113 protein-coding genes, 1 tRNA gene, 1 pseudogene and 1 riboswitch (1 of these 116 only partly in view) are annotated in these 97,574 nt (G+C 65.5%); of the genes and pseudogenes, 19 read left to right on the forward strand and 96 right to left on the reverse strand.

The window, feature by feature from the left end:
- Positions 1-811, reverse strand: partial view of a type VI secretion system Vgr family protein gene (locus tag HWX31_RS32895; RefSeq protein WP_174959466.1) — the 5' portion only. Its footprint begins 2,363 nt before the window's first position; the window shows 811 of its 3,174 coding nt (coding positions 1-811); the start codon lies at positions 809-811; its stop codon lies off the left edge, out of view.
- A 321-nt stretch (positions 812-1,132) separates the two neighbouring features.
- Here HWX31_RS32895 and HWX31_RS32900 point away from each other — a divergent pair, with 321 nt between their 5' ends.
- Complete coding sequence (locus HWX31_RS32900; RefSeq protein WP_059753867.1) at positions 1,133-1,933, forward strand: transporter substrate-binding domain-containing protein; 801 nt, start codon at positions 1,133-1,135, stop codon at positions 1,931-1,933.
- A 96-nt stretch (positions 1,934-2,029) separates the two neighbouring features.
- On the opposite strand, the gene HWX31_RS32905 is transcribed toward HWX31_RS32900, so the two are convergent.
- From HWX31_RS32905 to HWX31_RS32920, 4 genes are all read right to left on the reverse strand, one after another.
- Positions 2,030-2,233, reverse strand: coding sequence for a hypothetical protein (locus tag HWX31_RS32905; protein ID WP_174959464.1), 204 nt, complete (start codon positions 2,231-2,233; stop codon positions 2,030-2,032).
- Positions 2,234-2,608: 375 nt separating this feature from the next.
- Positions 2,609-2,869 carry a hypothetical protein gene (locus tag HWX31_RS32910; RefSeq protein WP_174959462.1) on the reverse strand — a complete coding sequence of 87 codons (261 nt, stop codon included), beginning with the start codon at positions 2,867-2,869 and terminating at the stop codon, positions 2,609-2,611.
- 202 nt (positions 2,870-3,071) lie between these two features.
- Positions 3,072-3,581 (reverse strand): hypothetical protein, encoded by a 510-nt coding sequence (locus HWX31_RS32915; protein WP_244143908.1) that lies wholly within the window; start codon positions 3,579-3,581, stop codon positions 3,072-3,074.
- A gap of 28 nt (positions 3,582-3,609) precedes the next feature.
- Entirely contained in the window at positions 3,610-3,858 is a 249-nt protein-coding gene (locus HWX31_RS32920; protein ID WP_244143909.1) for a C40 family peptidase, read from the reverse strand.
- Between the two features lie 71 nt (positions 3,859-3,929).
- On the opposite strand from HWX31_RS32920, the pseudogene HWX31_RS35100 reads away from it, so the two are divergent.
- The 10 genes and pseudogenes from HWX31_RS35100 to HWX31_RS32970 all read left to right on the forward strand — a co-directional run.
- Positions 3,930-4,085, forward strand: a pseudogene (locus tag HWX31_RS35100) (helix-turn-helix domain-containing protein); the annotation flags it as partial.
- A gap of 407 nt (positions 4,086-4,492) precedes the next feature.
- Entirely contained in the window at positions 4,493-5,317 is an 825-nt protein-coding gene (locus HWX31_RS32930) for a glycosyltransferase family 2 protein (RefSeq protein WP_059725489.1), read from the forward strand.
- Between the two features lie 115 nt (positions 5,318-5,432).
- Positions 5,433-6,296: a glycosyltransferase family 17 protein gene (locus tag HWX31_RS32935; protein WP_059613597.1), complete on the forward strand. Its 864-nt coding sequence runs from the start codon at positions 5,433-5,435 to the stop codon at positions 6,294-6,296.
- An 82-nt stretch (positions 6,297-6,378) separates the two neighbouring features.
- Positions 6,379-7,668, forward strand: coding sequence for an O-antigen ligase family protein (locus HWX31_RS32940; protein WP_244143910.1), 1,290 nt, complete (start codon positions 6,379-6,381; stop codon positions 7,666-7,668).
- Positions 7,669-7,673: 5 nt separating this feature from the next.
- Positions 7,674-8,798 carry a glycosyltransferase family 9 protein gene (locus HWX31_RS32945; protein ID WP_174959458.1) on the forward strand — a complete coding sequence of 375 codons (1,125 nt, stop codon included), beginning with the start codon at positions 7,674-7,676 and terminating at the stop codon, positions 8,796-8,798.
- A 341-nt stretch (positions 8,799-9,139) separates the two neighbouring features.
- On the forward strand, positions 9,140-11,146 hold the full coding sequence (locus tag HWX31_RS32950) for a cell wall anchor protein (RefSeq protein WP_244143911.1): 2,007 nt from the start codon (positions 9,140-9,142) through the stop codon (positions 11,144-11,146).
- Positions 11,147-11,425: 279 nt separating this feature from the next.
- Positions 11,426-12,004, forward strand: a complete 579-nt coding sequence (locus tag HWX31_RS32955) for a hypothetical protein (protein ID WP_174959455.1) — start codon at positions 11,426-11,428, stop codon at positions 12,002-12,004.
- A 364-nt stretch (positions 12,005-12,368) separates the two neighbouring features.
- Positions 12,369-12,710: a helix-turn-helix domain-containing protein gene (locus HWX31_RS32960; protein WP_174959453.1), complete on the forward strand. Its 342-nt coding sequence runs from the start codon at positions 12,369-12,371 to the stop codon at positions 12,708-12,710.
- 73 nt (positions 12,711-12,783) lie between these two features.
- Positions 12,784-13,089: a hypothetical protein gene (locus HWX31_RS32965; RefSeq protein WP_174959372.1), complete on the forward strand. Its 306-nt coding sequence runs from the start codon at positions 12,784-12,786 to the stop codon at positions 13,087-13,089.
- 213 nt (positions 13,090-13,302) lie between these two features.
- Positions 13,303-13,584 (forward strand): helix-turn-helix domain-containing protein, encoded by a 282-nt coding sequence (locus HWX31_RS32970; protein WP_174959451.1) that lies wholly within the window; start codon positions 13,303-13,305, stop codon positions 13,582-13,584.
- Between the two features lie 69 nt (positions 13,585-13,653).
- On the opposite strand, the gene HWX31_RS32975 is transcribed toward HWX31_RS32970, so the two are convergent.
- The 7 genes from HWX31_RS32975 to HWX31_RS33005 form a co-directional block, all read right to left on the reverse strand.
- Positions 13,654-13,729 (reverse strand) — tRNA-Thr (locus tag HWX31_RS32975).
- A gap of 19 nt (positions 13,730-13,748) precedes the next feature.
- On the reverse strand, positions 13,749-14,258 hold the full coding sequence (locus tag HWX31_RS32980) for a ClpXP protease specificity-enhancing factor (RefSeq protein WP_059616520.1): 510 nt from the start codon (positions 14,256-14,258) through the stop codon (positions 13,749-13,751).
- A gap of 72 nt (positions 14,259-14,330) precedes the next feature.
- The gene (locus tag HWX31_RS32985) at positions 14,331-14,942 is read right to left on the reverse strand and encodes a glutathione S-transferase N-terminal domain-containing protein (RefSeq protein ID WP_006400565.1); all 612 of its coding nucleotides are present in this window, start codon (positions 14,940-14,942) and stop codon (positions 14,331-14,333) included.
- A gap of 93 nt (positions 14,943-15,035) precedes the next feature.
- On the reverse strand, positions 15,036-15,794 hold the full coding sequence (locus HWX31_RS32990; protein WP_174959449.1) for a cytochrome c1: 759 nt from the start codon (positions 15,792-15,794) through the stop codon (positions 15,036-15,038).
- A 21-nt stretch (positions 15,795-15,815) separates the two neighbouring features.
- On the reverse strand, positions 15,816-17,207 hold the full coding sequence (locus HWX31_RS32995) for a cytochrome b (protein WP_059614046.1): 1,392 nt from the start codon (positions 17,205-17,207) through the stop codon (positions 15,816-15,818).
- The gene (gene petA / locus HWX31_RS33000; protein WP_059614048.1) at positions 17,207-17,827 is read right to left on the reverse strand and encodes a ubiquinol-cytochrome c reductase iron-sulfur subunit; all 621 of its coding nucleotides are present in this window, start codon (positions 17,825-17,827) and stop codon (positions 17,207-17,209) included. The genes HWX31_RS32995 and petA overlap by 1 nt, the downstream gene beginning before the upstream one ends.
- Before the next feature lie 218 nt (positions 17,828-18,045).
- Positions 18,046-18,792, reverse strand: a complete 747-nt coding sequence (locus tag HWX31_RS33005) for a Nif3-like dinuclear metal center hexameric protein (protein ID WP_174959447.1) — start codon at positions 18,790-18,792, stop codon at positions 18,046-18,048.
- Between the two features lie 21 nt (positions 18,793-18,813).
- Between HWX31_RS33005 and HWX31_RS33010 the strand changes: the two genes are divergently transcribed.
- Complete coding sequence (locus tag HWX31_RS33010; protein WP_042582955.1) at positions 18,814-20,019, forward strand: Do family serine endopeptidase; 1,206 nt, start codon at positions 18,814-18,816, stop codon at positions 20,017-20,019.
- 138 nt (positions 20,020-20,157) lie between these two features.
- On the opposite strand, the gene tatC is transcribed toward HWX31_RS33010, so the two are convergent.
- The 29 genes from tatC to HWX31_RS33155 all read right to left on the reverse strand — a co-directional run bounded on the left by tatC (position 20,158) and on the right by HWX31_RS33155 (position 41,540).
- Positions 20,158-20,940, reverse strand: a complete 783-nt coding sequence (tatC, locus tag HWX31_RS33015; protein WP_059614053.1) for a twin-arginine translocase subunit TatC — start codon at positions 20,938-20,940, stop codon at positions 20,158-20,160.
- Positions 20,941-20,981: 41 nt separating this feature from the next.
- Positions 20,982-21,497: a Sec-independent protein translocase protein TatB gene (gene tatB, locus HWX31_RS33020; RefSeq protein WP_059614055.1), complete on the reverse strand. Its 516-nt coding sequence runs from the start codon at positions 21,495-21,497 to the stop codon at positions 20,982-20,984.
- Between the two features lie 26 nt (positions 21,498-21,523).
- A complete protein-coding gene (gene tatA, locus HWX31_RS33025; protein ID WP_042584484.1) occupies positions 21,524-21,757 on the reverse strand; it encodes a Sec-independent protein translocase subunit TatA in 234 nt (77 codons plus the stop codon).
- 90 nt (positions 21,758-21,847) lie between these two features.
- Positions 21,848-22,213, reverse strand: coding sequence for a histidine triad nucleotide-binding protein (locus HWX31_RS33030; protein WP_010092879.1), 366 nt, complete (start codon positions 22,211-22,213; stop codon positions 21,848-21,850).
- 27 nt (positions 22,214-22,240) lie between these two features.
- The gene (locus HWX31_RS33035) at positions 22,241-22,630 is read right to left on the reverse strand and encodes a DUF4870 family protein (protein WP_174959445.1); all 390 of its coding nucleotides are present in this window, start codon (positions 22,628-22,630) and stop codon (positions 22,241-22,243) included.
- Between the two features lie 72 nt (positions 22,631-22,702).
- On the reverse strand, positions 22,703-23,068 hold the full coding sequence (locus HWX31_RS33040) for a phosphoribosyl-ATP diphosphatase (protein WP_010092881.1): 366 nt from the start codon (positions 23,066-23,068) through the stop codon (positions 22,703-22,705).
- Positions 23,065-23,478, reverse strand: coding sequence for a phosphoribosyl-AMP cyclohydrolase (hisI, locus tag HWX31_RS33045; RefSeq protein ID WP_059614059.1), 414 nt, complete (start codon positions 23,476-23,478; stop codon positions 23,065-23,067). Before hisI ends, HWX31_RS33040 begins: the two co-directional genes overlap by 4 nt.
- Positions 23,478-24,251: an imidazole glycerol phosphate synthase subunit HisF gene (gene hisF, locus HWX31_RS33050; RefSeq protein WP_059530105.1), complete on the reverse strand. Its 774-nt coding sequence runs from the start codon at positions 24,249-24,251 to the stop codon at positions 23,478-23,480. Before hisF ends, hisI begins: the two co-directional genes overlap by 1 nt.
- Before the next feature lie 96 nt (positions 24,252-24,347).
- Complete coding sequence (hisA, locus tag HWX31_RS33055; RefSeq protein WP_059753747.1) at positions 24,348-25,103, reverse strand: 1-(5-phosphoribosyl)-5-[(5-phosphoribosylamino)methylideneamino]imidazole-4-carboxamide isomerase; 756 nt, start codon at positions 25,101-25,103, stop codon at positions 24,348-24,350.
- Positions 25,104-25,266: 163 nt separating this feature from the next.
- On the reverse strand, positions 25,267-25,908 hold the full coding sequence (gene hisH, locus HWX31_RS33060) for an imidazole glycerol phosphate synthase subunit HisH (protein WP_042582950.1): 642 nt from the start codon (positions 25,906-25,908) through the stop codon (positions 25,267-25,269).
- On the reverse strand, positions 25,905-26,525 hold the full coding sequence (locus tag HWX31_RS33065; protein ID WP_059614063.1) for a YchE family NAAT transporter: 621 nt from the start codon (positions 26,523-26,525) through the stop codon (positions 25,905-25,907). The genes hisH and HWX31_RS33065 overlap by 4 nt, the downstream gene beginning before the upstream one ends.
- A 68-nt stretch (positions 26,526-26,593) precedes the next feature.
- Complete coding sequence (hisB, locus tag HWX31_RS33070) at positions 26,594-27,181, reverse strand: imidazoleglycerol-phosphate dehydratase HisB (RefSeq protein ID WP_010092887.1); 588 nt, start codon at positions 27,179-27,181, stop codon at positions 26,594-26,596.
- Positions 27,182-27,246: 65 nt separating this feature from the next.
- Positions 27,247-28,320: a histidinol-phosphate transaminase gene (hisC, locus tag HWX31_RS33075; protein ID WP_059652552.1), complete on the reverse strand. Its 1,074-nt coding sequence runs from the start codon at positions 28,318-28,320 to the stop codon at positions 27,247-27,249.
- 103 nt (positions 28,321-28,423) lie between these two features.
- On the reverse strand, positions 28,424-29,752 hold the full coding sequence (gene hisD / locus HWX31_RS33080) for a histidinol dehydrogenase (RefSeq protein WP_059652530.1): 1,329 nt from the start codon (positions 29,750-29,752) through the stop codon (positions 28,424-28,426).
- A 23-nt stretch (positions 29,753-29,775) separates the two neighbouring features.
- Entirely contained in the window at positions 29,776-30,429 is a 654-nt protein-coding gene (gene hisG / locus HWX31_RS33085; protein ID WP_059652549.1) for an ATP phosphoribosyltransferase, read from the reverse strand.
- 8 nt (positions 30,430-30,437) lie between these two features.
- A complete protein-coding gene (gene murA, locus HWX31_RS33090; RefSeq protein WP_059614067.1) occupies positions 30,438-31,787 on the reverse strand; it encodes a UDP-N-acetylglucosamine 1-carboxyvinyltransferase in 1,350 nt (449 codons plus the stop codon).
- A 13-nt stretch (positions 31,788-31,800) separates the two neighbouring features.
- Positions 31,801-32,040 (reverse strand): BolA family protein, encoded by a 240-nt coding sequence (locus tag HWX31_RS33095; RefSeq protein ID WP_006406983.1) that lies wholly within the window; start codon positions 32,038-32,040, stop codon positions 31,801-31,803.
- Between the two features lie 88 nt (positions 32,041-32,128).
- A complete protein-coding gene (locus HWX31_RS33100; RefSeq protein WP_059614069.1) occupies positions 32,129-32,884 on the reverse strand; it encodes an ABC transporter permease in 756 nt (251 codons plus the stop codon).
- The gene (locus HWX31_RS33105; protein WP_059614071.1) at positions 32,881-33,807 is read right to left on the reverse strand and encodes an ABC transporter ATP-binding protein; all 927 of its coding nucleotides are present in this window, start codon (positions 33,805-33,807) and stop codon (positions 32,881-32,883) included. Before HWX31_RS33105 ends, HWX31_RS33100 begins: the two co-directional genes overlap by 4 nt.
- A gap of 187 nt (positions 33,808-33,994) precedes the next feature.
- A complete protein-coding gene (locus tag HWX31_RS33110) occupies positions 33,995-34,264 on the reverse strand; it encodes an STAS domain-containing protein (RefSeq protein ID WP_174959443.1) in 270 nt (89 codons plus the stop codon).
- Positions 34,261-34,890, reverse strand: coding sequence for an MlaC/ttg2D family ABC transporter substrate-binding protein (locus HWX31_RS33115; protein ID WP_174959441.1), 630 nt, complete (start codon positions 34,888-34,890; stop codon positions 34,261-34,263). Before HWX31_RS33115 ends, HWX31_RS33110 begins: the two co-directional genes overlap by 4 nt.
- Before the next feature lie 112 nt (positions 34,891-35,002).
- Complete coding sequence (locus HWX31_RS33120; RefSeq protein ID WP_174959439.1) at positions 35,003-35,902, reverse strand: MlaA family lipoprotein; 900 nt, start codon at positions 35,900-35,902, stop codon at positions 35,003-35,005.
- 35 nt (positions 35,903-35,937) lie between these two features.
- The gene (gene mlaD, locus HWX31_RS33125; protein ID WP_174959437.1) at positions 35,938-36,465 is read right to left on the reverse strand and encodes an outer membrane lipid asymmetry maintenance protein MlaD; all 528 of its coding nucleotides are present in this window, start codon (positions 36,463-36,465) and stop codon (positions 35,938-35,940) included.
- A gap of 24 nt (positions 36,466-36,489) precedes the next feature.
- Entirely contained in the window at positions 36,490-37,257 is a 768-nt protein-coding gene (mlaE, locus tag HWX31_RS33130) for a lipid asymmetry maintenance ABC transporter permease subunit MlaE (RefSeq protein WP_059614081.1), read from the reverse strand.
- On the reverse strand, positions 37,254-38,078 hold the full coding sequence (locus HWX31_RS33135; protein ID WP_010092900.1) for an ABC transporter ATP-binding protein: 825 nt from the start codon (positions 38,076-38,078) through the stop codon (positions 37,254-37,256). Before HWX31_RS33135 ends, mlaE begins: the two co-directional genes overlap by 4 nt.
- Positions 38,079-38,177: 99 nt before the next feature.
- A complete protein-coding gene (thiE, locus tag HWX31_RS33140) occupies positions 38,178-39,296 on the reverse strand; it encodes a thiamine phosphate synthase (protein WP_174959435.1) in 1,119 nt (372 codons plus the stop codon).
- Positions 39,293-40,108 (reverse strand): thiazole synthase, encoded by an 816-nt coding sequence (locus HWX31_RS33145; RefSeq protein ID WP_174959433.1) that lies wholly within the window; start codon positions 40,106-40,108, stop codon positions 39,293-39,295. Before HWX31_RS33145 ends, thiE begins: the two co-directional genes overlap by 4 nt.
- Before the next feature lie 39 nt (positions 40,109-40,147).
- Complete coding sequence (gene thiS / locus HWX31_RS33150; RefSeq protein WP_042582940.1) at positions 40,148-40,345, reverse strand: sulfur carrier protein ThiS; 198 nt, start codon at positions 40,343-40,345, stop codon at positions 40,148-40,150.
- A 34-nt stretch (positions 40,346-40,379) separates the two neighbouring features.
- Entirely contained in the window at positions 40,380-41,540 is a 1,161-nt protein-coding gene (locus HWX31_RS33155) for an FAD-dependent oxidoreductase (protein WP_174959431.1), read from the reverse strand.
- Between the two features lie 214 nt (positions 41,541-41,754).
- Positions 41,755-41,876: riboswitch (TPP riboswitch) on the reverse strand.
- Between the two features lie 272 nt (positions 41,877-42,148).
- Here HWX31_RS33155 and HWX31_RS33160 point away from each other — a divergent pair.
- A complete protein-coding gene (locus tag HWX31_RS33160) occupies positions 42,149-43,909 on the forward strand; it encodes an ABC transporter ATP-binding protein/permease (protein WP_059614090.1) in 1,761 nt (586 codons plus the stop codon).
- A gap of 64 nt (positions 43,910-43,973) precedes the next feature.
- Here HWX31_RS33160 and thpR read toward each other — a convergent pair whose 3' ends face one another.
- Together thpR and HWX31_RS33170 are read right to left on the reverse strand one after the other, a co-directional pair.
- Positions 43,974-44,558, reverse strand: a complete 585-nt coding sequence (gene thpR / locus HWX31_RS33165) for an RNA 2',3'-cyclic phosphodiesterase (protein WP_174959429.1) — start codon at positions 44,556-44,558, stop codon at positions 43,974-43,976.
- 2 nt (positions 44,559-44,560) lie between these two features.
- Entirely contained in the window at positions 44,561-46,048 is a 1,488-nt protein-coding gene (locus tag HWX31_RS33170; RefSeq protein ID WP_174959427.1) for an alanine/glycine:cation symporter family protein, read from the reverse strand.
- A 353-nt stretch (positions 46,049-46,401) separates the two neighbouring features.
- Here HWX31_RS33170 and HWX31_RS33175 point away from each other — a divergent pair, with 353 nt between their 5' ends.
- Positions 46,402-46,776: a hypothetical protein gene (locus tag HWX31_RS33175; protein WP_174959425.1), complete on the forward strand. Its 375-nt coding sequence runs from the start codon at positions 46,402-46,404 to the stop codon at positions 46,774-46,776.
- A 122-nt stretch (positions 46,777-46,898) separates the two neighbouring features.
- Here the strand turns inward: HWX31_RS33175 and HWX31_RS33180 are convergent, their stop codons facing one another.
- The 3 genes from HWX31_RS33180 to HWX31_RS33190 all read right to left on the reverse strand — a co-directional run bounded on the left by HWX31_RS33180 (position 46,899) and on the right by HWX31_RS33190 (position 54,159).
- On the reverse strand, positions 46,899-48,365 hold the full coding sequence (locus tag HWX31_RS33180; RefSeq protein ID WP_059636779.1) for a glutamate synthase subunit beta: 1,467 nt from the start codon (positions 48,363-48,365) through the stop codon (positions 46,899-46,901).
- Positions 48,366-48,450: 85 nt separating this feature from the next.
- A complete protein-coding gene (locus HWX31_RS33185) occupies positions 48,451-53,154 on the reverse strand; it encodes a glutamate synthase-related protein (RefSeq protein ID WP_174959423.1) in 4,704 nt (1,567 codons plus the stop codon).
- 291 nt (positions 53,155-53,445) lie between these two features.
- The gene (locus HWX31_RS33190) at positions 53,446-54,159 is read right to left on the reverse strand and encodes a transposase (RefSeq protein WP_174959421.1); all 714 of its coding nucleotides are present in this window, start codon (positions 54,157-54,159) and stop codon (positions 53,446-53,448) included.
- 191 nt (positions 54,160-54,350) lie between these two features.
- Between HWX31_RS33190 and HWX31_RS33195 the strand changes: the two genes are divergently transcribed.
- Entirely contained in the window at positions 54,351-55,082 is a 732-nt protein-coding gene (locus tag HWX31_RS33195) for an OmpW/AlkL family protein (RefSeq protein ID WP_174959419.1), read from the forward strand.
- A 137-nt stretch (positions 55,083-55,219) separates the two neighbouring features.
- Here HWX31_RS33195 and ugpQ read toward each other — a convergent pair whose 3' ends face one another.
- The 12 genes from ugpQ to HWX31_RS33255 form a co-directional block, all read right to left on the reverse strand.
- A complete protein-coding gene (gene ugpQ, locus HWX31_RS33200) occupies positions 55,220-55,984 on the reverse strand; it encodes a glycerophosphodiester phosphodiesterase (RefSeq protein ID WP_174959417.1) in 765 nt (254 codons plus the stop codon).
- Positions 55,985-56,014: 30 nt separating this feature from the next.
- Positions 56,015-57,100 carry a sn-glycerol-3-phosphate import ATP-binding protein UgpC gene (locus HWX31_RS33205; protein ID WP_174959415.1) on the reverse strand — a complete coding sequence of 362 codons (1,086 nt, stop codon included), beginning with the start codon at positions 57,098-57,100 and terminating at the stop codon, positions 56,015-56,017.
- Between the two features lie 32 nt (positions 57,101-57,132).
- Positions 57,133-57,978 carry a sn-glycerol-3-phosphate ABC transporter permease UgpE gene (gene ugpE, locus HWX31_RS33210; RefSeq protein ID WP_045566798.1) on the reverse strand — a complete coding sequence of 282 codons (846 nt, stop codon included), beginning with the start codon at positions 57,976-57,978 and terminating at the stop codon, positions 57,133-57,135.
- Positions 57,975-58,859, reverse strand: a complete 885-nt coding sequence (gene ugpA, locus HWX31_RS33215) for a sn-glycerol-3-phosphate ABC transporter permease UgpA (protein ID WP_059551633.1) — start codon at positions 58,857-58,859, stop codon at positions 57,975-57,977. Before ugpA ends, ugpE begins: the two co-directional genes overlap by 4 nt.
- 96 nt (positions 58,860-58,955) lie before the next feature.
- Positions 58,956-60,290: a sn-glycerol-3-phosphate ABC transporter substrate-binding protein UgpB gene (gene ugpB, locus HWX31_RS33220; protein WP_174959413.1), complete on the reverse strand. Its 1,335-nt coding sequence runs from the start codon at positions 60,288-60,290 to the stop codon at positions 58,956-58,958.
- A 91-nt stretch (positions 60,291-60,381) separates the two neighbouring features.
- Positions 60,382-61,590 carry a deoxyguanosinetriphosphate triphosphohydrolase gene (locus HWX31_RS33225; protein ID WP_174959411.1) on the reverse strand — a complete coding sequence of 403 codons (1,209 nt, stop codon included), beginning with the start codon at positions 61,588-61,590 and terminating at the stop codon, positions 60,382-60,384.
- A gap of 41 nt (positions 61,591-61,631) precedes the next feature.
- A complete protein-coding gene (gene aroB, locus HWX31_RS33230) occupies positions 61,632-62,711 on the reverse strand; it encodes a 3-dehydroquinate synthase (protein WP_059487581.1) in 1,080 nt (359 codons plus the stop codon).
- Positions 62,708-63,262: a shikimate kinase gene (locus HWX31_RS33235; RefSeq protein ID WP_076477733.1), complete on the reverse strand. Its 555-nt coding sequence runs from the start codon at positions 63,260-63,262 to the stop codon at positions 62,708-62,710. The genes aroB and HWX31_RS33235 overlap by 4 nt, the downstream gene beginning before the upstream one ends.
- Before the next feature lie 41 nt (positions 63,263-63,303).
- Positions 63,304-64,935 carry a type IV pilus secretin PilQ gene (locus HWX31_RS33240; protein ID WP_244143912.1) on the reverse strand — a complete coding sequence of 544 codons (1,632 nt, stop codon included), beginning with the start codon at positions 64,933-64,935 and terminating at the stop codon, positions 63,304-63,306.
- 5 nt (positions 64,936-64,940) lie between these two features.
- Entirely contained in the window at positions 64,941-65,813 is an 873-nt protein-coding gene (locus tag HWX31_RS33245; RefSeq protein ID WP_174959407.1) for a pilus assembly protein, read from the reverse strand.
- The gene (locus HWX31_RS33250) at positions 65,810-66,466 is read right to left on the reverse strand and encodes a fimbrial protein (protein WP_244143913.1); all 657 of its coding nucleotides are present in this window, start codon (positions 66,464-66,466) and stop codon (positions 65,810-65,812) included. Before HWX31_RS33250 ends, HWX31_RS33245 begins: the two co-directional genes overlap by 4 nt.
- The gene (locus HWX31_RS33255; RefSeq protein WP_174959405.1) at positions 66,463-67,389 is read right to left on the reverse strand and encodes a competence protein ComA; all 927 of its coding nucleotides are present in this window, start codon (positions 67,387-67,389) and stop codon (positions 66,463-66,465) included. Before HWX31_RS33255 ends, HWX31_RS33250 begins: the two co-directional genes overlap by 4 nt.
- A 224-nt stretch (positions 67,390-67,613) precedes the next feature.
- Here HWX31_RS33255 and HWX31_RS33260 point away from each other — a divergent pair, with 224 nt between their 5' ends.
- Positions 67,614-70,001 (forward strand): penicillin-binding protein 1A, encoded by a 2,388-nt coding sequence (locus HWX31_RS33260; RefSeq protein ID WP_174959403.1) that lies wholly within the window; start codon positions 67,614-67,616, stop codon positions 69,999-70,001.
- Positions 70,002-70,085: 84 nt separating this feature from the next.
- Here HWX31_RS33260 and cyaY read toward each other — a convergent pair whose 3' ends face one another.
- Positions 70,086-70,412, reverse strand: coding sequence for an iron donor protein CyaY (gene cyaY, locus HWX31_RS33265; protein WP_010092926.1), 327 nt, complete (start codon positions 70,410-70,412; stop codon positions 70,086-70,088).
- A gap of 36 nt (positions 70,413-70,448) precedes the next feature.
- Here cyaY and lptM point away from each other — a divergent pair, with 36 nt between their 5' ends.
- Complete coding sequence (gene lptM, locus HWX31_RS33270; RefSeq protein ID WP_174959401.1) at positions 70,449-70,733, forward strand: LPS translocon maturation chaperone LptM; 285 nt, start codon at positions 70,449-70,451, stop codon at positions 70,731-70,733.
- A gap of 103 nt (positions 70,734-70,836) precedes the next feature.
- On the opposite strand, the gene msrQ is transcribed toward lptM, so the two are convergent.
- The 5 genes from msrQ to HWX31_RS33295 all read right to left on the reverse strand — a co-directional run bounded on the left by msrQ (position 70,837) and on the right by HWX31_RS33295 (position 76,853).
- Positions 70,837-71,508, reverse strand: coding sequence for a protein-methionine-sulfoxide reductase heme-binding subunit MsrQ (msrQ, locus tag HWX31_RS33275; protein ID WP_174959399.1), 672 nt, complete (start codon positions 71,506-71,508; stop codon positions 70,837-70,839).
- A gap of 21 nt (positions 71,509-71,529) precedes the next feature.
- Positions 71,530-72,525 (reverse strand): protein-methionine-sulfoxide reductase catalytic subunit MsrP, encoded by a 996-nt coding sequence (gene msrP / locus HWX31_RS33280; RefSeq protein WP_174959396.1) that lies wholly within the window; start codon positions 72,523-72,525, stop codon positions 71,530-71,532.
- A 158-nt stretch (positions 72,526-72,683) separates the two neighbouring features.
- Complete coding sequence (gene ccsB, locus HWX31_RS33285; protein WP_175934012.1) at positions 72,684-73,874, reverse strand: c-type cytochrome biogenesis protein CcsB; 1,191 nt, start codon at positions 73,872-73,874, stop codon at positions 72,684-72,686.
- A 4-nt stretch (positions 73,875-73,878) separates the two neighbouring features.
- A complete protein-coding gene (locus HWX31_RS33290; RefSeq protein ID WP_174959391.1) occupies positions 73,879-76,080 on the reverse strand; it encodes a cytochrome c biogenesis protein ResB in 2,202 nt (733 codons plus the stop codon).
- A 119-nt stretch (positions 76,081-76,199) separates the two neighbouring features.
- The gene (locus HWX31_RS33295) at positions 76,200-76,853 is read right to left on the reverse strand and encodes a c-type cytochrome (protein WP_059655864.1); all 654 of its coding nucleotides are present in this window, start codon (positions 76,851-76,853) and stop codon (positions 76,200-76,202) included.
- A 206-nt stretch (positions 76,854-77,059) separates the two neighbouring features.
- Here HWX31_RS33295 and yihA point away from each other — a divergent pair, with 206 nt between their 5' ends.
- Together yihA and hemB are read left to right on the forward strand one after the other, a co-directional pair.
- A complete protein-coding gene (gene yihA / locus HWX31_RS33300; protein ID WP_174959389.1) occupies positions 77,060-77,719 on the forward strand; it encodes a ribosome biogenesis GTP-binding protein YihA/YsxC in 660 nt (219 codons plus the stop codon).
- Positions 77,720-77,971: 252 nt separating this feature from the next.
- Entirely contained in the window at positions 77,972-78,970 is a 999-nt protein-coding gene (gene hemB, locus HWX31_RS33305) for a porphobilinogen synthase (protein ID WP_042582913.1), read from the forward strand.
- A 144-nt stretch (positions 78,971-79,114) separates the two neighbouring features.
- Here the strand turns inward: hemB and dsbD are convergent, their stop codons facing one another.
- From dsbD to tuf, 32 genes are all read right to left on the reverse strand, one after another.
- Positions 79,115-80,983: a protein-disulfide reductase DsbD gene (gene dsbD, locus HWX31_RS33310; protein ID WP_174959387.1), complete on the reverse strand. Its 1,869-nt coding sequence runs from the start codon at positions 80,981-80,983 to the stop codon at positions 79,115-79,117.
- On the reverse strand, positions 80,976-81,302 hold the full coding sequence (gene cutA / locus HWX31_RS33315) for a divalent-cation tolerance protein CutA (protein WP_174959385.1): 327 nt from the start codon (positions 81,300-81,302) through the stop codon (positions 80,976-80,978). Before cutA ends, dsbD begins: the two co-directional genes overlap by 8 nt.
- A 180-nt stretch (positions 81,303-81,482) precedes the next feature.
- Positions 81,483-81,878 (reverse strand): 50S ribosomal protein L17, encoded by a 396-nt coding sequence (rplQ, locus tag HWX31_RS33320; RefSeq protein WP_006400638.1) that lies wholly within the window; start codon positions 81,876-81,878, stop codon positions 81,483-81,485.
- Between the two features lie 138 nt (positions 81,879-82,016).
- Entirely contained in the window at positions 82,017-82,994 is a 978-nt protein-coding gene (locus tag HWX31_RS33325) for a DNA-directed RNA polymerase subunit alpha (RefSeq protein WP_042582910.1), read from the reverse strand.
- Between the two features lie 124 nt (positions 82,995-83,118).
- Positions 83,119-83,742 carry a 30S ribosomal protein S4 gene (gene rpsD / locus HWX31_RS33330; protein ID WP_084899913.1) on the reverse strand — a complete coding sequence of 208 codons (624 nt, stop codon included), beginning with the start codon at positions 83,740-83,742 and terminating at the stop codon, positions 83,119-83,121.
- A 140-nt stretch (positions 83,743-83,882) separates the two neighbouring features.
- Positions 83,883-84,284: a 30S ribosomal protein S11 gene (rpsK, locus tag HWX31_RS33335; RefSeq protein ID WP_010092939.1), complete on the reverse strand. Its 402-nt coding sequence runs from the start codon at positions 84,282-84,284 to the stop codon at positions 83,883-83,885.
- A gap of 28 nt (positions 84,285-84,312) precedes the next feature.
- The gene (rpsM, locus tag HWX31_RS33340; RefSeq protein ID WP_006400641.1) at positions 84,313-84,678 is read right to left on the reverse strand and encodes a 30S ribosomal protein S13; all 366 of its coding nucleotides are present in this window, start codon (positions 84,676-84,678) and stop codon (positions 84,313-84,315) included.
- Between the two features lie 38 nt (positions 84,679-84,716).
- A complete protein-coding gene (gene rpmJ, locus HWX31_RS33345; RefSeq protein ID WP_004199844.1) occupies positions 84,717-84,833 on the reverse strand; it encodes a 50S ribosomal protein L36 in 117 nt (38 codons plus the stop codon).
- Between the two features lie 21 nt (positions 84,834-84,854).
- Positions 84,855-85,073, reverse strand: coding sequence for a translation initiation factor IF-1 (infA, locus tag HWX31_RS33350; protein ID WP_004521905.1), 219 nt, complete (start codon positions 85,071-85,073; stop codon positions 84,855-84,857).
- Positions 85,074-85,082: 9 nt separating this feature from the next.
- On the reverse strand, positions 85,083-86,432 hold the full coding sequence (gene secY / locus HWX31_RS33355; protein ID WP_010092940.1) for a preprotein translocase subunit SecY: 1,350 nt from the start codon (positions 86,430-86,432) through the stop codon (positions 85,083-85,085).
- Positions 86,433-86,476: 44 nt separating this feature from the next.
- Positions 86,477-86,911: a 50S ribosomal protein L15 gene (gene rplO, locus HWX31_RS33360; RefSeq protein ID WP_006482880.1), complete on the reverse strand. Its 435-nt coding sequence runs from the start codon at positions 86,909-86,911 to the stop codon at positions 86,477-86,479.
- 28 nt (positions 86,912-86,939) lie between these two features.
- Positions 86,940-87,122, reverse strand: a complete 183-nt coding sequence (rpmD, locus tag HWX31_RS33365; RefSeq protein WP_006400644.1) for a 50S ribosomal protein L30 — start codon at positions 87,120-87,122, stop codon at positions 86,940-86,942.
- Positions 87,123-87,137: 15 nt separating this feature from the next.
- Positions 87,138-87,656, reverse strand: a complete 519-nt coding sequence (rpsE, locus tag HWX31_RS33370) for a 30S ribosomal protein S5 (protein WP_006482895.1) — start codon at positions 87,654-87,656, stop codon at positions 87,138-87,140.
- 14 nt (positions 87,657-87,670) lie between these two features.
- On the reverse strand, positions 87,671-88,036 hold the full coding sequence (rplR, locus tag HWX31_RS33375; RefSeq protein ID WP_006400645.1) for a 50S ribosomal protein L18: 366 nt from the start codon (positions 88,034-88,036) through the stop codon (positions 87,671-87,673).
- A 12-nt stretch (positions 88,037-88,048) separates the two neighbouring features.
- Entirely contained in the window at positions 88,049-88,579 is a 531-nt protein-coding gene (rplF, locus tag HWX31_RS33380; RefSeq protein WP_059558296.1) for a 50S ribosomal protein L6, read from the reverse strand.
- 18 nt (positions 88,580-88,597) lie between these two features.
- Complete coding sequence (gene rpsH / locus HWX31_RS33385; RefSeq protein WP_034183605.1) at positions 88,598-88,993, reverse strand: 30S ribosomal protein S8; 396 nt, start codon at positions 88,991-88,993, stop codon at positions 88,598-88,600.
- 14 nt (positions 88,994-89,007) lie between these two features.
- Positions 89,008-89,313, reverse strand: coding sequence for a 30S ribosomal protein S14 (gene rpsN / locus HWX31_RS33390; protein WP_006400648.1), 306 nt, complete (start codon positions 89,311-89,313; stop codon positions 89,008-89,010).
- Positions 89,314-89,320: 7 nt separating this feature from the next.
- Complete coding sequence (gene rplE, locus HWX31_RS33395; RefSeq protein ID WP_006482882.1) at positions 89,321-89,860, reverse strand: 50S ribosomal protein L5; 540 nt, start codon at positions 89,858-89,860, stop codon at positions 89,321-89,323.
- A gap of 16 nt (positions 89,861-89,876) precedes the next feature.
- Positions 89,877-90,185, reverse strand: a complete 309-nt coding sequence (gene rplX / locus HWX31_RS33400; protein ID WP_006477187.1) for a 50S ribosomal protein L24 — start codon at positions 90,183-90,185, stop codon at positions 89,877-89,879.
- A gap of 9 nt (positions 90,186-90,194) precedes the next feature.
- Positions 90,195-90,563, reverse strand: a complete 369-nt coding sequence (gene rplN / locus HWX31_RS33405; RefSeq protein ID WP_004197951.1) for a 50S ribosomal protein L14 — start codon at positions 90,561-90,563, stop codon at positions 90,195-90,197.
- Positions 90,564-90,874: 311 nt separating this feature from the next.
- Positions 90,875-91,147, reverse strand: coding sequence for a 30S ribosomal protein S17 (gene rpsQ, locus HWX31_RS33410; protein ID WP_006752928.1), 273 nt, complete (start codon positions 91,145-91,147; stop codon positions 90,875-90,877).
- Positions 91,144-91,338 carry a 50S ribosomal protein L29 gene (gene rpmC, locus HWX31_RS33415; RefSeq protein WP_006400652.1) on the reverse strand — a complete coding sequence of 65 codons (195 nt, stop codon included), beginning with the start codon at positions 91,336-91,338 and terminating at the stop codon, positions 91,144-91,146. Before rpmC ends, rpsQ begins: the two co-directional genes overlap by 4 nt.
- Positions 91,339-91,347: 9 nt before the next feature.
- Positions 91,348-91,764, reverse strand: coding sequence for a 50S ribosomal protein L16 (rplP, locus tag HWX31_RS33420; RefSeq protein ID WP_006482873.1), 417 nt, complete (start codon positions 91,762-91,764; stop codon positions 91,348-91,350).
- Positions 91,765-91,766: 2 nt separating this feature from the next.
- Positions 91,767-92,567, reverse strand: coding sequence for a 30S ribosomal protein S3 (rpsC, locus tag HWX31_RS33425; protein WP_084899906.1), 801 nt, complete (start codon positions 92,565-92,567; stop codon positions 91,767-91,769).
- 11 nt (positions 92,568-92,578) lie between these two features.
- Positions 92,579-92,908, reverse strand: coding sequence for a 50S ribosomal protein L22 (gene rplV / locus HWX31_RS33430; RefSeq protein ID WP_004199272.1), 330 nt, complete (start codon positions 92,906-92,908; stop codon positions 92,579-92,581).
- 12 nt (positions 92,909-92,920) lie between these two features.
- Positions 92,921-93,196 (reverse strand): 30S ribosomal protein S19, encoded by a 276-nt coding sequence (rpsS, locus tag HWX31_RS33435; protein ID WP_004199273.1) that lies wholly within the window; start codon positions 93,194-93,196, stop codon positions 92,921-92,923.
- 10 nt (positions 93,197-93,206) lie between these two features.
- Complete coding sequence (gene rplB, locus HWX31_RS33440) at positions 93,207-94,034, reverse strand: 50S ribosomal protein L2 (protein ID WP_026045041.1); 828 nt, start codon at positions 94,032-94,034, stop codon at positions 93,207-93,209.
- A 2-nt stretch (positions 94,035-94,036) separates the two neighbouring features.
- Positions 94,037-94,351 carry a 50S ribosomal protein L23 gene (gene rplW, locus HWX31_RS33445; RefSeq protein WP_009687194.1) on the reverse strand — a complete coding sequence of 105 codons (315 nt, stop codon included), beginning with the start codon at positions 94,349-94,351 and terminating at the stop codon, positions 94,037-94,039.
- The gene (rplD, locus tag HWX31_RS33450) at positions 94,348-94,968 is read right to left on the reverse strand and encodes a 50S ribosomal protein L4 (RefSeq protein ID WP_059759910.1); all 621 of its coding nucleotides are present in this window, start codon (positions 94,966-94,968) and stop codon (positions 94,348-94,350) included. The genes rplW and rplD overlap by 4 nt, the downstream gene beginning before the upstream one ends.
- A complete protein-coding gene (gene rplC, locus HWX31_RS33455; protein ID WP_059759922.1) occupies positions 94,968-95,618 on the reverse strand; it encodes a 50S ribosomal protein L3 in 651 nt (216 codons plus the stop codon). The genes rplD and rplC overlap by 1 nt, the downstream gene beginning before the upstream one ends.
- A 177-nt stretch (positions 95,619-95,795) precedes the next feature.
- Positions 95,796-96,107 (reverse strand): 30S ribosomal protein S10, encoded by a 312-nt coding sequence (gene rpsJ / locus HWX31_RS33460; protein ID WP_004199280.1) that lies wholly within the window; start codon positions 96,105-96,107, stop codon positions 95,796-95,798.
- 288 nt (positions 96,108-96,395) lie between these two features.
- On the reverse strand, positions 96,396-97,574 hold a 1,179-nt coding region (gene tuf / locus HWX31_RS33465; protein ID WP_244143914.1), incomplete at its 5' end, for an elongation factor Tu.

Genomic DNA, 97,574 nt, shown 5'->3' on the forward strand with positions numbered 1-97,574 from the left:
GCTGGTCGGGCAGCTCGCCCTGCGTACCCATCGTCGGCAGCGTCGTGCCTTTCGGGTTCGACGGCACGGACGGATTCTTGTAGTCGAAGGTGCGCGTCGTGCGCGTGACGCTCTGCAGCGTGCGCGTGCCGGTCCATTGCGTGAACGCGTCCGTCTCGCTCGCGGCGCCCGCGCGATAGAAGCGCACCGTCTCCGGCGACAGCGGTGCGAACGCCTGCAGGTTGTCGGTGATCACGAGCGTGTGCGACTTGCCGTCGTCGGCCTGCTGCCATGCGAAATAGAGGCCCTCGTCCTCCATCAGCCGGTGCACGAAATGCCAGTCGGTCTCATGCTGCCGCGTGTACGAGCGGCTCGGCAGCGGCGTCGACAGCGCAAAGCGGAAACGTCCCCGCGCCTGCGGATGGCGGTTCAGCACGTCGCTGACGATCTGGTCGACAGGCGCGTCGCTCCAGATCCGCTGATCGCGGCGGAACTTCAGGAAATGGGTGAAATCGGCGAACACGAGCTGGTAGGTCGTGAGCTCGCCGTCGGCGCCCAGCCGGCGCGCGGTATGCACGTAGCCGTGCATCGGCCGGTAGTCGCGATCGGCCTGCTGGATCCACAACGTCACCGGCTGCGCGATCAGCTTCTTGAGTTCCACATCGCCGTCCGCCGCCAGCACGTCCAGCGTGAATTCGTATGCGCGCCCGATGCGCGAGCGGCCGACGGCGCGCTGCACCGTCAGCGTGTTCGCGCCGAGCGGCGTGTCGAGCTTCAGCAGCCGGTCCTGCTGAAGCAAGCCCCCGCGCATCGCGGCAATCACGTTCTGCATATTCTTATGGCCTCGTTTTTTCTTTTAAAGCACCCTCGGATGGCGCATCTTCGAATTCCTGCCCGCGCGCATTCTACCGACAAAATGCGTGTTAAATCAGATAAATGACCTGATTTAACGGAGTCACCCGAACCCGCCCGCCACCCGGACGGTTGCAATCAGGGCCAATTCCGCTACCGGTCGCGTCTGGTTGCGAGTAGTGTCTAGCTACCCGTGTTTTCGGCTGCCGGGCGCCCTGCCGGCCATCCCGGTTGCGCGTCGCGCCCGTCGTCGGCAAGCGGGCGCTGCCGGGCTTTTACAACATCACTCTGGAGATACGCCATGAAACCTTCGAAGTTCCTGCTCTCGGGCCTGCTGCTCGCATCGGCCCTGGGCTTCGCCGCCGTTGCCGCCCACGCGGAGGACCTCCTCGATTCGGTGAAGCAGGCCGGCGTGCTCAGGATCGGTCTGGAAGGCACGTACCCGCCGTTCAACTCGCGCGGCACGTCGGGGCAGCTCGAAGGATTCGACGTCGACGTCGCGAAGGCGGTCGCAGCCAAGCTCGGCGTGAAGACGCAGTTCGTCCCGACCGAATGGAGCGGCATCATCGCGGGCCTGCAGGCCGGCAAGTTCGACGTGATCGTGAACCAGGTCACCATCACGCCGCAGCGCAAGGAAGTCCTCGACTTCAGCCAGCCGTACACGTACTCCGCCGCGCAGCTGATCCAGCGCAAGGACGACAAGCGCGACTTCAAGTCGCTCGAGGATTTCAAGGGCAAGAAGCTCGGCGTGACGCTCGGCACCAACTATGACCAGATGGCGCGGGCCGTGCCCGGCATCGAGGTGCAGACCTATCCGGGCGCGCCGGAGAAGCTGCGCGACCTCGCGGCCGGCCGGATCGAGGCGACCCTCGACGATCGCCTGATGCTGCCTTACATGATCAAGACGTCGGACCTGCCGCTGCGCCCGGGTGCGGTGCTGAACGGCGGCAAGCAGGAAATGGCGATCCCGTTCCGCAAGGGCAACCCGAAGTTCGAGAAGGCGATCAACGACGCGCTGACGTCGCTGAAGCAGGACGGGACGCTGAAGAAGATTTCGATGCACTGGTTCGGCAGCGATGTGACCGTGCCGGTCGCACCGTAATCGGTTACATCGTGCAGCGCGTTCGCCGGCCGGTCGCCCGGTTGGCGTGACGCGCAGCGCCGGCATCGATCCGGCGGTCGATGGCCCTGCTTCGATTCAGGCGGCCTCGTCGAAACGTGCGAGCAATGCCTGCCCGACCGGCGTCAGCGCAGCGCGCGCGGCGGCCGGATGCATACGCACCTGCGTGTCTTCGACCAGACGCTTTTCTACGAGCACGGTAAAGGCCGGGTTAGTCAGATCGACGCTGTCCGGCGCACGTGCAATGCGCAGCAGCAACGAGAATTCATGCGGACTCAGCATGGTCCTTGTCTCCCTGTGTCTCCGGCGGTTCGGCACGAACCGCCTTCGATCATCTTCTCGAATGAAATGGCGCAGGCGCGCGGTTGATGCGCGCGATCCCGCATCGCCACGTGCGGGCACGCGCGTGGCGTCGCCGGCGGTGCGTGCGCGGAACCGTCGCGGTTCCGCCGCATAGCGCGATGCGCTCCGCTCCCTGGAAACGTTCCCGGCCGGCACATCGGACCGGGGCGGCGCGTTTGCAGGATCGACGAGGTCGCCGTCACGAGAACGTCAAACCATATTGGGTCATCGTGACGCGTACGTGACACAAAAAAAGGGGCGCGCAAGCCCCCTCGCCACGCCATGCACGGCGCGTCCCGCGGCGCGATTCGATGTTCAGCGCGTTCGGTCGTCGCCGTCGGATTCTTCCTGCTCGAGGATCGCGAGCACGCGTGCGGCCCTGCCGTGCAGTTCACGTTCGAGCTTGATTTGCTGACGGTCGTCGGCCCTGAGCCACGTGTACGCATCCAGCACTTCGGTGCTGGTCGGGCCGACGTCGAGGATCTGCGCGATGACTTCGTCTTCCATCGGACCGACGATCGCGCGGATCTCGCTTGCCGTGGCCGTGGAGCCTGCGGAATGGTGCGTGACTGACATGATGACGCCCCCATTAAAGACGTGCGCGGCGGGCCGGATATCGGTGCCCGGGGAGACGGGCGATGCATGAGAACGGCCGGCCGCGCTCAGGGCGGCGGCCGGAATCGATGCGCCGCCGCCGTTGCACGACACCGTGTCAGGATACGCTTTTGTGGCGGGAAGAACGGGGCATGCGGATGTCGGGAGATGCGTGACGCACCGCTCAGTTGCAAGCCTCCATCCCGAGCATGCCGGTCTGCAGCGTGACGCGCCCGTGATCCTTGATGAACGACAGACTGAATGCACGGGTGCGCTGACCGTACACGCATTGAGCGCTTTTCTCGTTTCCGGCGAAGTTGAATTCGGACACGCATCGATTCGCGGGAAACGTGGCGGACGTGCGCACCGCATCCGGGTGGTGATCGCGCCCCGGGTAGTACAGGTACGTCGAATCGAGCGCCGTCTTGAACGATCCGTACAGGTCCGGATGCTGGCCAAGGAAGGTAGCAACGGCCCGCGCGCGCGCCGGGCCCTTTGTCGCATGCGCGAGCGACTGCGACAGATCTGCGACGTTGGTATTGAACGAGAAGTCAGGAGCCGCATACGCGGCGAACCCGTCGGGCGACGGGAAGGTCGCCCAGAAATCGCGGTCGAGCTGCTTGACTTCCGCCTGCGTCAGACAGTCCTCCGCAGGCGCACGCGCGAAGGCGGTCGCGCTGCCCAACGCTGACATCGAAAACACGACGGATACGCACCACGTCTTAACGGTCTGCATTTTTCTTCTTTTTGGCAAAGGCAATGTGAAATTCATCGTTGAGATCCTTCGGCGTGCTCGTTTCGAGCTTCACGCCCTTGGCCAACTGCTCCTTCGCGAATTGCAGATAGGTCGCAGGGACAAAGAACCCCTTCAGCTCGGACGGCAACTGCGTGCCGAAATTGATCGCATCGCTCTGGTTCCCACCCAGCAGAATCGGCGCGCCTGTGGCCTGGACCAAGTCGGTCATGTTCATGCGTAACCCGTTGTTGTTTTGATGTCCGGCGACAACCCGCTCTCTCGTGGGGACGGCCGTCCCCGAACTTCATGTTGCCGGCGATTCTAACGGTTTTCGTTGCGCGCGAACTCGTCGCCGCGCGCGTACGTGCCGGATTGACTCAGGAACAGGTCGCCGAAAGGATGCAGACGCCCCGTTCGACCATCGCGCACATGGAGAGTGGACGCACGATGCCGTCGCTGCGCGCCCTGTTCCGCGACGCGAAAACGACGGGAAGTCGTGCCGTGGTACGCATCGAGGCCCGAAATAGTTTGGACTGCCGGTTGATGGCTTCAGGCAAAAGCGACGGTGGGTGGCCGGTGCGCCAACACTCGCTCGCCTGGCTGGCGGCGCAACGTCACCGGACACCGTCGCTGGACGTGCGGAATCTTCGTTTCACGCCTTCTCGAACAGCCAGGAATTCTGTTCATTCCTTACGCGAACAGGAAGTTCGCGTCTCGAGCAAACTCGCCGCCCTTACCTTGCACCGCGGGCGAATGGCCGGTGTTTGCGACGTTGCGCCAGCCGAGTCCGGACGGGTGGTTGTGTATAATTCCGCAACAAAAAACGACTGCCTTGCACCATATTCATCCGCGCACGGGGAAGCGTCCGCATGGACAAAAACAAGTATTCAATTACGTTTGCCTGCTACAACCAGGTGGATTATACCCGTCAGTGTATTGACAGCATGGTCAGGCACGGGACGCCGCTTGATCGTGTCGTCGCTGTCGACAACGCGTCGACCGACTCGACGCGCGAATATCTGCAGACGCTGCCGCTCGGCGGCTACGTCCACAACCGCGACAACCTCGGCTGCGGCGCCGCATGGAACCAGGGGATCCTGCATCAGCAAGCCGAGTGGACGGTGGTGATGAACAACGATGTCCTCGTCTCCGCGAACTGGATCGAAAACCTGATCGGCACGGCGGAGCGGCTTGGCCTGCTCGTCGCGTCGCCGGCCATGATCGAAGGCCCGCTCGACTACGATTTCGATTCGCTCGCAACCGCATGGAGCGACAAGATGCGCGACGTGCAGCGCCCCGGTGCGCGCCACGCAGTCTGCCTGCTTGTGCACCGCAACGTCTGGATGCAGGCCGGCTACTTTCGCGCCACGCCGAGCCTGCTCGGCTATGAAGATACGTTGTTCTTCGACGAGCTGGACAAGGCACGGATTCCGTCCGCGATCGTCGGTGGCGCATGGCTCCATCACTACGGCTCGATCACGCAGACCGCGATGAAGCGCGAGCGCGGGCTCTCCGAGCGAAGCGGCCTCGGCAACCGCACGAACTATCAACTGCTCCGTCAGAGCTGGTTGACGCGCAAGCTGAACAAGATGCGGCGTGTCCGGCAAAACCGCGCGTGGCACGACACGGAGCTCGCACGCTACGGGATGACCGTGCATGGCACCCGCAAGGAGCACGACTTCGAATGGCTTTGACGTGCGCCTGCGCACGCGATTCTTTCCGGTGCGGCGACGTCCGCGCCGCATGCCGGCATCCGGCTATGTACCGGGATTCGGCGCGCTCGAATCCGTGATCTGGAGTGTTTGCTGAATGTCCAATACGACGGCCCCCAAGGTTTACGACTGCTTCTGCTACTTCAACGAAGACATGTTGCTGGAACTCCGGATGGAGATTCTGTGGGATCACGTCGACTATTTCGTCATCGCCGAATCGCGCTACACGCAGGTCGGCGACCCGAAGCCGCTGAACTTCGACATCCGCCGCTTCGAACGCTTCAAGGACAAGATCCGCTATCTCGAGGTCGATCACCTGCCCCCCGGTCCGCCGGACTACTGGAAGAACGAGAATTACCAGCGCAGCTACCTGATCAACGGACTTCACGACGCCAGGCCCGATGACCTGATCCTCGTGTCCGATCTCGACGAGATTCCGCGTCCCGAGTGCATTCGTCTCTACGATCCGAGCCGCTACCTGCGGGCCGACCTTCACCAGTATTGCTACGCGTACTTCCTGAACAACCGGCTGCTCGAGAACGACGGATTCGCGGACTGGATCGGCACGCGGATCACGACCCTTCGTCATCTGAAGCAGTTCTTCAACAACGTCAACGCGGTCCGCTCGTACAAGTCGTCCGGCCTGCTGCGCTCGCTGAAGCGCTCGTGGTTCCGCAAGTATCGCGTGCAGCACGTGCGCGACGCGGGCTGGCATTTCTCATGGGTGACGAGCCCCGAGATGATGATCGTGAAGATGAAGAGCATCGCCGACCAGAAGTTCGTGAAGCCGGAATTCCAGAACCAGCAATTCATCGAGAGCCGGATCCGTTCCGGGAAGGACGTGCTCGACCGACCGCTGCGCTATGCGCCGCAGCCCGTCGAGGCGCCGCAATTCCCGGCCCAGATTACCGGCGCGCGCGACAAGTACGCGACGTGGCTCATCGAGCCGGCCGCGCATTGAGCGCACACTTTCGCCCCGCATGTGCATGCCAGTGCCTTGACATGCCGGCGACGAACGCTTCTCCTCCGATCGACCGATCAAGATGACCAAGTGTATTGCACGTTATGTCGGACATCCCGGCGCTCCCTGGCTCGACGCGTATGTGCTCGCGGCCGCGGCCGCGAGCATCATGGGATTCCTGTCGCTGCGCGGCGTGACCAACGCGAGCCTGCTCCTGCTGCTGGCGCCGACGCTGGCGGCAGCAGGCTCGATCCGGCGCGACGCACGTGAACGCGGCTCGAATTCGGCGCTTTGGTGGATGTGCATCGCGCTCGCGCTGCCGATCATCTCGGTGCTCATCGGGCAAGCGCTGCGCGGCGACTGGATCGCGAAGGCTTACGATGCGCCTTCGCGCATCCTGCTCTCGATCGCCGTGCTGTTCTATTTCCGCTACAAGCGGATTGATTTCGCGCGGCTGATCGGTGTCGTCGCGCCTGTCGCACTGCTGATTCTCGTCGCCCAGGTGAAGCTCGATCCGCGCGCGACAATGGCCTGGGGGGGGCGATTCGCGACCTACTTCGTCGACACCGACATGTTCGGCGTCTATGCGTTCATCCTCGCCATGCTCAGCTTGTTCGGCATCGAACCGGGACAGTCGCGGCCTGCGCGCGCATTGTCGATCGTCGGCGTCGTCGCCGGCCTGTATCTCGTGATCGGCTCGCAGACCCGTACCGCGTACCTGTTGATTCCGGTCGCCGCGGCGCTGTGGCTTTGGCTCAAGCGTCCGTCGATCAGCATCAAGCATTTCGTCGCGCTCGCGGCGCTTGGCATCGCCACGCTCGCGGTCGTCCTGTCCTTGCATGACGACACATCGACGCGGATCGCCAGCATCTACCACGAACTCGACATGTGGCTGAGCGGGTCCAATCGCGACACATCGGGCGGCCTGCGGCTCACGATGTGGCACATGGCGTGGGAGCTGTTCCTGCAAAGCCCCTGGCACGGCTACGGCGACACCGGGTTTCGCGCGTATCTCGGAGAACCCGGGATCACCGCTTTCGCGAGTCAAAGCGCTCGGCTGACCATCTTCGCCGGCCCGCACAACGAACTGCTCGCCAACATGCTGCGCTCCGGCATCGCGGGCGCCGTCGCGGTCGTCGCGCTGTTCGCGGTGCCGATCGCAACGTTCTGGCGTGCACGCCGGTACAGCCCGCGCGTGCGCCTTGCGGCCGACATGGGACTCGCGTTTACGCTCTGCCTGATGCTCGCGGGCATCGCGTTCGAGATGTTTACGCTGAAGTACACGGCAACGTTCAATGGCCTGCTGATCGCCGGTCTCGCGGGTCAGGTGCTCGCCGAGCGGCGACAGTCCGAGGGTCCAGCCGGGCAATGAAAAACATGTTTCGATTGATCGATCGTTGTGTCGCGGAGTCCACCAGGATTCCGTATGAATGGGTTCCGCACGATCCGGCGCGCTATCTCGGCAACACGCCGACACTGAAGATCGCGAAGAAATTCCTGCATCGACGCTTGTCGCTTGCGGCAGGCGGCCAACTGGCGCTTGCTCGGCCGACCTTGCCGCGTGATGCGCGGATCTTGTGGCTGTACACGGGCAAGAGCAATTTCGGCGACGCGACGATGGACATGGCGGGCCGAAGCCTGCTGCGCGGAACAGGCATGAGCATCGATTTGCTGACGCTGCCCAAGCTCCGTCCGCTCTTCGAAGAAGACGACGTATTCTCGAACGTTTTCGACCGGGTCGAAGATGCGCTGAAGCGCGACTACGACGCCATCCTGTTGAACGAATTCAATTTTCCGTCGATCCGGCTGAAGAAGGAGCATTTCAAGCGATTGCCGTTCGCGAGCCTGTTCGGATATTTCTACGGCCCGGACCGCAACCAGACCCAATTCAGCTTTGCCGCGATCAACCACATTTTCGAGCTCGGCCTGACGCCCGCCTATCTGCGCGATATCGCGAAGCCATACCTCCATAGCAACGTGTCGACCGAGCGCAGCGTCGACGCCATCGTGCCCGACACCCGCTACATGTGCATCGCGGTCGGGGGCATCGATCCGCGGCGGACTTACGAACGCTGGACCGAACTGCTGTCGGCGCTCGACGCAGCCACCGACATCGACGTGCCGCCGACCATCGTGCTGCTCGGGGCCCCGAACGGGGCCGACGCTGCCGAAGCAATTTGCAGGCACACCTATGCTCGGTTCGACATACGTTCGTACGTCGGACAGTTGAGCCTGCTGCAGTCGCGCGCGATGGTCGCGCGCAGCGCCGTGTTCGTCGGCTGCGACGGCGGCATGATGCACGTTGCCCACTCGACCGATGTAGGCTCGATCACGCTGTTTGCGCATATCGAGCCGATGCATCTCCGGTTGACGCCAAGCTGCAATTCGATCGGACTTCAAAGTCGCGGCGCAGTCAGCGAAATCGATCCTCCCGAGATTCTCTCGGCGCTTCGGACCAAGTTGGGAAGCGCATCGGGACAACTGTTGACAGACGCGGCCTGATGCCGATTTCACCGACCAGCTTGCGCGGGGATTTATTACACAATCCAGACAATTTCCTGACGTGATTGGCATTTAATAAAGCATTTCCCAATCCAGCAAGACGAAATTCCTGAAGCTTTACTCCAGATGCGAGAAATACGCTCTTCGTTGAAACGCTAACTCTTCAGCAATACGTTCCGGAGCCGATATAGCGCCAAGTGAGCATGTTGCACGCCACCGGTAGTGCGCGAGTTTCTGTCGAGCAAGCGCTACACGTCACGAATAACCGGATGCCAAAACCGGTGCGACAGGTGCTCATTCGGGTTTCGTTCGAAACCCGCCACTTCAACGGGAACAACAAGATGAAGAAGAAAGGCACCTCGGGGATCGCACGGCTCACGCTGTGTGTTGCCGCGACCGCGATGCTCGCAGCATGCGGCGGCGGCGGATCAGGCTCTGGTTCATCCGGCTCGTCCAGCGCGACGGCCGCAAGCTCGATGAGCGGCACGGTCGCAATCGGCAACGCGCTCGTCGGCGCACCGATCACGGTCATCGACGCCACGGGCAAGACGGCTGCGGCGACTTCGGGCAGCAACGGTGCATATAGCGTGTCGATCAGCGGCCTCACGGCGCCGTTCGTGATTACCGCCACCGATCCGTCGGGCGCGTCCGGAACCCTGTATTCGGTCGTTGCCAGCACGGCAACGAACAACGGCGCGCCGGTGACGGCCAACGTCACCCCGCTGACGACCGCAGTCGCTGCCCTTCTCACGTCGAGCGGCAACCCGCTCACGCTGACGCAATCGGGCGGCCTGACGGCCGTCACGCCATCTTCAGTGTCGACGGCAGTCGCCACGCTCGACACGGCGCTCGCCCCGATCCTGGCCGCGAACGGCCTGTCCGCCGCATCGTTCGATCCCGTCGGCGGCATCTTCTCGCCGAACCAGAGCGGCGCAGACGCCGTGATCGATTCGGTCGCAGTAGGCCCGGCGATCAAGGGCACGGGTCTGCAACTCACGAGTCTCGCCGATCCGGACACGGCGATCGCGCTGAATCAGAGCACGACCGTCGCGACGCCGCTGCGTGTCCCGTCGCAGCCCGCGAACTACCTCGCGACGCTCGTCTCGCAACTCGGGCAATGCATGAGCGCGATGCAGGCTTCACCCGGCACGAGCAGCCCGGCGTGTGCATCGGCCATCGACGCGAGCTACCTGAACGACGGCTTCACGAGCTTCGGCACGCGCCACACGTTGTTCACAAAAGGCACGACGCTCCAGGGCGTGAATACCGTCGCGTTCCTGCCGTCCGGCACGCTGCCCGCAATCAGCAACCCGGCCGCGCTCGTGTACTTCCTCATCACCGAGGCTGACGGCACGCCGAACTTCGCAAGCGACATCGTGCAGCAACTGCCCAATGGCACCTGGGACATCATCGGCAACCAGGCGCAATTCGACATCTACATTGCGTCGTTCGTCGGCCGCGTCCAGTTCACCAACGCGGCGGACGCCGGCAACGGCCGTTTCGAATCCGGCCTGAACATCCAGATTCCGGTGGATGTGCCATTCAACGGTACGCGCCAAGCCGTCGGATCGGCGCTGGTGAGCGGCCCCGGGCTGCCGGCGAGCGGCGTCTACATGCTCAGTCCCAATGCCGGCATCGGACCGAATCTGACGTTCCCGCTCAAAGCCGTCACGGCGCCGCCCGCGCGGGCGTCGACCAGCGTGCCGTCCTGGCCGGACGTCGGCATGAGCACGCAGTACAAGTGGTCGTGGGCGTCGCTGTCCGGCGGCGCCAGCGCGTTCGCGCCGACCACGCCGGACTATGCGCCGGCGCCGGTCGACGTCTCGACCATCCGGCAGCACGGGGTGTACACGATCACGCTGTACGACGCCGCCGGTCAGCAGATCGGGATGCCGCAGAAGGTCGTCAACATCGCGCCGAACATGAATGCCGCAGCCGGGGCAACCGTTCCGTGGCAGACGCTCGGCAGCGATGTGATCGCGAACCTGCTGACGGCCGGCGGCCCGGGTACGTCGACCGCGTCGTCTACGACGTTGCCGACGGCCGGCATCGACTGGACGGTGCCGGCTGCCGGCCTGGCCTATCCGAATGCGTGGATTGCGATCAATTCGCAGGGCGCCGCGCAGTTCGTGAACGGCGTCGAGACGTATCAGGCGCAGCCGTATGACGTGATGCGCTGGATCACGCCGACGATCAACGGCACGACGTATTCGAGCACGCTGAGCGGCTTCGTCGATCAGTTGACCTCGACCGCCAACGGCGCCCATGCGGAATCCGCCGTTCAGGTTCAGCTTGGCTGGCAGGCGGGGGGCGATTACTACATCAATACCTGGCAGTACAACAATTGAGCTTGAGGCTGGGCCGTGAACTCCGAATACGTCGGGGGTCGAGGCTCAGTCTGGGGATGTCTGAAGAGGGGTGCCGCGAGGGATGGTGGCACCCCTCTTTTTTGTTTGTGTCGGTCGTAGTGGCCGATTGAGAGAATGTTGGAAGACGTGTGATGCGCCGTTCTGTTGCACTCATCCAGCCCGAGAACGCCGCTCGGCAGCTTCACTCGTGCACGATGGCTTGCGATGCGATTTATCGGGTACGCTCGCAGAGTTTGCCGATGGAGATGGAGTACAGGAATGATGCGAAACCACAATAAAAAAATGCGTTTAAATGGCTTTTCTGAAGTCCATTCGATTCAGGCCCGAACGAAATCTTTGTTGGCAGGTTTGTTTTGCTCCACGGCGTTTGGTTGTAACGTCCAGAGCCAGGCGCCCGCTCCGAACAATGTCACGCCCGCAAGCTCCGGATATAAAACAGAGATCTTCAACCTCGCAGATCCGGCTGGGAACCAATATGGAACGGCAACCGGGCGGGCGGTGTCGGCCGCGTTCGATCACTTTCTGAATCTGTCCGGCCTAGATGTGAAAATGCTCCGAAAGCGTTTGCTGAGTGGACCGGCGACGGAAGGATCACTTTGGAAAGTAGGCGAGTCTCGTGAGTGGCTCTATCAAACTTGCCAAGAGCATCAATGCAACGTCACGAATGTGGCGCTGCTGTATGACGAACAGTCCCACCGCACGGCCGGGCGACTGCTGTATCGCTGCACGCCGCAATGGCTCGGGAACCCAAGCGACGCGGAAAAGGCGCTGATTGAGCGTGCATACCCGATCAGGATTGATGCGGACGACGCCAGGATTTTTTGCAAGAAGCAGTGAGCGATGAGCGGGAATTCACCGGGCCACGACATATCCGCGATATGGGACGCCAAGCGTCCGTTACAGGAACCGGTCTGAGAAAGCGTGAGGCGGGGCGTTGCGAGGGATCGCGGCGCCCCGCCTTTTTGTTTGCGTTGGTCGTCGTGGCTGCGTGACACATCATTCAGTTGAACTCATCTAACCCAAGCATGCCGCTCCGCAACATCACACGCCTTCGGTCCTCGGCGACCCTATGCCGTTCGGCCAATAAAGCATCTCAATAATCAAAGCAATCTATATTGGTTACGGAGCGAGAGACTCGCGCGCAAGAAAGATTGTCACCATTCGTGTCGAAAACGAAGACACTCCACCCTGGATCTGGCATATGGAATTTTCACAGCGTTTGAGACGGCTCCGTACAGCACGCGGGCTTACCCAACTGGATCTGGCCGATGCCGCCAGCGTTTCCGTCTTGCAAATCCGGCACTATGAAGCCGGAAGCGCCTACCCGTCGCTGAATGTGTTTCGTCGAATGGCGATTGCGCTCAGGGTCAGCACTGATGCGATTCTCTTCGGCGCTGATGAACGCGGGCCTGACGACGCCTTGCGGTACCAGTTCGAAGCGATCTCAAGGATGCCGGAACGTGTTCGCGAACTCGCGCGGGAGTTGCTTGATGCGCTGATCGTCAGGAATCAGGTCGCAGAGAAGAGGAAAGGCAAGCAGTAAACGAAGCGCGGGCCGTGAGTGTTGCAGCACTCACGGCCCGCTGACCACCACCAACTCATAGGAGGAGTTGATCATGGCTGACGCCAATCATAAGTCACGTGCAAAGCGCGGGGAACCGGAGACTACACTTCGGTTGCCGCTTCGAAGCTCACCCGACCCGGTCATGTCGTCCGATCGGCCTTGCATGCCGTGGATGGAAGTTATCGACGCGCACTTCAAGCTGTTCGGGTTCGAACCGGGTGGGCACGTGTATCTCTCCATCAATCACGCCAGCAGGAAGATCTCCATCATGCCGGATTACGGGGATCCTCTTGTCAGGGGGCATGTGATGGAAAGCATCCCGAGCAGAGGATTCCAGTTCGATCTTCCGGGGATGTAACTGCCGGGCTGATCGACTGCATCGCGAGTTAGCTTCTCGATGTCACCCGGGGTGAATGGGTTGCGTAATCGATACGGAAACATTGCCCTGGGTGTTCATGAGAATGCATTTGGTTGCCTCATGTGCGCCTGCTAGAGGGAGGCGTGACGAGGGCGCTAGATGCCGCGTCGAGCCATCGGAACGGCCTTCGCCCGGATAAAGGAGGATTGAACGATGATCGAACTTACAACCCTGAAGAAGCGCTTGCTGGCCGATCCGTCTACTCGGGCCGAGTACGACGCACAAGCGTTCGGGATTGCCGTTGCGCACGAACTCGTCGCCGCGCGCGTACGTGCCGGATTGACTCAGGAGCAGGTTGCCGAAAGGATGCAGACGACCCATTCGACCATCGCGCACATGGAGAGTGGCCGCACGATGCCATCGCTGCGCATACTGGCCCGCTACGCTGAAGCGACGGGAAGCCGTGCCGTGGTACGCATCGAGGCCGCCAAGTAGTTTTCCGGCACGGCCGCCACAAATGAGAAAGGGGTTACGAGAAACAATCTCGTAACCCCTTGCTGAATATGGTGCCGGCTGCAGGACTCGAACCCGCCACCTGATGATTACAAATCAACTGCTCTACCAGATGAGCTAAGCCGGCATAAGCAGGAGATTCTACCTCATTTCACGATCTTGAGGCGAGGTCTGCCGCCTTTCGCCCCGTCACCATCGGACGTCGGCGGTTCATCCGCGCCTTCCGACGGCTCTTCGTTCGCGCCGCTGTCGGCCACGGGCGTCAGCCCCGTCGATGCGCCGCGCGGCTCGTCCACGTGTGCTTCGTCGGCGAACTCGCCCGAATCCGGACCATCCTCCGCGACCGCGTCGACCTGGAACGCCATCCCCTGCCCGTTCTCGCGCGCATAGATCGCGAGCACGTTGGCCACCGGAATCTCGAGCTTGTGCGCCTTGCCGGAGAACCGCGCGGTGAACTCGATCCACTCGTTGCCCATCTGCAGCTGGCTCGTCGCCTCGAAGCTGATGTTGAGCACGATCTCGCCATCGCGAACGAACTGGCGCGGCACGCGCGTCGAATTGTCGACCCTCACCGCGATGTGCGGCGTGTAGCCGTTATCGGTGCACCACTCGTACAGCGCGCGCAGCAAATAAGGCTTCGTTGAAATCTCTTGCATCACAATCCTCTAACCGGAGCGGATCACGCGGCCCTCCGCGCGCCCCGCTCCGTCATGCCCTTCGTCATGCCATTAACGACGCATGACCTTTTCGGACGGCGTCAGTGCTTCGATATACGCCGGACGGCTGAAGATCCGTTCCGCATACTTCATCAGCGGCGCCGCATTCTTCGACAGCTCGATGCCGTAGTGATCCAGACGCCACAAGAGCGGCGCGATCGCGACGTCGAGCATCGAGAACTCCTCGCCGAGCATGTACTTGTTCTTCACGAAGATCGGCGCGAGCTGCGTCAGGCGATCGCGGATCGCGAGGCGCGCCTTCTCGTGGTTCTTCTCGGCTGCCTTGCCCTTCTCGTTCTCGAGCGTGCTGACGTGCACGAACAGTTCCTTCTCGAAGTTGAGCAGGAACAGGCGCGCGCGGGCGCGCTGCACCGGGTCGGCCGGCATCAGCTGCGGGTGCGGGAAGCGCTCGTCGATGTACTCGTTGATGATGTTCGATTCGTACAGGATCAGATCGCGCTCGACGAGGATCGGCACCTGGCCGTACGGGTTCATCACCGAAATGTCTTCCGGCTTGTTGAACAGGTCGACGTCGCGAATCTCGAAGTCCATGCCCTTCTCGAACAGCACCAGCCGGCAACGCTGGGAGAACGGGCAAGTTGTGCCGGAATACAGAACCATCATATTTGCGTTTCCTCAAAAAAGCCGAGGGCCAGCGCGCGGAAGAACCCTCCTCCGGGTTCCGCCTTGCGCCGGCCCCACGCCGGTCAGGCGTGATTACTTGATATCTTTCCAGTACGCGGCATTGAGCCGCCAGGCCAGGAAAGTCAGGATGCCGAGGAACACCAGCACCCAGACGCCGAGGCGCTTGCGGGTCTGCTGGGCCGGTTCGGCCATCCATGTCATGTACGCCACCAGGTCGGCCACCGCAGAATCATAATCCACCGGCGACAGCGTCCCGGGGGTCATCTGCTGGAAGCCGACGAGCGCGCGCACCTTCTCGCCCGTCTCCTCGTCCGTCTTTTCTTCGAATTTCGCGATGCGCTGCCCCTGCAATTGCCAGAGCACATGGGGCATGCCGACGTTCTCGAACACCGCGTTGTTCCAGCCGGTCGGCCGCGCATCATCGCGGTAGAAGCTCCGCAGATACGTATAGAGCCAGTCCCGGCCGCGCGCCCGCGCTTCGACCGACAGGTCGGGCGGCGTGACGCCGAGCCAGTTGTTCGCATCTTCGGGCCGCATCGCAACGGACATCGTGTTGCCGACCTTGTCGGTCGTGAACAGGAGATTCTTTTCGATCTCCTTCTGGGATATGCCCAGATCCGTCAGACGGTTGTAGCGCATCAGGTTCGCGCTGTGGCAGTTCAAGCAATAGTTTACAAACAATTGCGCGCCGTGCTGAAGCGAAACGAGATTTTCCGTGTTATCGGGCGCGCGGTCGAGCGGAAAATTGCCCTCCGCGGCCGCCACCGGCGCCGTCAGCAACGCACAGGCGGTCGCCCCGATCAGCGCGAGCATCGAAAGCAGTTTCTTCATGTCGTTCTCTCCTCGCTCACGTTAATGGGGCTTGAAGCGCACCCGCTCCGGCGGCTGCTTGAACGTGCCAAGCGGCGTCCAGACCGGCATGCCGAGGAAGAACGCGAAGTAGATCAGCGCGCACACCTGCGCGATCACCGTCGCGGTCGGTGACGGCGGCCGCGTGCCGAGGAACGCAAGGGTCAGGAATGCGACGACGAAGATCCCGAGGAACACCTTGTGGAACAGCGGGCGATAACGGATCGACTTCACCGGGCTGCGGTCGAGCCACGGCAGGAAGAACAGCGACACCACCGCCGAGCCCATCACGACGACGCCCCAGAACTTCGATTCCGTCAGGTACATGAACACGACGATCGCGGCCGACAGCACCGGCAGCCCGAGCCGCCACTTGCCGCGCGCGCGCAGCAGCGCGAGCACGCCGAGCAGCGCGATCACGATCATCAGCACGATCTTGAACGGGTCGGTGGTCGCGCGCAGCATCGCGTAGAACGCGGTGAAGTACCAGACCGGCGCGATTTCCGGCGGCGTCTGCAGCGGGTTCGCGGGAACGAAGTTGTTCGCCTCGAGGAAGTAGCCGCCCATTTCCGGCGCAAAGAACACGATCAGCGCGAACACGATCAGGAACCCGCACACACCGAAGAAGTCGTGCACCGAGTAGTACGGATGGAACGGAATGCCGTCGAGCGGAATGCCGTTCGCATCCTTCTTTTTCTTGATCTCGATGCCGTCCGGGTTGTTCGACCCCACTTCATGGAGCGCGACGAGGTGCGCGATCACGAGGCCGATCAGCACGAGCGGAATCGCGATCACATGGAATGCGAAGAAACGGTTCAGCGTGACGTCGGACACGACGTAGTCGCCGCGGATCCACAGCGACAGGTCGGGGCCGATGAACGGAATCGCCGAGAACAGGTTCACGATCACCTGCGCGCCCCAGAAGGACATCTGGCCCCACGGCAGCAGATAGCCGAAGAACGCCTCGGCCATCAGGCACAGGAAGATCGCGCAGCCGAAGATCCACACGAGCTCGCGCGGCTTGCGGTACGAGCCGTACATCAGCCCGCGGAACATGTGCAGGTAGACGACGACGAAGAACATCGACGCGCCCGTCGAGTGCATGTACCGGATCAGCCAGCCCCACGGCACTTCGCGCATGATGTACTCGACCGACGCGAACGCGAGCGTCGAGTCGGGCTTGTAGTTCATCGTCAGGAAAATGCCGGTGACGATCTGGTTGACGAGCACGAGCAGCGCGAGCGAGCCGAAGAAGTACCAGAAGTTGAAGTTCTTCGGCGCGTAGTACTCGGTCATATGCTTCTTGAGCATGACCGTCCACGGAAAGCGCGCATCGATCCAGCCGGTGAGACCCGTCGTCGTCGTCGTGACTTCGTTGTGCTCGGTCGTCGCCATTACGCTTCTCCTTTCTCGTCCCTGCCGATCACGAGCGTCGTCGCCGACGTGAACATGTAGGGCGGGACGTCGAGATTCTGCGGCGCCGGCTTGTTCCTGAAGACGCGGCCGGCGAGGTCGTAGGTCGAACCGTGGCACGGGCACAGGAAGCCGCCCGGCCAGTCGTCGGGCAGGTTCGGCTGCGGGCCCGTCTGGAAGCGTTGGGATGGCGTGCAGCCGAGGTGCGTGCACACGGCCATCACGACGAGGATGTTCTTGCGGTCGGCCCGCGAGCGATATTCGTTCGCGCAATAAGCCGGCAACGGCATCGAATAGGGGTTCTTGCTGGTCGGATCGGCGACTTCCTTGTCGGCCTTGGTCACGTCGGCGAGCATCGCGTCGGTGCGGTTCAGCACCCAGACGGGCTTGCCGCGCCACGGCACGGTGAGCATCTCGCCGGGCTTCAGCGCGCCGATATCGACTTCGACCGGCGCGCCGGCCGCTTTCGCTTTCGCCGACGGCGCCAGCGACGCCGCGAACGGGATAACGGTGGCGACGCCTCCCACGCCACTTGCTACGGATGTCGCAATCAGCCAGGTACGGCGGCCGCTGTCGACGCGTTTCTCTTCCTTGTCTCGCATCTCACGCCCCACTTCTGAGTTGGATTTTCCGTCACGACTTTCCATTCCGCCGCTAGTTTGCTCGAATGGAGTCGTCATTTACAAGGCCCGGAAATGAAAATCCATTCGAAGTGGTTGATAGTTAAGGGTTTCCCCCCACCACTCGAGTGAATAATCCAATTCTCTTTTAAGCGTTTGCTACATTGCGTGTTTTCGATGCGCCGCCGCAATCCGGCCGCTCAGACCGGGTTATGGATATCGATAAACAGGTGTTCGAGATCGAATCGCTCGGACAAATGAGCCCCGAGCGCCTGGATTCCGTAGCGTTCGGTTGCATGGTGCCCCGCCGCAACGAACGCGACGCCGCTCTCCGCGGCCGCGTGCGTGACCGGCTCCGACACCTCGCCGGTGAGGAACACGTCGGCGCCGGCGTCGATCGCCGCGTCGAAATAGCTCTGCGCGGCGCCCGTGCACCACGCGATGCGGCGCAGCTGCTGTTCCGGGTCGCCGAGCACGAGCGGCGTGCGGCTGAGGGTGCGCTCGACCTTCGCGACGAAGTGCTCGAGCGTCACCGGCATCGGCAGCGTGGCCATCCAGCCGAGGTCGCCGTCGCCGAAACGCGCTTCGCCGATCAGCCCGAGCTTCGCGCCGAGCTGCGCGTTGTTGCCGAATTCGGGGTGCGCGTCGAGCGGCAGGTGGAACGCGAACAGGTTCAGGTCGTTCGCGAGCAGCAGCTTCAGGCGCCGGTATTTGCGGCCGGTGATCTGCGGCGCCTCGTTGCGCCAGAAGTAGCCGTGATGGACCAGTACCGCATCCGCCCCCCATTCGAGCGCCGCTTCGAGAAACGCCGCCGACGCGGTCACGCCGGTCGCGATCTTCTCGACCTTGCGGCGGCCCTCGACCTGCAGCCCGTTCGGGCAATAGTCCTTGAACCGCGCGGTTTCGAGGGTATTGTTCAAGTACAATTCGAGTTCGATCCGATCCATATAAACCTCTAGTCCATTCAGATGCTTAGACGCTTCTGGCTGTTCTTCGCGCAGGCGGTCACGGTGCTGCTCGCGCTGATGTTCATCGTCGTGACGCTCAAGCCGCAATGGCTGCAACGGCAAGGACAGCTCGGCAAGCAGCTCGCCACGCCGATCGTCGCCCTGCGCGAAGTCGCGCCCGGCATCGGCGGCGCACCTGCGACCACGTCGTACGCCGACGCCGCGCAAAAGGCGATGCCTGCAGTCGTCAACGTGTTCTCCAGCAAGGACGGCTCGCTGCCGCCCGATCCGCGCGCGAAGGATCCGCTGTTCCGCTATTTCTTCGGTGACCGCAACGCCCGCAAGCAGCAGGACGAGCCGGCGGCCAACCTCGGTTCGGGCGTTATCGTGAGCCCGGAAGGTTACATTCTAACGAACCAGCACGTCGTCGACGGCGCCGACCAGATCGAAGTCGCGCTCGCCGACGGCCGCACGGCCACCGCGAAGGTGATCGGCATCGATCCGGAGACCGACCTCGCGGTGCTCAAGATCAACATGACCGACCTGCCGACGATCACGCTCGGCCGCTCCGACCAGTCGCGCGTCGGCGACGTCGTGCTCGCGATCGGCAATCCGTTCGGCGTCGGCCAGACGGTGACGATGGGGATCATCAGCGCGCTCGGCCGCAATCACCTCGGCATCAACACGTTCGAGAACTTCATCCAGACCGACGCGCCGATCAACCCGGGCAACTCCGGCGGCGCGCTCGTCGACGTGAACGGCAACCTGCTCGGCATCAACACGGCGATCTATTCGCGCTCGGGCGGCTCGCTCGGCATCGGCTTCGCCATTCCGGTGTCGACCGCGCGCACCGTGCTCGAGAGCATCATCACGACGGGCTCGGTCACGCGCGGCTGGATCGGCGTCGAGCCGCAGGACGTCACACCGGAGATCGCCGAGTCGTTCGGCCTGCAGCAGAAATCGGGCGCGATCGTCGCGGGCGTGCTGCAGGGCGGCCCGGCCGACAAGGCGGGCATCAAGCCGGGCGACATCCTCGTGTCGGTCAACGGCGAGGAGATCACCGACACGACCAAGCTGCTGAACGTCGTCGCGCAGATCAAGCCGGGCGCGACGGCCAAGGTGCACGTCGTGCGCAAGGGCAAGGAGCTCGACGTGAACGTCATGATCGGCAAGCGCCCGCCGCCGCCGAAGCAGGCGCTCGACGAGCAGGACAGCGACACCGAATGACGCCGTCGCCGGCGCGCCGCCTTTTTTCCGGTTCGCCCGCATAAAAAAATGGCAGCCGACCGGCTGCCATTTTTGCTGGGGAATCGCTGCGCGAGAGGGGAATCGCCCGGTCGGGCTCCGTCACGCTGCCCGAAAGCGTCAGCTCGCGGCCTCGCCGTTCTCGGGCTCGGCTTGCGCCGGCTTCGGCACGAAGAACCGCGCCGCGAGGATCCCGGCCTCGTACAGCACGACGAGCGGCAGCGCGAGCATCAGCTGCGAAAACACGTCCGGCGGCGTGACGACCGCCGCGACGACGAAGGCGCCGACGATCACGTAGGGCCGGATCTCCTTCAGCTTCTTCACGGTCAGCACGCCCATCCGGACGAGCAGCACGACCACGATCGGCACCTCGAACGTCACCCCGAACGCGATGAACATCCCGAGCACGAAGCTCAGGTAATTGTCGATATCGGTCGACATCTCCGCACCGAGCGGCGCGTTGTAGTGCGCCATCACGCGGAAGATCGTCGGGAACACGAGGAAGTACGCGAACGCCATCCCGCACAGGAACAGGACGTAGCTGCTGCCGACGAGCGGCACGACGAGCTTCTTCTCGTGCTGGTACAGCCCCGGCGCGACGAACGCCCAGATCTGGTACAGCACGACCGGCAGCGCGATCACGAGCGCGACGAGCATCGTCACCTTCATCGGCACGAAGAACGAGCCGGTGACATCCGTGACGATCATCCTGCCGCCCTTCGGCAGGTTCTCCATCAGCGGGCGCGCGAGCAGCCGGAAGATGTCCGGCGCCCAGTAGACGAGCCCGAGGAACACGACGATCACGGCGAGCCCCGCACGGATGATGCGATCGCGGAGCTCGACGAGATGGGAGATGAAGGTTTCTTCCGGGCCTTCGTCCGGATTCTGCTGGGGGTCGCTCACACCGGCCCTCGGTTGGATTGACGAGCGAGCATGCGCTCGGCTCAGAAGAAGCGCGTCGGCCGGCGCAGGCTCGCCGGCTGATGGCGCGCAACGCGCGCGGCGCCGGACTGCACGTGCGTGCGGCGCGTGGTGGCGCGCTTGTACCAGACGGGCGTCGCCGCCTGCTTGACCCGCCAGTTACGGCGCTTCGGCGCCGACGCGGCGGTGCCGCCGAGCCACGACGATGCGGACGGCGAGCCGGAGCCGTCGACCGTTTCGGTCGCGCCGCCGACCGCCGAATTCCACGCGGCGTTCAGGTCCTGCTCGTGCTCGCGCAGGTTGTCGTGAATCGTGGTCTCGACATTGCGCGCGGCGGTCTCGAAATCGCTTTTCATCGTCCGCAGCGCGTCGAGCTCGATCTCGCGCGAGACCTCGGCCTTCACGTCGTTGATGTAGCGCTGCGCGCGGCCGAACAGCGCGCCCGCCGTGCGTGCGACACGCGGCAGGCGCTCGGGGCCGAGCACCACGAGCGCGACGACGCCGATCAGCGCCATCTTCGAAAGACCGAGATCCAGCATGGAGAATGCCCGTCAGCGTGCCGGCGTCACGCCTTGTTCGAATCGGAACGCGTCGTTTCCTTCGCGTTGACGTCCACCGAGCCCGAACGCGGCAGTTGCTGCGCGTCGGCCGAAGGTGCGTCGGCGTCCTTCATGCCGTCCTTGAACCCCTTCACGGCGCTGCCAAGATCGTTGCCGATGTTGCGCAGCTTCTTCGTGCCGAAAACCAGCGCGACGATCAGCAGCACGATCAGCCAGTGCCAAATGCTCAATCCACCCATGATGAAACTCTCCTCAACCACGCCGCTTGCGGCGCAAATCGCCGGCGCTGCGCCGGCGTCGACCATCGACGCGGGAAACGCCCCGCGCCGTCAACCCATCCGGTGCCAGGGGCGCGGGCCCGCCAGGATATGCGCGTGCAGGTGGTACACCTCCTGCCCGCCGCCGGGGCCCGTATTGATCACCGTGCGAAAACCGGTTTCGCCGCCGTGATAGGCCACGCCGAGCTGCTCGGCCAGGCGGGCGACGAGCACCAGCATTCTACCAAGCAGCGGCGCGTCCTCTTCCCCGGCCGACGACAGCGTCGGCAGGTGCTTGCGCGGAATCACGAGCACGTGCGTCTCGGCCGCCGGGCGGATGTCGCGGAACGCGACGAACTCTTCATCCTCGTGCACCTTCGTGCTCGGAATCTCGCCTGCCGCGATCTTGCAGAACAGGCAATTCGGATCGTGACTCATGTTGCTCCTGAGGTGCGCGCCGCGGTGTCAGAACCACGCCTGCGGATCGAGCGCCTTGTTGTCGTTCAAATACAGCCAGCCCTTGATGATACGGTACAGCGTCCAGATCCAGACCGCTCCCAGCACCAGAAAACCGATGCCGACGAACAGCAGCGCGAAGCCGATCACGTACGCGATCAGCGCGCGCCAGAACGTGCGGATCTGCCATTCGAAATGATCCGCGTACGGCGTCCCGGCCGTGTCGTCGCGCTTCACGTAGTTGATGATGATCGCGATGAGACCCGTGATGCCGCCCGTCAGCCAGTGCACGGCATAGAGCCCGTACAGCACGTGAGTCAGCGTGCGCAACCCGTTCAGGCGCTCGCTTTCCGCGCCGCCCGGAACCGACGGCGGGAACTGGCTTGGCGTATCCGTCATGATGCTACCCCCGTTCGATGACAATTCTTACAGTTTGCCACGATATGGCGGCCGGCCGCGCGACGATGCGTGTCAGCCGCCGTTTTCCTCGCGCTCGCGACGCTTGCGCAGCGCCTTTTCCTCGATGCCGGACATCCCTTCGCGACGCTCGAGCTCGGCGATCACGTCGGCCGGGCTCAGGTCGAAATGGGACAGCATCACGAGGCAATGGAACCACAGGTCCGCCACCTCGCCGACGAGCGCCGTCGGCGCGCCGCCCTGGCGCACGTCCTTCGCGGCGAGCACGACTTCGGTCGCCTCCTCGCCGATCTTCTTCAGCACCGCGTCGTCGCCCTTGTGGAACAGGCGCGATACATACGATTGATCGGGATCGCCGCCCTTGCGGCTGTCGATCACGGCCGCGAGGCGCAGCAGCGTGTCTTCGGTCGTTTGCGTCATTTGTAGATGTGTTCGGGGTCTTTCAGCACCGGCTCGACCGCGACCCAGTCGCCGCCATCGACGGTGCCTTCGAATTTCTGGAAGAAGCACGAATGCCGGCCGGTGTGGCAGGCGATGCCCGACACCTGCTCGACTTTCAGCAGCACGACGTCCTCGTCGCAATCGAGGCGCACCTCATGCACGTGCTGCACGTGGCCCGACTCCTCGCCCTTGAACCACAGGCGCTTGCGCGAGCGCGAATAATAGACCGCGCGCCGCGTTTCGATCGTTTTCGCCAACGCCTCGCGGTTCATCCACGCGAACATCAGCACGTCGTTGGTCGACGCTTCCTGCGCGATCACCGGCACGAGGCCGTTGTCGTCCCAGCGGACCTTGTCGAGCCACGCCGGCATTGCGTTATCCGTGCTCATCACAACCTCACCGGAATGCCCTGGCCGGCCATGAAGCGCTTCGCCTCGCCGACCGTGTGTTCGCCGTAGTGGAAGATGCTCGCCGCGAGCACCGCATCCGCGCGGCCTTCCTTGATGCCGTCCGCCAGGTGCTGCAGCGAGCCGACGCCGCCCGACGCGATCACCGGCACCGGCACCGCGTCCGACACGCCGCGCGTGAGCGCGAGGTCGAAGCCCGACTTCGTGCCGTCGCGATCCATGCTCGTCAGCAGGATCTCGCCCGCGCCGAGCTCGGCCATCCTGCGCGCCCACTCGATCGCGTCGAGCCCGGTACCCTTGCGGCCGCCGTGCGTGAACACTTCCCAGCGCGGCGTCTCGCCGTCGGCAGACACGCGCTTCGCGTCGATCGCGACGACGATGCATTGCGAGCCGTACTTGTCGGCCGCGTCGCGCACGAGCTGCGGGTTCGCGACCGCGGACGAGTTCATGCTGACCTTGTCCGCGCCCGCGTTCAGCAGGCGCCGGACGTCCTCGACGGCGCGCACGCCGCCGCCGACCGTCAGCGGGATGAAGACCTGCGACGCGACCGCCTCGATGATCGGCAGGATCAGGTCGCGCTGGTCGGACGTCGCTGTGATGTCGAGGAACGTCAGTTCGTCGGCGCCCTGCTCGTCGTAGCGGCGGGCGATCTCGACGGGATCGCCCGCGTCGCGCAGTTCGACGAAGTTGACGCCCTTGACGACGCGCCCGGCGGTAACGTCCAGGCAGGGAATGATGCGTTTAGCTAGAGCCATGATGTGCGCCAAGTGCCGCAAATAGGGGCGGCCGCGAGCGGCCGCCCGGTCAGGGCCGCCCGGCGGGCAGCCCCGGCAAGGGTGACGACGGCCGGATCAGGCGTTGTCGAGCTCGCCGTTCAGTTCGTCCGCGCGCTTCTGCGCGGCCGCGAAGTCGAGATCGCCGGAGTAGATCGCACGGCCGCAGATCACGCCTTCGACGCCGTGCTCTTCCACTTCGCACAGCTTCTCGATGTCGTTGAGGTTCGACAGGCCGCCGCTCGCGATCACCGGAATGCCGACCGCCTGCGCGAGCTTCACGGTCGCCTCAATGTTGATGCCCTGCAGCATGCCGTCGCGGCCGATGTCCGTGTAGACGATCGATTCGACGCCGTAGTCCTCGAACTTCTGCGCGAGGTCGATCACCTCGTGCCCCGTCAGCTTGCTCCAGCCGTCGGTCGCGACCTTGCCGTCCTTCGCGTCGAGGCCGACGATGATGCTGCCCGCGAACGCGCTGCACGCGTCCTGCAGGAAGCCCGGGTCCTTCACGGCCGCGGTGCCGATGATCACGTAGGACAGGCCCGCGTCGAGGTACTTCTCGATCGTCTCGAGGCTGCGGATGCCGCCGCCGAGCTGCACGGGAATTTCGTCGCCGACTTCTTCGAGGATCGCCTCGATCGCCTCGAGATTCTTAGGCTTGCCGGCGAACGCGCCGTTCAGGTCGACGAGATGGAGCCGTCGGGCGCCGAGGTCGACCCACTTGCGGGCCATCGCCGCGGGGTCCTCGGAGAAAATCGTAGCCTGGTCCATATCGCCTTGTTTGAGGCGCACGCATTGACCGTCTTTGAGATCGATGGCCGGAATCAGCAACATAGCAATCGGTTGTCGTCTGGGAAAAGGGAAGAAATCCGGCGCACACCGGCCGATCCGGTGCCGCGTCGTCTCGCTAGTTTAGTACAACTCGTTCGGCGCTTTGGCGGGCGAGCCCCGTGCGACGGGCGTTTCCCGCCCGCCGACTGTGGTTCGCGCGCCACGTTTACGGTTTCCAGTGTACGAAGTTGCGATACAGACGCAACCCGACTTCCGCGCTTTTCTCGGGGTGGAATTGGGTCGCGAAGAGATTATCCCGCGCGACCGCGGACGTAAACGGCGCACCGTAGACCGTTTCGCCGACCGTATGCGCCGGGTTGTCCGGCACCACGTAATAGCTGTGCACGAAGTAGAAATAGGCGTCGTCCGGCACGCCGTCCCACAACGGGTGCGGCTGCGACTGGCGCACGCGGTTCCAGCCCATCTGCGGCACCTTGAAGCGCGAGCCGTCGTCCTGCAGCTGGCCTGCGAGATCGAAACGCACGACCTTGCCCGGCAGCAGGCCGAGGCCGTTCGTGTCGCCTTCGGCGCTCCAGTCGAACAGCATCTGCTCGCCGACGCACACGCCGAGCAGCGGCTTCGTGCGCGACGCCTCGATCACTGCCTCCTGCAGACCCGATTCGCCGAGGCAGCGCATGCAGTCCGGCATCGCGCCCTGGCCGGGCAGCACGACGCGGTCGGCCGCGCGGATCGCGGCCGGCGTGTCGACGATCGCCACGTCGGCGGCCGGTTCGGCCTTCATCAGCGCCTGCGCGACCGAGCGCAGGTTGCCCATCCCATAATCCACAATCGCAATCGAAGTTTTCATCTCAGTGCAGGCAGTAGCGCCCTCAGTCCGTTGACGATGAATTCCACCGCCAGCGCCGACAGCATCAGTCCCATCAGCCGCGTGGCGATGTTGATGCCGGTGCGGCCGATCCAGTTCGCGATCGGCTCGGCGAGCCGCATCGCGACGAAACACAGGCAGGCGAGGATCGCGCCGATCGCGACGAGCCCCACCCGGTCATACCAGTGACGCGAGTTCGCCGCATAGATGATCACCGTGCTGATCGAGCCGGGGCCCGTCAGCAGCGGGATCGCGAGCGGCACCACCGCGATGTTGTCCTTCTGCTCGGCTTCGTGGCGCTCCTCCGGCGTCGAGCGGGTGTTGCCGGCCTGCGCGTTCAGCATGCTGATCGCCATCAGCAGCATGATGATCCCGCCGCCCACCTCCAGCGAGCCGACCGAAATGCCGAAGAAGTCGATGATCTGCTGGCCGAGCAGCGTCGTCACCGTGATCACGCAGAACACCGACACCGACGCGATCCGGATCGTGTGGCGCCGCTCGTCGTCCGTCTGCTGCGCAGTCAGGCTCAGGAAAAACGGCACCGCGCCGACCGGATTGATCAGCGCGAGCAGCGAAATGAACGATTTGAGCAGATCCATCGCAAGCCGGCGCGACGCGCCGAAGCCGTGAGGTTGTCTTGTCCGTGCGTCCGTTCAGAAGGCGGGGTTCAGAGGCTGCCCTTCGTCGACGGGACCTGCCCCGCCGCGCGTTCGTCGAGCTCCGCCGCCATCCGCAGCGCACGGCCGAAGGCCTTGAACACCGTCTCGAGCTGGTGGTGCGCGTTGATCCCGCGCAGGTTGTCGACGTGCAGCGTCACGCCCGCATGGTTCACGAAGCCGCGGAAGAATTCGATCGACAGGTCGACGTCGAAGGTGCCGATCCGCGCGCGCGTGAACGGCACGTGGAATTCGAGGCCCGGACGGCCCGAGAAGTCGATCACGACGCGCGACAGCGCCTCGTCGAGCGGCACGTACGAATGGCCGTAGCGGCGGATGCCCTTCTTGTCGCCGATCGCCTTCGCGACCGCCTGGCCGAGCGTGATGCCGACGTCCTCGACCGTATGGTGATCGTCGATATGCGTGTCGCCATGCGCCTCGACCTCGAGATCGACCAGACCGTGTCGAGCGATCTGGTCGAGCATATGGTCGAGGAACGGCACGCCGGTCGCGAGCTTCTGCTGGCCGGTGCCGTCGAGGTTGAGCTTCACACGGATCTGCGTTTCGCTGGTATTGCGAACGACTTCCGCCACACGCATGGCAATTCCTTGACTGAGTCGATGTAAATGGGGATTGATCGTATCGCGCCGCGGCGCCGTCAGGCTCAACCGGGTAGCGCGAGTTTCAATGCGGCCAGCAGGCGGGCGTTTTCATCGGGAGAACCGACGGTCAGCCGCACGCATTCGGCCAGCAACGGATGCATTTTACTCACGTTTTTGACCAGCACCCGCTCGGTCAGCAGCGCGTCGAACACGGCCGCCGCGTCCGGCACGCGCACCAGCAGGAAATTGCCGGCGCTCGGGAACACCGTCACGCCCGGCAGCGCGGCCACGGCTTGCGCGAGGCGCGCGCGCTCGGCGCGCAGCTCGGCCGCCTGCGCGTCGAGCACGTCGAGGTGGTCGAGCAGGAAATCGGCGGTCGCCTGCGTCAGCACGTTGATGTTGTACGGCGGACGCACCTTGTCGAACTCCGCGAGCCACGCCGGCAGCCCGGCGAGGTAGCCGAGGCGGATGCCCGCGAGGCCGAGCTTCGACACCGTGCGCATCACGACGACGTTGTCGAACTCCGCCGCGCGCGGCAGCCACGAGCGCTCGGCGAACGGCTGGTATGCCTCGTCGATCACGACCAGGCTGTGCCGCGCGGCCGCGATGATCCGCTCGACGCCGGCGGCGTCGTACAGCGTGCCGGTCGGGTTGTTCGGGTACGCGAGATAGACGAGCGCCGGGCAGTGCTCGGCGATCGCCGCGAGCATCGCGTCGACGTCGAGCGTCAGGTCGGCCGCGAGCGGCACGCCGACGAACTCGAGCTGCGCGAATTTCGCCGACAGCTCGTACATCACGAAGCCCGGCACCGGCGCGAGCACCTTCGCGCCCGGCTTCGCGCACGCGACCGACATCATGCTGATGATCTCGTCGGAGCCGTTGCCGAGCAGCACGTCGCACGCGGCCGGCACGCCCATCGTGCGGCGCAGCTTGTCGATGAGCGCGGCCGGGCGCGGCGCCGGATAGCGGTTCAGCGCGACCTGCGCGAGGCGCGCGCCGAGCGCCGCCGCGAGCGGTTCGGGCAGCGGGTACGGGTTCTCCATCGCGTCGAGCTTCACGAACCCGCTCGCGTCCGGCACCGGGTAGCTCGTCATCGCGAGCACGTCGCGGCGAATGATGTCTTGTGGCGTCGTCATGGTCTGCCGGCCGGCGTGCATTGCGCCGGCATCGAAAAAAGTCGCAAAAGGTTGCAAAGGATCGGCGCGGCGACAGCCGCCGCGCCCGTCTGCGGCCCGGCAATCAGCCCTGGCCGCCGCCTTTCATCCGGTATTCGGCGCTCTTCGCATGCGCCTGCAGCCCTTCGCCGTACGCGAGCTCGGACGCGATCTCGCCGAGCGTATGCGCGCCTTCGGCGCTGACTTCGATCACGCTCGAGCGCTTGATGAAGTCGTACACGCCGAGCGGCGACGAAAAGCGCGCGGTGCGCGACGTCGGCAGCACGTGGTTCGGGCCCGCGCAGTAGTCGCCGAGGCTCTCGCTCGTATAGCGGCCCAGGAAGATCGCGCCGGCGTGGCGGATCTGCTGGCCCCACTGCTGCGGCTCCAGCGCCGAAATCTCGAGGTGCTCGGGCGCGATGTCGTTCGCGATCCTGCACGCTTCCGCCATGTCGCGCACCTTGACCAGCGCGCCGCGGCCTTCGAGCGACGCGCGGATCACGGCCTCGCGCGGCATCGTCGGCAGCAGCTCGCCGATCGCCTTCTCGACGCGCTCGATGAACGACGCGTCCGGGCACAGCAGGATCGACTGCGCGAGCTCGTCGTGCTCGGCCTGCGAGAACAGGTCCATCGCGACCCAGTTCGGGTCCGTGGTGCCGTCGCACAGCACGAGGATCTCCGACGGCCCGGCGATCATGTCGATGCCGACCGTGCCGAACACGCGGCGCTTCGCCGACGCGACGTACGCGTTGCCGGGCCCGCAGATCTTGTCGACGGCCGGCACGGTCGCGGTGCCGTACGCGAGCGCGGCCACCGCCTGCGCGCCGCCGATCGTGAACACGCGGTCGACGCCGCCGAGCAGCGCCGCGGCGAGCACGAGGTCGTTCTTCACGCCGTCCGGGGTCGGCACGACCATCACGATCTCGCCGACGCCCGCGACGCGCGCCGGAATCGCGTTCATCAGCACCGACGACGGATAGGCCGCCTTGCCGCCCGGCACGTACAGGCCGACGCGGTCGAGCGGCATGACCTTCTGGCCGAGCACCGTGCCGTCGCTTTCCGTGTACTGCCAGCTATGGCTGCCGCACTCGATCTTCTGCTTCTCGTGATACCCGCGCACGCGCGCCGCGGCCGCTTCCAGCGCCGCGCGCGCCTTCGGCGCGAGGCCGTCGAGCGCTTCCTGCAGCGCTTCCTGCGGCAGCTCCAGCGCGGCGACGCTGTCCGCGCCCAGCCGGTCGAAGCGGTTCGTGTAGTCGAGCACCGCGGCGTCGCCGCGCGCCTTCACGTCGGCGAGGATCTGCGCAACCGAGCGCTCGATCGCGTCGTCTTCGCTCGCCTCGAACGCGAGCACCGCGCGCAGCGCGGCGTCGAAGCCTTCGCTCGTCGAATCGAGTTTGCGGATGGTGATGGACATGGGAGTTCCGTTACGGTGTGCGCTCACGCGCCGTTGCGCGACGCGCGTTCGAACGCGTCGAGGATCGGCTTGAGCGCCGCGCGCTTGAGCTTCAGCGCAGCCTGGTTCACGACGAGGCGCGACGAGATCTGCATGATCTCCTCGACCTCGACCAGATTGTTCGCCCGGAGCGTGCCGCCCGAGCTGACGAGGTCGACGATCGCGTCGGCGAGGCCGACGAGCGGCGCGAGCTCCATCGACCCGTACAGCTTGATCAGGTCGACGTGCACGCCCTTCGCGGCGAAGTGCTCGCGCGCCGCTTCGACGTACTTCGTCGCGACGCGCAGGCGCGCGCCCTGGCGCACCGCCTTCGCGTAGTCGAAGCCGGCGGGCACCGCGACCGACAGCCGGCAGCGCGCGATGTTCAGGTCGATCGGCTGGTACAGGCCCGAGCCGCCGTGCTCGATCAGCACGTCCTTGCCGGCCACGCCGAAGTCGGCAGCGCCGTATTCGACGTAGGTCGGCACGTCGCTCGCGCGCACGATGATCACGCGCAGGTTCGGGTTGGTCGTCGGCAGGATCAGCTTGCGCGACGTTTCCGGATCCTCGGTGACCTGCACGCCCGCGGCGGCGAGCAGCGGCAGGGTTTCCTCGAAGATCCGGCCCTTCGACAGGGCAAGGGTCAACGGCGGGGTCAACGGCGCGCTCATGCTTGGCTCCCGGAAACGCGGCGCACGTTCGCGCCGACGGCGGTCAGTTTGGCTTCCATCCGGTCGTAGCCCCGGTCGAGGTGATAGATGCGGTCGACGAGCGTCTCGCCGTCGGCGCGCAGCCCAGCGATCACGAGGCTCGCGGACGCGCGCAGGTCGGTGGCCATCACGTTCGCGCCGGACAGTTTCTCGACGCCCGTCACGAGCGCCGTGTTGCCGTCGATCGTGATGTTCGCGCCGAGCCGGTTCAGCTCCTGCACGTGCATGAAACGGTTCTCGAAAATGGTTTCGACGACCTGCGCGGTGCCCGTCGCGACCGTATTGAGGGCCATGAACTGCGCCTGCATGTCGGTCGGGAACGCCGGGTATTCGGACGTGCGGATCGTCACCGCGGACGGCCGGCGGTCCATCTTCACGCGCAGCCAGGTGTCGCCTTCCTCGACCGTCACGCCGGCCTCGCGCAGCTTGTCGATCACCGCGTCGAGGATGTGCGGGCGCACGCCCGTCAGCGTCACGTCGCCGCCCGCCGCCGCGACCGCGCACAGGAACGTGCCGGCCTCGATGCGGTCGGGAATCACCGAATGACGCGCGCCGTGCAGCCGCTCGACGCCCTGGATCACGAGCCGGTCGGTGCCGATGCCGTCGATCTTCGCACCCATTTCGACCAGCAAGTGTGCGAGATCGCTCACTTCCGGCTCGCGCGCGGCGTTCTCGATCACCGTCTCGCCGTCGGCGAGCGTCGCCGCCATCAGCAGGTTCTCGGTGCCCGTCACCGTGATCATGTCGGTGACGATGCGCGCGCCCTTCAGGCGCTTCGCGCGCGCCTCGATGAAGCCGTGCTCGATGCTGATCTCGGCGCCCATCGCCTGCAGGCCCTTGATGTGCTGGTCGACCGGCCGCGCGCCGATCGCGCAGCCGCCCGGCAGCGACACCTTCGCCTCGCCGAAGCGCGCGAGCAGCGGCCCGAGCACGAGGATCGACGCGCGCATCGTCTTCACGAGCTCGTACGGCGCGACGAGGTTGTCGACGCGCGACGCGTCGAGCTGCACGTGGCTGCCGTCCGTCTCGCTCTTCACGCCCATCTGGTTCAGGACCTTCAGCGTGGTGCGGACGTCCTTCAGGTTCGGCACGTTGTCGAGGTGGACCGGATCGGCCGTCAGCAGGCCCGCGCACAGAATCGGCAGCGCCGCGTTCTTCGCGCCCGACACGACGATCTCGCCGGACAGCCGGCGGCCGCCTTCGATCACGAGCTTGTCCATCCCATGTCCCTGCGTATCCCGATTGCCGGCCGGGTGTGCCGCGGCGACGCTCTCGACGGCGTCGCGCTCGTTGACGGTGACTTGCACTCAGTGGTTCCGGTTATGCGTTCTGCCATTCGGCGGGCGTCAGCGTCTTCATGCTGAGCGCGTGGATTTCCTGCTTCATGCGGTCGCCGAGCGCCGCATAGACGAGCTGATGCCGCTGGATCGGCCGCTTGCCCTCGAAGGCCGGCGACACGATCGTCGCGAAGAAGTGCTGGCCGTCGCCTTCGACTTCCAGATGCGTGCAGGCAAGCCCGCCCGCGATGTATTGCTTGACCTGTTCGGGAGTCGGCAACATGTGATGCTCCTGTCGGTGCGCGCCGGACCGCGCGCGGCGCCGCGCTCCGCGACGGGAGCGGCGCCGCGCGCGGCGGCCGATTCATATATCAATGACGCAGTTTGTAGCCGGTCGCGAGCAGCCGCATCGCGAACAGCGCGAGCAGCACGAAGAAACCGGCGACGATCGCGAGGCTCGCGAGCGGGTTGATGTCGGACGCGCCGAAGAACCCGTAGCGAAAGCCGTCGATCATGTAGAAAAACGGGTTGAGACGCGAAATTTCGCGCCACACGGGCGGCAGCGAATGCGTCGAGTAGAACACGCCGGACAGGAACGTCAGCGGCATGATCAGGAAGTTCTGGAACGCGGCGAGCTGGTCGAACTTCTCCGCCCAGATCCCGGCGATGAGGCCGAGCGTGCCGAGGATCCCCGCGCCGAACAGCGCGAACCCGAGGATGAACGCGGGCGCCGCGAACTGCATCGGGATGAACCAGACCGTCACGACGAACACGCCGGCGCCGACCGCGAGCCCGCGCACGACGGACGCCAGCACGTACGCGCCGTAGATGTCCCTGTACGACAGCGGCGGCAGCAGCATGAACACGAGATTGCCGGTGATCTTCGACTGGATCAGCGACGACGAGCTGTTCGCGAACGCGTTCTGCAGCACGCTCATCATCACGAGGCCCGGCACGAGGAAGCTCACGTACTCGACGCCCGGATACACCTCGACGCGGCCCGACAGCGCATGGCCGAAGATCGTCAGGTACAGCAGCGCCGTGACGACGGGCGCGAGCACCGTCTGGAACGACACCTTCCAGAACCGCAGGATTTCCTTGTAGAACAGCGTCTGAAAACCGCTCATGCCAGCCCCTCGATCGCCTCGGCCCCGTTCATCACCTGGACGAACACATCCTCGAGGTCGGCCTTCCTGACCTCGATCTCGTCGAACGTGCAGCCGGCGGCGCGGCATTGCGCGAGAATCCGCTCGACGTCGTCGTAGTTCGCAAGCCGCAGCAGGTGTTCGCCGGGCGCACGGGCGGCCGGATCGGTTTCCAGCGCGCGCAGCTCGGCGGGCAGCGCGCCGAGAGCGAAGCGCAGGTACAGCTGCAGGCCCGCGAAGCGCTGCAGCAGTGCGTCGGTGCGCTCGAGCGCGACCACTTCGCCCCGGCGCAGCATCGCGATGCGGTCGCACAGCGACTCGGCTTCCTCGAGGTAGTGAGTGGTCAGCACGATCGTGTGACCTTCGCGGTTCAGGCGCGAGATGAATTTCCACAGCGTCTGGCGCAGCTCGACGTCGACGCCGGCGGTCGGCTCGTCGAGCACGATCACGGGCGGCCGGTGCACGAGCGCCTGCGCGACCAGCACGCGGCGCTTCATCCCGCCCGACAGCGCGCGCATGTTCGCGTCCGCCTTCTCGGTCAGGTCGAGATTGGCCATCACCTCGTCGATCCAGTCGTCGTTGTGGCGCAGCCCGAAGTAGCCGGACTGGATCCGCAGCGTCTCGCGCACCGTGAAGAAGGGATCGAACACCAGCTCCTGCGGCACGACGCCGAGCGCGCGGCGCGCGGCCCGGAAGTCCTTGACGACGTCATGGCCGCGCACCGAGATGCTGCCTTCATCGGCCCGGGCGAGCCCGGCGAGGATGCTGATGAGCGTGGTCTTGCCTGCGCCGTTCGGGCCGAGCAGACCGAAAAACTCGCCTTCCTCGACCGACAGGCTGACGCCCTTGAGCGCCTGAAGCGACTTGTAGCGCTTCTTGACGTGACGGATTTCTATGGCTGACATGGACTGTGCGCGGCGCAACGGCCGCGACGCCTATTCTGTGCTTGCTGCGAAAGAAAATGGGGGCCCGACGCCGACCGGCAGTCCCGCAAAACGCTTGATTATAGGGCAAACCGGCGGGAGGGGACGGCCATCGGAACCGGCCGTGCGGCGGCCGGCGCCCCGCGGGGGCCGGCGTTCAGCGGCAGGGTCAATGTCGCCCGTTGATGAGCGCGTCGACGCCGTAGGCCTGCGCGAGGCTGGCGAGCTTCGGAGGGAAATTGAGGATGTCGAGGCGGGCGCCGCGCGCCTTCGCGGCGCGCTGCCATGCGAGCAGCACGGCGAGCGCGGACGAGTCGAATTCCGCGAGCGCCGCGCAGTCGACAGAGGTGGCGCCCGCGCCGATCTGCGCGAGCCCCGCCGCGAGCGCGGCCTTCGCGCTCGCGTGGGTCAGCGTGGAGCCGGCTGCGAAGCCGCTCACGACGCCTGCTTGCCGGCGGCAAGCTCCTGGTTGCGCTGCGACAGGAACTGGATCAGGCCGTCCACGCCGCTTTGCTGGATCTTCTCGTTGAACTGCTGCTGGTACGTCTGGATCAGCCACGCGCCGAGCACGTTCAGGTCATACACCCTCCAGCCCTGCTGCGTCTTGTACAGGCGGTAGTCGATCTGCACCGGCTGGCCGTTGTTCATCGCGACCGTCTTGACCACGACGTCGGTGTCCTCCGAGCTCGCGCGGAACGGCGGGTACTGGATCTGCTGATCCGGCTTCAGCTGCGCGATCGCGCCCGAGTACGTACGGATCAGCAGCATCTTGAACTGCTCCATCACCTGCTGCTGCTGCGCCTGCGACGCGGTGCGCCAGTGACGGCCCATCGCGAGCTGCGTGGTGCGGCGGAAATCGGTGTACGGCAGGATGTCCTTGTTGACGATCGTGATGATGCGGTTCGTGTCGCCCTGCTTGATCGTCTGCTGCTTCACTTCATCGAGCACCTGCTGCGTCGCAGTCTTGATCAGCGCCTGCGGATTCGACTGGTCGACTTCCGCGTAGGCCGCGCCGCCGAACGAGAACAACGCCGCGAAGACCGGGATCAGGAACAGTTTCTTCATAATATTGGCCTGCATGTATGAGTCGATGCGAAGGTTGGAGCCGGTAGCTTACGCGCAAGTTCGCGCCCACCGCCGGCATAATCGTTTCCGGCTGTAACGAATGTAAGTCCGATCAATGCAGCCGGATGCTCGGGATGCGCAGCCCGCCGGGCGCGGGCGGCGTCACCTGCATCGGCGGCACGTTCGTTGCGCTGGCCGGATTCGGCACACCCGCCGCTTCCGACCCCGGCGCCGGCGCGGACGCTCCGGCAGGCGCCGCCGCGCCGTCATCCGGCAGGTCGTATTTCGGCAGCGCTTCGCTGTCCGACGATCCGCCCGCTTCGCCGCGTGCGTTGCTGATCAGCATCTGGCGCCGCTGCAGGTATGCATTGCGCACGAACGAGTACTTGTCGATCGCCGCCGCTTCCAGCACGTCGCCCGCGCCGAGCAGGTTCGAGCGCGTATTCACGAGGTTCAGGCCGAACAGGCCATAGCTCACCCCGTCCGGCTTCACGTAGGTCAGCGGGTTGCCGAGATAGTCGACGCCGAGGCCCGCCGCGTCGCGCACCGTGCTCGGGCCGAGCAGCGGCAGCACCAGGTACGGGCCTGCCGGCATGCCGTAGCGGCCCATCGTGACGCCGAAGTCGGCCGTGTGCTTCGGCAGCTTCGCGATCGTCGCGACGTCGAACAGGCCGCCGACACCGAACACGGTGTTGATCACCACGCGCATGATGTCGCCGACGCCGTCCGCGATCCGCAGCTGAACGAGGTTGTTCGCGGCGATGTAGACGTCGCCGATGTTCGAGAAGAAGTTCGTCACGCTGTCGCGCACCGGCTGCGGCACCACGTACTGATAGCCCTTCGCGGCCGGCTTCAGCGCATAGGTGTCGACGGTGTCGTTGAACTTGTACATCGTCCGGTTGAAGCCCTCGAGCGGATCGCCTTTGGTCGGCGTCTGCACGGTGGCGCAGCCGCTCAGCGCGGCTGCCGCAGCCACCGCGAGCGCGGCGTGCCTGATCCGAATCGTCTGCATGTTCGTTTCCCCTCTTATTGTGATCTCTCGTGTGGTTATTGGGCGCCGGACGCGGCGGGCGCCGTCGCGGCAGGCGCGCCGGAGGCCGGTTTCGCACCGCCGGCGTCCGCCGCCTTGCTGTACAGGAACTGGCCGATCAGGTTCTCGAGCACGATCGCCGACTGCGTCATCGCGATCGTGTCGCCCGCCTTCAGCATCTCGGAATCGCCGCCCGGCTCGAGGCCGACGTACTGCTCGCCGAGCAGGCCCGACGTCAGGATCTTCGCGGACGAATCCTTCGGGAACTGGTATTGCTTGTCGAGATCGATCGTCACGAGCGCCTGGTAGGTGTTCGTGTCGAAGCCGATCGCCTTCACGCGGCCGACCACGACGCCCGCGCTCTTCACGGCGGCGCGCGGCTTCAGCCCGCCGATGTTGTCGAATTTCATCTTCACCGCGTAGGTCGGCTGAAACGACAGCGAACTCATGTTGCCGACCTTCAGCGCAAGGAACAGTACCGCCAGGAAGCCCGCCACCACGAACAGGCCGACCCAGAAGTCGAGAGCAGTCTTTTTCATCGTCATCCCAAAATATGGCTTGGCTGAGGCTTAGCTGAACATCAGCGCGGTCAGCAGGAAATCGAGGCCGAGTACGGCGAGCGACGCGAACACGACCGTCTTGGTCGTCGCGCGCGACACGCCTTCAGGCGTGGGCTTCGCCTCGTACCCTTGAAACAGTGCAATGAAGGTCACGGCGAACCCGAACACGATGCTCTTCAGCACGCCGTTGCCGACGTCGGCCCAGACCTCGACGCCGCCTTGCATCTGCGACCAGAACGCTCCCGGATCGACGCCGATCAGGATCACGCCGACGACATAGCCGCCGAGCACGCCGACCGCGTTGAAGATCGCCGCGAGCAGCGGCATCGCGATGATCCCGGCCCACATGCGCGGCGCGATCACCGTCTTGATCGGATCGACCGCCATCATCTCGAGCGCGGTGAGCTGCTCGCCGGCCTTCATCAGGCCGATCTCGGCGGTCAGCGACGTGCCCGCGCGACCCGCGAACAGCAGCGCCGTGACGACGGGCCCGAGCTCGCGCACGAGCGACAGCGCGACGAGCAGGCCGAGCGCCTGCTCGGACCCGTAGCGGTTCAGCGTGTAGTAGCCCTGCAGGCCGAGCACGAAGCCGACGAACAGGCCCGACACCGCGATGATCACGAACGAGTAGTTGCCGAGGAAGTGAATCTGCTTCGTGACCAGCCGCGGCCGGCGCAGCAGCGGGAAGAACTCCAGCACGAGCCGCACGAACATGCGGGCGCCATAGCCGGCGCGCACGAGGCCGCCGTTGACGAAACGTCCGATCGCGCTGATCATGCGCGCCCTCCGCCGAGCCCGAAATCCACGCCGAGCGGCGGGCTCGTGTAATGAAATTTGAACGGGCCGTCCGGCGCGCCGTCGATGAACTGGCGCACGCTCGGATCGGTCGACGCGCGCAGCTCGTCGGGGGTGCCCTGCGCGAGCACGCCGCCGTTGGCCAGGAAGTACACGTAGTCGGCGATCGCGAACGACTCCGGCACGTCGTGCGTGACGAGGATCGAGGTCGCGCCGAGCGCGTGGTTCAGCGTGCGGATCAGGTTCGCGGTGATGCCGAGCGAGATCGGGTCGAGGCCCGCGAACGGCTCGTCGTACATGATCAGCTGCGGATCGAGCGCGATCGCCCGCGCGAGCGCGATGCGCCGCGCCATGCCGCCCGACACCTCGGACGGCATCAGGTCGCGCGCGCCGCGCAGGCCGACCGCGTTGAGCTTCATCAGTACCAGGTCGCGGATCAGCTCCTCGGGCAGGTCGGTATGCTCGCGCAGCGCGAACGCGACGTTGTCGAACACCGACATGTCGGTGAAGAGCGCACCGAACTGGAACAGCATGCCCATCTTGCGGCGCAGCGCGTACAGGCCGTCGCGCGTCTGCGCGCCGACGTCGGCGCCGTCGAACAGCACCTGGCCGCGACGCGCGCGCACGAGCCCGCCGATCAGGCGCAGCACGGTGGTCTTGCCGCAGCCCGAGCCGCCCATGACCGCGACCACCTGCCCGCGCGCGAAGCGCAGGTTCAGGTTCGACAGGACGAGGCGGTCGCCGTAGCCGAAGTCGACATCGCGGAGTTCCAGCAGGGTCTCGGAGGTGGTGGGGGCGCTCACGGAGCTGACATTCCTTATACGCAGAACGCCGAATTATAGGGCCTGCATCGGAATGATGTCGTGACGCCGCCCTCGGCCTTCCGGTCAATGAATGTCAAATTATCCGGGAAATAATTGCTGCAACGCAATAATTCTTGTCCGATAATCCGCGGCCCCGGTCACCGCGCTGACCACCGCGACGCTGCCGACGCCCGTCGCCAGCACGGCCGGCAGCGTGTCCGGCCCGACCCCGCCGATCGCGACGAGCGGCGCCTGCGTGCCCGCGAAGCGCGCGTAGCGGGCGATCCGGGCGAGCCCCTGCGGCGGCGCGGCGACCGCCTTGGTCGTGGTCGCGAACACCGGCCCGAGCGCGAGATAGCTCGGGCGCACGTGCAGCGCGCGCAACATTTCGTAATACCCGTGACTCGACAGGCCGAGCCGCAGCCCCGCGCGTGCAATCGCCGCAAGGTCGGCCGTCTCGAGGTCCTCCTGGCCCAGATGCACGCCGTATGCACCTGCTTGCGCGGCAATCTGCCAGTAATCGTTGATGAACACCCGCGCGTCCGGATGGCGGCGCCCCGCGGCGACCGCGCGCGCGATTTCCGCGCGCAGCAGGTCCGGCGCGGCGCCCTTCACGCGCAGCTGCACGGTCAGCACGCCGCAGTCCAGCACCCGCTCGACCCATTCCGCGCTCGGCACGACCGGATACAGGCCGAGCCGCGCGGGACACGGCGGAAAGGCCGGCTCGGGCGCGGGCGGCAGCCCGGCGACGCGTGGAAACCGCGCGGGGTTCACCGGCCATGCGTCTGCGTCGTCATCGGCGGCCGCCTCGTCGCCGTCGCGCCACGCGAGCGCGAGCACCAGCGCGTCGGGCGGCGCGAAGCCGCAATCGAGGAACGCGGCGAACGCGGGCATCCAGTCGTCCGCGAGCGGGTGCGCGGCGTCGAGCGCGATGCGTTCGCCTGCCCGGTGCAGCACCGCGCGGCGCTCGCCGAATTCGACGACCGCCACGCCGGGCGACGCCGGCCGCGACGCAGCCGAAGCGAGCGCGCGCGCCGCATGGTCGCCTTCCGACACGATCAGCACGTCGCCGTCGGCCGGCAGGTCGGGCGGTGCGACGCACAGCCGCCACGACGCCGCGCCGCGCGGCCACTCGCCGAGCCGCGCGCGAATCCGCTCGGCCGCTTCCGTCAGCTCGTCCGCGGGCGGCCAGAATGCGGCGGCCAGCCCCGCGCTCACGCGCCGCCCCCGTCCTGGTGCCAGAACGGCATGCCGACGACCGGCGTGCTCGCGTGCGCGGTTTCGCGCGCATCCATCGGCCCCGCGAGATATGCGGCACGGCCGGCGGCGACGCCCTGCGCGAATGCGCGCGCCATGATTTCCGGATGGGTCGCCTGCGACACGGCCGTGTTCAGCAGCACACCGTCGAAGCCCCACTCCATCACCTGGCACGCGTGCGACGGCACGCCGAGCCCCGCGTCGACGATCAGCGGCACGTCCGGCAGCCGCTCGCGCAGCACGCGCAGCCCGTACGGGTTCACGACGCCCTTGCCGGTGCCGATCGGCGCGCCCCACGGCATCAGCGCCTCGCAGCCGACGTCGAGCAGGCGCCGGCCGATCACGAGATCCTCGGTGCAGTACGGCAGCACCTTGAAGCCGTCCCTGACCAGTTGCGCGGCGGCCTCGATCAGGCCGACCGGATCGGGCTGCAGCGTGTAGTCGTCGCCGATCAGCTCGAGCTTGATCCAGTCGGTCTCGAACACCTCGCGCGCCATGTGCGCGGTGGTCACCGCCTCGGCGACGGTCTGGCAGCCGGCCGTATTCGGCAACAGCGGCACCGCGTGACGCTTGAGCAGGTCGAAGAAGCCGGCTTCGGCGGTGCCGCCGCTCATCTGGCGGCGCAGCGCGACCGTCACGAGGCCGGGCTGCGCGGCCGCGATCGAATCGGACAGCGACTGCAGCGACGGATAGCGCGACGTGCCGAGCAGCACGCGGCTTGCGAAAGTTTCGCCGTACAGCGTCAGCGCATCGGCGGAAGGGAGGGACGTCATCTCGTGTTCCTGGAAAGATCGGGGACGCACCGGCGGCGCTCAGCCGCCCGCGACGGGGTGCACGACGTCGAGCTTGTCGCCCGCCGCGAGCGCGCGCGCCGCATGCTGCGCGCGCGCGACGAACGTGCCGTTCAGCGCAACCGCGAACGGCGGCCGCGCGCCGTACGCGGCAAGCGCGTCGGCGACCGTCGCGCCGTCGGGCAGCGTGAGGGTCTGCTGATTGATCTGAATATTCATGGCTTGCTTCGTCGAATACGGGAGGCGACGCGCGTCAGGCCGGCTGGCGCGTGGCGTCGCGGTGATGAAGGAGATCCGGCCAGCGTGCCGCGCCGCGCCACGCGGCGAACGCATCCGCGCCGCCGAACGTGCCGCCGAACGTGCCTCCAAGCGCGCCGGACAGCGCCGCCTCGGCGAACGCGACCGCCTCGTGCGCGACCTCCGGCGCGATCATGAAGCCGTGCCGGTACAGGCCGTTGACGGCGAGCGTCGCGGCGCCGTCCCAGATCAGCGCCGGGCGATGGTCGGGCAGCGTCGGCCGGCACTGCGAATTCAGTTCGAGGATGCGGGCCTCGCCGAACGCCGGATGCACGGAGAACGCGGCGCTCAGCAGCTCCAGCGCGGAGCGCACGCTGACGGGCGACATGTCCTCGCCCTCCACTTCGGTCGCGCCGATCACGTACAGGTCGTCCTGCTTCGGCGCGATGTACAGCGGATAGCGCGGATGCAGCAGCCGCACCGGCCGCGTCAGGCCGATGCCCGGCGCATGCACGCGCGCGACCTCGCCGCGGATGCCGCGCAGCGCGGGCAGCACCGGCTTCGCGCCGAGCCCGCGGCAGTCGATCGTGAAATGCGCGTCCGGCAGGTTGTGCGCGTCGATCGCGACGTGCCAGTGCGTGGCGACGCCGCGCTGCGCGAGGCCCGCGGCAATTGCGCGCAGCGCCTGGCGGTTGTCGAGCTGGCCTTCGCGCGGCAGCAGCAGGCCCCGCGCGAAGCGGCCCGCCAGAGCCGGCTCGGCCGCATCGACCTGCGCGCCGGCAAGCGTGACGAGGCCGCCGTCGAGCAGCGTGGCCGGCGCGTTCGCGCGCACGCGCCGCTCGAACAGCGGCGCCTCGGCGCGATCCGCGTGATGCCAGACGACGAGCGTGCCGTGGTGCTGGAAGAACACCGGCTCGGGAAGCTCGGCGAGCCACTGCGGCCACCGCGCGAGCGACGCCACGCCCAGTTCGGTGATCAGCAGTTCCGCGCTGGCCGCCTCGGCGAGCGGCGCGAGCATCGCGGCCGCGATCCACGCGGCCGACTGCTCGCCGTCGGGGCCGCCGCGCTCGTAGAGCGCGACGCGATGCCCGTTGCCCGCGAGCCGCCACGCGATCAGGCGGCCGACGAGGCCGCCGCCCAGTACGGCGAAATCCGGACGGGAGGTCGGCGTGCTCATCGGACGCCCTCCCCGCGAAAAGCGCGTCCATGCGGAGCGGACACGCGTGCGTGATCCCGTGCGAACGCGCGCGGGGCGGGACAAAAGACTGAAGATTGATCGGCCATCGAATCCTTCCGTAACGCGCATCGCGCGTACCCAAAAGGACGAAACCGGCAGCAAAGGCCGGCCGGACGGAACAGCGCGCTGGCAATGGGGACGCAGCCAGCGCAGCCCGGCGGGATCGGAAACTTCCCGCGCCGGTATTACCCGGATCGGGTGCGAAGGGTCTCTCTCAGCCTCGCCGCGGCGCCGGAATCTCTGCCGGCCGTGCACGAAGCACCCCTGTTTCGTCGACGGCCATTAGACCATAAAAGCGGAAACCGCCGCAAACTGTCCCCGGTCGGCAATTTCACCGATGCCGCGCGCCGCTCTGGCACAATGCCCGCAGGCCGGTGCGCTTGCGCGCGCCGGTTGCCGCCTCACCGCGGGCCGTTAAGTGCCGTTTAAGACGGGCGGACCACAATCCGCGACGCCCGCCGTCATCCGGCGCCTTTTCCCGGCCCGCCGTTTCGCGTCGCGCACCCGGCACCGCCCGGCCTGCGCGCCGGCTACACATCAGGAAGCACATGACCCAATCGACCCCTACCGCCCCCGACGCGCCGCAGGACGAGCGCCCGGTTTCCGCGTGGAGCCTAATCAAGCCCTACTGGGTCTCGTCCGAATGGAAGATCGCATGGGGATTGCTCGTCACGATCGTCGTGATCAATCTCTGCGTCGTCTGGATCAACGTCAAGCTGAACAAGTGGAACGCGCAGTTCTACAACGCGCTGCAGTCGAAGGACGTCCACGACTTCCCGAGCCTGCTGATGCAGTTCTCGGCGCTCGCGTTCGGCTTCATCATCCTTGCCGTGTACGGCCGCTACCTGCGCCAGATGCTCGGGTTCCGCTGGCGCCAGTGGCTCACCGAGCGCTTTCTCGGCCAGTGGCTCGGCGACCGTGCGTTCTACCGGATCGAACGCGACCGCCTCGCCGACAACCCCGACCAGCGGATCACCGACGACCTGCAGTCGTTCGCGACGACCACGCTCGCGCTGTCGCTCGACCTGCTGTCGACGGTCGTCACGCTCGTGTCGTTCATCACGATCCTGTGGTCGCTCGCCGGCGCGCTGACGTTCACGCTCGGCGCCACGCCGATCGCGATTCCCGGCTACATGGTGTGGGCGGCCGCGCTGTACGCGGTGGTCGGCTCGCTGATCATCCAGAAGGTCGGCCATCCGCTCGTGTCGATCAACTACCAGCAGCAGCGCGTCGAGGCGGACTTCCGCTTCGGGCTGATCCGCGTGCGCGAGAACGCCGAGCAGATCGCGTTCTACGACGGCGAGGACACTGAAAACGGCAACGCGCGCAACCTGTTCATGCGCATCCGCGACAACTGGTGGCGCGTGATGAAGTACACGAAGCGGCTCACGTTCGTGCTGAGCTTCTACGGCCAGATCGCGATCATCTTCCCGCTCGTCGTGGCCGCGCCGCGCTACTTCGCGGGCGCGTTCTCGTTCGGCGTGCTGATGCAGATCTCGTCCGCGTTCAACACCGTCAGCGACTCGTTCTCCTGGTTCATCAACAGTTACAGCACGCTCGTCGAATGGCGCGCGACCGTCAACCGTCTGCGCGAATTCAAGCGCGTGATGCGCGCGTCGCACCTGAAGGAAAGCGTGTCGCCCGCGACCGAGCACGGCGGCATCAACCTGCATTACGTCGATAGCGAGCGTCTGTCGACGTCGTCGCTCAAGCTCGCGCTGCCGAACGGCAACGCGCTCGCCGACATCGGCAGCGTCACGATCGAGCCCGGTTCGCGCTGGCTCGTGATCGGCAAGTCGGGCTCCGGCAAGAGCACGTTCATGCGCGCGCTCGCGGGGCTCTGGCCGTTCGGCGACGGTGCGATCGACGCGCCGGTCAGCGCGCGGATGATGTTCGTGCCGCAGACGAGCTACCTGCCGATCGGCACGCTGAAGGCCGCGCTCACCTATCCGGCCACGGCCGACGCATTCAGCGACGACGCATGCCGCGACGCGCTGCGCGCATGCCGGCTCGAAGGGTACGTCGACCGGCTCGACGAGACCGCGCACTGGACCCGCGTGCTGTCGCCGGGCGAGCAGCAGCGACTTGCCGGCGCGCGCGTGCTGCTGCACAAGCCGGACTTCCTGTTCCTCGACGAAGCGACGAGCGCGCTCGACGCGGACAACGAAGCGCGCCTCTATCACCTGTTCAACGAGCGGCTGCCGCAGGCCGCGATCGTCAGCATCGCGCACCGCGAATCGCTCGCGGCGTACCACGGCGGCACGATCAACGTCGAACGCGTGAGCGACAGCGACAAGGTCGCTGCGTAATCGCCCGGGCAGCCGGCCGGTGCGCATCGCGCGTCCCGGCCGCCCGCCCGGCACGGCCCCCCGCCTACGCCGGCAGCGGGCCCTCTCCTTTTCCCTCCGCATCCGCCAGCGCAAGCGGCGCCGACACCAGCGGGCGATGCGACGCCCCCGTGTGCGACAGCACGCTTTCGAACAACGTCAGCGCTTCGAAATGCAATTCGACCGGCTGGCGCAGCTCGCCGCCGTGCGCCGGCTGCCCGACCGCGTCGTGCGGCAGCCGCGCGAGCGTCACGTGCGGCCGAAATGGCCGGCGATCGGTCGGCATGCCGACGTCCCGCAACGCGGCCACCAGCGCGTCGTTCAGCGCGACCAGCGCCGGCTCGACGCCGAGCTCCGCGACGATCAGGCGCGCCTTCGGCAGACTCGGCCACCACGCAAGCCGCTCGACCTGCTGCAGCGGCAATGCGTGCGCGGCCGCCAGCGCCGGCAGCCGCGCGGCGAGCGCGTCGCACCGGTCGCGCTCGATCGCGCCGAGAAACGCGAGCGTCACGTGCAGCTGCTCCGGCTGCGTGCGACGCGCGCCGCGCGTGACCGGCAGCGCGTGCAATGCGTCGCGCGACGCCGCGTCGGGCATCAGCGCGACGAATGCACGGAGCCGGTCGCCGTTCATGGTCAGTTGGCCGCGACGCCCGTCGCGACGCCGGTCGCAGACGCTGCCGCCGGACGCCGCGGCAGCGGGCCGTGCTCGCCCCACACATCCTTCGGCAGCACGTGCGTCAGCTCCGGAATCGTGTTGCGCGTGAACACCGGATCGGCAATGCCTGCGGCGCGCTGGCGACGGTAATCGCGCCACGCGGCGTGCGCGTGCTTGCCGAGCGCGAGGATCGCGATCAGGTTGATGATCGCCATCAGGCCCATGCTGGTATCGGCCATTGCCCACACGAGCGGCAGCTGGCCGACGCTGCCGAACATCACCATTCCGAGCACCGCGATGCGGAACACCGGCAGCACGCCGCGCCGCTTCGTGATGAAGTCGACGTTGCCCTCCGCATACGCGTAGTTGCCGATCACCGACGAGAACGCGAGGAAGAAGATCGCGACCGCCATGTAGATGCCGCCCCAGTCGCCGACGTGGCTCGAGATCGCGCGCTGCGTGAGCGCCGCGCCCTCCATGCCGGTGCCGAGCTCGTACTGGCCGGACAGCAGGATCACGAATGCGGTCGCGCTGCAGATCACGATCGTGTCGACGAACACGCCGAGCATCTGGATCAGTCCCTGCGCGACCGGATGCCGGGTGCTGGCGGTCGCCGCCGCGTTCGGTGCACTGCCCATGCCGGCTTCGTTCGAGAACAGCCCGCGCTTCACGCCGATCGCGATCGCCTGGCTGACCGCATAGCCTGTCAGGCCGCCCGCCGCCTGCTCGAGGCCGAACGCGCTCTTCACGATCAGCACGATCACGTCCGGCACCATCGCGATGTGCGTCGCGACCGCGTAGACCGCGAGCGCGAGGTAGCCGATCGCCATCAGCGGCACGATCACCTGCGCGACGGTCGCGATCCGGCGGATCCCGCCGAAGATGATCGGCGCGGTCAGCAGCACGAGGGCAAGGCCGACGGTCTCGCGGCTCCAGCCGAACGACGTATGGAACGCTTCGGCGATCGCGTTCGCCTGCACCGCGTTGAACACGAAGCCGAATGCGAGGATCAGCGACAGCGAGAACAGCACGCCGAAGCCGCGCGAGCGCAGGCCCTGCTGGATGTAGTACGCGGGGCCGCCGCGATAGGTGCCGTCGGGATGCGAGACCTTGAAGATCTGCGCGAGCGTCGCCTCGACGAACGCGGACGACATGCCGACGAGCGCCGTCATCCACATCCAGAAGATCGCGCCCGGCCCGCCGACGGTCAGCGCGACCGCGACGCCGGCGATGTTGCCGGTGCCGACGCGGCTCGCGAGCCCGGTCGCGAACGCCTGGAACGACGAGATGCCGCCCGGCTCGCCCTTGCTGCCGACCAGCTTCATGCTGAGGAACAGCGCCTTCAGCTGGATCATCCGGAACCGCAGCGTGAACCACGCGCCCGCGCCGAGCAGCAGCGCGATCAGCACGTAGTTCCACAACACGCCGTTGACGGCGTCGATCAGCCCTTGCACGAGTGCTTCCATCCAGTGTCCTTTCAAATGGGGTCAATCATGGTCGGCTGCGCGTGGCGCGCCGGAGGGACGACATGATATGACAATTCGCAAGGTTTATTACAAAACGAAAGAAATAGAGATGTCGAAAAATCGCAGCTGAATGTCATCAGGTTAGACGACACTTCGCGAAAATGCGGGCCACTGACGCGGCCACGCAACCAGGGCTGGCAGCAGGCTCACGCTCACTCAGTGGGAAAATCCGGTCGTCGAAATGTCTTCGGATGCCGCTCGCCCGACACGAGACCGGAGACCGCTCCGGATCACCGCAGCAGGACGCGAGGGGGATTCAACTTCACCGACCAGAACCCTATCCGGACGCGTTCATGATCTCGGCCATCCTTCGCCACGCCATTCGCCTCGCACTAATGCTCGTCGCTGCAGCCATCGCGTTCGTCGTGTTGTTCATTGCCGTCGCCGGGATTGCCCGCTACGAGCGGGACGACCGCCATTGTCCCGACGCGCCGCTCGCGGCACTCGAGGCAAAAATTCTCACGTTCGTCAAAGCGAACGGTATCGATCCGGACGAAATCGAATTCATCGGCATGCCCCGCTACCATGCCGACAAGCTCGGCTGGTGGGGATTCGATCTGAAATCTCGCAAAGCAAGCTACGTGGCCACGATCGATTGCGAGCATCGCGTCACGGGCTTCGGGAAAATCCAGATGTTTCCGCTCGAACCGGCAACGCCGACGCAATAGCGTCGCTCGCCGGCCGGCATCGAACCGCACACGGTTGGTCCGTGGCCGCCAGTCGGTCCACAAAAAAAACCGGGCGCCCTCTCGGACGCCCGGCTTTCATCGAAACCCGCTCGCGATGATACTCAGCGCGGCAGTTCCGAATGCCCCATCAGGTATGCATCGACCGACCGCGCGCATTGCCGGCCTTCGCGGATCGCCCACACCACGAGCGACTGGCCGCGGCGCATGTCGCCCGCCGCGAACACCTTGTCGACCGACGTGTAATACGCGCGATCGCCTTCGGTCGCCGCACGCGCGTTGCCGCGCGCGTCCTTGTCGACGCCGAATGCCTCGAGCACCGGAGAAGCCGGCTGCGTGAAGCCCATTGCGAGCAGCACGAGGTCGGCCTTCATCTCGAATTCCGAGCCCGGCACTTCCTGCATCTTGCCGTCCTTCCACTCGACGCGCGCCGCGATCAGCTTCTCGACCTTGCCGTTCTTGCCTTCGAAGCGCTTCGTCGCGACCGCCCAGTCACGCTCGCAGCCTTCCTCGTGCGACGACGACGTGCGCAGCTTGATCGGCCAGTACGGCCACACGAGCGGCTTGTTTTCCTCTTCGGGCGGCTGCGGCAGCAGCTCGAACTGCGTGACGCCCTTCGCGCCGTGACGGTTCGACGTGCCGACGCAGTCCGAACCCGTGTCGCCGCCGCCGATCACGACGACGTGCTTGCCCTTCGCGAGCAGCTGGTCGACGAGTTTGTCGCCGGCGTTCACGCGGTTCTGCTGCGGCAGGAAGTCCATCGCGTAGTGGATGCCGGCCAGCTCGCGGCCCGGCACCGGCAGGTCGCGCGGCGTTTCCGAGCCGCCCGCGATCACCACCGCGTCGAACTCCTCCTTCAGCGTCGCCGGCGAAATGGTTTCCTTCGCCATGTTGCCGATCGAGTCCGGCAGCGCGTCCTTGCCGATGAACACGCTGGTGCGGAACGTCACGCCTTCCGCTTCCATCTGGCGCATCCGGCGGTCGATCAGCCACTTCTCGAGCTTGAAGTCGGGAATCCCGTAGCGCAGCAGGCCGCCGATCCGGTCGCTCTTCTCGAACACCGTCACGTCATGGCCCGCGCGCGCGAGCTGCTGCGCGGCGGCGAGGCCCGCGGGGCCGGAGCCGACGACCGCGACCTTCTTGCCCGTCTTGTGCGCGGCCGGCTGCGGCTGCACCCAGCCTTCCGCCCATGCCTTGTCGATGATCGCGTGCTCGATCGACTTGATGCCGACCGGGTCGTCGTTGATCCCGAGCGTGCACGCCGCTTCGCACGGCGCCGGGCAGATGCGGCCCGTGAACTCCGGGAAGTTGTTGGTCGAATGCAGGACTTCGATCGCCTGCTGCCAGTCCTGGCGATACACCAGGTCGTTGAAGTCCGGGATGATGTTGTTGACCGGGCAGCCGTTGTTGCAGAACGGGATGCCGCAATCCATGCAGCGCGCGCCCTGGACCTTCGCGTCCGCGTCGGACAGCGCCTGGACGAATTCCTTGTAATGCTTCACGCGCGTGAGCGGTGCCTCGTACGCCTCGTGGCGGCGTTCGAACTCCAGAAAACCGGTTGCCTTGCCCATAAGGTGCTCTTCTGATTCCGTGTATCGGGTGGGGGAGCCGCGCGGCCCGTCAGGCGCGCGCGGCCTCTGCTGTGTCGTTCGTCGCTCAGGCGGCCAGTTCTTCCTTCGCCGCCTTCTTCGCGCCGATCTCGCCCAGCGCGCGCTTGTATTCGTGCGGGAACACCTTCACGAACTGGCGGCGCGCCGCGTCCCAGTTTTCCAGCAGCGATTTCGCGCGCGGCGAACCGGTGAACTGGAAATGACGCTCGACGAGCCCCTTGAGCAGCGCTTCGTCCGTCGTGCCCGCATGCCAGAGCGCGCGGTCGACCGTGCGCTCCTGCTCGGCCTGCTGCAGCACCGGATCGAGCGCGACCATCGACTTGTTGCACTTCGCCGCGAACGTGCCTTCCGGGTCGTACACGTACGCGACGCCGCCCGACATGCCGGCCGCGAAGTTGCGCCCCGTCTCGCCGAGCACGACGACCGTGCCGCCCGTCATGTATTCGCAGCCGTGGTCGCCCGTGCCCTCGACGACCGCCGTCGCGCCCGAGTTGCGCACGCAGAAGCGCTCGCCGGCGACGCCGCGGAAGAACGCTTCGCCTTCGATCGCGCCGTACATCACCGTGTTGCCGCAGATGATGTTTTCCTCGGACTTGCCGCGGAAGTCGTTGGTCGGGCGAATGATGATCCGGCCGCCCGACAGGCCCTTGCCGACGTAGTCGTTGCCGTCGCCGACGAGATCGAGCGTCACGCCCTTCGCGAGGAACGCGCCGAAGCTCTGGCCCGCCGTGCCCTTCAGCTGGATGTGCACCGCGTCGTCGTCGAGGCCGTCGTGGCCATGCTTCTTCGCGATCGCGCCCGACAGCATCGCGCCGACCGTGCGGTTCACGTTGCGCACCGGCTGGATGAACGACACGTGCTCGCCGTTCTCGATCGCCGCCTTCGCCTTCTCGATCAGCACGTGGTCGAGCGCGCGCTCGAGGCCGTGGTCCTGCACGTCGACGTGACGCGGCGCGACGTCCTCGCAGTCTTCCGGCTGGTAGAACACGCGCGAGAAGTCGAGGCCCTTGGCCTTCCAGTGCTCGATGCCCTTGCGGGTGTCGAGCAGGTCCGCGCGGCCGACCAGGTCGTCGAACTTCGCGATGCCGAGCTGCGCCATGATCTCGCGCACTTCCTCGGCGACGAAGAAGAAGTAGTTGACGACGTGTTCCGGCTGGCCCGAGAACTTCGCGCGCAGCACCGGGTCCTGCGTCGCGACGCCGACCGGGCACGTGTTCAGGTGGCACTTGCGCATCATGATGCAGCCCTCGACGACGAGCGGCGCCGTCGCGAAGCCGAATTCGTCCGCGCCGAGCAGCGCGCCGATCACGACGTCGCGGCCGGTCTTCATCTGACCGTCGGCCTGCACGCGGATGCGGCCGCGCAGGCGGTTCAGCACCAGCGTCTGCTGCGTTTCGGCGAGGCCGAGCTCCCACGGCGTGCCCGCGTGCTTGACCGACGACAGCGGCGACGCGCCGGTGCCGCCGTCATGGCCGGCGATCACGACGTGATCGGCCTTCGCCTTCGCGACGCCCGCCGCGACCGTGCCGACGCCCACTTCCGACACGAGCTTCACCGAGATGCTCGAGCTCGGGTTCACGTTCTTCAGATCGTGGATCAGTTGCGCCAGATCCTCGATCGAATAGATGTCGTGGTGCGGCGGCGGCGAGATCAGGCCGACGCCCGGCACCGAGTAGCGCAGCTTGCCGATGTAGTCGGACACCTTGTGGCCCGGCAGCTGCCCGCCTTCGCCCGGCTTCGCGCCCTGCGCCATCTTGATCTGGATCTGGTCGGCCGATGCCAGGTACTCGGCCGTCACGCCGAAGCGGCCCGACGCGACCTGCTTGATCTTCGAGCGCAGCGAATCGCCGTCCTTCAGCGGGATGTCGCTGACGATCTCGTCGCCGATCACCGACTTCAGCGACTCGCCCGACTTGATCGGAATGCCGCGCAGCTCGTTGCGGTAGCGCTTCTCGTCCTCGCCGCCCTCGCCGGTGTTCGACTTGCCGCCGATCCGGTTCATCGCGATCGCGAGCGTCGCGTGCGCCTCGGTGCTGATCGAGCCGAGCGACATCGCGCCCGTCGCGAAGCGCTTGACGATGTCCTTCGCCGGTTCGACTTCGTCGATCGGGATCGCCTTCGCCGGCGACACCTTGAACTCGAACAGGCCGCGGAACGTCATGTGGCGCTTCGTCTGATCGTTGATCAGGTGCGCGTATTCCTTGTACGTCTGGTACGAATTGCTGCGCGTCGCGTGCTGCAGCTTCGCGATCGAATCCGGCGTCCACATGTGGTCTTCGCCGCGGATCCGGTACGCGTACTCGCCGCCCGCGTCGAGCATGTCGCGCAGCACCGGGTTGTCGCCGAACGCGTCGCGATGCAGGCGGATCGCCTCTTCCGCGACTTCGAACAGGCCGATGCCGCCGACCTTCGACGCCGTGCCCTTGAAGTACTTCTCGACGAGGTCGGCCGCGAGGCCGAGCGCTTCGAAGATCTGCGCGCCCGTGTACGACATGTACGTCGAGATGCCCATCTTCGACATGACCTTCTGCAGGCCCTTGCCGACCGCCTTCGTGAAGTTGTACACCGCCTTTTCCGGCGACAGGTCGCCCTTCAGGCCGTCGGCCATCTGCGCGAGCGTTTCCATCGCGAGGTACGGGTGGACCGCTTCCGCGCCGTAGCCGGCGAGCAGCGCGAAGTGGTGCGTCTCGCGCGCCGAGCCCGTCTCGACGACGAGGCCCGTGCTGGTGCGCAGCCCCTGCTGGACGAGGTGCGTGTGGATCGCCGAGGTCGCGAGCAGCGCGGGGATCGCGACGTTCTCGGCGTCGGTCTTGCGGTCCGACACGATCAGGATGTTGTAGCCCGACTTCACCGCGTCGACGGCTTCCGCGCACAGCGACGCGAGGCGCGCCTCGATGCCGGCCTTGCCCCACGCGACCGGGTAGCAGATGCTCAGCTCGTACGAGCTGAACTTGCCGCCGGTGTACTGGTCGATCGCGCGGATCTTCGCGATGTCCTTGAAGTCGAGCACCGGCTGCGACACTTCGAGCCGCATCGGCGGGTTGATGTTGTTCGTGTCGAGCAGGTTCGGCTTCGGGCCGATGAACGACACGAGCGACATCACCATGTTCTCGCGGATCGGGTCGATCGGCGGGTTCGTGACCTGCGCGAACAGCTGCTTGAAGTAGTGATAGAGCGTCTTGTTCTTGTTCGACATCACCGCGAGCGGCGAGTCGTTGCCCATCGAGCCGACCGCTTCCTCGCCTTGCTGCGCCATCGGCGCCATCAGGAACTTCAGGTCTTCCTGCGTATAGCCGAACGCCTGCTGGCGATCGAGCAGCGCGGCGCCCACGGTGCGGCCCGCGGCGACTTCCTCGGCCTTCGGCTCGATCTCGTCGAGCTTGATGCGCACGGCGTCGATCCAGCTCTTGTACGGCTTCGCGTTCGCGAGGTTGTCCTTGAGCTCCTTGTCGTCGATGATGCGGCCGTGCTCCATGTCGATCAGGAACATCTTGCCCGGCTGCAGGCGCCACTTCTTGACGATCTTCGATTCGGGGATCGGCAGCGTGCCGGCTTCCGACGCCATGATCACGAGGTCGTCGTCGGTCACGATGTAGCGCGCCGGGCGCAGGCCGTTGCGGTCGAGCGTCGCGCCGATCTGGCGGCCGTCCGTGAACGCGATCGCGGCGGGGCCGTCCCACGGCTCCATCATCGCGGCGTGGTATTCGTAGAACGCGCGGCGGTTCTCGTCCATCAGCGTGTGCTGCTCCCACGCTTCCGGGATCATCATCATCACCGCGTGCACGAGCGGATAGCCGGCCATGACGAGCAGTTCGAGACAGTTGTCGAACGAAGCCGTGTCCGACTGGCCCGGGTAGATCAGCGGCCAGAGCTTCGGCAGGTCGTCGCCGAGCACGTGGCTCGCGATCGCGCCGGTGCGGGCGTTCAGCCAGTTGACGTTGCCCTTCACGGTGTTGATCTCGCCGTTGTGCGCGATCATCCGGTACGGGTGGGCCAGCTCCCAGGCCGGGAACGTGTTGGTCGAGAAGCGCTGGTGCACGAGCGCGAGCGCCGACACGACGCGCGCGTCCTGCAGGTCGCGGTAGTACACGCCGACCTGGCCGGCCAGCAGCAGGCCCTTGTAGACGATCGTGCGCGCCGACATCGACGGCACGAAGTATTCCTTGCCGTGCTTCAGCTTGAGCGCCTGGATCCGGTGGCTGGCGGTCTTGCGGATCACGTAGAGCTTACGCTCGAGCGCGTCCGTCACCATGATGTCCTTGCCGCGGCCGATGAAGATCTGGCGGATCAGCGGCTCGGTCGCCTTCACGGTCGGCGAGATCGGCATCGCGTGGTCGACCGGCACGTCGCGCCAGCCCAGCACCACCTGCCCCTCGGCCTTCACGGTGCGCTCGAGCTCCTGCTCGCACGCGATCCGCGACGCGTTTTCCTTCGGCAGGAAGATCATCCCCACGCCGTACTCGCCGGCGGGCGGCAGCGTCACGCCCTGCTTCGCCATTTCCTCGCGGTAGAACGCATCCGGAATCTGGATCAGGATCCCCGCGCCGTCGCCCATCAGCGGATCGGCGCCGACCGCGCCGCGGTGGTCGAGATTCTCGAGGATCTTCAGACCCTGTTCGATGATCTCGTGGCTCTTCTTGCCCTTGATGTGAGCGACGAAGCCGACGCCGCAGGCGTCGTGTTCGTTTTGCGGGTCGTACAGACCTTGCGCGGCGGGCACCGCGGTGAGCGGCTGCTGGTGGTCGTTCATGGGGACACCGTCGTAAAGGGGCCTCGAGGGCCGTTGAACCATTTTCTTGTTGCCGCCGTTTCCGGCTCCGGCAGGAGTCGGCGCGGCCGACAGTGGGCTGGGCAGGCTTCGCCCGGAACCACCGGAATTCGGAATATACGCGACGAATCAAAGGAATAGCAACAAAAACCGCTTGATGTGACCCCGTTTAAACGGATGCATCGATCTGGTGCCATTTTATTGGGGCCGTATCGTTTTGGTGCAAAAAGAAGCGGCGCTCACGGCGCCGCCTCCTGGTCCGCCTGCCCGCGCCTATTGCTGGATCGGCGGTGTGTTCTCGCGCACCTTTCGAGGGCGTCCGCGCGGCAGCGGCGACACGCGCCGGTTTGCGGTGCGCGCCGCCCATTCGCGATAGGTCTCGCCGCCGAGCACCCAGCCCTTCAGCGTCGCCTGCTGCAGCTGGTCGGCCTGCCGCTCGTCGAGCGGCTGCTCGCACAGCTCCTTGTACGCGCGCTGCCGTTCGAACGGCGTATTGCCGAGCGCCCAGTAGAGCGGATGGTCGGTGATCAGGCTGTCGACGGTGAGCCCGACGTGATGCCGGTAGCTCGACCACCGATAGGCGTCGGGCGTCGCGCCGAGCTGCGCGCGCACCGGGCTCAGCTCGACCACGCGGCTCGCGAGCAGGAAATATCGCTCACCTTCGATCACCGTCGCGCGATAGCGGCCTTCCCACAGGGTGCCGCGCCGCGAATAGCGGCGGTTGAAATGCGCGACGTAGCGACGTCCGACCGCCTGCATCGCCTTCGGCAGGCTGGCCTCGTCGCTCGGCGTCACGAGCAGCTGCACCTGGCGCGGCAACAGCACGTACGCGTGCACCGCCAGATGATGATCGCGCGCCGCGGCCTTCAGGCAATCGATGAAGAGCTCGTAGTCCTGGTCGTCGACGAACGCGGGTTGCTGATCCAGGCCGCGCAATATCACGTGCTGCGGCTGGTCGGGAACGTAGAGTCGTGCTAACCGTGCCATGCTGAATGTCCGTTTGATCGCGTTAGGAAATACCCGAAGGTCCAATTGTGCGCACTTGCGTAGAATCCTCCCGCTCTCGCGCTGAATCGTACGGTCGTGCGAATCCTAGGGAGAAAACTCTAACTTACAAGCTTGTTTGGTTTTAAACGCAGTAGTCATAATGAGCACGCCTTTGATCGGAGGAGACAAAATTGAAACGAAAACTGGCCATTACGGGGGCCGCAGCGCTCGCGTTCACGTTCGCGGGTAGCACGGCACACGCGCAATCCGCAGGTAGCTTTTACGTCAGCACCGGCTGGCTCCATCTTTCGCCGCAGGACAGCAGCGATCCGCTGTTCGTCTACCGTGTCGGCGGAACGCCCGTCAACCAAGCCGTTCCCGGTACCGGTGCAGGCATCAGTGATGCCGACACCATCGGCCTCGCAGCGGGCTATTTCGTCACCGACCACATCTCCACCGAATTCATCGCCGGGATACCACCGAAGTTCGACATTACCGGCAAGGGTCGGTTCGAAAATTTCGGCGTGCTCGGTCGCGCGTATCAGTGGAGCCCTGCAGTGCTGCTCCGATACCACTTCAACGAAGCCAACGCCAAGTTCCGGCCGTACGTCGGCATCGGCGCGACGTACGTGTGGTTCACCGGCGCGAAGATCACGAACGGCGCGTTCGAGAACGGCGTGCTCGGCGGCCCGACCAGCGCGACGACCAGCAACCAGTGGGCGCCCGTCTTCAACGCCGGCTTCACGTACAACTTCACCGACCACTGGTTTGCCGGCCTGTCGATTTCGTACATCCCGGTGAGCGTCACCGCAACCTTCACGTCGGCGAAGCGGACCCAGGTCGGCACCCTGACCGAAACGTCGAAGGCCAAGATCAACCTCAACCCGATCGTCACGTACCTTAACGTCGGCTACCGTTTCTAAGCGTAGTCGAATATTTGGGGAATGGTTAATCCCGCTGCAATTTGTAGCGGAATTTTCCTGGCGTTACCCCTCCGCAAAGCAGAACGCCCCGGACGGAAACCCGCCGGGGCGTCGTTTTTTCGCGTCAGATTCGCTCGCTAGAGGATTCCGTCCAGCGCATGCGGGCCGATCAGGTCGATCCGGTCGGTGCAGACCGCGTCGACGCCCCAGCGCACGAGCTCGCGCGCCCGTTCGGGGTCATTGACCGTGTAAACCAGGATGCGCAGCCCGGCCGCCTTGATCGCGCGCACGAGCGGCTCGTCGAGCCGTGTGTGGTCCGCGTGCAGCGACACGCAGCCGAGCGCGTCGACCGCCTGCGCGTACCAGTCGTCCGGCACCGCCTCGTAAAGCATCCCGCACGGCAACTCGGGCGCCGTTTCGCGCGCTTGCTGCAGCGCATCGAAAGAAAACGACGACAACAGCGGCGGCACCGCGGCGTCGCGCCAGTACGCAGCCGCGTCCGCGGCCACGCGCTGGCCGGTTTCGCGCTCGCGGCCCGGGCACGGCTTGATCTCGACGTTCGCCGCCAGCCCGAGCGCGATGCAGCGCGCCGCCGCCGCCTCGAACGTCGGCATCCGCTCGCCCGCGAAGCGCGCGTCGAACCACGCGCCGGCGTCGAGCGCCGCGAGTTCCGCGTAGCGCATTCGCGCCGCCGGCCCGTGGCCGTCCGAGGTCCGGTCGACCGTATCGTCGTGCAGCAGGAACGTGATGTCGTCGGCCGACAGCTTCGCGTCGAATTCGACCATCGCGTGGCCGCGCCGCGCGCCTTCGTCGAGCGCGGCGAGCGTGTTCTCCGGTGCGAGCGTGCCGCCGCCGCGATGGGCGACGACGCGCGGATAGGGCCAGTCGGTACGGGTTGTCATCGTTTTGGTCTCGCGGCAGGTGCTGCAGGGTCAGCCGGCACGCTTGCCGGTCTCGGGATCGAAGAAATGCAGCCGGTGCGCGGGCAGCGCGGCCGCCAGCGCCGTGCCGCGCGCGGGACGGTCCGCGTGCGGCAGGCGCACCGCGACGTCGTGATTGCCCCAGCGGCCGTGCGCGAGATTGTCCGCGCCGAGCAGCTCGCACGAGTCGACCGGCAGCGTCGCCTGCGCGACGCCCGGCTGCGGCGTCATGTGTTCGGGACGCACGCCGAGCACCCAGTCGCGCCCGGTGGCGATCTCCGCGCCGATGCCGGGCGCGCCGGCGACCGGCAGCGCGGGGCCGCCGCCCGCGACCGTAAACGTCGCGCCGTCGTCCGACAGCCGGCCGTGCATCAGGTTCATCGCAGGCGAGCCGATGAAGCCCGCGACGAACACCGTTGCCGGCTTCTCGTACACGTCGACCGGCGCGCCGATCTGCTCCGCGTAGCCGCGGTTCATCACGATCACGCGCTGCGCGAGCGTCATCGCCTCGATCTGGTCGTGCGTCACGTACACGCTCGTCGTCGCGAGCCGCGCATGCAGCCGCTGGATCTCGAGCCGCATCTGCACGCGCAGCTTCGCGTCGAGGTTCGACAGCGGCTCGTCGAACAGGAACACCGACGGCTCGCGCACGATCGCGCGCCCCATCGCGACGCGCTGCCGCTGGCCGCCCGACAGCTCGCGCGGCCGCCGCGCGAGCAGCGGCTCGAGCTCGAGGATCTTCGCGGCCGCGGCGACGCGCGCGTCGATCGTCGCGCGCTCGACGCCGCGGATCTTCAGCCCGTAGCCCATGTTCTGCGCGACCGTCATGTGCGGGTACAGCGCATAGTTCTGGAACACCATCGCGATGTCGCGATCCTTCGGCTCGAGCGCGTTGACGACGCGCTCGCCGATCGCGATCTCGCCGTCCGTCACGCTCTCGAGCCCTGCGATCATCCGCAGGAGCGTCGACTTGCCGCAGCCCGACGGCCCGACCAGCACGATGAATTCGCCGTCGGCAATTTCGACGTCGATGCCGTGCAGCACCTGCTGCTTTCCGTCATAGGATTTCCTGACGCCCTTCAAGCTCAGCGCAGCCATACGTCGTCCTTCTCCTCGTAGCGTGTCCGTGGTTACTTTTCAGAATCGACGAGGCCGCGCACGAACCAGCGCTGCATCGCCAGCACGACGACGAGCGGCGGAATCATCGCCAGCAGCGTCGCCGCCATCACGTAATGCCATTCGGTCGCCGTGTCGCCGCTCGCGATCATCGTCTTGATGCCGACCACGGACGTCGACAGCGACGCCTCCGTCGTGATCAGGATCGGCCACAAGTACTGGTTCCACCCGTAGATGAAGGTGATCACGAACAGCGCGGCGATGCTCGTCTTCGACAGCGGCAGCACGACGTCCCAGAAGAAGCGCAGCGGCCCCGCGCCGTCGATGCGCGCCGCGTCCATCAGCTCGTCGGGCAGCGTCATGAAGAACTGGCGGAACAGGAAGGTCGCGGTCGCCGACGCGATCAGCGGCAGCGTGAGCCCCGCGTACGTGTTGGTCATATGCAGCGTCGACACGACCTGCACGGTCGGAAAGATCCGCACCTCGACCGGCAGCATCAGCGTGACGAAGATCAGCCAGAACGCCGTATTGCGGAACGGGAAGCGGAAATAGACGATCGCGTACGCGGACAGGATCGACACCGCGATCTTGCCGACCGCGATGCCGAGCGCCATCGCGAAGCTGTTGGCGAGCAGCAGGCCGAACGGCGCGGTCGTGCCGCCGCTGCCGTGCCGCCAGATGTACGCGACGTTCTCGATGAGATGCGTGCTCGGCACGAGCGACAGCGGCACCGTGAACACTTCCTGCGCGCTCATCGTCGCCGCGCAGAACGCGACGTAGACGGGAAACACGAGCAGCGCGACGCCCGCGATCAGCACCGCGTGGCAGAACAGGTCGAAGCCCTTGCGATTCTCGATCATGCGTATTGCACCCTGCGTTCGACGAAGCGGAACTGGATCACCGTCAGACCGACGACGATCGCCATCAGCACGACCGACTGCGCGCCCGAGCTGCCTATGTCGAGCCCCTGGAAGCCTTCCGCGAAGATCTTGTAGATCAGCGTCTTGGTGCTCTGCGCGGGGCCGCCGGCGGTCGCGGCGTCGATCACCGGGAACGTGTCGAAGAACGCGTAGACGAGGTTCACGACCAGCAGGAAGAAGCTCGTCGGCGACAGGAGCGGCAGCACCACGTGGAAGAAGCGCCGCACGGGCCCCGCCCCGTCGATCGCGGCCGCCTCGATCAGCGAGCGCGGGATCGCCTGCAGTCCCGCGTAGAAGAACAGGAAGTTGTAGCTCACCTGCTTCCACACCGACGCGAGCACGACCAGGAACATTGCCTGCCCGCCGTTCAGCGCGTGGTTCCAGACGATTCCCGACTTCGCGAGCGCATAGGTGACGAGGCCGATGCTCGGGTTGAACAGGAACGCCCACAGCACCGCGGCGATCGTCGGCGCGACCGCGTACGGCCAGATCAGCAGCGTGCGGTACGCGCGCGCGCCGCGCACCACGCGGTCCGCGCACGCGGCGAGCAGCAGCGACACGACGAGCCCGCTCACGGTGACGAGCGCGCTGAACACGAGCGTCGTGCGGAACGAGTCGAGATACAGCGGATCGGCGAACAGGTGCGCGAAGTTCGCGAAGCCGACGAACTCGCTCGACGTGCCGAACGCATCCTGCATCTGCGTCGACTGCCACAGCGCGACGCCGGCGGGCCACAGGAAGAACACGCCGGTGATCGCGAGCTGCGGCGCGATCAGCAGGTACGGCAACAGGCTCGTGCCGAAACGGGAACGGGATTGCATCGCGGAGATCCGGTCAGGCCAGAAGGCAAGGATGAACGGCCGCCGGCCGTCGCGCGGGTTCGTGCGACACGGCCGGCGGCTCAGGGCGAAGCGCGCTCAGCTGCCCGACTTCTCGAAGCGGCGCAGCAGTTCGTTGCCGCGCGTGGCCGCGGAATCGAGCGCATCCTTCGGCGCCTTCTTCTGCGCCCAGACCTGCTCGAACTCCTCGTCGACGATCGTGCGGATCTGCGGCATGTTGCCGAGCCGCAGCCCCTTCGTGTACGGCAGCGGCGGCTTGTTCATCATCTGCTTGATCGCGGTTTCCGCGCTCGGGTTCTTCGCGTAGAAGCCCTGCTGGCGCGTCAGGTCGTACGCGGCCGTCGTGACCGGCAGGTAGCCCGTGTCCTGGTGCCACTTCGCGGCGACCGCCGGCGAGCCCAGGTACGCGAGGAATTTCGCGACACCCTTGTAGGTCGCCGGATCCTTGCCCGCCAGCACCCACAGGCTCGCGCCGCCGATGATCGCGTTCTGCGGCGCCCCCTTCACATTCGCGTCGTACGGCATCATGCCGGTGCCGAACTCGAACTTCGCGAACTTGTGCAGCGTCGCGAGCGCGCCCGACGACGTCGTCATGATCCCGCAGTCGCCGCTGTAGAACTTCGACGACGCCTCGTCCTTGCGGCCCGCGTACGTGAACGTGCCGTCCTTCGCCATCTGCTGCAGGAACTGGACGTGCGCGACCTGCTGCGGCTTGTTGAACTCGAGCACCGCGTCGGTGCCGTCGAAGCCGTTGTTGCGGCTCGCGAACGGCAGGCCATGCCACGCGCTGTAGTTCTCGAGCTGGATCCAGCCCTGCCAGCCGGTCGTAAAGCCGCACGCCATGCCCGACTTGCGCAGCTTCTCCGCGTCGGCCTTCACTTCGTCCCAGGTCTTCGGCGGCTGGTTCGGGTCGAGCCCGGCCTTCTTGAACGCGTCCTTGTTGTAGTACAGCACCGGCGTCGAGCTGTTGAACGGCATCGACACCAGATGGCCCGTCTTCGCGTCGCTGTAGTAGCTCGCGATGGTCGGCACGAACGCCTTTTCGTCGAGCGGCACGCCGGCCTGCTTGAACACGTCGTAGACGGGCACCACCGCCTTCTTCGCCTGCATCATCGTCGCGGTGCCGACTTCGTAGACCTGAAGGATCGCCGGCGCGTTGCCGCTGCGGTACGCGGCGATACCCGCCGCGAGCGCCTGGTCGTAGGTGCCCTTGAACACCGGCACGATCTTGTAGTCGCTTTGCGACGCGTTGAACTGCGCGGCGATGTCGTTGACCCGCTCGCCGAGCGCGGCTTCCATCGCATGCCAGAACTGGATTTCCGTCGCCGCGAATGCTGCGTGCTGCGCGCCGACCATCAGCACGCCCCCGAGCGCGAGCGAGCGAACCAGCGTCCCTACGGGCTTCTTCTTCATCGACCTCTTCTCCTATGAAAACGATACCAACCGCATGTACGGCTTTCCCGTTGCCAGCGAACCGGCGAAGTCTAGTGATCGATTGTGACAGTCAGTTGTCGCTGACGACGAACAGCCGCTGGTATTCCTTCAGCGCGAATCGATCGGTCATGCCGGCAATGTAGTGGGCGACGAGGCGCGGCTGCTTCGCCGGATCGTCGGACTGGTACGGCGGCGGCAGCAGGCGAGGATCTTCGCAGAACGCGTCGAACAGGCCGGTGACGACGCGCTGCGCCTTGTTCGCCATCCTCATGACCTTGTAATGGCGGTACAGGTTCTTGAACAGGAAGCGCTTGAGCGCCGCGGCCTGCGCGGCGACCGCCTCGCTGTGCGCGACGATCGGCGGGGCCGCGCGCACGTCGTCGAGCGACGCCGGCGCGATGCGCGCGAGATTGCGCGTGGTTTCGTCGATCAGGTCGACGATCAGCGTATTGATGATGCGGCGCACCGTCTCGTGCACGAGACGCCGGCCTTCGAGATGCGGAAATTCGGCGAGCGCCTCGTCATGGTGGCGCTGCCAGAGCTCGACTTCCGCGAGCTGTTCGATCGTGACGAGCCCGGAGCGCAGGCCGTCGTCGACGTCATGGTTGTTGTACGCGATCTCGTCGGCGATGTTCGCGAGCTGCGCCTCGAGTGACGGCTGGCGCCCCAGCAGGAACCGCTCGCCGAGCGCGCCGAGCTTGCGCGCGTTCTCGCGCGAGCAGTGCTTGAGGATGCCCTCGCGCGTCTCGAAGCAGAGATTCAGGCCGTTGAACGCGCCGTAGTGCTCCTCGAGCTCGTCGACGACGGCGAGGCTCTGCAGGTTGTGCTCGAAGCCGCCGTGCTCGCGCATGCATGCGTTGAGCGCGTCCTGCCCCGCATGGCCGAACGGCGTATGGCCGAGGTCGTGCGCGAGCGAGATCGCCTCGACGAGATCCTCGTTCAGCCGCAGGTTGCGTGCGACCGAGCGCGCGATCTGCGCGACTTCGAGGCTGTGCGTGAGGCGGGTGCGGAACAGGTCGCCCTCGTGATTGACGAAGACCTGGGTCTTGTATTCGAGCCGGCGGAATGCGGTCGAGTGGACGATGCGGTCGCGGTCGCGCTGGAATTCGGTGCGGGCCGCCGGCGGCGGTTCCGGGTGGCGCCGTCCGCGCGAGCACGACGCGTGCGCGGCATACGGAGCGAGATGGGCTTCCAGCGCCGCCAGCGTCGGCGGCTCGGCCACCGCCGCGGCGGCTGCACGGCTGGCCTGGGGCAGTTTGCTGCTGGATGTCTCGCTCACGTCTCCTCCATGTCAGGGGCGCCGGGGCATCCGGGCCACAGTTACCGGGTCGTCTGCGCCAGTGTGGCGAACACGGCCTCGTCAGGCGCCGGCGCGATCAGCGTATCGCCGAAGCGCTTCAGCAGGATGAACTTGATCGCGCCGGCTTCCGCCTTCTTGTCGACGCGCATCAGGTCCATATAGCGTGCGTCGCCGAGCGCCGGCGCGCGGGTCGGCAGGTGCGCGGCCGCGATCACTGCGTCGAGGCGCTGCCGCGACGCTTCGTCCAGCAGGCCGAGCCGCACCGACAGGTCGCCCGCCATCACCATCCCGCAGCCGACCGCCTCGCCGTGCAGCCACTCGCCGTAGCCGAGCCCGGCCTCGATCGCGTGGCCGAACGTGTGGCCGAAGTTGAGGATCGCGCGCAGGCCGCCTTCGCGTTCGTCAGCCGCGACCACGCTCGCCTTGATCTCGCACGAGCGCTTGACGGCTTCGGCGAGCGCGCCGGGCTCGCGACGGTTCAATGCGTCGACGTTCGCCTCGATCCAGTCGAAGAACGCGGCGTCGGCGATCGCGCCGGTCTTGATGATTTCGGCGATGCCCGCCGCCAGTTCGCGCTCGGGCAGCGTCGTCAGCGCGCCGATGTCCGCGATCACCGCCTGCGGCTGGTAGAACGCGCCGATCATGTTCTTGCCGAGCGGGTGATTGATGCCGGTCTTGCCGCCGACCGACGAGTCGACCTGCGACAGCAGCGTCGTCGGCACCTGGATGAACGGTACGCCGCGCATGTAGCACGCGGCCGCAAAGCCCGTCATGTCGCCGACCACGCCGCCGCCGAGCGCGACGAGCGTGGTCTTGCGGTCCGCACGCTCGGTCAGCAGGCCGTCGAAGATCAGGTTCAGCGTTTCCCAGTTCTTGTACGCCTCGCCGTCCGGCAGCACGACCGTCGACACGCGCTTGCCGAGCGGCGCGAGCGCGGCGCGCAGCGCATCGCCGTAGAGCGGATCGACCGTCGTGTTCGTGACGATCGTGACGGACGAGCCCTTGATGTGGGGCGCGAACAGTTCGGTGCGGCCGATCAGGCCGGCGCCAATATGAATCGGATAGGCGCGGTCGCCCAGATCGACGTTGACAGTAATCATGCTTGTATAGGCTTGGCGACGACGCCTGCCATCTCGAGTTGCATCAGCACCATGTTGACGAGGCCGTTGACCGACGGGCGGCCGGTTTCGATGACGAAATCCGCGCATTCTCGATACAGCGGATCGCGCACTTCGTAGAGCGCTTCGAGACGCGCCTTCGGATCGTCGGTCTGCAGCAGCGGCCGGTTCTTGTCCTTGCGCGTGCGCAGCCACAGATCGTGCGGATTGGCGCGCAGATAGACGACGATGCCGCGGGATTTGAGGCATTCGCGGTTTTCGGGGCGCAGGATCGCGCCGCCGCCCGTCGCGAGCACGATGTGCTCGCGCTGCGCGAGCTCGGCGATCATCTGCGCTTCGCGGTCGCGAAACCCGGCTTCGCCTTCCATCTCGAAGATCACCGGAATGCGTGCGCCCGTCCGCGCCTCGATCTCGTGGTCGGAGTCGAAGAACGTCCTGTCGAGCCGGCGCGCGACCGCGCGGCCCACGGTGGTCTTACCCGCTCCCATAAGGCCGACGAAAAATACGTTTGCGTGTGGATCCCGCGCTTGCAACGGCTTTCCTTTGCTTCAATCTTGCTGGTGTGTGGCGCAGCTTACTGGCAAAGCGGCTGCCTTGTCGAGCCTGGGCCGGCGGCGTCCGGGCCGGTTTCGCCGGCCGCCGGCTCGCCGCCGCCAACCTCGTTGCAACGCGCGCCGACCACCGTCGGGGTGATGAAGACGACCAGCTCGCTGCGCTGGTCGCGCTGCGCGCGATGCCGAAACAGCGCACCCAGAATTGGTATTTTGCCCAAGAGCGGCACCCGCGTCACATCGTCCCGGCGTAACTGCTCGTAAATCCCGCCGATCGCGACCGTCCCGCCGTCCTCCACCTCGACTCGGGTCTGCACGTGCTTGGTATGGATCGCCGGGCCGGCCGCCGTCGGCTCGCCGACGCTGTCCTTCGTGACGTCGAGGTCGAGCACGACGCGCCCGTCCGGCGTGATCTGCGGTTCGACCTCGAGCTTCAGCGTCGCCCGGCGGAACTGCACACCGCTCACGCCGTTGCCGACCTTTGCCTGGTAAGGCAGCTCCGCGCCCTGCTCGACGATGGCCTTCGCGCGATCGGCCGTCACGACGCGTGGGCTCGACACGATCTGTCCCCGACCTTGCGCCTCGAGTGCGCTCAGCTCAACGTCGAGCACCCTGCTCAACGGCGCGGCGAACAGCGTAAAGCCGGCCGTGGCCGCGTCGAAGCCGCCGAGCGGCCGCGCGGCCAGGTCGAGCGCGTTGCGCGTCCCCGCGGCGAAGGCAGCGCCGTCCGCTGCCACCGCCCGCCCCTGGGCGCGCAACGCGAGGCGGGCGCCGAGATTGCGCGAAAAGCCCTGCTCGCCCTCGACGATGCGCGCCTCGATCCGGACCTGCCTCGACGGCCGGTCGATCGCGTCGATCAGGCCCGCAATCTGCGCGATGCGCGGCGCGAGATCGGTGACGAACAGCTGGTTCGTGCGCGAATCGGCCGCCGCCGCCCCGCGCTTCGACAGCAGGCGCTGCCCCGCCGCGCCGGTCAGGAGCCGCTGCACGTCCTGCGCGCGCGGATAGTGGAGCACGAAGGTGCGGCTGGCGAGCGGCTCGAGATCCGCCGCCCGCGCGTGCGCCTCGAAGCGTTCGCGCTCGCGCGCGGCCAGCTCAGCCGCGGGCGTGATCCAGATCACGTTGTCGCGCCGGGACATTGCGAGCCCATGCGTGTCGAGCAGCGTGTCGAACGCATTCCGCCAGCGGACATGGTTCAGACGTAGCGATACCGTGCCGCGCACCTGCTCGCTGACGATGATGTTGAGCCCCGTGAATCGGGCGAACGCGTCGAACGCGGCGGCCAGGCTGACGCCGTGCAGGTTCAGCGAGATCCGCCGGTCGTCGTCCGCATCGCCGGGCCGGCGCGCGGCGTCGCTCATGCGCACCGGCGGCGGCAACGGGATCGGCGGACCTTCCAGGGCCGGCGCCGTCGCTGCGATCGTCGCGGGCGCGACGCGCGGCGCCGGCTCCGGTTGCGGCGGCATCTCGGCCGGCGGCGGCGCTTGCCCGACGCTGCCGACACCATCGACGGCGCCTTGCGGCAGCGGCACGTCAGGCACATCCGGCCCGTCGGCGCGCCATGCCGCGGCCGGCCACACGCGCGGCAGCGGCGGCAACGCGCCCGACGCCGCGGCAGCGTATAACCCGATCCAGACAACTGCCGTTCTCAGCATGCTTCTCACCATTGCATGCCCTCGTCATCGAGCCCCATCCTGCGCGGCCCGTTCCTCGTCGCCAGCGTCACCGCATCCGCCTCGACCCGCACCACGCGCATCGCCCCGACCGTCTCGCCGGCCGCCACGGCGGTAATGGCCCCGGCGCCGTCGTCGAACAGCGCGAGGCCGGTGCGCGCGTCGCGCATCACGCCGGCGAGCCGGGACGGCAAGGTGTCGCCCGTTCCTGGCTCGTCTCCGATACCGAACGGATCCGCGTCCTGCGAAGCCACGGCGATCGGTCGGTCGCCGTATGCCGCGCGTCCGCCCGGCATGGCGGGAAATACGTCGAGCGACAGCCCGACGCGCGCGGCCCGCCCGGCGCGCTCGGCGTTTATCGCCGTCGGCACGACCAGCACCGGCAACGTCGCCAGAGCGCCGACCATCCGCCGCAGCGCCGGAAAACCGCCATCCGCGACAATGCGCACCGTGCGGCGCACGTCCTGCCGGGCGCCCGGCTCGGGCTGAGGCTCGATCGAGACGACCCGCAGCCCGCTCGACGCGGCGAGTTCGGCCAAATCGAGCATCAGCGCCGGCCAGCCGGGTGCGGCCGGCGCGCCGCGACCGTCGTCCGTTTTGGCGGGCGCCGCGCGATGCATCGCGGCCTGCGCCAGCGCGCGCTCGGCCTCGGCAGCGCGCGCCCTGGCGGCATCCAGGGACGCGCGGCTGCGGGCGAGGCCGCTCCAGTCCTCGGCGGCCGAGAGGTGAACGCCGCCCGCCAGCACCACGCCGAACGCGAGCACGCAGCCTGCGACGTGCGATGCAACCGGCAGCGCACGGCGCGCCGCTCCGTTTCTCCCGCCGTCGCCGATCCCGAATCGATACGCAGGCGCAGTCATGTCCGCTCCCCCTGCCCGGCGTCGCGAGGCGATCCGTCGTGCCAGCGCAATTGCACCGAGAACCGGAACGGCATCCGCGTCGCACCCGCCGGCTCCGCCGGCGCCGGCTTCAGCGCGTCGACGTCGACGCGCCACGCGTGCTGCTGCTCGCGCGCGATGCGGTCGAGCCACCGGGCCGCTGCCCGATAACTCGCGGCCCGCGCGTCGAGCACCGCGCCGGACGCCGTCATGCGCAACGCTTCCAGCCCGATGCCGTCATCGCGAACCCGCGCCACCAACGCGAGCAGTTCGGTGGCCCGCCGGTAAGGCGCCGCCAGCGCCGCAGCCTGCGCGTCGCGCTGGGCGGCGGCGGCGGCCATCCGCGCTGCGCGCGCCGCCTCGTCCACCTGGGGTTGTTGCCTCGACAACCGCGCCTCGACGACGGCACGTTCGGCATCGGTTCGCATGCGCAGCCACGCCGCCCCGCCCGTCCATGCGCCGACGCCCAGGATGCCGAGCAGGATCGCTGCGCCGCATTGCGCGGCCCGGCGCCGACGCATGGCCCGCGCGAGGCGGTCGCGATATGGCAGCAGGTTGAATCCGTCGAGGTCGAGCCACGTGAACGCGGCTGCGGGCTTCTGCGGCGCCCCCGGAAACACGGTCGGCGCGCTCATTCCCACACTCCGCGCAACGCCAGCCCGAAGGCAACCGCGAATGCCGGCCCGCCGACGGAACCGGCCGGCACCGCGGATGCTTCGCCGCCCCAACGCGCGCACTCGAACGGCATCGCGCTCGCGCCGAGCAGGTCGCCGATCTCGGCGACGGACGTGTCGAACCGCGCGAGACAGCGCTCGTCGCCGCCGACGAGCGCACAGCGGGCCGGCCGGCGCACCCGCGCGCGCAATGCGTCGGGCAGCACCGCATGCGCGCGATCCGGAAACGTGAACTGCGACACGGCCTCCCCGCCTTCCAGCCACCAACCGCGCACGCCCGCATCGCCGAACCAGAGCGCAAGGCATGGCTCGCTTGCCTCCGATTCGCACAGCGCGGCAAAACGCAGCGCCCGCAGCGCCGCGATCGATTCGCCGTCGACCGCCGTCAGATCGACACCGGCCACGGCGGCCGCGTCGACCCGCCGCTGCAGCGCGGCCTGCGACGCGGCGGCGATTGCGAGCTCGCCGGGCCGCGCGCCGCCGTCATGCCGCCAGTCGAATGCGAGACTGTCCGGCGCCAGCCCGGAGATGCGTTCCGCGGCCTGGCGCGCGGCATCGGGGATGTCGTTGCGCCCGGCCAGGTCGAGCGTCGCCGTGTGCATCTCGTCGTCCCGCAGCGCCATCACGCCGCGCGCGTCGCACCGCACCCCGCGCGCCGCCAGACGCGACACGGCCGCGGACAGCGCGCGCCCGACCGCCGCCCAGCGAGCCTCGTCGGGCCCGTCGGACAGCCCGTGCGGCTCCGTCTCGAGCCCGTCGACGCGCACGTCCGCGCCGCGCCCGCGCCGGCTCAGCACCACCACCCTCACGTCGCCCGCGGCGACGTCGATCCCTGTCGCCGTGCGCCTGCCCATCGCGAATCGCACCGCCCATCGTCCGTCCATCCCAGCCTCCCGCCGTCGCTGCGGCTCCTGCCGCATTCCCAGGCTCGCATTCTGGCGAGCGGCACGCGGGGCCGGCAGTCGGCCGAACGGCCAACGCCGCGAAACGCGTGCGCCGGCGCGCTATGCTGGAGGGGCGGCACCCCGCGGCCGCGCGACGGGTGCGCACCCGTCAGGACCGGTCATACCGGCCAGCTATAATCGCGGGACTGTTTTCCGGTATGCCTATGCAATCCACGTCCCCTACGTCCCCGCCCCCCGCCCCGGAGCCGAAGAAACGCCCTTGGTGGCTGAAAATCCTGATCGGCCTCGTGACGGTGTGCGTGGCGCTCGTCCTGTGCGGCGCTCTCGTGCTCGGCTATGCGCTCGTCGTCGCGTCGCCGAACATGCCGTCGCTCGACGCGCTGACGGACTATCGTCCGAAGGTTCCGCTGCGCATCTATACGTCCGATCACGTGCTGATCGGCGAATTCGGCGAGGAACGCCGCGACATCGTCCACTTCAGGGACGTCCCCGACTCGCTGAAGAAGGCGATCCTCGCGATCGAGGACGCGCGCTTCTACGACCACGGCGGCGTCGACCTCACCGGGATCTTCCGCGCCGGCATCGTCGCGCTGACCAACGGCCACGCGACGCAGGGCGCGAGCACGATCACGATGCAGGTCGCGCGCAACTTCTTCCTGTCGAGCGAGAAGACCTACACGCGCAAGATCTACGAGATGCTGCTCGCGTACAAGATCGAGCGCGCGCTGACGAAGGATCAGATTCTCGAGGTCTACATGAATCAGATCTATCTCGGCCAGCGCGCGTACGGCTTCGCGAGCGCCGCCCGGGTGTATTTCGGCAAGGACCTGAAGGACATCACGCTGGCGGAAGCCGCGATGCTGGCCGGCCTGCCGAAGGCGCCGTCCGCGTACAACCCGGTCGTCAATCCGAAGCGCGCGAAGGTGCGCCAGGAGTACATCCTGCAGCGGATGCTCGAGCTGAACTTCATCTCGCGCGAGCAGTACGGCGAGGCGATCGCGCAGCCGCTCGTCGTCAAGGGCGCAGGCCGCGAATTCAGCGTGCACGCCGAGTACGTCGCCGAAATGGTGCGGCAGATGATGTATGCGCAGTATCGCGAGGAGACGTATACGCGTGGCTTCAACGTCGTCACGACGATCGATTCCGCCGATCAGCAGGTCGCCTACGGCGCGCTGCGCAAAGGGATCATGGATTACGAGCGGCGTCACGGCTATCGCGGGCCGGAGGGCTTCATCGAGCTGCCGGCCGGCGCCGACGATCGCGAGCAGGCGATCGACGATGCGCTGCTCGAGCATCCGGACAACGGCGAGCTGATCGCGGCGGTCGTGACCGACGCCGGCCCGCGCCAGATCACCGTCGCGTTCATCGACGGCAGCAGCGCGACGCTCGAAGGCGACAACCTGCGCTTCGCCGCCGGTGCGCTGTCGGCCAATGCGCAGCCGAACCGGCGTATTCGTCCGGGCGCGATCGTGCGCGTCGTGAAGAACGACGCCGGCGCATGGACGATCACGCAACTTCCGCAGATCGAAGGCGCGTTCATCTCGATCGTCCCGCAGGACGGCGCGATCCGCTCGCTCGTCGGCGGCTTCGACTACAACAAGAACAAGTTCAACCACGTCACGCAGGCGTGGCGGCAGCCGGGCTCGTCGTTCAAGCCGTTCATCTACTCGGCGTCGCTCGACAAGGGGCTCGGGCCGGCGACGATCATCAACGACGGCCCGCTGTACTTCAGTGCCGCAGAAACGGGCGGCCAGCCGTGGGAGCCGAAGAACTACGGCGGCGGCTTCGATGGCCCGATGTCGATGCGCACCGCGCTGCAGCGCTCGCGCAACCTCGTGTCGATCCGGATCCTCAACCACATCGGCACGAAGTACGCGCAGCAATACATCACGCGCTTCGGCTTCGACGCCGACCGCCACCCTGCCTATCTGCCGATGGCGCTGGGCGCCGGCCTCGTCACGCCGCTGCAGATGGCGGGGGCGTACTCGGTGTTCGCGAACGGCGGCTTCCGCGTCAATCCGTACCTGATCGCCGAGGTGACCGATCCGAACGGCGTCGTCGTCGCGCGCGCGCAGCCGCTCGTCGCCGATCAGAACGCGCCGCGCGCGATCGACGCGCGCAACGCGTACGTGATGAACAGCCTGCTGCAGAGCGTCGCGCAGCGCGGCACCGGCGCGAAGTCCAACGTCCTGAAGCGCACCGATCTCGCGGGCAAGACCGGCACGACGAACGACTCGCACGACGCGTGGTTCGCCGGCTACCAGCACACGCTCGCCGCGATCGCCTGGATCGGCTACGACAACCCGCGCAGCCTCGGCGACCGTGAAACCGGCGGCGGCCTCTCGTTGCCCGTGTGGATCGACTACATGGGCGCGGCGCTCAAGGGCGTGCCCGAATTCAAGCCGACGATGCCGGACGGCGTCGAAACGCTCGGCAGCGAACTGTATTTCGCCGACTTCACGCCGGGACACGGCTTCGTGTCGACGGTCGGCGTGGCGCAGGCGCCGGTCGCGCAGGACGCGGAGGAAGAAGCACCGCACGTCGACGAGCAGGAGAAGCAGGACATCATGAACCTGTTCCGCGGACACTGACCTGCCGCGCGGACATCAGCAAAAAAGCGGCCCTCGGGCCGCTTTTTGTTTGATCAGACGTTTTGCGCGCTCCCGCGCGGACGCTCAGGCGCTGAACGTGATCGGCATCCCGGCCTGCTGCGTCGCGTAGTCGCTGAGCGCCGCGTAGAACTCCGTGCCGGTGCGCGTGTCGCGCCACGCGCCGTCGACGTAGCGGTAATGGAAACCGCCCGCCTTCGCGGCGATCCACACTTCCTTCATCGGCGGCTGCAGATTGACGATGATCTTCGAGCCGTTCTCGAACGTCAGCGTCAGGACACTGCCGTTGCGCTCGAGATCGATGTCGTGATCGCCGTCGTTCGCGGCGTCCACGGTGCGCTCGACGGCCGCCAGCACGGCCTCGGCGCGGGTCAGGTATTCGGTATCGGACATGCTAAACTCTATCGGTTCAATTGTTCAGGGACGATCATGCGAGTCGTTTTCCGGATGAGCGCGATTGTAGCGGCTTTGGCAATTCTTGCAGGCTGCGGTCAAAGCGGTCCGCTCTATTTGCCCACCGTGCCGCCGCTTCCGCCGAAACCGGTCGACCAGCAGCGGGACACGCCGCCGTCGGACGTCAAGCCGACCGACGAAACCGCGTCGTCGTCCGAGAGCATGCCCGATACGTCCGGCACGCCGCTCACGTTGTCGCCCGAGCTGTCGGGCGGCGCCGTTGCGCCGGCCCCCGCATCCGGCTCGGTCAGCCCGCAGTAACGCGGCAAGACGGCAACCGCGCATAGCCGCGCAACGGCAGCAAACAAGGCGATGACCACGCGGTCATCGCCTTTGTTGTTCGTGCATCGCGATTCGCGGCCGGTCAGCCCCTCACGCGCCGCCATCCCCACGCGGCCAAACGCCAGCCGAGCAGCGCCACGACGATCGCCGCGTACAGCTTCGGCTGCGCGAGATCGTGCTTGCCGGCCTTCATCCACCAGAAATGCAGCACGCCGAACGGCACGATCGCATAGATCGCGCGATGCAGCGTCGCCCAGTGCCGCCCGAGCCTGCGGACCATCGCGCGCGGTGACGTCGCGGCGAGCGGGACCAGCAGCACGAACGCGGCAAAGCCGACGGTGATGAACGGCCGCTTGCCGATGTCCTTCAGGATCTCGGCCAGGTCGAACCACTTGTCGAACCAGATATAGGTCGTGAAGTGCAGCGTCGCGTAGAAGAACGCGAACAGGCCGAGCATCCGGCGAAAGCGCAGCAGCGCGGCAACGCCGGTCATCCGCCGCAGCGGGGTGACGCCGAGCGTGATGCACAGCATCACGAGCGTCCACAGGCCGGTCGAGCGCGTGACGAATTCGACCGGATTCGCGCCGAGCCGGTCGGTCAGGCCGAACAGCACGACGCGCGCGAACGGAGTCAGGCCGGCCGCGAAAGCCAGCACCTTGGCGGGAGCGAGCCAGCGCGGCGGAGCGGCCCGGGTCCGGGCCTGGTCCGGCCGGGGCGCGGCGGCGCGCGCCGGCGTGAGCGTCGAAGCGGGCATGTCGTTTCTCATCGGTGCGCGTCAGAAGAACTTCTTCAGATCCATGCCCTGATACATCGACGCGACAAACTCGCCGTAGCCGTTGAACATCAGCGTCTTGCGCTTCGGCGTGAAGAAGCCGTCGTCACCGATGCGCCGCTCGGTCGCCTGGCTCCAGCGCGGATGGTCGACGTTCGGATTCACGTTCGAATAGAAGCCGTACTCGTTCGGCGCGTAGGTGTTCCAGCTGGTCGGCGGCTGCTTGTCGACGAAGCGGATCTTCACGAGCGACTTCGCGCTCTTGAAGCCGTACTTCCACGGCACGACGACTCGCACCGGCGCGCCGTTCTGGTTCGGCAGCACCTGCCCGTAGACGCCCATCGCCAGCAGCGTCAGCGGATTCATCGCCTCGTCCATCCGCAAGCCTTCCGAATACGGCCAGTCGAGGATCGGCGTCGACAGGCCCGGCATCTGCGACGGGTCGGCGAGCGTGACGAACTGCACGTATTTCGCGTTGCCGGTCGGCTGCACGCGCTTGATCAGCTCGGCAAGCGGCACGCCGATCCACGGAATCACCATCGACCAGCCTTCGACACAGCGCAGCCGATAGACGCGCTCCTCGAGCGGCGCGAGCTTCAGCAGTTCGTCCAGATCGAACACCTTCGGATGCTGCACCTCGCCCTCGACGCTGACGCGCCACGGACGCGGGCGCAGCGTGCCGGCGTTGCGGGCCGGATCGCCCTTGTCGGTGCCGAACTCGTAGAAGTTGTTGTAGGACGTGACGTCCTTGAACGGCGTCGCCTTGTCGGCCACGACGAATTTCGGATTGGTTTTCGCCGCCAGCTTCGCCGCACGCGCATCGGGCGACGCGTACCCGGCAAGCGCCGCGCCGCTGCCGCCCAGCATGCTGCCCGCCGCCGCGAGGCCGGCTGCCTGCAGCATGCGCCGGCGGTTGTCGAATACCGCGCGCGGCGTGATCTCGCTGCGCGGAATGTCGTCGCCGCTCAACGCGTTCCGGAAAGGCCGTTTGATCCACATCGTACTGCTCCTCCTGCGTGCGCACCGCGCCCGCGCCATGCGCGTTCGACCCGCGCCATCATGCGCCGTTCGGCGCCCGGATCGCCCGCACGTTACAAAAGAAAACCGCCGGGCACGCAGTGCGCCGGCGGTCTTTGGTCGAACGAGCGTCGGGAATCTTACAGCTTGCCGTAGCTGTGCAGCCCGGACAGGAACATGTTGACCCCGAGGAACGCGAACGTCGTGACGATCAGGCCGGTCAGCGCCCACCATGCGGCAGCCGTGCCGCGCAGGCCCTTCATCAGCCGCATGTGCAGCCATGCCGCGTAGTTCAGCCACACGATCAGCGCCCAGGTCTCTTTCGGGTCCCAGCTCCAGTAGCCGCCCCACGCCTCGGCCGCCCACAGCGCGCCCAGGATCGTCGCGATCGTGAAGAACGCGAAGCCGACCGCGATCGACTTGTACATCACGTCGTCGAGCACCTCGAGCGCCGGCAGCCGGTCGCCGAGCACGCCGCGCTCCTTCATCAGGTACGCGACCGACACCATCGCCGACAGCGCGAAGCTGCCGTAGCCGATGAAGTTCGCCGGCACGTGGATCTTCATCCACCAGCTCTGCAGCGCCGGCACCAGCGGCTGGATCTGCTGCGCGTCGCGTGCGATCGAATACCACATCAGGAAGCCGACCGCCGCGCTGATGATCAGCAGCACGAACGCGCCGAGCGCACGCGTGCCGTAATGGCCTTCGTAATACAGGTAGAGCAGCGCGGTGATCAGGCTGAACAGCACGAACACTTCATACAGGTTCGACACCGGAATATGGCCGACGTCGGCGCCGATCAGGTACGACTCGTACCAGCGCACCATCATCCCGGCGAAGCCCATCAGCACCGCGACCCACGTGAGCTTCTGGCCGATCGCGGCGGCGGACGCCGAACGCGCGAGCGTGCCGATCCAGTAGAACACCGTCGCGAGCACGAACAGCGCGCTCATCCACAGGATCGCCGACTGGCTCGACAGGAAGTACTTGAGGAAGAATGCCGAGTCCGCGCGCGCCAGGTCGCCCTGGTAGATCTGGATCGACAGCAGCGCCAGCACCGCGATCGACGCCATCAGCAGCCGGGCCGGCTTCCAGCGCCAGCCGAGCGTGACGAGCGCCGGGACGGTGCCGACCAGCACCGCCTTGTCGTAGTAATCCATGTGCGCGTTGTAGTGCACGAACGCATAGCCCGCACCGAGCACGAGCGCGAGCGCGAACAGCCAGTCGAACGGCGACAGGCGCAACAGGAACGGACGGTCGTCGAACAGCGGCGCCGGAATCGGGGCCTGAGCCGACGCCTCGCGGGCGGGGGAAACTTGAGTGAGATCCATGATGTTACCGGGTGGAATCCTCTGAACCGCCGCCGGCCGGCGGGCGGGGAGCCGATGCCGGAGCGGCATCGCGAGGTGCGGCGTGCAAGGCGGCGCCTGCCGCGTCGCGCGTCTGCACGAATTCTTTCTCGAAATCGAAGGTCTTGCGGGCCGTGGACATCGCCATCACCACATCGACGCCGGAGCCGGCGTCCTTGAGCCAGAACCAGAGGCGCCGCTCGCGCACGTAGAACATCGAGAAGATGCCGGCGACCAGCAGCAGGCTGCCAAGATACACCAGATTCTTGCCGGGCGCGCGCGTCAGCTGAAATACCGAAGCCTGCACCTGCTTGAACGAATCGAGCTGCAGGTAGACCGGCGCGCCGTACAGGAAACTGTCGGACAGCGCGTTGATCGCGTTCTGCACGAACCGGACCGACTCCGCGCCCTGCTGCACGGGCAGTTCGCCGGCGCGCTCGCGCGCGATCTGCCAGACTTCCCACATCGCGCCTTCGAGCATCCGCAGCATCAGGCCGGCCGCCTTCTCCTGCTCGGCCTTCGGCACCGACCGGTCGATGAACGTCGCAACCGCCTGGAACCCGCCCGGCGGCTGGCCGTCCATCCCGCGCCCGGCGCTGTCGTCGCCGGCGGCAAACAGGGTCAGCACCTTCGACGCGCTGTCCTGCAGGCGGCCGCGCAGCGCCGCTTCGCTGCCCGGCAGCGAACGCTGCGCGAAGCGTGCGGCGGCCTCCGTGCGGACCGCCGGGTCTTCGAGCGCCGCGCGCAGGCGCATCCATTCGCCGATCGAATCCTGGCCGTCCGCAGGAATCCGCATGTAGCGGAACGGATCGTTCGGGCTTGCGCGCACGCCCGCGAGAAACACGCGCTCGCCGCCCATGTCGACCGGCAGCATGTAGTTGTTGAACTCGCGCGCCTGGCCGTCCTTGCCGCGCACCTTGTACTGCACCGACGGGCCGATGTTGTGCAGCTGCATCGGCTTCGACGATTTCGCGCCCGAGCCGAGCCGCTCGTCGAACGCTTCCTTGAGCGTCGTGGTCTTCGCGACGCCGCGCACGTCCGGCTTGCCGTTCGCGTCGGCCATGTTCTCGACGTTGATCGCACGGAAATCGGAGAATTCGATCGTCTCGCCGTCGGCGCCCGGCATCTGGAGCGGCACCGAGCTGCCGATCGTGCCCTGCACCGGGAACGTCTTCGGCGCGGCGCCCGTCATCGGGTACGCGGTCATCTGCATCTGCGAGCCGCCGTCCTGGAAGCTCGACTGGTAGATCGACACGCCCTTGTACGTGAACGGCTTGTTGACCTCGACGCGCGCCGGGATCTTCTGCCCGGTCGCGCGATCGATCACGACGATGTCGCTCGCGAACAGCTTCGGCATCCCGGTCGTGTAGTAGTCGACGATGAACTTGTTGAGCTGGATCGAGAACGGCAGGTCCTGGATCAGCGAGCCGTTCGGCTGGTTGAGGATCGCGGTCGACACGAACTGGCCTTCCGGCACCCACGCGTAGCCGCGGAACGTCGGGTTCGACGCCGACAGGCGATGGTCGGGCGAGATCTCGCTGATCGTCGCGCTCGTGTTGACGGGGCTCTTGCCGAACATCCACATCTGGAATTTGATCGGCAGGTTGCTGTCGAGCAGGCCGCCGACGCAGATCACGACGATCGCGAGGTGGGCGGCGATGTAGCCCCACTTCGTCATCGCGCCGCGCTTCGCGGAAACCAGCGTCGCGCCGTCGGTTTCGCGCACGACGTGCTTGTAGCCGGCCTTCGTGACGAACGCGGCGAGCGTCGCGGTCACCTCCGCGCGCGTGCCGGTCGCCGCATATTCGGCCTTGTGGTGGAACGCGCGCAGGCTGCCCTCGCGCACCTTGTCCTTCCAGCTCTTTGCGTCCTTGAGCATCTTCGGCGCATTGCGGATCACGCACAGCGAGATCGACACGACGAGGAAGATCAGGATCAGCATGAACCACCACGCGCTGTACACGTTGTACAGGCCGAGCGAGCGGAAGATGTCGGCCCAGAACGGCCCGAACTGGTTCACGTAGTTCGGATACGGGTCGTCCTGGGTCAGGACGGTGCCGACGATGCTCGCGATCGACAGCACCACCAGCAGCGCGATCGCAAAGCGCATCGAGCTCAACAGCTCGACTGCGCGCTTCGTTGCGCCCTGGCCCGACTTCGACTGCAACCCCGACGTGGTAACGCTCATTCAAACTCCGACTGACAACAAAAAAGGGCAAGGCGGCCGCTGCGATGCGGCGCCCCACCCTTTTCTTGTTCTGACTCCGGCCGCCCTGCGGGCGCCCGGTCGCTCTTTCGCGCCGACGCTCAGTGCAGGCCGGCGATGTAATCCGCGACGGCCTTGATCTCGCTGTCCGACAGGCGCGTTGCGATCTGATGCATCGCCTCGTTGTTGTTACGGGCGCCAGCTCCCTGCTGGAACGCCGCCAACTGGGCGACGGTGTAATCCGACCACTGGCCCGACAGACGCGGATACTGGACCGGCAGCCCCTGGCCCGTCGGCCCGTGGCAGCTCGCACACGCGGGCACGCCCTTCTCCGCGATGCCGCCGCGGTAGATCTTCTGGCCGAGCGGCACGCTGGCCGCGACGTGCGCGGTGCCGGGCTTGGCCGCCTGCGAACCGTAATACGCCGCGACGTTGCGCGTGTCGTCCGCGCTCAGCGCGCTCGCGAACCCGACCATCACGGCGTTGTTGCGCGCCGGCCCCTTCGCGCCCGGCTGCGCCTTGAAATCGTTCAACTGCTTGACCAGATATTCGGGATGCTGGCCGGCGAGCTTCGGAAAACCGCCCGACGCGCTGTTGCCGTCGGCGCCGTGACACGATGCGCAGACTTGCGCCGCGATCGCCTTGCCACGCTCCAGATCCGGCTTTGCCGCATCCGCCGCCCTTGCCTCTGCTACGAAACCTACGAACCCTGCTGCAACCTGAAGCACCATCAGAGACTTGCACAGTCGATTCATTCGCACACCCTGTTTCGTCTTGTGGGAATTGAGGTTCTGCAATAAACGACGGCGATCAGTCTACCGCAGAAGCGCGCGAGGCGGGGCGCCCGGGGCCTTCGGTAAAACCGCCGTATTGTACAATATCGCGCTGAAAGCCCCCGCGCCTATCGGGGCTACCCCGCCTCCACCAAGCGGCTCGCGCCGCCCGTCCGTCCCCGGTTCCCATGGCCTTTCTGCTCCATCAAGCCCGCTTCTACACGACCGTCAACCACCTGCGCGACCTGCCGCCGACGGTGCAGCCGGAAGTCGCGTTCGCGGGCCGCTCGAACGCCGGCAAATCGACCGCGATCAACGTGCTGTGCAACCAGAAGCGGCTCGCGTTCGCGTCGAAGACGCCCGGCCGTACGCAGCACATCAACTACTTCTCGGTCGGCCCGGCGGCCGAGCCCGTCGCGAACCTCGTCGACCTGCCCGGCTACGGTTACGCGGAAGTGCCCGGCGCCGCGAAGGCGCACTGGGAAATGCTGCTGTCGACCTACCTCGCAACCCGCTCGCAGCTCTGCGGGCTGATCCTGATGATGGATTCGCGCCGCCCGCTGACCGAGCTCGACCGCCGGATGATCGAGTGGTTCACGCCGACCGGCAAGCCGATCCACACGCTGCTGACGAAATGCGACAAATTGACGCGCCAGGAAAGCATCAACGCGCTGCGGACGACGCAGAAAGGGCTGGATGCGTATCGCGACGCGGGCGTCGAAGGCAAGCTGACGGTCCAGCTGTTCTCGGCGCTCAAGCGCACGGGGCTCGACGAGGCCCACGCGCTGATCGAGAGCTGGGTGCGGCCGTCCGTCGCCGACGAAAAAAGCGAGCCTGTAGCACAATGATCGGGCACCGCGCGGCCGGCACCGGCCGTGCGCACCTGAGGGCGCCTGCGTTTCGGCCGGCTCATAAAAAAACCCGCCGTTTAGCGGCGGGTTAAACAGCCTAATCGAATAACGACAGGCACCCGCTCAGGGAGGAGAAGCGGGGAGCATCACGCTACGCGTGACGCTCGATCGCTATCATATACCAACGATCCAGAAAATAACCTAAGGGTTCTGTAAAGCCCTTATTGCCCTGATTTCTGCCAAATCGCCATGAGCTTCCATCCGCTTCATCGTCCGCGCCGGATGCGCCGCGACGACTTCTCCCGCCGCATGATGCGCGAAAACCGCCTGACCACCGACGACCTGATCTATCCGGTCTTCGTCGTCGAAGGCACGAACGAGCGCCAGCCGGTGCCGTCGATGCCCGGCGTCGAGCGCGTGTCCGTCGACCTGCTGATGCAGGTGGCCGAGCAGTGCGTCGAACTGGGCGTGCCCGTGCTGTCGCTGTTCCCGGCCATCGAGCCGTCGCTGAAGACGCCTGACGGCCGCGAGGCGGCCAATCCCGAGGGACTGATCCCGCGCGCGGTGCGCGAGCTGAAGAAGCGCTTCCCCGAGCTCGGCGTGCTGACCGATGTCGCGCTCGATCCGTATACGAGCCACGGCCAGGACGGCGTGCTCGACGAAAACGGCTACGTGATCAACGACGACACCGTCGAAATCCTGATCGAGCAGGCACGCGCGCAGGCCGAGGCAGGCGTCGACATCGTTGCGCCGTCCGACATGATGGACGGCCGCATCGGCGCGATCCGCGAGATGCTCGAAAGCGAAGGCCATATCCACACGCGCATCATGGCCTATTCGGCCAAGTACGCGTCGGCGTTCTACGGCCCGTTCCGCGACGCGGTCGGCTCGGCGGCGAATCTGGGCAAGAGCAACAAGATGACCTACCAGATGGACCCGGCGAACACCGACGAAGCGCTGCGCGAAGTGCGCCTCGACATCGAGGAAGGCGCGGACATGGTGATGGTGAAGCCCGGCATGCCGTACCTCGACATCGTACGCCGCGTGAAGGACGAGTTCCGCTTCCCGACCTACGTGTACCAGGTCAGCGGCGAATACGCGATGCTGAAGGCCGCCGCGATGAACGGCTGGCTCGATCACGACAAGGTCGTACTCGAATCGCTGCTCGCGTTCAAGCGCGCCGGCGCCGACGGCGTGCTCACGTACTTCGCGCTCGATGCCGCGCGCCTGCTGAAGGCACAGCGCTGATCCCGCGCCAGAGGCCGGAAAGCAAAACGGCGACGCACTTCGGTGCGTCGCCGTTTTTTCTTGCCGGCCGATCGAGGGCCGGCGCCGTCTTTGCGCGCGCAGCGCGTTCGAATGTCTCCGACCCGCGCGCGCGACGCACGCCGGTCACACCGTCGGCACCGCCGCGCGATCGAGGCTGCGCAGGAACGTGTCGGCAGCCTGATAGCCGACCACCCGCCCGATTTCCTTGCCGTTGCGATCGAAGAAGATGATCCCGGGCGGACCGAACAGGTTGAAGCGCTTCAGCAGCGCCTGATCATCCGGACTGTTGGCGGTGACGTCTGCGCGCACCAGGTGCAATTGCGCGAGCCTCGCCTGCACGCGCGAATCGGTGAAGGTCAGATGCTCCATCTCCTTGCAGCTCACGCACCAGTCGGCGTAGAAATCGAGCATCACCGGCTGGCCCGACGTCTTCAGCAACGCATCGAGCTCGCCATTCGACCCCACTGACGCAAAAGCCGGGCTTTCCTGCGCGCCCGGCGCACCGGCCGCGGGCGAACCGGCCACGGACGCGGTCGTGCGCGCGGCAAGCACCGCCAGCGGCTTGACGGGATCGGTCGAGCCCGCGGCGAGGCCGACGAGCAGCGTGGCCGCCCAGATCGCCAGCGCCGCGCCGAGCCCGCGCCCGAGGCGCCGCCAGATCGACGGCGTGCCCGCGTGCGGCGTGAACAGGCCGAGCGCGGCCGCCGCGACGAGCAGCCACAACGCGGCCAGGATCATCCGGAACGCCCCGCCGAGCACCGGCCAGACGATCCACAACGCGGCCGCGAGCAGCACGATGCCGAAGAACACCTTCACGCCGTCCATCCATGCACCCGCGCGCGGCAGCAACGTGCCCGCGCCGACGCCGACGATCAGCAGCGGCACGCCGAGCCCCAGCCCCATCGCGAACAGCGCCGCGCCGCCGAGCAGCGCGTTGCCGGTATGCGCGATGAACGCGAGCACCGCGAACAGCGGCGCCGTCATGCAGGCGCCGACGACGAGCGCCGACAGCGCGCCCATCGCCGCGACCGCCGCGAAGTGGCCGCCCTTGTGGCCGGTCGTCGCGTTGGCGGCGCCGTTCTGCCAGCGCTGCGGCAGCGCGATGTCGACGCCGGAAATCAGCGATGCCGCGAAGGCCGTCAGCAGCACGCCGAAGCTGCCCAGCACCCACGGGTTCTGCAGCCATGCCCCGAGACTCTGCCCGACCAGCGCGGCGGCGATCCCGAGCACCGTGTAGACGAGCGCCATGCCGATCACGTAGGTCAGCGACAGCGCGAAGCCGCGTGCGTGCGTCACGCGCGTACCCTGGCCGATGATGATCGCCGATACGATCGGAATCATCGGATAGGAGCAGGGCAGGAGGCTCAGCACGACGCCCGCGACGAAATACAGTGCGACGACCGTGAAGAAGCCCTGGCCTTCGAGCAGCGACTGCGCATAATCGGCGCTCGTGATCTTGTCGAGCCAGCTGCCGGCCGCCTCGTCGCGACCGGCCGGCGAGGCCGCTGCCGGGGACACCGCGCCCAGCGCGTCGCCGCTCACCTTCACGACATGCTCGGCCGGCGGATAGCAGATCCCTTCGTCCGCGCATCCCTGCGACGTCACCGCGAGTTCGAACGCCCCGGCTGCCTGCTTGATCGGCACGTGGATCACCACGTCGCCGCGGTAGGTCTCGACGTTCTTCTGGAACGTCTGGTCGAACTTCACATGGCCCGCGGGCAGCTGCGGCTCGCCGAGCGTCGCCTGGCCGCTCTTGACCGCGAACGCGAACCGCTCCCGATACAGGTAATAGCCGTCCGCGACCTTGAAGCGCACATCGACCTGACCCGGCGACTCGCTGGCGCTGAACTTGAACGCCACCGACGGATCGAGGAAATCGTCGGCGGCCCGGGCGAGCGACATGCCGCCCAGCGTGAACGCGAGGAGTGACAGCAGCAGCGCGAGGAGCCGCAACGCATGGATGCGCGCGCGAAGAGCCATACCGTTAAACATGAAATAGACGTTGTGTTTCGCCCGCCACCCACTGGCCGTACTTCGGCGCGGCCGCCGCTTGCCAGGAGACGATTTCGGGCGTGTCGTAAGGATGGTGCGACTGGATGAAGCGCTCCAGCTCGAGCGAGCGCACCGGGCTCGTCTTGAACAGCAGCTGGATTTCCTCGGCCGTTTCGACCTTGCCTTCCCAGTGATAGCGCGACCGGATCGCGCCGAGCTGCGACACGCAGGCGGCAAGCCGCGCGGCCAGCGCGCCGTCGGCGAGCGCGTCGGCGGTCGCCTCATCCGGCACCGTCGTCAGCATCAGCACCACGACCATTCGCGCACCTCCAGTTTCGTTCGCCGGCGCATTCGCCAGCTGTTTGCTCCGTATCGTAGCGCACCCTGCGCGATGGTGCCGGCGGCCGCCTGCGACAATCGACCGCATTCCGAGACCGCCAAGCAAAAAGGGCCAAGCAAATGCTTGACCCTTTTCTGTTACTGCGACGTACCGGGAAGCTTATTCAGCTTCTTGCACGTTTTCCGTTTCGTCGACTTCCGGACGATCCAGCAGTTCGACCAGTGCCATCGGTGCGTTGTCGCCGACGCGGAAGCCGAACTTCAGGATGCGCAGGTAGCCGCCCGGACGGTTCGCGAAACGCGGACCGAGCACGTCGAACAGCTTCGCTACCGAGTCGCGATCGCGCAGGCGGTTGAACGCCAGGCGACGGTTCGCGAGCGACGGCTTCTTGCCGAGCGTGATCAGCGGCTCGACGACCTTACGGAGTTCCTTCGCCTTCGGCAGCGTCGTCTTGATGACTTCGTGCTCGATCAGCGAGTTGGACATGTTGCGGAGCATTGCCAGACGGTGGCTGCTCGTGCGGTTCAGTTTCCGCAGACCATGACGATGGCGCATTTCAGTTTCCTTGATTCAAAGTTTTGATCCAGCTCTTCTATCGCACCTGCAGGGGTGCACGGGCCGGTAACGAAAAAAAGCAAGATGCGGATTCTAAAGGAAAATCCGCATCTTGGCCAGTTACAGCAACAACCGGGCTTACTTGTCGAGACCAGCCGGCGGCCAGTTCTCGAGCTTCATGCCCAGCGTGAGACCGCGGGAAGCAAGTACTTCCTTGATCTCGTTGAGCGACTTGCGACCGAGGTTCGGCGTCTTCAGCAGCTCGTTTTCCGTGCGCTGGATCAGGTCGCCGATGTAGTAGATGTTCTCGGCCTTCAGGCAGTTCGCCGAACGAACCGTCAGCTCGAGATCGTCCACCGGACGCAGCAGGATCGGATCGATCTGCGGTGCGCGCGACGGTGCTTCCGCTGCCGTCTCCGTGCCTTCCAGTGCCGCGAACACGGACAGCTGGTCGACCAGGATGCGCGCCGATTGACGGATCGCCTCTTCCGGCGTGATCACGCCGCTCGTCTCGATGTTCATCACGAGCTTGTCGAGGTCGGTACGCTGCTCGACGCGCGCGCTTTCGACTGCGTAGCTCACGCGGCGAACCGGCGAGAACGATGCGTCGAGGACGATGCGGCCGATGATCTTGGCCGTGTCTTCGCCATAGCGACGCACGTTGCCCGGCACATAGCCGCGGCCCTTCTCGATCTTGATCTGCACGTCGAGCTTGCCGCCCTTCGACAGATGCGCGATCACGTGATTCGGGTTGATGACTTCGCAATCGTGCGCCAGCTCGATATCGGCTGCCGTGACGATGCCTTCGCCTTCCTTGCGCAGCGTCACCGTCACTTCGTCGCGGTTGTGCAGCTTGAACACCACGCCCTTCAGGTTCAGCAGCAGGTTGACGACGTCCTCTTGCACACCGTCAAGCGTCGAATACTCGTGCACCACGCCCGCGATCGTCACTTCGGTCGGCGCGTAGCCAACCATCGACGACAGCAGCACGCGGCGAAGCGCGTTGCCCAAGGTGTGGCCATAGCCGCGTTCGAACGGCTCCATGACCACCTTCGCGTGGTTCTCGCCCAGCGATTCCACGGCGATGATCTTGGGTTTCAGCAAACTGGTTTGCATGGGCTTTCCTTTTCAATACCCTCGGCTCGTTACACCGATAAGGCTGACCGGTAACAACCAGAAAATAAACAGCCGAGGCCCCTCCTTGCGTGACGCAATCGGGGTACCTCGGCCGTCAATCGGATTAACGCGAATACAATTCGACGATCAGGCTTTCGTTGATGTCGCCGGCGATGTCAGCGCGTTCCGGCATTTGCTTGAACGTACCTTCGAATTTCTTCGCATCGACCGAAACCCAGCTAGCCATGCCGCCTTGCTCGGCCAGCGACAGCGCTTCGACGATACGCGCCTGCTTCTTCGCCTTTTCGCGGATCGCAACCACGTCGCCGGCCTTCACTTGCTGCGACGGGACGTTCGCGACGACGCCGTTCACGGTGATCGACTTGTGGCTCACGAGCTGACGCGCTTCAGCGCGGGTCGAGCCGAAGCCCATGCGGTACACGACGTTGTCGAGGCGCGACTCGAGCAGTTGCAGCAGGTTTTCACCCGTGTTGCCCTTGCGGCGGTCGGCTTCAGCGAAGTAGCGGCGGAACTGACGCTCCAGCACACCGTAGATGCGCTTGACCTTTTGCTTTTCACGCAGCTGCGTGCCGTAGTCGGACGTACGTGCGCCCGAGGTACGGCCATGCTGGCCCGGCTTGCTGTCGAGCTTGCACTTGTCGGCGAGCGACCGGCGCGCGCTCTTCAGGAACAGGTCGGTGCCTTCACGGCGGGACAGCTTGGCCTTAGGGCCGATATAACGTGCCACTTTGCATTCCTTTATCAATCAGTCACGCGGATCGCGATCCGCGCTAGTTCGCGCCCTTTGGGGCGAACGGTGGGCTTAGTCAATCAAAAAAGCACAGCCCGTCGACGCAAAGCGGCGACAGGCATTGCGCCAGCACATCGTTAGATGCGGCGACGCTTCGGCGGACGGCAGCCGTTGTGCGGAACCGGAGTGACATCCGAAATCGCGGTGATCTTGATGCCGAGGCCGTGCAGTGCACGCACTGCCGACTCACGACCCGGGCCCGGGCCCTTGATCCGCACTTCCAGATTCTTCACGCCGTATTCCATCGCCACGCGGCCGGCCGACTCAGCAGCAACCTGAGCAGCGAACGGCGTCGACTTGCGCGAGCCCTTGAAGCCCTGGCCGCCCGACGTCGCCCATGCCAGTGCATTGCCCTGGCGATCGGTGATCGTGATGATCGTGTTGTTGAACGACGCGTGAACGTGAACCACGCCTTCAGCGACGTTCTTCTTGACCTTCTTGCGAACGCGTTGCGCCGCGGTGTTCGAAGCCTTAGCCATTACGTTTTCCTGTAACTGTCAGTTCCGCTTACTTCTTCAGCGCTTGCGCTGCACGACGCGGACCCTTGCGAGTACGTGCGTTCGTACGCGTACGCTGACCGCGCATCGGCAGGCCCTTGCGGTGACGAACGCCACGGTAGCAGCCGAGGTCCATCAGGCGCTTGATGTTCATCGTCACTTCACGGCGCAGATCGCCTTCGACGACAAACTTGCCCACTTCTTCACGCAGCTTTTCCAAGTCTGCGTCGGTCAGATCCTTGACCTTCTTCGAAAAATCGACGCCAGCTGCCACGCAGATGCTGCGCGAACGGGTGCGGCCGATACCGAAGATGGCCGTCAGGCCGATCTCGGTATGCTGGTGATTCGGGATGTTAACCCCTGCGATACGAGCCATTGTTTTTCCTCAAACAAAAAGCGCAAACAAACGCGCGGTCAGCCTTGGCGCTGCTTGTGGCGCGGATCCGAGCTGCAGATCACGCGAACGACGCCTTTGCGCTTGATGATCTTGCAATTGCGGCAAATGCGCTTAACCGATGCCATCACTTTCATGATATTACCCTTTTTTCCAAATCACTTCGCCCGGAACACGATCCGCGCACGCGACAGATCGTAAGGCGTCAATTCAACCGTCACCTTGTCGCCCGGGAGAATGCGGATGTAGTGCATCCGCATCTTTCCGGAGATATGCCCCAACACGACATGGCCGTTTTCCAGCTTCACACGGAAGGTCGCATTCGGGAGGTTTTCGATCACCTCGCCCTGCATCTGGATTACATCGTCCTTGGCCATAGGTCCTTTTTAACGCATTGGGATGTTGCCGCCCTTGAAGTTGGCCTTCTTGAGCAGCGACTCATACTGTTGCGACATAACGTACGACTGCACCTGCGCCATGAAGTCCATCGTGACGACGACAATGATCAGCAGCGACGTTCCACCAAAATAAAACGGCACGTTCCAGCGCAGCACCAGAAATTCCGGCAGCAGACACACGAAGACGATATAGATCGCACCGGCCAGCGTCAGACGCGTGAGGATGCGGTCGATGTATCGCGCAGTCTGCTCGCCCGGACGGATGCCCGGCACGAACGCGCCGCTCTTCTTCAGGTTATCCGCGGTTTCCCTGCTGTTGAACACCAGCGCGGTGTAGAAGAAGCAGAAAAACACGATTGCCAGCGTGTACAGCAGCACATAGACCGGCTGGCCCGGCTTCAGCGCCTCCGCCACGTTATGCAGCGTGTTGGAGAACCAGCTTCCCGACGGCTGCCCCGTGCTGAACCAGCCAAGGATCGTTGCCGGGAACAGGATGATCGACGATGCGAAGATCGGCGGAATCACGCCCGACATGTTCAGCTTCAGCGGCAGGTGAGACGACTGCCCGCCGTAGATCTTGTTGCCGACCTGACGCTTCGCGTAGTTCACGAGGATCTTGCGCTGACCGCGTTCGATGAACACGACCAGGTAAGTCACCGCAGCGATCAGAACGACAATGATGATCGCCGAGAACGGCCCCATCGAACCCGTCTTCACCAGCTCGAGCAACCCACCGACGGCATTCGGGAACCCTGCTGCGATCCCGCCGAAGATGATGATCGAGATACCGTTGCCCAGACCCCGCTCGGTGATCTGCTCACCCAGCCACATCAGGAACATCGTGCCGGTTACCAGCGTCACGACCGTCGTCAGACGGAACAGCATGCCGGGGTCGGTGACGAGGCCCGGCTGGTTTTCCAGCGCAGCCGCGATACCGAACGCCTGGAAGGTCGCGAGCACCACGGTGAAATACCGCGTGTACTGCGTGATCTTCCGTTGCCCTGCCTGCCCTTCCTTCTTCAGCGCTTCGAGCTGCGGCGAAACGATCGCCATCAGCTGCATGATGATCGACGCCGAGATGTACGGCATGATCCCCAGCGCGAAGATCGTGAAGCGGGAAAGCGCGCCACCCGAGAACATGTTGAACATGCCCAGGATGCCGCCCGCCTGGCTCTGGAACAGCTTAGCCAGTTGATCCGGATCGATGCCCGGCACGGGGATGTGCGCGCCGATGCGATAGACGATCAACGCCAGGAGCAGGAACATCGCTCGCCGGCGCAGATCGCCGAATTTCGCCGTGCTTCGACCGGGTTTTGCAAGACTCGGGCTGTTAGCCAAGTACTTTCTCCGATGCAAATGCTAGAGACGACGCGCTAGGCGTGTCACTCGGCAAACGAACCGCCAGCCGCTTCGATCGCAGCGCGCGCACCCTTGGTGGCACCGAGACCCTTCACGACGATTTTGCGCTTCAGTTCACCGGTGGCGATGATCTTTGCGCTCTTCGTCAGCTCGCCGACCAGGCCGGCTTGCTTCAGTGCGAGCAGATCGATCTCGTCGACCGGCAGCTTCTCGAGGTCGCCCAGGCGCACTTCACCGACGAATTCCTTCGTCAGCGACGTGAAGCCGCGCTTCGGCAGACGACGTTGCAGCGGCATCTGACCGCCTTCGAAGCCGACCTTGTGGAAGCCGCCCGAACGCGATTTCTGACCCTTGTGACCACGGCCAGCCGTCTTGCCGAGGCCCGAACCGATGCCGCGGCCGACGCGACGCTTGGCGTGCTTGGCGCCAGCTGCCGGCTTCAGGTTATTCAATTCCATATCAACTCCTTGATCCGTAGTCGGCCGCTTACGCGATGACCTTAACCAGGTACGAGACCTTGTTGATCATGCCGCGGACCGCCGGCGTATCCTGCAGCTCGCTAACCGAGTTGAGTCGGCGCAGGCCCAGGCCACGCACGGTCGCGCGGTGCGATTCGCGGGTCCCGATCAGGCTCTTCACGAGCTGAACCTTGACAGTTTTTTCAGACATGGTGACCACCCGGGCTTAGCCCAAAATTTCTTCGACGGACTTGCCGCGCTTCGCCGCGATGTCTGCCGGGGTGGACTGCTTGCGCAGGCCGTCCAGCGTCGCACGGACGAGGTTGTACGGGTTCGTCGAACCGTGGCTCTTCGCCACGACGTTCTGAACGCCCATCACGTCGAACACTGCGCGCATCGGGCCGCCGGCGATCACACCGGTACCCGCCTTCGCCGGAGCGAGGAGGACTGCCGATGCGCCGTGCTTGCCGTGCACTTCGTGTTGCAGCGTGCCGTTCTTGAGCGGCACCTTGAACATGTTGCGGCGAGCTTGTTCCATTGCCTTCTGGACGGCAACCGGCACTTCCTTCGCCTTGCCCTTGCCCATACCGATGCGGCCATCGCCGTCGCCAACCACGGTCAGTGCGGCGAAGCCGAGAATACGGCCACCCTTCACGACCTTGGTCACGCGGTTGACCGAAATCATCTTTTCGCGAAGGCCGTCGTCGCGCTCGTCAGCCTGAACTTTCGCTTGCATCTTTGCCATGACGAATTCCTTCCTTAGAACTTGAGCCCAGCTTCGCGAGCTGCCTCAGCCAGCGCCTTCACGCGGCCGTGGTAGCGGAAGCCCGAGCGGTCGAAGGCGACGGATTCGATGCCGGCGGCCTTAGCCTTCTCAGCAATACGCTTGCCGATCAGCGTTGCGGCAGCAACGTTGCCGCCCTTGCCCGACTTGTCGGCGAGCTCGGCGCGCACTTCCGCTTCGAGGGTCGACGCGCTGGCCAGCACCTTGGTGCCGCAGGGCGAGAACACTTGAGCGTAGATGTGCGTGTTCGTGCGATGCACGGCGAGACGCGCGACCTGCAGCTCAGCGATCTTGATACGCGTCTGGCGAGCGCGGCGCAGGCGAGATTGAGTCTTATCCATGATTGCGCACCCTTACTTCTTCTTCGTTTCTTTGAGGATCACAACCTCGTCGGAATAGCGCACGCCCTTGCCCTTGTACGGCTCCGGCGGACGGTAACCGCGGACTTCCGCAGCCACTTGACCGACTTGTTGCTTGTTGATCCCCTTGATCACGATTTCGGTTTGCGTCGGGGTTTCAGCCTTGACGCCTTCCGGCATCTGGTGCACCACCGGGTGCGAGAAACCCAGCGACAGGTTCAGCTTGTCGCCTTGCGCTTGCGCACGATAACCGACGCCAACCAGCGTCAGCTTGCGCTCGAAACCCTTGGTCACGCCGTGCACGGCATTCGCGATGATCGCGCGCATCGTGCCCGACAGTGCATTTGCTTCGCGGCTTTCGTCCGCCGGCGACAGGTTCAGCGTGCCGTCGTTGTTCGCCACGTTCACGAGCGGATTGATCGCTTGCGTGATGGTGCCCAGCGGGCCCTTGACGGTGATCGCACCGTCGGCCAGCTTGACTTCCGCGCCTTGCAGCGCGATCGGGCTCTTACCTACTCGAGACATGTTCCTCTCTCCTTTCGGTTAAGCGACGTAGCAGATGACTTCGCCGCCGACGCCCGTAGCGCGCGCCTTGCGGTCGGTCATCACGCCCTTCGGCGTCGACACGATTGCCACACCGAGGCCATTCATGACCTGCGGAATGTCGTTACGGCCGCGGTACACGCGCAGGCCCGGCTTCGACACGCGCTCGAGGCGTTCGATGACCGGACGGCCAGCGTAATACTTCAGCGCGATGTTCAGTTCTGCCTTCGCGCCTTCAGCCTTCACCGCGAAATCGTCGATATAACCTTCGTCCTTCAGGACTTGCGCGATTGCAACCTTGACCTTCGACGAGGGCATCGCGACCGATACCTTCTCGACCATCTGCGCGTTGCGGATGCGAGTCAGCATATCGGCGATAGGATCACTCATGCTCATTTATGTTTCTCCTATTACCAGCTCGCCTTGGTCAGGCCAGGAATCTCGCCACGGAATGCGATTTCACGAATCTTGTTGCGCGCGAGGCCGAATTTACGGAACGTACCACGCGGACGGCCCGTGATCGCACAGCGGTTGCGCTGGCGGGTCGGGTTTGCGTTGCGGGGCAGTTGCTGCAGCTCCAGGCGTGCTTCGTAGCGCTCTTCTTCCGACTTGCTTTGGTCTTCGATGATCGCCTTCAGCGCTTCGCGCTTTGCTGCGAACTTCGCGACCAGGCGGGCGCGCTTCTTTTCACGTTCGATCAGTGCCAGTTTAGCCACGGTAACCTCAGTTTCTGAACGGGAACTTGAAGCTGGCGAGCAGAGCCTTTGCTTCGTCGTCGGTCTTCGCAGTCGTCGTGATGCTGATGTTCAGCCCACGCAGCGCGTCGATCTTGTCGTAATCGATTTCGGGGAAAATGATCTGCTCTTTCACACCGATGTTGTAGTTGCCGCGGCCATCGAAAGCACGGCCCGACACGCCACGGAAGTCACGCACGCGGGGCAGGGCAACGGTCACGAAGCGGTCGAGGAATTCGTACATCGCACGACCACGCAGCGTCACCATCGCGCCGATCGGGTAGCCCTGGCGGATCTTGAAGCCTGCGATTGCCTTGCGCGCCTTCGTCACGACCGGCTTCTGACCAGCGATCTTCGTGAGGTCGCCGACGGCGTTCTCGATGATCTTCTTGTCAGCGATCGCTTCGCCAAGACCCATGTTCAGCGTGATCTTGGTGATGCGCGGCACTTCCATGACCGACTTGTAACCGAACTTCTCGATCAGGCCGGGCACAACCTTTTCTTTGTAAAACTCTTGAAAACGAGCCATTTTTTACTCCGCTGCGTCAGGCGCTCAGTACGGCACCGGTCGTCTTCAGGAAGCGAACCTTCTTGCCTTCCTCGACCTTGATGCCAACACGCGACGCCTTGCCATTCGCGTCGACCAGTGCGACGTTCGAAATATGCAGGGGCATCGTCTTCGCTTCCACGCCGCCCGTCGTACCCTTCATCGGGTTCGGCTTCACATGCTTCTTGACGAGGTTGATACCTTCAACCGTCACATGCTCAGCACCGACAGCCAGCACGACGCCGCGCTTGCCCTTGTCCTTGCCAGTGACGACGATCACTTCGTCACCTTTGCGAATCTTGTTCATCGCGACTCCTTACAGCACTTCCGGCGCCAGCGAAACGATCTTCATGAATCGTTCGCTACGCAGCTCACGCGTGACCGGCCCGAAGATACGGGTGCCGATCGGCTCGAGCTTGTTATTCAAAAGCACAGCGGCGTTGCCGTCGAACTTGATCAGCGAGCCGTCTTGACGGCGAACACCCTTGGCGGTGCGGACCACCACGGCGTTGTAGATTTCGCCTTTCTTCACGCGCCCGCGCGGCGTTGCCTCTTTGACGCTCACCTTGATGATGTCGCCAATGCTGGCATAACGACGCTTCGAGCCGCCGAGCACCTTGATGCACATGACTTCACGTGCACCCGTGTTGTCGGCTACTTCGAGCCGAGATTCGGTCTGGATCATGGTTTGTCTTTCCCAACTTAATCCGGATGCACCACCATGATGCATTCGGTCAGTCTTGGTCCCGTCAGCCAATCGGCTGCTTGGGTTGGAACAGCAGCGACGGCAAACGAAACCCGCCATCGCAATTCGGTGAATCTTTCGGAGCAGGCTGGCGCCTGTCCGCTTCCCCCACCAACTTCGCCCGCGACGGGGCTCCCATAAAGAGGGAAGACCGGGATTATAACAAACAATCCCGGTCACGCAAGCAAAAACTTTGCGATTTCAAGCACTTCGTGGAGAAGTGCCTGCTACTGCTCTACTGCTCGACCCGCTTAGATGACGCGGGCGGCTTCGACGAGGCGCGACACCGTCCAGGCCTTCGTCTTCGAAACAGGACGGGTTTCCTGGATTTCGACGAGATCGCCTTCGTTGCAGGTGTTCGCTTCATCGTGCGCGTGGTACTTCTTCGAGCGCACGACATACTTGCCGTAGATCGGGTGCTTGACGCGGTGCTCGATCAGCACGGTGACGGTCTTGTCCATCTTGTTGCTGACGACCCGACCGACCAGCGTCCGCTTCAGCGAGGTTTTCACGCTATCGTTCATTTCTGGTTCGCCTTCTGAGTCATGACGGTCCGCACACGTGCGATGTCGCGACGAACCTTCTTCAGCTGGCTCGTGTTCGTGAGCTGCTGGGTCGCGAGTTGCATGCGCAGGCCGAATTGCGCCTTCAGCAGGTCCGCCAGCTCCTTGTTGAGCGCGGCCTGGTCTTTCTGGAGAAGTTCGGAAGCCTTCATGTTTTCTCCTTAGGCGCCGAGCTGACGCACGATGAACGCCGTCTTCAGCGGCAGCTTCGCTGCAGCCAGACGGAACGCTTCGCGTGCCAGTTCTTCGGTTACGCCGTCCATTTCATACAGCATCTTGCCCGGTTGAATCTCGGCGACGTAGTACTCCGGGTTACCCTTACCGTTACCCATACGTACTTCGGCCGGCTTCTGCGAAATCGGCTTGTCCGGGAAAATGCGAATCCAGATGCGGCCGCCACGCTTGATGTGACGCGTCATGGCACGACGCGCCGCTTCAATTTGACGTGCGGTCAAACGACCGCGACCGATCGCCTTCAGGCCGAATTCACCGAACGACACCGCGTTGCCGCGCGTCGCCTTGCCGGTGTTACGACCCTTCTGCTCTTTGCGATACTTCCTGCGTTTCGGTTGCAGCATCGTTATTCTCCAGTCTTGCCGTCTTCCGGCTTGCCGGCGCCACGGCGCGGTGCGCCACGGCGAGCACCCGGAGCGCCGCCTTCGCCGTCACGGCGCGGACGACGGTCGCCCGGACGCGCATTGCGACGCGGACGCTTGTCTTCGGCTACTTCTTCCACCACCGGCGCGTCGTTGCGGCCAAGGGTATCGCCCTTGTACACCCACACCTTGACGCCGATGATCCCGTAGGTCGTCTTCGCTTCCGAAGTCGCGTAGTCGATGTCGGCACGCAGCGTGTGAAGCGGCACGCGACCTTCGCGATACCACTCCGTACGTGCGATTTCGATACCGTTCAGACGGCCGGCGCTCATGATCTTGATGCCCTGGGCACCCAGACGCATCGCGTTCTGCATCGCACGCTTCATCGCGCGACGGAACATGATCCGGCGCTCGAGCTGTTGCGTGATCGAGTCAGCGATCAGCTGCGCATCGGTTTCCGGCTTGCGGATCTCTTCGATGTTGACGTGAACCGGCACGCCCATGCGGCGTTGCAGTTCCGTCTTCAGCTGTTCGATATCCTCGCCCTTCTTGCCGATGACGACACCCGGACGCGAGCTGAAAATCGTGATGCGCGCGTTCTTTGCCGGACGCTCGATGACGACGCGGCCGACCGAAGCGTTCTTCAGCTTCTTCTTCAGGTATTCACGAACACCGATGTCTTCCTTCAACATCGCCGCGAAATTGTTGTTGTTCGCGTACCAGCGCGACGCCCAATTGCGGCTGACAGCCAGGCGGAAGCCAGTCGGATGAATTTTCTGTCCCATCGTATGGCTCCTTAATTCCCGACCGTCACAGTGATGTGACAGGATTGCTTCTCGATGCGGTTACCGCGGCCCTTGGCGCGCGCGGTGAAACGCTTGAGCGATGCAGCCTTGTCGACGTAGATGCTCTTGATCTTGAGCTCGTCGATATCGGCGCCTTCGTTGTGCTCCGCATTCGCGATTGCCGACAGCACAACCTTCTTCACGATGCCAGCCGCCTTCTTCGGCGAGAACGTCAGAACGTTCAGCGCCTTGTCGACCGGCAAACCGCGGATCTGGTCAGCCACAAGGCGCGTCTTCTGCGCCGAGATGCGGGCACCGCGATGAATTGCTTTCACTTCCATCTTGATTGCCCCTTATTTCTTGGCCTTCTTGTCGGCCGCGTGACCCTTGAACGTCCGGGTCAGTGCGAACTCGCCAAGCTTGTGGCCGACCATGTTTTCCGAGATGTACACCGGAACGTGTTGACGGCCGTTGTGAACGGCGATCGTCAGACCGATGAAATCCGGCAGAATCGTCGAGCGACGCGACCAGGTCTTGATCGGTTTTTTGTCGCGCGAAGCTGCAGCCGCCTCAACTTTCTTCAGCAAATGGGCGTCGCAGAACGGACCTTTTTTAACAGAACGTGCCATTGCCTACTCCTTAACGCTTGTGACGGCGCTGGACGATCATCGTCGTCGTGCGCTTGTTGCTGCGGGTGCGATAACCCTTCGCCGGCGTGCCCCACGGGCTCACCGGGTCGCGACCTGCAGCCGTCTTGCCCTCACCACCACCGTGCGGGTGATCAACCGGGTTCATCGCAACGCCACGCACCGTCGGGCGGATACCGCGCCAGCGGTTTGCGCCGGCCTTGCCGATCTGGCGCAGGCTGTGCTCTTCGTTGCCGACTTCACCGATCGTTGCACGGCACTCGATGTGCACGCGGCGGATTTCGCCCGAACGCAGGCGAACCTGCGCGTACACGCCTTCGCGTGCGAGCAGCATTGCCGACGTACCAGCCGAACGCGCCATTTGCGCGCCCTTGCCCGGCAGCATCTCGATGCAGTGGATCGTCGTACCGACCGGAATGTTGCGGATCGGCAGCGTGTTGCCTGCGCGGATCGGCGCTTCCGAACCCGACATCAGCTGCTGGCCGACGGTCAGACCCTTCGGAGCGATGATGTAGCGACGCTCGCCATCTGCGTAGAGCACCAGCGCGATGTTCGCGCTGCGGTTCGGGTCGTACTCGAGACGCTCGACCTTCGCCGGAATGCCGTCCTTCGTGCGACGGAAATCGACGATACGATAGTGCTGCTTGTGACCACCGCCCTTGTGGCGCGTGGTGATGTGGCCGTTGTTGTTACGGCCGGCGGTCGAGCTCTGCGTGTCGAGCAGCGCCGCGAACGGCTTGCCCTTGTGCAGATTCTTGTTGACCACCTTGACCATCGCGCGGCGACCCGGCGATGTCGGTTTGACTTTGACGATTGCCATGGTTAGTTGGCCTCCGCTTCAAAGTTGATTTCCTGGCCGGGCTTCAGGCAGACGTATGCCTTCTTCACGTCCTTGCGGCGGCCCATCGAACGGCCGAAGCGCTTTTGCTTGCCCTTCTGAACCAGCACGTTGACGGAATCAACTTCAACCTTGAACAGCAGCTCGACAGCCGCCTTCACTTCCTGCTTCGTGGCATCCGGCGCGACTTCGAACACGACTTGCTCGTTCTTGTCGGCAACCAGCGTCGCCTTCTCGGAAATCACCGGTGCGAGCAGGACCTGCATCAAACGATGATCGTTCTTGCGAATCTCGCTCATGACAGCAACTCCTCGATCTGGGCGACCGCAGCCTTCGTGACCAGTACTTTCTTGAAGTAGATCAGCGACAGCGGGTCGGCATAACGCGGCTCGACAATTGCCACGTGCGGCAGGTTGCGCGAAGCCAGGTACAGGTTTTCGTCGACCGTGTCGGTGATGATCAACACGGAATCGAGACCCATGGCCTTGAACTTGTCGGCCAGCAGCTTGGTCTTCGGCGCTTCGAGAACGATGTCCTCGACGACCGACAGACGGCCTTCGCGGGCCAGCTGCGAGAAGATCGAGCAGAGACCTGCGCGATGCATCTTCTTGTTGACCTTGTGCGAGAAGTTTTCTTCCGGCGAGTTCGGGAAGATACGACCACCGCCACGCCACAGCGGGCTCGACGACATACCGGCACGAGCGCGGCCCGTACCCTTCTGGCGCCACGGCTTCTTGGTCGTGTGCTTGACCTGCTCACGGTCCTTCTGCGCGCGGTTACCCTGGCGAGCGTTCGCCTGGTAAGCAACGACGACTTGGTGGATCAGCGCTTCGTTGTAGTCACGGCCGAACACGACGTCCGACGCGTTAACCACTGCACCTTCCTGACCATTTGCGTTCAGGAGCTTGAGTTCCATTATTTCGCCCCCTTGGTCTTCACGGCCGGCGTCACGAAAACCTTGCCGCCCTTCGCACCCGGAATCGCGCCCTTGACCAGCAGCAGCTTGCGCTCTGCGTCGATACGAGCGATTTCGAGGTTCTGCACCGTTACCGTCACATCACCCATGTGACCCGTCATGCGCTTGCCCGGGAACACGCGACCCGGATCCTGCGCCATACCGATCGAACCCGGCACGTTGTGCGAGCGCGAGTTACCGTGCGTGGCACGGCCGGAGGAGAAGTTGTAACGCTTGATCGTACCGGCGTAGCCCTTACCGATCGACACGCCTTGCACGTCGACCTTCTGGCCCACTTCGAACAGGTCCGGACCAACGATTGCGCCGTTCGACAGCTCAGCTGCCTTGGCCGCATCGATGCGGAATTCCTTGAGGATTTCACCGGCTTCGACACCGGCTTTGGCAAGATGACCTGCCAGCGGCTTCGTCACGCGCGATGCACGACGGGAGCCGAATGCAACCTGCACGGCCGTGTAGCCGTCGGTTTCAACAGTCTTGATCTGCGTCACGCGGTTGTCCGACACGTCCAGCACGGTGACGGGAATCGAATCCCCTTCAGCCGTGAAGATACGGGTCATACCAACCTTGCGACCTACGAGTCCAAGGCTCATCGTTTTCTCCATTCCCGACTGCGATTGGTCGGGGCTGATTTACAAAATGCCGGGCACGCAAGGCCCGACTTTTTTACGCAAATACGCGAAAAGCCTAGCATTATAGCCGGGCCATTCGTTTTCTGCAAGCAATCAAAGACTTAGCACCACCCGGCTGGCCGGGCGGCGCCGGAAGCCTTACTGCAGCTTGATTTCCACGTCGACGCCTGCCGGCAGGTCGAGCTTCATCAGCGCGTCGACCGTCTTGTCCGTCGGATCGACGATGTCCATCAGGCGCTGGTGGGTACGGATTTCAAGCTGGTCGCGCGACGTCTTGTTGACGTGCGGCGAACGCAGGATGTCAAAACGCTGAATGCGCGTCGGCAGCGGCACCGGGCCACGGACGATTGCGCCAGTCCGCTTCGCCGTGTCGACGATTTCGGCAGCCGATTGATCGATCAGACGATAGTCGAAAGCCTTCAGGCGAATGCGGATTTTCTGTTGCTGCATGACGATTCCTTGAAAAGAGCGAGGCGATATTGCATCGCCGAACACCAAAAGAACGCGAAACCCGAAGCCTGCGGGGAGCGAGGCGCCGGATTCCGAACGGTACTTCCACTGCTAAGCCCGCGATTCTACACGAAAAAAATAAAGCGGTGGTGCGGGTTTGTCGCCGCCCGCAACGGAGCGCCGGAAAAAACAAAACCGGGTGCCGGCACGAGCCGGGCACCCGGTTTCGGCGGTACAGCTGCGTACCGCGGAATCGCAGGCCCCGCCGGGGCCCGCGGATCGTCGATATTACTCGATGATCTTGGCGACGACGCCCGCGCCGACGGTACGGCCGCCTTCGCGGATTGCGAAGCGCAGACCTTCTTCCATCGCGATCGGTGCAATCAGCTTCACCGTGATCGACACGTTGTCGCCCGGCATCACCATTTCCTTGTCCTTCGGCAGCTCGATCGAGCCCGTCACGTCCGTCGTACGGAAGTAGAACTGCGGACGGTAGTTGTTGAAGAACGGCGTGTGACGGCCGCCTTCGTCCTTGCTCAGCACGTACACTTCAGCCGTGAAGTGCGTGTGCGGCGTGATCGAACCCGGCTTCGCCAGAACCTGGCCGCGCTCCACGTCTTCACGCTTCGTGCCGCGCAGCAGGATACCGACGTTGTCGCCTGCCTGACCTTGGTCCAGCAGCTTGCGGAACATTTCAACGCCCGTGCAGGTCGTCTTCACCGTCGGCTTGATACCGACGATTTCGATTTCCTCGCCGACCTTGACGATGCCGCGCTCGACACGACCCGTCACCACCGTACCGCGGCCCGAGATCGAGAACACGTCTTCCACCGGCATCAGGAACGCGCCGTCAACTGCACGCTCCGGCGTCGGGATGTACGTGTCCAGCGCGTCTGCCAGGTTCATGATCGCCACTTCACCCAGCTCGCCCGTGTCGCCTTCCAGCGCCAGCTTCGCCGAACCCTTCACGATCGGCGTGTCGTCGCCCGGGAAGTCGTACTTCGACAGCAGTTCGCGAACTTCCATCTCGACCAGCTCGAGCAGTTCAGCGTCGTCCACCATGTCGCACTTGTTCAGGAACACGATGATGTACGGAACGCCAACCTGACGCGCCAGCAGGATGTGCTCACGCGTTTGCGGCATCGGGCCGTCTGCTGCCGAGCAAACCAGGATCGCGCCGTCCATCTGCGCCGCGCCCGTGATCATGTTCTTCACGTAGTCAGCGTGGCCCGGGCAGTCGACGTGTGCGTAGTGGCGGTTCGCCGTTTCGTACTCGACGTGCGCGGTGTTGATCGTGATACCACGTGCCTTTTCTTCCGGCGCCGCGTCGATCTGGTCGTATGCCTTCGCTTCACCGCCGAACTTCTTCGTCAGCACGGTCGTGATCGCCGCCGTCAGCGTCGTCTTGCCGTGGTCAACGTGACCAATCGTACCAACGTTCACGTGCGGCTTGGTCCGCTCGAATTT

Source organism: Burkholderia ubonensis, assembly GCF_902833085.1.
Taxonomy (GTDB): domain Bacteria; phylum Pseudomonadota; class Gammaproteobacteria; order Burkholderiales; family Burkholderiaceae; genus Burkholderia; species Burkholderia ubonensis.

Coding starts and splice junctions, on each gene's coding strand:
- ugpQ (WP_174959417.1), bottom strand. CDS start 55,984: ATGACAACCCGTACCGACTGGCCCTATCCGCGCGTCGTCGCCCATCGC.
- yihA (WP_174959389.1), top strand. CDS start 77,060: ATGGCCTTTCTGCTCCATCAAGCCCGCTTCTACACGACCGTCAACCAC.
- thiS (WP_042582940.1), bottom strand. CDS start 40,345: ATGAATATTCAGATCAATCAGCAGACCCTCACGCTGCCCGACGGCGCG.
- infA (WP_004521905.1), bottom strand. CDS start 85,073: ATGGCCAAGGACGATGTAATCCAGATGCAGGGCGAGGTGATCGAAAAC.
- HWX31_RS33205 (WP_174959415.1), bottom strand. CDS start 57,100: ATGGCTGCGCTGAGCTTGAAGGGCGTCAGGAAATCCTATGACGGAAAG.
- petA (WP_059614048.1), bottom strand. CDS start 17,827: ATGCGAGACAAGGAAGAGAAACGCGTCGACAGCGGCCGCCGTACCTGG.
- HWX31_RS33005 (WP_174959447.1), bottom strand. CDS start 18,792: ATGGATCGGATCGAACTCGAATTGTACTTGAACAATACCCTCGAAACC.
- HWX31_RS33010 (WP_042582955.1), top strand. CDS start 18,814: ATGCTTAGACGCTTCTGGCTGTTCTTCGCGCAGGCGGTCACGGTGCTG.
- rplQ (WP_006400638.1), bottom strand. CDS start 81,878: ATGCGCCATCGTCATGGTCTGCGGAAACTGAACCGCACGAGCAGCCAC.
- rplE (WP_006482882.1), bottom strand. CDS start 89,860: ATGGCTCGTTTTCAAGAGTTTTACAAAGAAAAGGTTGTGCCCGGCCTG.
- ugpA (WP_059551633.1), bottom strand. CDS start 58,859: ATGCAATCCCGTTCCCGTTTCGGCACGAGCCTGTTGCCGTACCTGCTG.
- hisA (WP_059753747.1), bottom strand. CDS start 25,103: ATGTTGCTGATTCCGGCCATCGATCTCAAAGACGGTCAATGCGTGCGC.
- rplV (WP_004199272.1), bottom strand. CDS start 92,908: ATGGAAGTGAAAGCAATTCATCGCGGTGCCCGCATCTCGGCGCAGAAG.
- tatB (WP_059614055.1), bottom strand. CDS start 21,497: ATGCTGGATCTCGGTCTTTCGAAGATGGCGCTGATCGGCGTCGTCGCG.
- mlaE (WP_059614081.1), bottom strand. CDS start 37,257: ATGATCAGCGCGATCGGACGTTTCGTCAACGGCGGCCTCGTGCGCGCC.
- HWX31_RS32915 (WP_244143908.1), bottom strand. CDS start 3,581: ATGTCAGCGTTGGGCAGCGCGACCGCCTTCGCGCGTGCGCCTGCGGAG.
- rpmD (WP_006400644.1), bottom strand. CDS start 87,122: ATGTCTGAAAAAACTGTCAAGGTTCAGCTCGTGAAGAGCCTGATCGGG.
- rplP (WP_006482873.1), bottom strand. CDS start 91,764: ATGCTGCAACCGAAACGCAGGAAGTATCGCAAAGAGCAGAAGGGTCGT.
- HWX31_RS33145 (WP_174959433.1), bottom strand. CDS start 40,108: ATGACGTCCCTCCCTTCCGCCGATGCGCTGACGCTGTACGGCGAAACT.
- HWX31_RS33170 (WP_174959427.1), bottom strand. CDS start 46,048: ATGGAAGCACTCGTGCAAGGGCTGATCGACGCCGTCAACGGCGTGTTG.
- mlaD (WP_174959437.1), bottom strand. CDS start 36,465: ATGACGATGAAAAAGACTGCTCTCGACTTCTGGGTCGGCCTGTTCGTG.
- hisB (WP_010092887.1), bottom strand. CDS start 27,181: ATGCGTGTGGCGGAAGTCGTTCGCAATACCAGCGAAACGCAGATCCGT.
- hisI (WP_059614059.1), bottom strand. CDS start 23,478: ATGAGCACGGATAACGCAATGCCGGCGTGGCTCGACAAGGTCCGCTGG.
- msrQ (WP_174959399.1), bottom strand. CDS start 71,508: ATGCCCGCTTCGACGCTCACGCCGGCGCGCGCCGCCGCGCCCCGGCCG.
- rpsJ (WP_004199280.1), bottom strand. CDS start 96,107: ATGCAGCAACAGAAAATCCGCATTCGCCTGAAGGCTTTCGACTATCGT.
- rplF (WP_059558296.1), bottom strand. CDS start 88,579: ATGTCTCGAGTAGGTAAGAGCCCGATCGCGCTGCAAGGCGCGGAAGTC.
- HWX31_RS32930 (WP_059725489.1), top strand. CDS start 4,493: ATGGACAAAAACAAGTATTCAATTACGTTTGCCTGCTACAACCAGGTG.
- HWX31_RS33180 (WP_059636779.1), bottom strand. CDS start 48,365: ATGGGCAAGGCAACCGGTTTTCTGGAGTTCGAACGCCGCCACGAGGCG.
- HWX31_RS33105 (WP_059614071.1), bottom strand. CDS start 33,807: ATGTCAGCCATAGAAATCCGTCACGTCAAGAAGCGCTACAAGTCGCTT.
- HWX31_RS32985 (WP_006400565.1), bottom strand. CDS start 14,942: ATGATGGTTCTGTATTCCGGCACAACTTGCCCGTTCTCCCAGCGTTGC.
- HWX31_RS33040 (WP_010092881.1), bottom strand. CDS start 23,068: ATGACGCAAACGACCGAAGACACGCTGCTGCGCCTCGCGGCCGTGATC.
- cutA (WP_174959385.1), bottom strand. CDS start 81,302: ATGGTCGTGGTGCTGATGCTGACGACGGTGCCGGATGAGGCGACCGCC.
- rplB (WP_026045041.1), bottom strand. CDS start 94,034: ATGGCAATCGTCAAAGTCAAACCGACATCGCCGGGTCGCCGCGCGATG.
- rpsM (WP_006400641.1), bottom strand. CDS start 84,678: ATGGCTCGTATCGCAGGGGTTAACATCCCGAATCACCAGCATACCGAG.
- HWX31_RS33175 (WP_174959425.1), top strand. CDS start 46,402: ATGATCTCGGCCATCCTTCGCCACGCCATTCGCCTCGCACTAATGCTC.
- hemB (WP_042582913.1), top strand. CDS start 77,972: ATGAGCTTCCATCCGCTTCATCGTCCGCGCCGGATGCGCCGCGACGAC.
- HWX31_RS33245 (WP_174959407.1), bottom strand. CDS start 65,813: ATGACTGCGCCTGCGTATCGATTCGGGATCGGCGACGGCGGGAGAAAC.
- lptM (WP_174959401.1), top strand. CDS start 70,449: ATGCGAGTCGTTTTCCGGATGAGCGCGATTGTAGCGGCTTTGGCAATT.
- HWX31_RS33325 (WP_042582910.1), bottom strand. CDS start 82,994: ATGCAAACCAGTTTGCTGAAACCCAAGATCATCGCCGTGGAATCGCTG.
- HWX31_RS32965 (WP_174959372.1), top strand. CDS start 12,784: ATGGCTGACGCCAATCATAAGTCACGTGCAAAGCGCGGGGAACCGGAG.
- rplC (WP_059759922.1), bottom strand. CDS start 95,618: ATGAGCCTTGGACTCGTAGGTCGCAAGGTTGGTATGACCCGTATCTTC.
- HWX31_RS32955 (WP_174959455.1), top strand. CDS start 11,426: ATGATGCGAAACCACAATAAAAAAATGCGTTTAAATGGCTTTTCTGAA.
- ugpB (WP_174959413.1), bottom strand. CDS start 60,290: ATGAAGAAGAAGCCCGTAGGGACGCTGGTTCGCTCGCTCGCGCTCGGG.
- aroB (WP_059487581.1), bottom strand. CDS start 62,711: ATGATTACTGTCAACGTCGATCTGGGCGACCGCGCCTATCCGATTCAT.
- rplO (WP_006482880.1), bottom strand. CDS start 86,911: ATGGAATTGAATAACCTGAAGCCGGCAGCTGGCGCCAAGCACGCCAAG.
- HWX31_RS32940 (WP_244143910.1), top strand. CDS start 6,379: ATGACCAAGTGTATTGCACGTTATGTCGGACATCCCGGCGCTCCCTGG.
- rplD (WP_059759910.1), bottom strand. CDS start 94,968: ATGGAACTCAAGCTCCTGAACGCAAATGGTCAGGAAGGTGCAGTGGTT.
- HWX31_RS33095 (WP_006406983.1), bottom strand. CDS start 32,040: ATGTTGCCGACTCCCGAACAGGTCAAGCAATACATCGCGGGCGGGCTT.
- HWX31_RS33250 (WP_244143913.1), bottom strand. CDS start 66,466: ATGAGCGCGCCGACCGTGTTTCCGGGGGCGCCGCAGAAGCCCGCAGCC.
- ugpE (WP_045566798.1), bottom strand. CDS start 57,978: ATGATCGAGAATCGCAAGGGCTTCGACCTGTTCTGCCACGCGGTGCTG.
- HWX31_RS32970 (WP_174959451.1), top strand. CDS start 13,303: ATGATCGAACTTACAACCCTGAAGAAGCGCTTGCTGGCCGATCCGTCT.
- HWX31_RS32990 (WP_174959449.1), bottom strand. CDS start 15,794: ATGAAGAAACTGCTTTCGATGCTCGCGCTGATCGGGGCGACCGCCTGT.
- HWX31_RS32995 (WP_059614046.1), bottom strand. CDS start 17,207: ATGGCGACGACCGAGCACAACGAAGTCACGACGACGACGACGGGTCTC.
- HWX31_RS32900 (WP_059753867.1), top strand. CDS start 1,133: ATGAAACCTTCGAAGTTCCTGCTCTCGGGCCTGCTGCTCGCATCGGCC.
- cyaY (WP_010092926.1), bottom strand. CDS start 70,412: ATGTCCGATACCGAATACCTGACCCGCGCCGAGGCCGTGCTGGCGGCC.
- hisF (WP_059530105.1), bottom strand. CDS start 24,251: ATGGCTCTAGCTAAACGCATCATTCCCTGCCTGGACGTTACCGCCGGG.
- HWX31_RS33190 (WP_174959421.1), bottom strand. CDS start 54,159: ATGGCACGGTTAGCACGACTCTACGTTCCCGACCAGCCGCAGCACGTG.
- HWX31_RS33100 (WP_059614069.1), bottom strand. CDS start 32,884: ATGAGCGGTTTTCAGACGCTGTTCTACAAGGAAATCCTGCGGTTCTGG.
- rpsE (WP_006482895.1), bottom strand. CDS start 87,656: ATGGCAAAGATGCAAGCGAAAGTTCAGGCTGACGAGCGCGACGACGGC.
- HWX31_RS33290 (WP_174959391.1), bottom strand. CDS start 76,080: ATGAGCGTTACCACGTCGGGGTTGCAGTCGAAGTCGGGCCAGGGCGCA.
- HWX31_RS33155 (WP_174959431.1), bottom strand. CDS start 41,540: ATGAGCACGCCGACCTCCCGTCCGGATTTCGCCGTACTGGGCGGCGGC.
- HWX31_RS32920 (WP_244143909.1), bottom strand. CDS start 3,858: ATGAACATGACCGACTTGGTCCAGGCCACAGGCGCGCCGATTCTGCTG.
- HWX31_RS32960 (WP_174959453.1), top strand. CDS start 12,369: ATGGAATTTTCACAGCGTTTGAGACGGCTCCGTACAGCACGCGGGCTT.
- HWX31_RS33295 (WP_059655864.1), bottom strand. CDS start 76,853: ATGAATCGACTGTGCAAGTCTCTGATGGTGCTTCAGGTTGCAGCAGGG.
- hisD (WP_059652530.1), bottom strand. CDS start 29,752: ATGTCCATCACCATCCGCAAACTCGATTCGACGAGCGAAGGCTTCGAC.
- hisH (WP_042582950.1), bottom strand. CDS start 25,908: ATGAAAACTTCGATTGCGATTGTGGATTATGGGATGGGCAACCTGCGC.
- rpmC (WP_006400652.1), bottom strand. CDS start 91,338: ATGAAGGCTTCCGAACTTCTCCAGAAAGACCAGGCCGCGCTCAACAAG.
- ccsB (WP_175934012.1), bottom strand. CDS start 73,874: ATGGATCTCACTCAAGTTTCCCCCGCCCGCGAGGCGTCGGCTCAGGCC.
- rplN (WP_004197951.1), bottom strand. CDS start 90,563: ATGATCCAGACCGAATCTCGGCTCGAAGTAGCCGACAACACGGGTGCA.
- HWX31_RS32935 (WP_059613597.1), top strand. CDS start 5,433: ATGTCCAATACGACGGCCCCCAAGGTTTACGACTGCTTCTGCTACTTC.
- rplX (WP_006477187.1), bottom strand. CDS start 90,185: ATGAACAAGATTCGCAAAGGTGACGAAGTGATCGTCGTCACTGGCAAG.
- HWX31_RS32945 (WP_174959458.1), top strand. CDS start 7,674: ATGTTTCGATTGATCGATCGTTGTGTCGCGGAGTCCACCAGGATTCCG.
- rplW (WP_009687194.1), bottom strand. CDS start 94,351: ATGAGCGAGATTCGCAAGAACGATCATCGTTTGATGCAGGTCCTGCTC.
- HWX31_RS32905 (WP_174959464.1), bottom strand. CDS start 2,233: ATGCTGAGTCCGCATGAATTCTCGTTGCTGCTGCGCATTGCACGTGCG.
- hisC (WP_059652552.1), bottom strand. CDS start 28,320: ATGACGACGCCACAAGACATCATTCGCCGCGACGTGCTCGCGATGACG.
- rpsH (WP_034183605.1), bottom strand. CDS start 88,993: ATGAGCATGAGTGATCCTATCGCCGATATGCTGACTCGCATCCGCAAC.
- HWX31_RS32950 (WP_244143911.1), top strand. CDS start 9,140: ATGAAGAAGAAAGGCACCTCGGGGATCGCACGGCTCACGCTGTGTGTT.
- HWX31_RS33160 (WP_059614090.1), top strand. CDS start 42,149: ATGACCCAATCGACCCCTACCGCCCCCGACGCGCCGCAGGACGAGCGC.
- HWX31_RS33065 (WP_059614063.1), bottom strand. CDS start 26,525: ATGGATCTGCTCAAATCGTTCATTTCGCTGCTCGCGCTGATCAATCCG.
- HWX31_RS33255 (WP_174959405.1), bottom strand. CDS start 67,389: ATGGACGGACGATGGGCGGTGCGATTCGCGATGGGCAGGCGCACGGCG.
- HWX31_RS32910 (WP_174959462.1), bottom strand. CDS start 2,869: ATGTCAGTCACGCACCATTCCGCAGGCTCCACGGCCACGGCAAGCGAG.
- msrP (WP_174959396.1), bottom strand. CDS start 72,525: ATGTGGATCAAACGGCCTTTCCGGAACGCGTTGAGCGGCGACGACATT.
- HWX31_RS33240 (WP_244143912.1), bottom strand. CDS start 64,935: ATGCTGAGAACGGCAGTTGTCTGGATCGGGTTATACGCTGCCGCGGCG.
- thpR (WP_174959429.1), bottom strand. CDS start 44,558: ATGAACGGCGACCGGCTCCGTGCATTCGTCGCGCTGATGCCCGACGCG.
- rplR (WP_006400645.1), bottom strand. CDS start 88,036: ATGGATAAGACTCAATCTCGCCTGCGCCGCGCTCGCCAGACGCGTATC.
- tatA (WP_042584484.1), bottom strand. CDS start 21,757: ATGGGTGGATTGAGCATTTGGCACTGGCTGATCGTGCTGCTGATCGTC.
- HWX31_RS33035 (WP_174959445.1), bottom strand. CDS start 22,630: ATGACGGATACGCCAAGCCAGTTCCCGCCGTCGGTTCCGGGCGGCGCG.
- HWX31_RS33185 (WP_174959423.1), bottom strand. CDS start 53,154: ATGAACGACCACCAGCAGCCGCTCACCGCGGTGCCCGCCGCGCAAGGT.
- rpmJ (WP_004199844.1), bottom strand. CDS start 84,833: ATGAAAGTGATGGCATCGGTTAAGCGCATTTGCCGCAATTGCAAGATC.
- HWX31_RS33030 (WP_010092879.1), bottom strand. CDS start 22,213: ATGAGTCACGATCCGAATTGCCTGTTCTGCAAGATCGCGGCAGGCGAG.
- dsbD (WP_174959387.1), bottom strand. CDS start 80,983: ATGTTTAACGGTATGGCTCTTCGCGCGCGCATCCATGCGTTGCGGCTC.
- HWX31_RS33115 (WP_174959441.1), bottom strand. CDS start 34,890: ATGAAGAAACTGTTCCTGATCCCGGTCTTCGCGGCGTTGTTCTCGTTC.
- HWX31_RS33260 (WP_174959403.1), top strand. CDS start 67,614: ATGCAATCCACGTCCCCTACGTCCCCGCCCCCCGCCCCGGAGCCGAAG.
- HWX31_RS32980 (WP_059616520.1), bottom strand. CDS start 14,258: ATGCAAGAGATTTCAACGAAGCCTTATTTGCTGCGCGCGCTGTACGAG.
- rpsQ (WP_006752928.1), bottom strand. CDS start 91,147: ATGAACGATAGCGTGAAAACCTCGCTGAAGCGGACGCTGGTCGGTCGG.
- HWX31_RS33120 (WP_174959439.1), bottom strand. CDS start 35,902: ATGCAGACGATTCGGATCAGGCACGCCGCGCTCGCGGTGGCTGCGGCA.
- rpsS (WP_004199273.1), bottom strand. CDS start 93,196: ATGGCACGTTCTGTTAAAAAAGGTCCGTTCTGCGACGCCCATTTGCTG.
- rpsK (WP_010092939.1), bottom strand. CDS start 84,284: ATGGCTAAGGCTTCGAACACCGCGGCGCAACGCGTTCGCAAGAAGGTC.
- rpsC (WP_084899906.1), bottom strand. CDS start 92,567: ATGGGACAGAAAATTCATCCGACTGGCTTCCGCCTGGCTGTCAGCCGC.